Origin of the sequence: Halomonas sp. YLGW01 (assembly GCF_014840935.1) — a bacterium.
Taxonomy (GTDB): Bacteria; Pseudomonadota; Gammaproteobacteria; order Pseudomonadales; family Halomonadaceae; genus Onishia.
The window spans coordinates 2,432,688-2,548,030 of the sequence record NZ_CP062005.1; the positions used below are offsets into that span (position 1 = coordinate 2,432,688).

Here is a 115,343-nt window from a genome sequence, read left to right on the forward strand (position 1 = left end):
CCAGAAACCTCGACAAATACCTCGACAGAAGCCCGCCCGTCGCTGGCCTCCAGGCCGGCGACGGGCGGTCCTGTTAACCGCTGGCCTGCAACGGTATGATCACGCCGAGATATCATCATCATGGAATCGCCTGTGCCACCTGCCCCTCCCCGCATCACCCTCAAGGACCTGGCCCGGGAGCTCGGCGTGTCCACGGCCAGCGTCTCCAATGCCTTCAATCGCCCCGACCAGCTCTCGCCCAAGCTTCGCGAGCGCATCCTCGGCGAGGCGAGGCGACTCGGCTACTCGGGCCCCGATGCCAAGGCACGCAGCCTGCGCACCGGCCGCTCACGGATCATCGCCGTGGTGCTCGCCGAGACCCTGACCTACAGCCTCAATGATGCCGTGGCCAGCGAGCTGCTGGCCGGCATCGCCGAGGTGCTCGATGCCCATGGCCACACCCTGCTGTTGCTCTCCGGCCGCCAGCATGTCTCCCAGGTCCCCGGCGCCGCCAACATGGCCGACGGCTACATCATCTACGGCCTCATGCCGAGCCCGACGATGCTTGAGGGGCTGCCCGCCCAGCGTCCGATGATCTCGGTCGACTTCGATATCGACGGGCGTCCCAAGGTGCATGTCGACAACGCCCCGGCCTGCCATGCCATCGCGACTCATGCCCTGGCCAAGCCCCCCAGGCGCCCCGGCATCATCAACCTGCGCCTCACCGAAACCGCCTGCAACGGGCCTGTCACCGCCGAGCACACCCTGCTGGCCGCCGATCAGACCATCACCCGGTCCCGGCTGTCCGGCTTCCGCCGTGCCCTCGAGGAGCACGGCTTCGACCCGGCGACGGTGCCGATGTGGAACATCGAGGAGAACACCTTCGAGGTCTGCGCCCCGGTGATCGAGGCGATCCTCGATGCGCCCGACGACGAACGACCCGACCTGCTGCTGTGCATGTCCGACCGCATCGCCCTGACCGTCGTGACGCTCGCCGAGCAACGCGGCCTGCGGGTGCCCGAGGACCTTCGCATCACCGGTTTCGACGGCATCGCCGAGGGCCAGTACCGGGCGCCCCGCCTGACCACCGTGCGTCAGGATAGCGCCGAGAAGGGCCGCATTGCCGCGCGCATGATCCTCGGTCTCAGCCCCCGCGAGGATCGCTTGCTCACCACCGAACTGATCGTGGGCGACACCTGTCCCTGAGCCCCGGCAGTCGCTGAGCCTCGACGATTCCGAGCACCGGCGGCCTGATCGCGACATTGCACGATCTTTCCCCGCTTGCGCCGCGGCGGCATGCCATCATGGCCGTTCGCCACGCCCCGCTCGATCGGAGATTACATGTCCCCCAACGCCTCATCGTCCCCGCGCCATGCCTGGCGGGCCCGCCTGGCCGCCCTTGCCGTCATCGCCGTGGCCCTGGCACTCGCCGGCTACTGGCTGAGCCACCGCCCCCAGGCTCCCAAGCGCATGCCGGCCGCGCGCCCGGTACCCAGCGTCGAGGTCATGACCGTCAGCCGCCAGTCCGAGGCGCCGATGCTGAGCGCCCATGGTCGGGTGCTGGCCGCCCGGGAGACGACCCTGTCGACCTCGATCGGCGGCCGCCTCGAGGCCTTCGCTCCCGAGGTCGAACCCGGACGCCGGGTCGCCAAGGGCCAGTGGCTCGCCCGGCTCGAGGCCACCGACTACGAGCTGGCGCTGCGCGAAGCCCAGGCCAGCCTCGCCAGCGCCGAGGCGGATCTCGCCACCGAGCAGGGCGAGCAGCTTCGCGCCGCCGCGGAGTACAGGAGCTTCGGTCGCGACCTGCCCCCGGCCCGCCGTTCCCTGGTGCTGCGCGAGCCTCAGCTCAAGGCGGCTAACGCCGCCGTGGAAACCGCTCGCGCCCAACGTGACCGGGCCCAGGCCGACCTGGACCGCACCACCGTGACCGCGCCCTTCGATGCCGTGGTGCAGGAGAAGCTGGTCGGCGAGGGCGCGGGGCTCGGCACCTACGCCGACATCCTCAGCCTGGTCGGCATCGACCGCTTCTGGGTGCGCCTCAACCTGCCCCAGGAGACGCTGAGCTGGATCGACACCCATGACGCCGACGGCCAAGGCAGCCGTGTCACCCTCGAGAGCCCTGCCTGGCCGGCCGACCAGACGCGGGAAGGCGAGGTCTGGAGCGTGCTGCCAAGCCTCGAGAACGGCGGCCTGATGACGCAGGTGATGGTCGCGGTAGACGACCCCCTGGCGTTTGAGCGGCCAGACGCCCCGGCGCTGCGCCTGGGTGACCTGCTCGAGGCACGCCTCCATCCCGATCGGGCGCGACCGCTGATCCGCCTGCCGGTCTCGGCCCTGCGCGGCAACCGCCAGGTCTGGGTGCTCGACGAACAGGATCGCCTGCGCATCCGCGACGTCGAGCTGGCCTATCGCGGCGACACCTTCGCCCTCATCGAGGCGGGCCTTGCCGACGGGGCGCGGGTGGTGCTTGGCACCCTCGCCACCCCGGAGGCGGGCATGAGCCTTACGGCCCGGGTCACGGACTCGGGAGACGAGGCCGTCACCGCAGAGCGCTCGGCCGACAATGCCGTGGATGACAGCGTGGCGCGTCAGGGTAGCGAGGAAGGGCGCTCAAGCCCGGCTACCCCGCCCGAGGGCACGGGCACGCCCTCCCGCCAGGAGGACAAGGCATGAGTCAGGCGCCCGACTCCCGCTCCCTGCGTGGCCCCATCGCCTGGATGCGCGACCACGGCGTGGCCGCCAACCTGCTGATGCTGTGCCTGATCCTTGGCGGCCTGTGGACCTCGACCCTGATCAACAAGGAGGTCTTCCCGAGCTTCGAGCTGGAGACGGTCAACGTCTCGGTCAGCTACCCGGGCGCGACGCCCGAAGAGGTCGAACAGAGCCTGCTGCTGGCCATGGAATCGGCGGTGCAGGAGGTCGACGGCATCGACGAGATCACCGCCACCGCCCGGGAGGGCAGTGGCTCGCTGTCCATCGAGCTCCAGGACGGCATCGAGACGATGCGCGCCTACCAGGACATCCAGCAGGCCATCGATGGCCTGACGACCCTGCCCGACGACGCCGAGACGCCGAGCTACTCGTTGAGCGGCCGCTCCCGGGCGGTCGTCGAGCTGATGCTGCACGGCGATAGCGACGACCTGACCCTGCGCAACACAAGCGAGCGGCTGCGCAGCGCCCTGCTGGCGAGCGAGCGCATCACCAAGGTCGAGCTCTCCGGCATCCGGGACCGGCAGGTGCAGGTGACCCTGGACCCGACGGCCCTGCGCCGCTTTGGCCTCAGCCATGACGCCCTGGCGTCCCGGATCGGCAACGAGGCCCTGAACCTCGCCGGCGGCAGCCTCGACACTCGGGACGGCGGGTACATGGTGCGCTACGCGGCGCGCCGCGAGGGCGCCGCCCACTTCGCGCAACTGCCGGTCATGGCGACCCAAGATGGCGGCGTGATCCGCCTCGGTGACATCGCCCGGGTCCGGGACGGCTTCGCGGACAGCGACAGCGAGGTGCTCTACAACGGCCAGCCCGCCATCGGCCTGGACATCTATCAGGTCGGCACCCAGCCGCCCACCGAGCTCTCGGCCGCGACTCGCGAGCTGCTGCCGGCGCTGCGCTCAAGCCTGCCCGAGGGGTTGACCCTGAGCGTCGCCGACGACGACTCGGAGATCTACCAGGACCGCCTGGAGCTGCTGCTCAAGAACGCCTGGCTGGGGCTCGGCCTGGTGCTGGTGCTGCTCGGGCTCTTCCTCGAGGCGCGGCTGGCATTCTGGGTGACCCTCGGCATTCCCACCGCCTTCCTGGGCGCGCTGCTGTTCCTGCCGCTGGTGGATGTCTCGATCAACATGATCTCGATGTTCGCCTTCATCATCGCCCTGGGCATCGTGGTCGACGATGCCATCATCGTCGGCGAGAACATCCATGCCCACCGGGAGCGAGGCGCCAGTGCCCGGGAGGCGGCGATTCTCGGCGCCCGGGAGATCGCCGTGCCGCTGGCCTTCGCGATCCTCTCCAACATCGTCGCCTTCCTGCCGCTGCTGTTCCTGCCCGGCTTCCTAGGCCTGGTGTTCGGCATCATCCCGCTGGTGGTGATCAGCATCTTCATCCTGAGCTGGGTCGAGGCGGTGTTCATCCTGCCCGCCCACCTGAGCCACGAAGGCCGCGCGCCGAACCGCCTGCTGGCCCCGCTGGACCGGCTGCGCCACCGGGTGCAGGGTGGCCTGGATCGCTTCACCCAGGGCCCCTTCCGGGGCCTGCTCGAGCGTAGCCTCGACTACCGTGGCCTGACGGTGGCGCTTTCCCTGGCGCTGTTGATCCTGGCGCTCGGCTGGCTGGCCAGCGGTCGGCTCGGCTTCACCCTGATGCCGCGGGTGGAATCCAACCGCGCCGGGGTCACCGCCAACCTGCCGGCCGGCAGCCCGATCGCCGACGATCGCGCGCTGCGCAGCCAGCTGCTGGCCGCCCTCGAACGGGTGGAGGCCCGCGAGGATGGCCCGACATTGATCGCCAGCAGCGCCACCCTGGAGGCCGACAGCCTCAGCGTGGTGGCCTTCCTCGATACCGAGGTCAAGGACAACTGGTCCACCGGCGAGCTCAGTCGCGCCTGGCGCGAGGAGGTCGGCCCCCTAGCCGGCGCCGCGACCCTGCTGTTCGAGTCCGACGTCGGCGGCCCCGGTCGCGGGGCCGGCCTCACGGTGCGCCTGTCGGCCACCGACAGCGCCTCGCTGGAAAGCGCCGCCGAGCGTCTCGCCGAACGCCTCGCCGATTACCAGCCGCTCTCCGACATCGACAACGGCCTCGATAGTGGCAAGCAGGAGCTGCGCCTGTCGCTGTCCGCCACCGGCCGCGCCCTGGGGCTTGATGGCAGCGATCTGGCCGCCCAGCTGCGCGGTCCCCTGCAGGGCGCCACCGCCCTCAGGCAGCAGCAGGGACGCAGCGAGGTCGAGGTCCGCGTGCTGCTGCCCGAGAGCGACCGCTCGAGCCTCGCCCAACTGGAGAACCTCAGCGTGCTGACCCCGGATGGCGTCACGGTGCCGCTCTCCCGGGTCGCCGAGATCACCACCGACACCGCCGCCTCGACCATCACCCGCATCGACGGACACCGGGTCATCGACGTCACCGCCAATGCCACGCCGCCGACCGCGGTCAGCCAGGTGGTCACCAGCCTGGAGGCCGAGGTCTTCCCGGACCTGCGCGCCGAATGGCCCGGTCTGTCGATCGGCTACGGCGGCCGCCAACAGGAGACCAGCGACAACCTGCAGAGTCTTCAAACCTCGCTGCTGTTCACCCTGGTCGCCCTCTACCTGCTACTAGCGATTCCCTTCCGCAGCTACCTGCAACCGCTTTTGGTGATGGCGGCGATTCCCTTCGGCCTGATCGGCGCGGTCATCGGCCATCAGCTGATGGGCTATGGCCTATCGGTGATCAGCCTGCTCGGCATGCTGGCGCTGTCGGGGATCGTCATCAACGACGCCCTGGTGCTGGTCGACTATGCCAACCGCTGCCGGCGTGCCGGCGCCAGTGCCCGGGAGGCGGTGAGCGCGGCAGCACAGCGTCGCCTGCGGCCGATCCTGCTGACCACCTTGACCACCTTCTTCGGCCTGGCCCCGATGATCTTCGAGACCTCGCGCCAGGCCCGCTTCATGATCCCGATGGCGGTCTCGATCGGCTTCGGGATCCTGTTCGCCACCCTGATCCTGCTGCTGCTGGTGCCCTCGCTCTATCTGCTGATCGAGGATGCCCGCCGGGCTCTGGGCCTGCCCGGACGAGAATCAGGCACGCAGCCCCCGGACAGCCAACGCCTGGAGGCACCATGAGCGACGAAACCCTGCCGACAAAACGCCGCCGCCTGGCCCGCCCGGCCCTCTCGGTGCTGGGCCTCAAGCTGTTTGCGATCATCCTGATCGTCAACGTGGCGATTTCCGGCCTGGTCTTCGTCAGCGTCTCGCGCAGCATCAATGACGGCTTCATCGACTACCTGAAGACCACCCAGGCCGAACTGGTGCACAACCTGGCCGACGCCCTAGGCAACGAATGGGGGCGACAAGGCAACTGGCAGAAGCTGCGCACCGACCCGCGGGCCTGGCGCGCGCTGGTACGTCGCCAGCTGTGGCCGGAGGGCCATCCGCCCCCGGTCGGCATCCAGCGCGACCTGGCCAAGACCCGTGACTTCGTGTTGCATGACGCGGATGGCTTGCCGGTGATCGGCCTGCCACCGCGCCACGATCGCCAACCGGCCCGTCTGGAGTGGATCCCGATCCGCCATGAGGGCCGCCAGGTCGGCACCCTGGGCTATGTGCCCCCGGACCAGCTGCTGGCACAGATGGACAGGCTCTTCCTCGATCAGCAGCAGCGCAACCTGGCCATCATCGTCGCCTCGCTGGTACTGGCCTCGCTGCTGCTGGCCGGCGGCCTGTCCTGGTGGCTCGGGCGGCGCACCCGCGGCATGGCCCTGGCGACGCGGCGCCTCACCGAGGGCGACTATGGCGCCCGCCTCACCGAGCGGGGCCGTGACGAACTCTCGCGCCTGTCCCAGGACTTCAACGTGCTGGCCGAGACGCTGGAGGCCAACCGCGAGTCTCGCCAGCGCTGGGTGTCGGATATCGCCCACGAGCTGCGCACGCCGCTGGCCGTACTGCGCGGCGAGATCGAGGCCATGCAGGATGGCATCCGTCCCCTCGATCAGGACAACCTGACCTCTCTGTCCCAGGAGGTCGGTCAGTTGGAACGCCTGGTCGGCGACCTGCGCTTATTAGCTCAGAGCGATGCCGGCGCCCTGGAAGTGTCGCTGGCCCCGCTGGACCTGGCCGACAGCCTCAAGGGCCGTCTCGAGGATGCCCAGGGCTGGATCGCCGAGCACGGCATCACGCTTGAAAGCGACATCCAGGGTCCCCTGATGATCCGCGGCGATGCCCAGCGACTTCGCCAGCTGTGGAACAACCTGATCGACAACACCCTGGCCTACACCTCGGCGCCAGGACAGCTTCGCATCAGGCTTGGGCAAAAAGACCGGATGGCCCGCCTCACCTGGGAGGACAGCGCGCCCGGCGTGCCCGAGTCGGAGCTGCACCGCCTCACCCAGCGGCTGTATCGGGTCGAAGGCTCGCGCAGCCGCAGGAGCGGCGGCTCGGGCCTCGGGCTCTCCATCGCCGCGGCGCTGATCAGCGCCCATGGCGGCGAGCTCACCGCCTCGCCTTCCCCGCTTGGCGGGTTATGCTGGACCCTCGACTTTCCCCTGATGCCTAATTCTTGATACCTGATTCTTGATATCTACTTCTTGCTACCTAGGCCCCCTAGATACCCCATGGAACCCGCGGAGACATCGGCATGACTGAGGCTTCCCCCGATCGCATCCTGATCGTTGAGGACGAACCCAAGATCGCCCGGCTGATCGGTGACTATCTCGCCGGCAGCGGCTATACGCCCCATCACCTGGATCACGGCGACGAGGTGATGCCCTGGCTCAACAAGCAACAGCCCGACCTGGTGCTGCTCGACCTGATGCTGCCCGGTACCGACGGCCTGGTGCTGTGTCGCCAGATCCGCGATTGCTGGCCGCGGCTGCCGGTGATCATGCTCACCGCCCGGGTCGAGGAGGTCGACCGCCTGCTGGGCCTCGAGCTCGGCGCCGACGACTACATCTGCAAGCCCTTCAGCCCCCGAGAGGTCGTGGCCCGCATCAAGGCGGTGCTGCGACGCAGCCAGGCCCTGCCACAGGACCGGCCCGGAGCCCCCGGAACCCCCGGCGAGCTGGTGCTCAACGAGGACGGCTGGCAGGCGCTGGCCGACGGCCAGGACCTGGCGCTGACCGCCGTCGAGTTCCAGCTACTCAAGGTGATGATGGAGGCGCCCGGGCGCATCTTTTCCCGCGACCAGCTGATGGATCACATGTACCGCGACCACCGCATCGTCTCCGAGCGCACCGTGGATTCCCACATCAAGAAGCTCAGGAAGAAGATCGCCGGCGTCTGGCCCGAGCGGGAGGTGATTCGCTCGATCTACGGCGTCGGCTACAAGTTCGAGCCGGAGCCGATGGGCTGAGGCAAGAGCGGATAAGGTGTACGCCAAGTGCTGCTTTTCGCCTTGATCGCTGCACATTGAGACCACAATCACTAACGATACTGTCATTACCCCGAGCCGATAGCGGTTCGCGGAATGCCAAGAATTCGGACAGGAGTGCTTCCATGCAACGATTCAAACGTCACCTGATCGCCCTTAGCCTGATCTCCGCCATCGCCCTGCCGCTGACCGCCACGGCACAAGAGCCGAACCATCCGCCCAAGGGGGGACATCACGGGGCCATGGAATCCCTCGAGCTGAGCGCCGAGCAACGCGAGGCCCTGCACGAGCTGCGCCAGGCGTTCCGCGAGGAGCGCCAGGCCCTACGCGACGAACAGCGTGCCGCCATCGCCGACATCCTCACCGACGAGCAGCTCGCGACCCTCGACGCCGCCCGCGAGGCACATAAGGATCATCCGCGCGGCGAACACCACCGTGACGGCAAGCGAGGCGAGCATCAGAGAGAGCGCATGGAGGCACTGCTCGGCAGCTGGGACCTGAGCGACGCGGACCTGGCCACCCTTCGCGAGGCGCACCAGGCTCTGAGAGACGGGATGCGCGCCCTGCACGAGCAGGACTTAGACAGCCGCGACGACCGGCGTGCCGCCGTCGAGGTCATCCGCGAGGAACACCGGGCAGCGCTGGCCGAGGTGCTCAACGAGGATCAGCTCCACGCCCTCTCCGTGCTGATGGCACCGCCCCATGACCAGCAGCCCCGTCGCCATCACGGCCATAAGCATCACGAACGTGGCGACCATCACGGCGAGGAGCGCCAGGAAGGCTGATCGCCCGAGCGGGACCCCGCTTCACCCATGACCCCGATTACCCGACGCCCGGCTCCTGCCGGGCGTCGGGCATTTCGCTCCCCGCCTCTCGCCTCCTCGCTCTTCACCAGACTGCCTGCCCCCTCCCCTGGGATGCCTTTACGCTTGCCCGAAGTTCATCGGGTCCACTCGAGACTCGCGTCCTCTCTGACCATGCCCCCAGCAAAACGAGCAGAGAACCAGGAACAGTGAGCAGAGCAGGCTCAGGGCAAGCACAACGGTTGAAGGTCGTTTCAGAAGCCTGTATTTTATTTGCACGATCAATCAATAAAAAACCGTCATGGCAGCCGCCCGTGGCCCATGACGTCGACGTCTCGGCAAGCACCCGGATCCGTTCCCGGTGCGTGATTTCTTCGTTTCTTGTTATTTTATTGATTGGTCGTTCAATCAAAATAAATGCATCACCTTCTTCATCGACATAAGGGAGTCTGCCCACCATGGCGCAAGACATGAAAGCCACCCCACGACGGGATCGTCTCAATCCCGTCGTCTTCCTCGGATCGGCGGCCGGCATCCTGCTGTTCCTGATCTTCACCATGACCTTCACCGAGAAGGCCGGCGCCTTCTTCGATGCGGGTCTGGCATGGATCAACGACACCTTCGGCTGGTACTACATGCTGGCCGCCGTGGCCTACCTGGTCTTCGTGGTGGTGATCGGCTTCTCCCGGGCCGGCTCGATCCGCCTGGGGCCCGACCACTCGCGGCCGGAATTCTCGCTGCTGTCCTGGGCCTCCATGCTGTTCGCCGCCGGCATCGGCATCGACCTGCTGTTCTTCTGCGTGGCCGAGCCGCTGTCGCACTACCTCACGCCGCCCGACATGGCGCCGGAGAGTGCCGCGGCCCTGCGCCAGGCCGTTCCCCAGACCTTCTTCCACTGGGGCCTGACCGGCTGGGGCATGTACGTGCTGATGGGCATGGCACTGGCCTACTTCAGCTATCGTCATCGCCTGCCGCTGGCCATCCGCAGCGCCCTCTACCCGCTGCTCGGTAACCGTATCAACGGCCCGATCGGTAACGCGGTCGATATCACCGCCGTGATCTCCACCGTGTTCGGTATCGCCACCAGCCTCGGCATCGGCGTGATCCAGCTCAACTACGGCCTGACCTTCCTGTTCGATGTACCGGAGAGCCTGACGACTCAGGTCGTGCTGATCGTGCTGGTCGTGATCCTCGCCACCATCTCCGTGGTGACCGGGGTCGAGAAAGGCATCCGCCGCCTCTCCGAGTTCAACATGCTGCTGGCCACCGCGCTGCTGCTGTTCGTGCTCTTCCAGGGCCAGACCCTGCACCTGCTCGACGCCCTGGTAATGAATGCCGGCGACTACCTGAGCGGCTTCCTCGCCAAGAGCTTCGACACCTATGCCTTCGCCGGCGACGATGCCCAGCAGTGGATGGGTTGGTGGACGATCTTCTTCTGGGGCTGGTGGATCGCCTGGACGCCGTTCGTCGGCCTGTTCCTGGCGCGCATTTCCCGTGGCCGCACCATCCGTGAGTTCGTCACCGGTGCCCTGCTGATCCCGCTCGGCTTCATGATGGCCTGGATGTCGATCTTCGGTAACAGCGGCATCGAGATGGTCGCCAACCAGGGCCTGGTCGAACTGGGCAAGGAGGCACTGGCCACCCCGCAGACCACCATCTACACCTTCCTCGAGCAGTACCCGTACATCGGCATCACCGCCTCGGTGGTCACCGTGCTGGGGATCGTGTTCTTCATCACCTCCGCCGATTCCGGCGCCCTAGTACTGGCGAACTTCACCACCATCCTGTCGGACGTGAACCATGATGCGCCGATCCGCCTGCGTATCTTCTGGTCCGCGGTAATCGGCCTGATCACCATCGCCCTGCTGATGGCCGGCGGCCTCAACGCCCTGCAGAGTGCCGTGGTGATCACCGCCCTGCCCTTCTCGCTGGTGATCTTCGCCATCATGGCCGGCCTGACCCGCGCCCTGCGCCTGGAGACGCACAAGGCCGATGCCCGCCAGCAGGTTGCCGGTGGCACCCACCAGGGCGACTGGCGCGAGCGCCTCGACCGGGCACTGGATACCGCCAACCGGGCCGGCACCGCGGCAACCATCGAGCACGCCATCCGCCCGGCACTGACCCAGCTCGCCGAGGAGCTAAAGGGCCGTGGCCAGGCCGCCCACGTCAGCGAGACCCAGGTCGAGGGTGAACCGCTGCCGCGCCTGACCCTGCAGGTCGACCTCGAGGAGGCGCCAAGCTTCGTCTACGAGGTGCGCTCCCAGCGTCTGCCCACCCCGAGCTTCCTCCAGGTGGATGACGACTACTACCTGCGCCTGGACGTCTACCTGGCCGAAGGGGCCCTGGGCCAGGATCTCAACGGCTGCACCCGCAACCAGGTGATGCATGACGTGCTCGCCGAGTACGAGCGCCACCTGCAGTTCCTGAGCACGGCCGGGGAAGCCGGTGCCGTGCCGGCGATGCCGGGCTCGGTCGGCGACATGGAGACCATGCCCAGCGCCAACTAAGGCATCAGGAAAAGTAAGGCGCCAAGAAAAGTAAGGCATGATCCGCCGGGGCCTTGAGTCATGAACCTCGAGCCCCGGCACGCCAAACGGCGACTCCACGGAGTCGCCGTTTTTTTGTGACTTCCCGCCCGGTAGACCAGGTAGTAGTCGACCCCGGCCGACAGCCAGGGCTCGAAGGGAGCGACCAGACGCCCCGCCCCGAGCGGGGTACGACGCACTCGGTGGGAGATCACCATACAAAAAGATGATCATCGAGACGCAAATTCCCGCCAAGCGCTATGTTACTCCCCAGATAAAATGGTCCATACTCTTCATAACACGCGAACATGGGGCTGATACTCGGCCCAGAGGATGAAGGATCATGCAGCAGGACTTTGCGACTAGCGTGTCGGCCGAGGCACTGACCGAAGTACCGGTATCTGCGCTGCGCATCGGGATGTACGTGGCCGATCTGGATCGCCCCTGGCTCGAGACGCCCTTCCTGCTCGAGGGGCTGCTGATCACCACGGAGGCAGAGCTCGAGACGCTCAGGCGTCACTGTCGACGGGTCTACGTTTCGGTGGAACGCTCCGCCCAGGACGTCAAGGGCGCAGCCTCGCCCGTGCCTGGCGCATTCCGCGCGCCGGCTGGCTTTCGCCACCCCATGGAACGGGAACTGCCTCGCGCCCGCCGGGACTACGTCGAGGCCAAGCAACTGGTCACCCGGCTGCTGTCGGACCAGCAGAACTGGCATCGCAACATGCCCCAGGTCAAGGAGACGATCCAGCACTTCGCAAAATCCATCATCGCCAACCCCAATGCCCTGATGTGGCTGACCCGCATCAAGCACAAGAACGAGTACACCGCCGAGCATTGCCTGAACGTCGGCGTACTGGCGATGATCTTCGCCCAACACCTCGGCTACCCTCAGGCCAGGATCGAGGAGCTCGGTCTCGCCGGCATGCTGCATGACGTCGGCAAGATGCGGGTCGATCCCGCCATCCTCGAGAAGCCGGGCAAGCTGACGGCACAGGAGTATCAGCAGGTCAAGGCGCATGTGCTGGAAGGCTATGCCATGCTGGCCGAGGACCCCACTCTTTCGGACGAAGTGAAGACCGCCAGCCGGGACCATCACGAGCGCATCAACGGCGAAGGCTACCCTTACGGCAAGACCGGGAACGAGCTCGGCCAGGCCGCCAAGATCATCGCCATCATCGATGCCTACGATGCCATCACCAGCGAGCGGGTCTACAGCGAGGCCCGCCCCCCCGACGAGGCCCTGCGCATCCTCTATCAGGCGCGCAACCAGCACTTCGACGAAGCCCTGGTCGTAAGCTTCATCGAATGCATCGGCATCTACCCCCCCGGCGCCATCGTCGAACTCAACAATGGCATGATCGGCATCGTGATCTCCAAGGAGCCAGGGCAGCGCCTGCGGCCTCGTATCCGGATCCTGCTCGACGAGCACAAAACGCCGATTGCCGAGATGACGGTCGACCTGTCTCGGGAGGAGCTGCCGGACGACTCGCCCCTCAAGATCCGTCGCGTGCTACCGCCCGGCAGTCATGGCATCTCGATGGAAACCGTGATGCGGCTATTGCTCTGATGCCGAGCAGGGACGTCGGCAACGGAAGCGATGAAGACCGGAGGCGCGACATCGGTCGCGCCTCCGGCCCTGAGCCTCTTGCCCACATTCCTGCCGGTCTCTTCGCCGTGGCCGGCATCGCGATACCGCTGCGCTAGAAGAAGCCCAGCGGGTTAATGTCATAGCTGACTAGCAGGTTCTTGGTCTGCTGGTAGTGCTCGAGGGCCAGCTTGTGGGTCTCGCGGCCCACACCGGACTTCTTGTAACCGCCGAAGGCGGCATGCGCCGGGTACTGATGGTAGCAGTTGGTCCACACCCGCCCGGCCTGGATGCCGCGGCCCATGCGAAAGGCCACGTTCATGTCGCGGCTCCAGACCCCAGCACCGAGGCCAAATTCGGTGTCGTTGGCGATGGCGAGTGCCTCCGCCTCATCCTTGAAGGTGGTCACCGCCACCACCGGGCCGAAGATCTCCTCCTGGAAGACCCTCATCTTGTTGTGGCCCTTGAGCAGGGTCGGCTGGATATAGAAGCCCTTGTCGAAGGCCGCCTCGACACGCTCCACATGGCCGCCGGTCAGGAACTCGGCGCCCTCCTCGCGGGCGACTTCCATGTAGGAGAGGATCTTGTCGAATTGCTCCTGGGAAGCCTGAGCCCCCACCTGCACCTCGGTATCCAGCGGATTGCCGCGTTTGATCGACTGCGTGCGCTCCATCACCCGCGCCATGAAGTCGTCGTACATGCTCTCCTGGATCAGCGCCCGGGACGGACAGGTACAGACCTCGCCCTGATTGAAGAAGGCCAGCACCAGGCCTTCCACCGCCTTGTCGATGAAGGCGGGCTCGGCATTCATGATGTCGGCGAAGTAGATGTTCGGTGACTTGCCGCCGAGCTCCACGGTAGAGGGAATGATGTTCTCGGCGGCGCACTTGAGGATATGCGAGCCGACCGGCGTGGAACCGGTGAAGGCGATCTTGGCGATGCGCGGGCTGCTGGCCAGCGCCTGGCCGGCCTCGGCGCCGTAGCCGTTGACGATATTGACCACCCCGGGTGGCAGCAGGTTGTGGATCAGCTCCATCACCTTGAGGATCGAGGCCGGGGTCTGTTCGGCAGGCTTCAGGACGACGCAATTGCCGGCGGCGAGTGCCGGAGCCAGTTTCCAGGTGGCCATCAGGATCGGGAAGTTCCAGGGAATGATCTGCCCCACCACCCCGAGCGGCTCATGAAAGTGGTAGGAGACGGTATTGTGGTCCAGGTCGGTGGCGGTGCCTTCCTGAGACCGGATGCAGCCGGCAAAGTAGCGGAAGTGATCCACCGCCAGCGGCAGGTCGGCGTTGAGGGTCTCGCGCACCGCCTTGCCGTTGTCCCAGGTCTCGGCCACGGCCAGCATCTCGAGGTTCTGCTCGAGGCGATCGGCGATCTTCAACAGGATATTGCCGCGCTCGGCCGCCGAGGTGCGCCCCCAGGCCGGGGCGGCACGGTGGGCGGCATCCAGCGCCAGGTCGATGTCCTCGGCCGTGGAACGCGGGATCTGGCAGAACACCTCGCCATTCACCGGGCTGACGTTATCGAAGTACTGCCCCTTGAGGGGCGCCTTGAACTCACCGTCGATGAAGTTGCCATAGCGCTCGGCAAAAGATACCAGTGCGTCGGCGCTGCCAGGGGAGGCGTAGATCATGGCGTGGCTCCTGATTTTGGCTCATGTATGGGCGGCGGGGCATCTCCCCCGTCACCATTGAGCCTAGTGGAATCCCGCCGCTCCTTACCGCCAACAACCGATCATAGTGGTCATTCTTTAGTCTGAGCCTCTTCTCACTCCCCCCTTCCATTCTCTCTTCTGCCCTGCGTTTTCTCCTCAGGTCTGCCAGCCAGAAGGCCGGCAGACATGCTCATGGTGGCATCGCGCCTCATGCTCGGCGCTGGTGCAAAAGGCGCTCCAGGCGCCCCAACATGGTCACCTCGCCGTGCAGCCAGGGGGCCAGCAGACGGGTGGACAGCGGGATGAACAGGAACACCATCACCGGGGTCAGCGCGAGGGTGCTGACCAGCACACGCGGCACCAGCGGCAGGCCGGCCAGCAACTCACCGAACAGCAGCTGAAACAGCAGCGAGACCGGGAAGAAGGCCAGCCAGATCGCCACCGCCTGCTTCCAGCGCGGCGGGGTGTTGCCCTGGGCATCCTGGAACCAGCGGTCGATCCCCGTGGCCCGATATTCCTGGGGGGCCACGTAGAGGCCCTCGCCGCGGCCGAGCCAGGCACGGCGCGACGCCGAGTGTTCCCAGGCACGCATGGTCGCGGCATCCGCGAAGCGGAAAATGATCTGATTCCCACTTGCCAAAGTGATACCTCCTGCTAGCATCTCATAATGGACCTCTTCTTCAGCACGAACAAATTCAAACTCAACGGCCTAAGCTACCCAGGCTTTCCAATTCTTGTTTCCGCAGAGGGAAAGGTTGTTGAGGAAGCGCTGGACTTTTGCATCGCGCACCTGATCAAGCGCGGAAGGGTCCAATCCAAAAAATCGTGGATCACCTATGGGAAAGCGCTGTATCAATTCTTCGGTTGGTGTGAGGTGAATGGCATTGACTGGCGTGATGTGGGCAATGATCGAGAAGCAACGATTCTGGCAGAGTTCCGCGACTGGAACCTAAGTCCCGAGGGGGGAAGTCTTGCCGCGGCAACAGTTAATGCACGACTACGACTCCTCTGCGCCTTCTATCGGTATGCCGCCAACACTGGTTGGGTGACGACTGTTCCGTATGCCATGGAAACAGTCACGGTGAGACAACCGAAAGGGTTCCTGGCTCACGTCGATGCGAGTGGTGGTAAGCACACAAGCCCAGACATCATGCTGAAGACGCCCCGAACCGTCATTCGGGTGTTGAGCAAGCACCAGTCGGTTGATCTCCTGAACGCCATCACCAATCCCACGCACAAGTTGATCGTTAGATTAGCGCTCACGACAGGGCTGCGCCGAGAGGAACTTGCAACGTTTCCGCTGAAATACGTTATAAATCCGGCGACTTACACCAAGCACCGCTCTTTCATCCGGGTCAATCTTGATCCACGCGACATGACCATCAAAGGCAATCAGCCCAGAGGGATCGACGTGCCCCGCACCGTAATGGAAGCCCTCTGGCAATACGTCCTGGACCGTCGCTACCAGCATGAGAGCATTTCGGGGCAGCGCCAGTCCGTTTTGTTCCTGACGGAATCCGGCCAACCTTACGCGAACGACGGGGCAGCCTTCCTGGGTATTGTGAAGAAGGCTGGAGAGGTTGCCGGTATTCCTTACCTCAACGTCCATATCCTGCGCCATACCTACGCCACGCACACGCTGTACGCAATGATGCAATCCAAGGCCCAGACGCATGCCTTGCTGTATGTTCGCGACCGACTGGGCCATGCCTCGGTCACAACCACCGAGAAATATCTGCACTGCCTCTCAGAACTTGAGGATGCGCTGATGAACGACTACCAGAGTGAAATCGACCTCATCAGCAGGGAGATTGGCGATGCCTAGAAAAAAGCTACAATCCACACCCCCCCGCCCTGGCAAAGTCGCCAATGACGAAACGCTAGATCTCACGAGTCTGCCTCCTGCCAATAAGGTTGTGTCTTTGCCCGAAGGGGCCACGGACCAGCGTAACCTCAATTTCGCCAAGCACTACGGAAACGACTGCGATGTAGTGGTCTATGCCACTCAACGTGCAATGGATCGCATGGCCAAAGCTTCCATTGAAAGCGGTGGAAAAACGCATAGCGCGGCTAGTCTCGTCACATATTTCAGTAACGGAGTGTCATACTTAATTTCATTCTGCGCCACGATGGCTTCCGCGCTGGGACGCGAGCTGCGACTGGATGATATCGACCGTGAGTTCATCTATCACTTCATTTCCCATTTGCGGCAATCGGGGGGGAGCCTGGGTACCCAGAGAAGCCGATACCAAGCCGCCAAATCGTTACTGGTGGCGATGGGGCAATCAGGCTGGATTGCCAGAAATATTTTCCCGACCAATCCCTTCCCGAACTCGAATAGATCACACAACGGTCAGACCGCCCTGAGTGAACCAGAACGCCTTAGCGTTTTGCGGGCGATGAAAGCCGATATGCTGGAGATCATCAAAGGAAGTGGACCGCTAACATCTTATGAGCTGGTCACATGCCTGCTGGCAATTGCAGCGAGAACGGGTATTAATCCGACCCCTGCCTCGGAACTCCTAACCGACTGCCTCCACCCCCACCCCATCAAGAAAGACCGATACGTGCTGGTAAGTTTCAAGCGTCGTGGCAGCACCACGCACGTCCAGAGCCTGCGCCGCACCACCGATGTTGAATCGATGGTGTCTGCGCTGCCTGACGTGGCACGCATTATTGATCTTGTGCGTATTCGCAACGCTTCGCCACGACAGGCGAGCGATTACCCACAGCGGCTATTTGTCTACGTGAATCAGGACAATAGAAACGCCGGAAAAATAAGTCGCATGACGATGAACACACTCAACCGAGGCATAAAAGCATTTCTCGACCGCCACCAGATAAAAGATGCCGATGGCCAGCCGCTGAAGCTCAATGTCATGCGACTGCGCAAGACATTTGAGAACCGGTTGTTCACTCTGTCTGGCCAGGACCCGTTCCTGACCGCCAGACTCGGAGGTCATACCCCTAAGGTGTCCGACAACCACTATCTGGAGGCTCCGGAACGCGCCGAGAAAGACTGGCGTCTCATGGGCGAGGTTCGCATCGAGGAACTGCTTAACCATGAAAAAGTAGAGTTAGGGCCAACCCAGAAAACGCCGGTAGCCCGTTGTCGGGACACCTTGAACGGAGAGCGTGCACCCAAAAATGGCGAGCACTGCCAGAAGTTCCTGGCTTGCTTTCGTTGCCGGTCCTTCGTTGTGACGGGAGATGATCTATACCGTATCTTCAGCCTCTATTGGGGGCTGGTTAAGATGCGCCAAAGCATGGGAGCAAGTGCTTGGAAACAGGTTTACGGCCACATAATCCGGATCATCGACCGGGAGGTCACCCCACAATTTGATGCCGAGCTTGTAAGTATTCAAAGGCAACGGGCTAAAGTCGACCCGCACCCCTTCTGGCGTGATCCGGAACGGTTAGAGGACATCGCATGAACGAAGTCAGGTTCCGCGCCGAGCAGATGAAATCCCTCCAAGCCATCGAGGCAGGGGCCTTCAACCCGCACGCTGTTCTTACCGGGATGCGGCTGGAAGATGGCAGCTACCAGGTTCTGAGCTATTGTGGCGATGATGTCGTGACTCTCCCTGATAGTCTTTTCACTGCTGGGACAAGTAACAGCCAAAAACTATTAAACTTCTTGCGGGTGCCGCTGGCGTTTCGAGAAACATTCAAGACCTGCGTGACGTCTTACATACTGAAAGGAATTGAAGGAAGTTCCCCGCCCAAAGGAAATACGATTCGTCAATTTTTCTATCAGGCGATAGCTTTTCTTATCTGGCTTAATGATCGGGGAGTATCCCGGCTGAGCAATGTGACACCACTGATCTGCCAACAGTATGTGGAGTTCTGCAAAGAGCTAAAGGGTCATAAGGGAGAACCGCTTTCAGGTTCATACTTGAACCGGCGTTTTGTGGCTGTAAAAAACCTCCACATCCTCAGCCAACAGTCCAGTGACTCCATGCCTTACCCTTGGCAGGAATCGTCAGCATATAAACTTGCGGGGCAGAGTAAACTTTTTCACCAAGAAGCTAAGACTGAAATCATCCCGGATGACATCTTGGGATCGCTGCTCCAGTCGACAGTGGACTGGCTGGACCAGGCCGATGACATCATCAGTGTCCGCGAGCGAGTTGAAGCGTGGCTATTAGAGGGTATGAGCCGGAAGCCCATCCAAGCACGCTTGAATAAGCTGGGTTGGACAAAAAGTGAGTTGAGCGAAGCGGAGAGACACCTGCAAACTGCGTGTATGAGCATCGTCCTGATTACCAGCGGTATCCGCGTATCTGAACTGTGCTCACTGGAAAATCAATGCGCCTTCAAAACTCTGGATGAAGAGGGTGACTCCTTTCACTGGATGCGTGGAACCTCCTACAAGACGGGCGTAAGAGACTGCGAGTGGCTGGTGGCCGAGATTACTCACCGCGCCCTTGTCGTGGCTGAGCGCCTTGCGCAACCGCTACAAGCGAATCTGGAGCAGCGTATTTCAGCCCTGCGAACCGACAATCCGAAAGACGTCGACATACCCCAGCTGCGGGAGCATAGCCATCGCTTGTTCCTGGCTGTGGGAAAGAAACATAAATACGGGATTGAAACGCTTTCAATCAGTTCTGTCATTAAGCGCCTCAATACATTTGCTTCCCAGTGCGGGCTGGAATGGCGCTTTACGCCGCATCAGTTTCGTCGCACCTTCGCGGTCTACGCCGCTCACAGTGCCTTTGGAGACCTTCGCTACCTACGGGATCATTTCAAGCACTGGTCGCTAGACATGACCACGCTGTACGCCATGTCCCGGCAACAGGATGCCGATCTTTACGATAGCATCGGCCTAGCCGCACAGAGCATCAAAATGGATCTCCTGGAGCACTGGCTAGAACCTGATTCGATCCTGGTGGGTGGTGGTGCCGACCCGATCCAGGCCTTCCGCACGAAAAACGAGGCGCTTGCCACCAAGGAAGGGCGCGCTGAGATGGCCAAAACAATCAGCCCCTTGGTTCACCTGCGGGCCACCGGCGTCGCGTGGTGTACCGCCGACACTGGAGGCTGTAACGGCGGCCAGGGTATCGAGAAGACACGTTGTGCAGACTGTGGCAATGCCGTCATCGATGAATCACGCAAGTTCGTGTGGCAAGAGATCTATTCCCAGCAGCTCGAATTGCGTGATCTCACAGATATTGGGCCCGGAGGCACCGAGCGGGTCGAACGTGACATAGAACGCTGCGAGGTGGTCCTGAAGGGGCTTGGAGCAACCGGAGAGGACTTGGCTGATGTCGCAACCTGATGATACTTCCCAGCCGCTTACGCGGGGCGAATTGACTGCAAAGGCAATACGCCAGGCCATAGTGCGAATAGAGAAAGGCCGCCCCAAAGTGGTCGAACCAGGGCGCAAGCTCAGCATCCAGTCGGTGGCTGAGGAAGCCGGGGTCAGTCGAGCGACCATTCACAACAATCACCCTGGTCTTGCCGAGCGTATTCGGGAGGCGGGTAATAAGGCGGTTCGTGCACAGCGGGATGAAAAGAATACCGAGCTGAAGGAGCTAAGAGCCAAGTATACAGCACTTAGACAAGAGTATCTTGATATACGAAAACTCAGCCAAGATATGGCTTCTGAAATGGCCTCGTTAGTAGCTGATAATGAGCGTCTGCGATCCATCGTGGAGAATGAGAAAGTGGTCGGATTCCCCTCAAAAACTAGGTAAACCGGGTTATGTGGTTGGTGTGGACTTGTAGGTCTTCGCCTATGGGACACTGCGCTTCTCTCTGCCCCCTCCCTTTCGGTAATCAAAAAACTTTGGGCTTCACTTAAAGTATCTAGCTCTCCAGTTTAACTTTGCCGTTTTTAGCAGGCGCTTTCATACCTGATCGGGAAGGGGCAGGCATCCAAACTAACATCTGGATGTTATTTTCCGAGTAAAAAGTCATGGAGCTAATTTTTCAAAAACAAGTCAGCAGCAACTGCCTGTAATGCTGCGAAAAACTGACCTGATAGCTCGGCTCGTCAGCAAAGTCGCCTAGCGAGTAAGCGCTCGGGGAGGCCTTCTCCAGGTCTTGTTCAAAATTAAAGTCATTGCTGCAATCCGCAGCGTTTCCCTCCTCCTTGCCGCCCGACGCTGGGCTAGCTGCGGCCGCAGGCATCGGTACCTGGCTCAGCACGGCAAGATCCTCCGGTAGATCGTCGGCAATGCGTTCCGCGAATCGCTGTAGCGTCGTTTCCGCCAGCATGAACAGCCAGGCTTGATCATCGGCTTCGCCCATGCGCCGCAGGATTCTACCCAATACCTGCCGGTAGTGTAGCTCGGTACGGATGCGGCTGAGAAAGCAGCATACCTGCAAGCGGGGGATATCGGTCCCCTCGCTGATCATCCCGACTGCGACGATCCAGCGGCAATCGCTGTGTCGGAATGCATTGATGACCCGCTGAGCATTCGGGGTTTTGCTAGTCACGACGCACCAACTTTCCCCTCTGGCGTCAAGCGCCTGCGCTATCTGCTGGGCATGTTCGATATCGGTGGCGACTACCAGGCCCGCTGCCTCTGGCTGGCTTCGGCGAAGCGCGTCCAGCTTGTCGCTCCCTCGCGCGAGCAGTTGTTCAATCACCTCGTCATGGCGCAGCAAGTCTTCGTAAGTGACAGGCGACTCCCCCAGCAGCTCGGCGATATTGGGGAACAACCTAACGGTGTTCTCGGTTTCGACTGCTTCCGTGAGCGCAACTTGTTGGTTGTCCAGAAGCAGAATGCGGGGCGAACGGCACACTCCGTCCGCGATGGCTTCCTGCAGACCATACCGATAGTCGCAGATCAGCTGCCCCTTCGGAGATAGGTAACGCGCCAGGGCAATGGCGCGGTCATCAGAGCGCCACGGCGTGCCGGATAGCGCCAAGGTGAAGACGGCCCGATCCTGGATCCTCTGCAAGATCTGTTGCCCCCAGGCGTTGCTCAGCAGGGGATCATGGCCGGCGCAGTGATGGATTTCGTCGAAAACGACGAACACGCGATAGTCGTCGAGCAGTCGCCAGAAGATCTCATCGCGGTACTCCATGGCTTGATAGGTGTAAGCCCCCCCCACCGCGCCGAGCAAGCCGTCCAGACGCTTGCCGAGCACCGCCGAAAAGGTCGAGCGGAAGCCGTCGACGACCTGGCACGACGGTGCGAAACAGAGCACCAGATCGATCTTGCCTTGGTCAAGCAGGCATCGGGTCAGCTCCGCCGCCATGCGTGTCTTGCCGGCACCGGGGGTCGCCTGGCAGAAGAAATGCGATGTGGAAAGGAAGTGCTCCAGTGCCGTGTCGATACACCGGCGCTGCCAGACTCTCAGCGATGCCGTCATCGCTGAGAGGCCACCGCCTTGAGTGTGTTCTCGACGGCACGAAGATGTCCCAACAGGCGTGAGCTGCGGTCCTTGGCCCCCCGATACTCGCTCTCGACCTGGTCCTTTAGATGGGGCATGTCATCGAGGAGCTGCTTGTAACGCTCCGTTTCGCCCATCGACGACAGGAAGTCGAGCTGGATCTCTTTGAGGAGGCCTTCCAGATACGTCTGCTCATCGGACGACGTTGGGGGTGTCGAAGTACTCGACTCGGGCGTTGACGAGTTCAGCTTCTCTTTACGCGCGGGCTTGAGGCTATTCTCGAAGCCGTTGTCGATCAGCTCTAAATGCAGGTGCGGCGGGATGGTTTGTAGGTGGTAGACCTGTCCTCGCTTGCGGCGCTCTTTGTCAGGTACAAGCCAGCCCGCCCTGAGCATGCGCCGAATCTGCTCATACACATACCGGCGCACATCGCCGAGACGAAAGTCGGTGCCTTCAAGGTGCTTGGCGTAGGCATCCCGCAATTCGCGGGTGGTGAATTGCGTGCGCCCCTCCTCCTGGAGAAGGTCATACAGTCGCCTGTCGAAGATGAACGAGACGGTTTTCATGCAGGCACCTGAGCGGTTGTCACAAAAATGCGGATTATAGTCCGTGGCCTGTGAGTCCGCAAACACACGATAGTGCTGCCTCAAATGAAATTGAGGCAGTCATGGATCCATTGGCAAAAGCGTTGGGGGCACGCATCCGGAAACAGAGAAAGGCCTGTCGGCTGTCTCAGGATGCACTGGCGCTGGCCTGCAGCATTGACCGCAGCTACGTAGGCCGCATCGAACGTGGCGAGGTGAACATCACGGTCGAGAAGCTGTACCTCATCGCCGGGGAGCTGGCGTGCGATCCGGCATCGCTTCTTCCTCGCATGACGGAGTTTCAGGTCAGCTAGCCCCTCACGCTTTAGAGAGGCATTCAGCGTCACGTCGTAGGACGTCGCCGACAGACGCTGTAAGGCAGCGCATGTCGCCGCCAGCGCTATGCCCTCTCTTGCCCCTCGCTCCGCGCCCCTGTGTATGATGGTGGTCATCCATCATCACTAGAATCAGTACACCCGGAGACGCATCGTGAACACGGACAGTCACTCTCAGACGGCGGCCTTCATCTGGTCGGTCGCGGACCTGCTGCGCGGCGATTTCAAGCAGTCCCAGTATGGGCGGGTGATCCTTCCGTTCACCCTGCTACGGCGCCTGGAGTGCGTGCTGGCGCCGACCAAGGCGGCGGTGCTAGCCGGGGCCCAGGAGCACCAGAACAAGCCCGAGGCGGTGCGAGAGAAGCTCCTGCTGCGGGCGGCCGAGCAGCAGTTCTTCAACGCCTCGCCGCTGACGCTGGGCACCCTGTCGGACACCCAGACCGCCGACGACCTGATGAGCTACGTGCAGGCCTTCAGCCAAGATGCGCGCGAGATCTTCGATCACTTCCACTTTGAGGACTTCGTCCAGCAGCTGGCCGCCAACGACCTGCTCTACCAGGTGGTGCAGCGGGTCGCCAGCATCGACCTGAGCCCGGCCACGATCAGCAACTACGGCATGGGGGTGATCTTCGAGGAGCTGATCCGCAAGTTCGCCGAGAGCTCTAACGAGACCGCCGGGGAGCACTTCACGCCCCGCGACATCGTGCACTTGACCACCTCGCTGGTGCTGACCGGCCAGGACGAGACCCTGCGCCCGCACCGCATCGCCACCGTCTATGACCCCACGGCGGGCACCGGCGGCTTCCTCTCCGAGAGCGACGAGTACATCCAGCAGGTCAGCGATCGGGTCACGGTGTCGCTGCACGGCCAGGAGCTGAACCCCGAGTCCTACGCCATCTGCAAGGCCGACATGCTGATCAAGGGCCAGGACGTGGCCCAGATAAAGCTCGGCAACACCCTCTCCGACGACCAGCTGCCCGCCGAGCGCTTCGACTTCATGCTCGCTAACCCGCCGTTCGGGGTCGAGTGGAAGAAGGTCCAGAAGCAGGTCACCGACGAGCACAAGCAGAAGGGCTACGACGGTCGCTTCGGCCCGGGCCTGCCGCGCGTCTCTGACGGCTCGCTGCTGTTTCTGATGCACCTGGTCAGCAAAATGCGCAGCCCCAAGGACGGCGGCTCGCGGATCGGCATCATCCTCAACGGCTCGCCGCTGTTCACCGGCGGGGCCGGCAGCGGGGAGTCCGAGATCCGCCGCTACCTGCTGCAGCACGACCTGGTCGAGGCGATCGTCGCCCTGCCCACCGACATGTTCTACAACACCGGCATCGCCACCTACGTATGGGTGCTCTCTAACCACAAACCGGCCGAGCGCCGGGGCAAGGTCCAGCTGATCAACGCCACCGAGCGATTCACCAAGATGCGCAAGTCGCTGGGCAGCAAGCGCCAGTACGTGACTGACCGCGACATCGACGAGATCGTGCGGTGCTATGGGGCCTTCCAGGAGACCGAGGAGAGCAAGATCTTCCCGGTGGAGGCTTTCGGCTACCGGCGCATCACCGTGGAGCGACCGCTGCGCCTCAATTTCCAGGCGAGCCCAGAGCGCCTGGCCAGGCTCGATGACGAGAAGGCCCTCCAGAAACTCCCGGAGGCCGAGAGAGAGGCTCTCAGGGCCGCCTGCGCCACCCTGGACGCCGAGCGCTGCTACACCAATCGGGACGCCTTCACGAAGGACCTGAAAGCCGCGTTGAAGCCCACCGGCCTCAAGGTCGGCGCCCCGATCCTCAAGGCCCTCCTCAACGCCCTGTCCGAGCGCGATCCCGAGGCCGAGATCTGCACCGACAAGAAGGGCAATCCCGAACCCGACAGCGGTCTGCGCGACAACGAGAACGTGCCATTGGACGAGTCGGTATTCGACTACTTTGAGCGCGAGGTGAAGCCTCACGTCCCCGACGCCTGGATCGACGAAGACAAGCGCGATGAGTTGGACAACCGTATCGGCATCGTCGGCTTCGAGATCCCCTTCAATCGGCACTTCTACACCTTCGAGCCGCCACGCCCGCTGGAGGCGATCGACGCCGACCTGAAGGCCTGCACTGACCGGATCAAGGCGATGATTGAGGTGCTGTCGGCATGACAAATTTGACGGGATCAAATTTGAACAGGCGCGAAGCGGCTGGCCCGAAGGGCGACGGCAGGGATAGCCCGAGTAATTTTCCGAAGTATCCCGACTGCAAGGACTCCGGTGTCGAGTGGCTGGGCAAAATACCTAAGCACTGGGGTTTTTCGCGCTTAGGTTTTGAATCATGGGTTAGGGCTCGTCTGGGCTGGAAAGGATTAAAAGCAGATGAGTATGTCGATGACGGGTATGTTTTCCTCTCGACACCTAACATAAAGGGAACGTCAATTGACTTCGAAAAAGTAAACTACATAACCAAGGAGAGATTTGAAGAGTCACCAGAAATTTCGTTGAAAGTAGGCGATGTCCTTCTTGCAAAAGACGGCTCAACACTTGGCACTGTAAATGTGGTGCGCCACCTCCCTCGCCCCACAACTGTAAACAGCTCTATAGCAGTAATTACTGCTGGGAAAAACCTGTACGGGCTCTACTTAAGCTATGTTTTCCAGAGCAGCTTCATGAAAGCGACTATTCAGGCAATCAAAGGGGGTATGGGTGTACCACATTTGTTCCAAGCAGATTTGACCAAGTTCTACCTGCCTTTGCCGCCAGGGGTTGAGCAGTCCACCATCGCAGCCTTCCTCGACCACGAGACCGCCCGCATCGACGCCCTGGTAGAGGAGCAGCAGCGCCTGATCGCGCTGCTCAAGGAGAAGCGCCAGGCGGTGATCTCCCATGCCGTGACCAAGGGGCTCGACCCCGACGTGCCGATGAAGGACTCCGGGGTCGAGTGGCTAGGCGAGGTGCCAGCGCACTGGGATGCAATAGCGCTGAGACGTATTCTCAAACGCATTGAACAGGGCTGGAGTCCAGAATGCTTCAACTTCCCAGCGGAGCCTGATAACTGGGGGGTCCTCAAAGCGGGCGCCGTTAATAATGGGGTTTATCGGGAGTCTGAAAACAAGGCCCTTCCTGATGACTTAGAGCCTAGAGGTGGGATTGAAGTCAAGGTGGGCGACCTTATTATGTGCCGAGCAAGTGGTTCGCCAGACCTGATTGGGTCAGCGGCTCACGTCACTTCTACTCGATCACGGCTAATGCTTTCAGATAAGCTGTTTAGGCTTGTTTTAAACGACAATTCAGAACCATCTTATGTCTCATTGATGCTCGGCAGCGCCCCAGTTCGCCGTCAAATTGAGCAATCAATCAATGGCGCTGAAGGTCTTGCCAACAACCTTTCTCAAGGCTCGATAAAAGGGCTACTTATTACGCTCCCCCCCGTAACTGAGCAACAAGAGATTGTTGCCCGAGTACATCAAGAAATCATCAAGCTGAGGCAGCTCTTGGATCAGGCTAGGCGCACAGTTGAGCTCCTGAATGAACGCCGCTCCGCCCTGATCTCTGCCGCCGTCACCGGCAAGATCGATGTGCGCGGCTGGACGCCGCCGGCCGACGCGGCGCCAGCGCATCAGGAAGCCCGTATGGAGGCGGTATGACCCAGGGACGCAGCATCCGACTCTTCCTAGTGGACGGCACGCCCAACGGCCTGCTGACCGCCGAGATCATGAACTGGACCGGGCATGTGCTCACCGGGCCGCGCAGTAAGCTCAGCGAGCTGGTGCAGCGCCCGGAGTGCGGCCGCACCGGCATCTACTTCCTGGTCGGGCCGGACCCCGAGAACAGCCTGCGCCCGCTGGTCTACATCGGCGAGAGCGACGACGTGGCGACGCGCCTGAAGCAGCACAACCGCCCCGAGGAGAAGGGCGGCAAGGACTTTTGGGGGTAGTTTCAATGCGACCACTTGCGACTTTTATCCTATCTTTATCGTCCATTGCCTTAATTAGCTGCTCCTCTGTTAAGTATGAGAGCAGAATAACGGAGATGGAAAGGGGGTGGAAAAATTTGGCTTTATACGCAAATCCAGCGTTTTCTCTTCTTGAGGCTGAAAGAGAAATAGGCCAAGAGAAAAGGCACAGGGCTGAATTAAGGATAAAAAATGTATGCTTTCGTGAATTTAGGAACCAAGCCAACGCCCTTTACAGAGAGATCCTCACCCCTGGATTTAGCTTTGTTTATGATGAAAAAATGAATTATCGCGGGGCGGGAGCCGTGTCAAAAAAAGCAGAGTCAATACAGGATTCTGCTGAAGACTGCGCAAAGGAAACTGGCTTTGAAGCCGAATTTTTCCTGACACACCTTCAAGACGGTAGTGAGATGTCTTTCTATGAGTGGGTTAGAAAAGCCCACTACTTTACATCAGAAAAAGATTTCGCAGAAAGGGAGCTAAAAGAAGCAGTAAGAAATGACAAAGATGCCATGCGCAAATTCATAACCATTGGGTCAGTTACAGTAGGGGTTGCTGCAGCCGCACTGTCAGGCGCCCTTGATGGCTCTAGCTTTATAAGCCAAGATTCCTACTGGGTGAACGGATACACAAAAAGTGATGGAAGCTATGTCCGAGGCCACTGGAGAACCCTCCCCAACAGCACATGTATAGATAATATTACAGGCTGCTAGTGAACAATCAATTAGTTAAACCCGCCACTAAAAACACCTTCGGACTGCGAAAGAAAATACTCGATATAAGCCACCAAGTTCTAGGGCGGATCTGTGGCAACGACAACATCAACGACCGAATCGACAAGTTCCTCGGTCTGGGGAAATTGCCCGACTGCTGCAGGCAGGAGTAGGCTAAAGAAAACTATAACTTAAGACCCGCAGGACACGCAGGGAGCCGGTATGGCGAACAGCAGGGAAGCACAGTTTCAGCAGGACATCATCGACGCCATGGCCGCCGGTGGCTGGCGCGTGGGCAAGGCCAGCGGCTATGACCGGGTCAATGCCGTTTACCCCGAGGACCTGGTCGGCTTCTTCCAGGAGGCTTACCCGGAGCGCTGGGACAAGTTCGCCAAGGCCCACCCCAAGGCCCCCGAGACGGCGCTGATCAAGGCGGTGGTAAGGGAGCTTGAACGTGAACGCGGCGGCACCCTCGAGGTGCTGCGCCACGGCTTCAAGGTGCCGGGCAACAAGGTCGAGCTGTGCAGCTTCAAGCCCGACCACGGCATGAACCCGGACGCCCAGGCCCGCTACCGGGCAAACCGGCTGCGGGTGGTGCCAGAGGTCTCCTACTCCCCCCACGCCCGCGAGAGCGACTCAGGGGCGGCGAAGAGCTATAACCCGCGCCTGGACCTGGTGCTGTTCGTCAACGGCCTGCCGGTGGCCACTCTGGAGCTCAAGAGCGCCTTCAAGCAGTCGCTAGAGAACGCCAAGCGCCAGTATCGCTACGACCGGCCGGTGAAGGACCCGGTGACCCGCAAAGCTGAGCCGCTGCTGACTTTCAAGCGCGGAGCTTTGGTTCACTTCGCGTTGAGCCAGGACGAGGTGGCGATGACCACCAAGCTGGCCGGCGACAAGACCTTCTTCCTGCCCTTCAACCAAGGCAGCGAGGAGGGCGGCGCCGGCAACCCGCCGGCACCGAATGACGCCACCTACGCCACGTCCTACTTGTGGGATCGGGTCTTCCAACCCGATGCCTGGCTGAAGATCCTGGGCCGCTTCCTGCACCTGGAGCAGGTCACCAAGGAGGACTTCGATGGCCGCCGCCAGACCAAGGAGACGCTGATCTTCCCCCGCTTCCACCAGTGGGACGTGGTCAATCGACTGGTCGAGACCACACGCCAAGAAGGGCCGGGACGACGCTACCTTGTGCAGCACAGCGCCGGTTCGGGCAAGTCGAACTCGATCGCCTGGGCGGCCCATCAGCTGGCCAACTTGTACGACGAGGACGGTCAGAAGCAGTTCAATTCGGTGATCGTGGTCACCGATCGCACGGTGCTCGACAGTCAGCTGCAAGACACCATCTACCAGTTCGAGCATGCCCATGGCGTGGTGTGCCCGATCACGCGTGACGTCGGCAACCAGAGCAAGTCCGAGCAGCTGGCGGCGGCGCTGGCCAGCAATACCCGCATCATCATCGTCACCATCCAGACCTTTCCGGCACTGTTCGATGCTCTCGACAAGCGCCCCCAGTTGGCCGAGGGCAGCTATGCGGTGATCGCCGACGAGGCGCACTCCTCGCAGACCGGTTCCTCGGCCAGCAAGCTCAAGGCGTTGCTGGCGGCCGCCGGGGAGGCCACTGGGGACGATGAGGAAGTGAGCGCCGAGGCGCTGATGGATGCCGCCGTCAGCGCCCGCAAGCCAAGCGAACGGATCAGCTACTACGCCTTCACCGCCACCCCCAAGGCCAAGACCCTGGAGCTGTTCGGCCGGGCACCCGACCCCGAGCTGCCTGCCAACAGCGACAACAAGCCCGAGCCCTTTCACCTGTACTCGATGCGCCAGGCCATCGAGGAGGGCTTCATCCTCGACGTGCTGGAGCGCTATACCACCTACAGCACCGCCTGGAAGCTGGCCCACCCGAACGGCGACGACCAGGAGGTGGACTCCAAGAAGGCTTCACGGACCCTGGCCAAGTGGGTGCGGTTGCACCCCCACAACATCGGCCAGAAGGTCGAGGTGATCGTCGAGCACTACCGGGCCAACGTGAAGCACCTGCTGGACGGCCAGGCCAAGGCCATGGTGGTCACCGCCAGCCGCCAGGAAGCGGTGCGCTATGCCCTCGCCATGCGCCAGTACGTGAAGGACAAAGGCTACCAGGACGTGCACCCGCTGGTCGCCTTCTCGGGCAGCGTGCTGCCGGATGGCGTGATCGAGGAGGAGTTCACCGAGACCAGCAGCAAGCTCAACCCGGGGCTCAAAGGACGCGACCTGGCCGACGCCTTCGATACCGATGACTACAACGTGATGATCGCGGCCAACAAGTACCAGACCGGCTTCGACCAGCCCAAGCTGTGCGCCATGTACGTGGACAAGAAGCTGCAGGGCGTGGACTGCGTGCAGACCCTCTCACGGCTCAACCGCATCTTTCCGGGCAAAGAGACCTTCATCCTCGATTTCTTCAACGACCCCGAGGAGATCCTCGGCGCCTTCGCGCCCTACTACCGCAAGGCCGAGCTGGCCGACGTCTCCGACGCCAACGTGGTCTATGACCTGCAGCAGACCCTGGATGCCAGCGGGATCTATCACTGGGAGGAGGCCGAGGCCTTCGCCACCGCATTCTTCGACCCCAAGGCCCCTGCCAGCAAGCTGAGTTACTACTGCCAGCCGGCCAAGGAGCGCTTCACGACCCGCTACAAGGCCATCGTCGATCAGATCGAAACCTGGCAGGCGGCGAGGAAGCAGGCCGAGCAACAGGGCGACCAGGCCGGCGTGCACCGCGCCGATCAGGAGCTCAAGGACGCCGGCACCACCCGTGATGAGCTCGACCTGTTCCGCAAGAACCTGACGAGCTTCGTGCGCACCTATGAGTTCCTGTCGCAAATCGTGCACTTCGACGACCGCGAGCTGGAGCAGCTATGCGTGTATGCCCGCCACCTCGCCCCGCTCCTGAGGATGGAGCGGCTCGAGGAGGACGCCATCGACGTCAGCGAGCTCGAGCTGACCCACTACCGGCTGACCAAGCGCGCCGAGCACCAGCTTCGCCTGGAAGAAGAGCAGGGCGACTATGGCCTGCAGCCGATCAGCGAGGTCGGCTCCGGCAAGCCCCATGATCCCGAGAAGAAACGCCTCGACGAGATCATCGACAAGCTGAACGACCTCTACGGGGCCGAGGTCAGCGACGACGACAAACTGCACTTCGCCAATGGCATCGCCGACCGCATCGAGCGTGACGAGAACGTGATGGCTCAGATCCGGCACCATGATTCGGACCAGGTGATGCATGGGCTCTTTCCCAAGAAGGTCGAGCAAGCGGTCATGGATGCCATTACCGACCACGAGAAGCTCTCGATGCCGCTGCTAGAGGACGAGGGGACCGGGCGGGAGTTCGCCCTGCTGATTCTCAAGCTGTTGGCAGACAGATCCCGTCAAACCACACGAAGGCCTGAACAATGACCAGTTTCGACCCAAAGCGGCCGTGGCGATAGAGGCATCAGGCGCGTTCAAGTGAATATCGGGCACACAGTCTAATACCTAAATCCATAAGAGATTCGAGAATTTGGAGGTTGAATGAAGGTAGGGTTTTTCTTCGGGGCAGGGGCTGAGATAGGTTATGGACTTCCAAGTGGCGGGAAGTTTGCCATAGACCTCTTTCGACAGGATGTGAGTGAGCATAAGAAAAAGTTACGTGAGCAGCTGGGGAAGATTGATCCACGAACCAATTACGCAACTAGTTGGCTTCCAGAGAACTATGCCACACAGCGGATTCATGCATTTGGTAAAAATGAATTTACGGCGTTAATTGAATCGTCAATTGAATACAGAAAAAATGAAATCATTCGCAGGCTTAATGCCTTTGATGAAGAGGTCGAGTACGCTCTTTCTCAACTAGGTATAGAAAAGGATGCTCTAATTGATAAATTTAATGAGCAGATGGGTACCGATTTCGGTGAACACTTGTATTCAACCGCAATAAGAATGAATCCAATTCTGGCTAATGAAGTCAGGCTTTTTGGAAGTGAATCATATTCCGCGATTTTAAGTGTTATTAGTGGTGGGCAGAATTCTGCCGATCTTCAGCGATACGCAGGATCCTTTCTTCAGCTACTTGTTGGGGCTCACGGTCAGCACTTAGTGCAACGACTAAACCAAGAGCTTTTTGAGGCTGCTCCAGATGATATTCCGATTTTCGATGACGTCACAGGAATGTTTAGGCTTGAGTTCAGTCGAGCTGGTCTTACCGCTTTAGAGCTGCTTCTTGAAAAGCGTCGTGATTATGATCTTGAAAATGGAGATGTTTCTGAAATCTTATGTGCTGTTTCTCAGCAGGTGCTAGAGAATATATTTACCACAGTCCTCGACTACCAGTCGTTAATAGATAGTCATTTTAGGTACCTTTTTTCACCCAGAACAGAATGGGCAAAGTTTTCTAAGATGGTGATTTTTCTGCGAGCTACTCGAGATTATATCGTTCAGCAATTAGAGGGAATTGGTGAACTCCCAAGAAGTGGTTATTATCACGATCTTGAGAACTGTGGAAAGTTAGGGCTTGAGATATCGGCGATTGGCACCTCGAATTATAACAATTTAGTTGAAAAAATATCGCAGGATCTTAATTTCGACATACCTGCCGTCCAGCACTTAAATGGCGGCGTGACTGATTACTATAACCCATACAAAAATTCAGTGATCTCAGAAAGCGATCCTGATCAGGTTCCTGAGGATCAGATACACGTCCCTTTTGTTCTTACTCAAAGCGGGTTGAAACCATTAACGTCTGTAGATATGTCTCGTAGGTATGTAGGGCTATACGATGAATATGTTGCGTGTGATCGTTTAGTTGTTGTGGGGTATGGGTTTAACATAGACGATAGTCACATTAACGGCCTTTTTAGGAAGCTAATCGAGGAAGCCGGGAAGCCAATGGTATGGGTCTGTTTGGATAAAGATGGTTCAGCAGAATCTCAGAAAAGAGCCTTGGTAAAGCGTTTACGTATTGCCCCTGAATACCGCGAGCTAATATCAGTAATTCCTGTAAACCCAGCGACTAGGTCCATTGGTGATGAAGGGTGGTTGGAGATTGTAACGCATGGCAATTAGGAGATGTAACTAAGCATTGCACCGGACAAGCCGGTGCAATGCGGCGTTATACATCAGGAAAATCTCAATGGCCGCTTCTGGCCGTATGAGGAACGTTAGCCCATCCTGATCAACGGCTTTTAATCCAAAGCAGGCATGAAGCATAACAGTTGTAAATGCCGTATCCGAGATGAGGTGTGCAGAAACCAGTTATCGCAAAATGTGTCCGGGGTGCCACATAGCCCAGAGCCTGATGTGATCGCTCTTCGTTGTAGTACTGGATTCAGCAGTGGATCACGATCTTGGCCTGGCCCAGCGATTCAAAGCTGTGTTGCCATATGAACTCTTCCTTCAAGCATCGGAAAAAGCGCTCCACAAGTCCACTTTGTTCCGGTGTATATGGCGTAGTGAACTCTTGACTCAGCCCATAGGCCTCCACCGTGGCCGTGTAATGACGACTGCTGAAGACGAGGGCGTTGTCGGACCTCAGAGATGGTGAGGTCTTGCTGGCGAGCCACCTCAGCGACCGTAGTCTTGCCCTTGAAGATGTCCATGACCACGGCGACCTTGCGCTTGACAGTCTAGAGTTTGACGTAAGGCTCGTTTCTCATCTTATCCTCTTGATCGCCGAACTATAGCCTGTGCAGCTATGAAGGGGGGGGCACTTCAACGCAGCACATCTCCAGCCGCCCGTGCCCCGACATGCAGTTACCCGCGTATTGGTTCAGGTCTATGTCGATCTATGGTTGAGGAGCGGTGTGGAAGGGTGTCAGGCAGTGCTTGCAGGGCATCCAGCGGCATGGGCTTGGCAAAGTAGAACCCTTGCAGCAGGTCACACTCGCGACGTATCAGGTCCTGTTGCTGTTCATGAGTCTCGATGCCTTCGGCGACCACGGTGAGGCCTATGTGATGAGCCATGGTAATGACTCCTTGGACAATGGCGGCATTGCGGGGACTGTTCAGAATATCCTGGATGAAAGCGCGATCCAGCTTGACCTTGTCAATCGGCAAGTCGCGAAGGTAGCTGAGACTCGAGAAGCCGGTCCCGAAGTCATCGAGCGCGATGGTGATGCCGAGCGCACGTAGCTCACCGATGAGGTCGACGGCCTGCGTGCCTCCTTTCATCAGGACGCTTTCCGTAATTTCCAGTTCGAGCAGCTCTGCGGGGAGGCTGGTTTCTTCGAGGATGGAGCTCACATCGCTCAGGAAGCCATCGCGATGGAACTGAAGCGATGAAATATTGACCGCAACTGGGGCAACCCGCTCCCCTCTGCTCAATCGATCGACCAGGCTTTGGCAGGCTTGCCGGAGTACCCAGCTGCCCAAGGCAATAATTTGGCCTGTTTCTTCGGCAAGCGGAATGAACACCCCTGGAGAAATCATCCCGTGTTGGGGGTGGTGCCAGCGCAACAAGGCTTCATTACAACGCACTTTTCCGCTGCCGGCATCGACCACTGGCTGGTAGTGAATCTCGAGCTGGTTATGGTGCAAGGCTAGCTGCAGTTGATGCCGTAGTAGCATCCTCGCACGGGAGTTCTTCTCAGCGCGTGGTGTATACCACTGCCAGGTATGACGTCCTTGGCTTTTGGCCTCGACCATGGCCAGGTCGGCTCGCTGTAGCAGCTGGTGGGCAGAGTGGATGCTATCACTGGTGTAGGACACGCCAAGGCTCGCGCTCATGTAGAGGATGTGCTCGTCGATCTCGAAAGGCACATCAAATTGGCGGAGAATTTTTTCCATGATGGCGGAGATCGCAGGGTAATCCTCAATATCGGGGATCAGTACCGTGAACTCATCGCCCGTGATACGGGCTAGGATGTCGTTTGGACCGAGCAGCTTGCGGAGCCGGTTGGCCACCGCCACCAATAGCCGGTTGCCGATGAAGTGGCCCAGGGCGTCGTTGATACCTCTCAGGCCGTCCAGGTCGAGGTAGATCAGGGCCAATAACCCTTGGCGCTGCTCCTGATGGTCGTGGAACGCTTCGGTGAGGTGGCTTTCCAGGGCACTCCGGTTGGGTAAGCCGGTGAGTTGATCGTGGGTGGCCTGATAGGCAATTTGGGCTTCTTGCCTGCGTTGTTGGGTGATGTCCTCCTGGGTGCCGATGAAATGAGAACACTGCCCATCCGTATCCAGCACGGGACTGATACGCAGGCGATTCCAGAAGGGCGTCCCATCGCTCCGGTAGTTTCGCAGCGTGACTTCTACGTCGTGGTGGTTAGCGAGCGCGGTGCGAACCTGCTCGAGGCTAGAGGGGTCGGTGTCCTTTCCCTGAAGGAAGCGACAGTTCTTGCCGAGTACCTGATCGTGTGTGTAGCCGGTGATCTGACAGAAGGCCTCATTCGCGTAGACGATCGGTGTGTCCGGCTGGCGGGCGTCGGCCATGATCATACCGACGGGGCTGGCTTCGATGCCTCGCTCCAATAGCTCCAGACTGGCGGCCTGACGCTTGCGTAGCGTGATGTCATGACAGATGGCATACATACCGACGATGTTGTCATCGGAGGTCACGGGGAAGGTGGTCACGCTAAGTTGGCGTGTTTGGCCTGTGGCGCTGCGGCCGAGCATTTCTTGCTGTTGTGAAGCACCGGTGAGGGTCGACTCGAAGGCCGCCTCGGCCACTTCATGGCTGCTGACATCGAGCAACTCCGTGTAGTGGCGGCCCATCAGGTCGTCTTCGGCATAGCCAGTGAGGCGTTCCAATGCCGCATTGGTCTGCTGTAAACGGCCATCCAGCCCTAACTTATAGACCCCATCCGGATGATTGGTGAACAGCGACGTATGCCAGGCCTTCAGGTGATTCAACTCCTGGGCATCCTGGTCGCGGACGATCGCGAGTGCTACGAGTGATGCGGCTTTTCTCAGAGTGTCTTGGCAGGCTGGAGACGGCGCTGATGGATGACGGTAATAGGTGGCGAAAGTGCCTAGCAGCTGCCCTTCCTTGGTCAGGATGGGCATCGACCAGCAGGCACGCAGGCCCTCCAGCCGGGCAGCCGCGCGAAAGACCTCCCAGCGACTGTCCGTCATAATATCTTCGGTGATGACCATCTGCCGCAAGAAGGCCGCGGTACCACAAGTGCCGACTCCATCACCGATACCTACGTCTTGCAGGGTCCTCTGGTAGCGCGCGGAGAACTGGGCGTTGGCGACCATGTTTAATGTATTGCGCTCAGGCGTGTAGCGCATGATGGACACCAGTGCCCCGTGGATCCGGCGATTGACCCAGGAGGTGATTGCCTCGAGGACTTCCTCGAGAGGCGCTTGGTACGCGATCATTTCATGAATATCCTGCTGCTCGTCCAGCATGGAAACTTCATGACTCATAGAGTGACTCCGGGCCAACCCAAGTACAGGCAGGCTCTCCTGGTGAATGTTCCTCGGGAAGCGTGGGCAGATTCCACGTGGTGGCCCCCTGTCTTAGTGCAAGCATGAAGGCGAATAGAAAGGGATCGTGGCGAGAACGGGCATGGGGTGATAAATAAATGCTAACTATTCCCTCTATGACACGTCGCTATCGAACTCTGCTTGTTCGGTACAGACCTGATCACGACCTGAACCTTTGGCGGCGTAGAGCGCCGTGTCAGCCCGCTTGAACACATTCGCCAGGGGTTCTCCCTTGGCATGCTCGCTGAGGCCGCTACTGATGGTGATGCTTAGCTCGTTGCCATCCTGAAGCGTGACGACGCCTGTGTTGATGTGCTGACGCACTCGCTCCATGACCTGTGTCGCTTTCGATGCCGAGGCACGCGGCATTACGATCACGAATTCCTCGCCGCCGATTCTGGACACGGTGTCGCCCTCGCGCAGGCACTCTGAAACCCGTGCGCTCAGCCACTGCAGCACGGTATCGCCGCTATCGTGACCATGTGCATCATTGACCTGCTTGAAGTGGTCGATATCGATGACGGCTAGTGAGAAAGGCTCGTCGCGTGCGATCAAGGTTGCTACATGTTCCTCGAGAAAGGCGCGGTTGGGCAGCCCCGTCAGGTAATCACGCGAAGCCTTGTCCGCCATCAGGTCGAGTTCCTGGCGGACCTGCTCGATCTCGGCCTCATGACTGATGACGCGCTCCACGGCATCGGCGACCAGCCTGATCAGTTCGATGTCCATCTCGGAGAACGGGGTGGAGCGGGAATGGGGGCTGGAGAAGTTGAGGGTTCCCCATACCTCGCCGTTGAGACGCAGCGGGGTGCCGATATAGCACTCGAGGCGAAAGTGCTGATAGCAGGGGTGACCGCTGATGCGGCCATCCTTGCCCGCTTCGGTGGTGTGGAATACCTCCGGGGTGTCGAGCATCAAGCGACAGTAGGTGTTCCCCAGGTCGAAGGTATCGTCCGGCGCGATGTCGACGATGTCGGAGGCCGCCCATTTGACTATGTACTGCTCGCCGATGATGCGACTGACCAAGCCGATATCCATCGAGAGCGTGGTCATGGTGTCGTGGAGCAGCCTGTCGATGATCTCGCTTGTGCTGATATCGGTGCGGTTCACGCCGCTATGGATATCGCGCAGCAGCTGGATCATCGCGCGGTATTCGGAGATGTCCTGAATGATGGCGTAGAATCCCACCACTTCCCCCTCTAGGAAGTCAGGGATGTACTTCTCTTTGAAGTAGAAGGTGCGGCCATCGACGAGCGAGAGGCGATCCTCATAGGTGCCTTCCTGGCCGGAGAAGGTCTTCTGACAGCGTGACCAGACCTTGTCATAGGACTGTGCATCGAGAACGGCGGAAATCGGCTGGCCATAGAGCGCCTCTCGGTCGATGCCGACGAAATCCACGAAGGCCTGGTTGTTGAGACGAAAACGGCCATCTCGATCGATGTAGGCCACCATGACCGGTAATCGGTCCGCGAGGCGCTCGACGATGCCCCGGTCGACTTGGAGAGAAGACGTGAGTTTGACGACGACGCTGCCATCGGCGAGGCCGTAGTAGCAGCCGGCACCATCCTCGACCGCCCAGGTTTCGCCAGCCTCCACCTCACGCCTGGCGAGGCTCTCCGAGACAGCTACCCCCAGATGGGTACGAATGTCCTTCAATTCTTCCGGTGCCAGACCGATCAGGTCGTCAGGCTTGCAGCCTAGCAGTGCCTGCGTATCACCCACGGCATCGCTGATCCGCTGGTCGCGTGAGATGTGTAGGTAGGCTGAGTGTGAGAGGTCCACCACCTCCTTCCACCAGTCAGGTTGGCTCACGACGTCATGTTCCCCTTATTGGTGCATCCGTATCGAGACGCCTACTTTGCGGTCTATCGGGGTCTAACGTCCATGTGCAATTGATGAACGCTGGGGCTCGCGCGATCTCTAGCTGGTGGTGATGGTGTTGTCCCGACCGATAGCATCAGGCCCAAGACGGGGGGTGGGACACGGTTTTGGTTTTACCTAGACCCCGGACAGTTTTAGGGAGCTGGCGGAGTGTCGAGATGATATTGCTTGGCTTCTGATCGATATGCTGCTCAATCCCTGCAGGCGGCAACATCTGCTGCCAAGTCTTGCAGGAATGACTTGAAGGGATCGGTGTGATTCATGCCCTTGTATGTTCTCGTTTGAGCATGTGGGAATAGTTGTTGATACTCCGCGAGATGGCTGAATGGCACGATATCATCGAGAGTCCCGTGGTAAAACGTCAGGGCATACGACTGCAACGACTCAATGTCGCGACTCGTCAGCTTGAACGGCGGGTGTTGCCAGTCGCTATCGGCGCCACACCAGAAGGGGGCTGCTGCAATAAAAACATGTCGCTGTTTCGGCAGCTTTCTCGCAACATGTTGCAAGGCCACGGATCCTCCTAGCGAATGACCAACAAGGCATACCTTACTGTCGATATCATCCACTGCGTGTGCAAGTGCTCGTAGCCAGGCGTCGGCTGAGGGCGATTCCGGATTCGGCATGTCAGGCAACATGACCCTCCAGGTGCTGCCTAACGATGCCTTAAGTACTGGTACCCACTTTGCCAACAAGTTTTTTCGCGAATAGCGGCTTGCGCCGTGCACGAGTACGAGAGTGGCCTTCTCTGGGATCATGAGGTTGATTGCTAGCCCTCCCTGCGGCTACCACAGAGTCACGGGGTATCAGCTTCAAGATGGTACGTAGAAGATCAAAAAGTAAGTAGAGAGGTTTGCTCTGATTGCTTAGATGCCTTTCTTTGCTATTGTAGCCGGAAGAGGAGCGTGCGCCTTTCCGGATGCCTATTTACGTTTATGGCAGCATTTGGCCGAAAGCGGTCCTGCCTACCATCTCTGGCTGGCGGTGGTCGGATGAAGTACTTCAGGCTGTGCTAATGGGAGCTGCATTCGACGTGGACTACCCGAACCTACATCTCTGAAGATATATCGGGAAAGCTTAACAACCTCGAAATCTTGGCGCAAAAAATCTAAAACTGTTACCTGGGGTTTTTACCATTTTAATCAGCAACTTACGTAATTATAACATGATATAAGCTACGGTAACCCCCTGGTACTCGTCGTCGCCATGGGGGGGCGCCAGCACCCCGGAGCCCAGGTAGCCGGGGTAATCGCAGGCCAGGTCGCGGCCCTCGTCGAGCCAGGCGGTGAAATCACGGTAACGGCCGCGAGCCACGCGGCGCGCCACCATCAGGGTGACGGGTTCGGTAGACATGGGTTATCTCCTGATACGCGGCTGCCCGGGTAGGGTATGCCGACATGAGCACGGGCCCGGTAAGGCCCTTCGCCCTTTGAGATGCAAAAGGTATACCCATCTCTTCGCCGCTGCCATTGCCCGATGGTCGGCAGTCCCACGCTGCCATCACCCGACGTTCTCTACACAGGACGCCCCTTACCAGCCGTTGCGCGCCTGTCGCTTTCCCACGCAAACCAAACCCCCGGTGCCCTTGCGGACACCGGGGGTTTGCGTGCGGGAGGAAAACCGTGGCCGATCAGGCGTTGGCGGCCACCGCCACTTCCTGGCTGCCGCGCTTGATCAGCGCGTAGCCCAGGCCAGTGACCAGCGAGCCGATGATGATGGCCGCGAGGTACAGGAACACCGGCGTGATGGCGTTGGGGATCAACAGCACGAAGACGCCACCATGCGGGGCCATCAGCTTGGCACCCACCAGCATCGAGATGGCACCGGTGATCGCCCCGCCGACCATGCAGGCGGGTATCACGCGCAGCGGGTCCTTGGCGGCAAAGGGAATCGCCCCTTCACTGATGAAGCACAGGCCGAGCACGAAGGAGGCCTTGCCGGCTTCCCGCTCGGGCTCGGAGAACTTCGACTTGGCGACGAAGCTTGAGATACCCATGCCGATCGCCGGCACCATGCCCGCAGCCATGACGGCGGCCATCGGTGCATAGGTCTCGGAGGCCAGCAGGCCGACACCGAAGGTGTAGGCCGCCTTGTTGATCGGCCCGCCCATGTCGAAACACATCATGGCCCCGAGCAGGATGCCGAGCAGCACGGCGTTGGCCGAGCCCATGTTCTCCAGGAAGTTGGTCATCGCGGACAAAAGGGCAGCGACCGGCTCGCCGACCACGTAGATCATGGTCAGGCCGGTGATCAGGCTCGCCACCAGCGGAATGATCAGGATCGGCTTGAGCGACTCGATGCTCGAGGGCAGCTTGACGTACTGTGCGACCGCCTTGGCGACGTAACCGGCCAGGAAGCCGGCGAGGATGCCGCCGATGAAGCCGGCCCCGATGCTGGAGGCCAGCATGCCACCGATCATCCCCGGCGCGATGCCCGGTCGGTCGGCGATCGAATAGGCAATGTAGCCAGCAAGCACCGGTACCATCAGGGCAAAGGCGGTACCGCCGCCGATCTCCATCAGTGCCGCGGCAAGCGTGCCCTCCTCCTTGAAGGCCTCGATGCCGAACACGAAGGACAGCGCGATCAGAAGGCCCCCCGCCACCACCATCGGCAGCATGAAGGACACCCCAGTCAGCAGGTGCTTGTAGACGCCCTTATCCTTGACGCTCTTGGTGGCCTCGCCGCCACCGGCGACACTGCCGGCAGATTCCACCTGGGCGTCCGCGAGAGCCGCCTCGATCGCCTGGCGGGGCTTCTTCAGCGCGTTGCCGGTGGAGGTGCGATAGATGCGCTTGCCGGCGAAGCGGGTCGGGTCGACCTCGATGTCGCAGGCCAGCACCACCACGTCGGCGGCGGCGATCTCTTGCTCGGTCAGCTTGTCCTGCGCCCCCACCGAACCCTGGGTCTCGACGCGAATCTCGTGGCCCAGCCCGCGCCCGGCTTCGCCCAGTGCCTCGGCGGCCATGAAGGTGTGCGCCACCCCGGTCGGGCAGGCGGTCACGGCGACGATGCGCTTGCCGTTAGTCCCTGCCACAGCCGTCTGGGCGTCTTCAGCCGACGGCGTATAGGTCGCCGCCTCGGCCTGCGCCCGCTCGAGGAAGGCGGCGGGGTCGGGTAGCGCCTGGGCGATCGGGGCCTGGTAGAGCGACTTGCCCTTGAGCCGTTGCGGATCCGGCACCGTATCGGCGGCCACGACCACCAGATCAGCGGCGGCGATGGCCTCGGCGGAGGCCGGTTCGACCGGTGCCAGTTCACCGTGCATCTCGACCGTGGTGGTCCAGCCCAGCCGGCTGGCCGCCTGCTCGAGCCGCCGTGCGGCGAGGAAGGTAGTGGCCATGCCGCTGGGGCAGGCAGTAATCAGGATGACATTCATGCGAGCGCTCCCCCTGCGTCTACGTCGTTCAGGCGACGCACGCGGGTCTGTTGTTGGAGGTAAGGGAAGTCATCGGCGTGAGGGTTACCCACGCCGACATGGCGAACGGCTTCGGCGGACAAGGCCGTCGCGAAACGCAGCGCCGCATCGGGGGCATGGCCCTCGAGGACGCCGTGCAGCATACCGGCGAGCAGGGTGTCGCCAGCACCCACGGTACTGGCGACCGTCATCTTCGGCGGCTTGGCATGCCAGGCCCCACGGTGGCTGACCCACAGCACGCCGTCGGCCCCGGCGGAGATCAGTGCTTCCTGGATCCCGGCCTGATGCAGGCGCAGCCCAGCCGCCAGCCGGCGAGCGTCGTTATCCAGCGCCTCACCGGCCCACTCGGCCAGCTCCAGCTCATTGGGCTTGACCGCACTGGGCGCGGAGGCGATGGCGCTTGCCAGCGCCGGCCCGCTGGTATCGACCCATACCGGCAGACCGCGCGCCTTGAGACGCGCGATCAGCGCGGCCTGGTCGTCGGCGCTGATGCCGGGCGGCAGACTGCCGGCGATCACCACCGCATCGGGGCGACGGCGAGCGTCAGCGGCCAGCGCCTCGAGCCCGTCGAGGAAGCCAGTGAAGGCCGTGGCATCGATGGCCACGCCGGGGCCGTTGACGTCGGTGACGCGGCCATTGTGCTCGGCAAGCTTGGCATTGATGCGAGTCTCCCCGGGCACGCGCAGGAAGGCGTCCTCGACGCCCAGGTCCTCGAAGGCGCGCCGGAAGGGGGCGTCGTTGTCGGCCCCCAGAAATCCGGAGACCACGACCTCATGACCCAGTGACACCAGCACGCGGGCGACGTTGACGCCCTTGCCGGCGGCACTCAGGAGCGTCGACTCGGTACGGTTGACCTCGCCAAGGCTCAGCGCCGGCAGTCCAATCGCCAGATCCAGCGCCGGGTTGAGGCTGATCGTCAGGACCCTGGCCATCAGCGCACCTCCAGGGCGTTTCTCACGTCATCGCTGGTCGCCTGGGCCAGGGCCAGTTCGGCCTGAGCCTTGGCATCGGCAAGATCGAATTCACGCAGCCGCGCCTTGACCATTGGCACCTGGCGAGCGCTGACCGAGAGCTCGTCGACACCGAGCCCCACCAGCACCGGAACCGCCTGGGCATCCGAGGCCAGCTCGCCGCACACCCCGACCCACTTGCCGTGAGCATGGGCCGCCTCGACGGTCATCTGAATCAGGCGCAGCACCGCCGGATGCAGGCCATCGGACTGAGCAGACAGCTCCGGGTGGCCGCGGTCGATGGCCAGGGTGTACTGGGTCAGGTCGTTGGTCCCCACCGAGAAGAAGTCGACTTCGGCGGCCAGAGTCGGCGCCAACAGCGCGCAGGACGGCACCTCGATCATCACGCCGAGCTGGACGTCGGTAGCACGCTGCTCGGCGGGGATCTCCTCGAGCAGCCGATCGAAGATCGCCTTGGCGGCCCGGAACTCGGCGATGTCCTTGACCATCGGCAGCATGATGCGCAGCGGGCGGCCAACGCCCGCCAGCAGCAGGGCACGCAGCTGAGTCTCGAGCACCTCGGGCTGAGTCAGCGCCAGACGGATGCCGCGCAGGCCGAGGAAGGGATTGTCCTCCTGAGGCACCGGCCAGTAGGGCAGCGGCTTGTCGCCGCCCACATCCAGGGTGCGGGCCACCAGCGGGCGACCGTCGAGAGCCTCCAGGGCCTCCTGGTATTCACCGATCTGGGTCTTGAGATCCGGCGCCTCGGAATGCGCCATAAAGATGAATTCGGTGCGCAGCAGGCCCACGCCCTCGGCGCCACGCTCCACGGCATCCGCGGTGTGAGCGGTGTTGCCCAGGTTGGCGGCGACCTCGACGCGATGACCGTCGCGGGTGCGTCCTTCATCGAAGCGCGCGGCCCAGGCCTCACGTTCCAGGCGCTGATGTTCCTTGAGGCTCAGCTCGGCCCGCTGGCGACGCTCGGTGGACGGGGCCGGCGTGATGCGTCCGCGCTCGCCATCGAGGATCATCTCGACGCCGTCTTCCAGTGTCAGTACCCGCTCGCCTGCCCCCACCACGGCGGGGATACCCAGGGCGCGGGCCAGGATCGCGCTGTGAGCCGTGGCGCCACCACGTGCCGTCAGCAGCCCTCGTACCCGGCTGGTGTCGAGGCGAGCGACGTCGGAGGGTCCGACGTCGTCCATCACCAGGATGTAGGGATGATCCGGCGGCGTCGGCAGGGTGATGTCGCACAGGATTCCCAGCACGCGACGGCCTACGTCACGCAGGTCGGCGGCGCGTTCGGCGAGCAGGCGGTCGGCGAGCATTTCCTGAGCCCGGGCGGCGGTCTCGATGGCGGTCCACCAGGCGGCCTCGGCGGAATAGCCTTCCTGAATGCCTTCGCGGGCGGCCTGAAGCAGCTCCGGGTCGTCGAGCATTTCCTCGTGCATCGACAGGATCTCGGCGACCTCGCCGCCCTGGGCGCTGTGCACCAGCGCTTCGAGCTGCTCGGTGCCTTCACGAATGGCCGCGTCCAGGCGGCGCTTCTGCTCGCTGGCATCCGCGGCACGCTCGGGGTACTCGAAGCGCGGGGTGCGCATCACGAACAGCGGCGCAATGGCCATGCCCGGCGAGGCGGCAACCGCCTGGTAGGGCGTATCCGCGGGCAGAGGCTCCGGCGGCTTGGCGCCCTCGGGAGGCGTGCTGGCCACGTGCTCGCGGCCTTCTTCGAAGGGCTGCACCACTTCCCCCAGGCCGCCCAGCATGGCCTCGCACATGGCCTCCAGGGCCTGAACGGCGCCCTCGCCTTCCGCCGAGAACACCAGCTGCTGGCCGCGCCGAGCGCCGAGGCCGATGACCTTGGTCAGGCTGGCCGCGGACACGGCTTCGCCGCCGCCATCGGCCAAGCGCACCCGTACCGCGGCGCTCTGACGCCGTGCCACTTGAATCAGTTGCTTGGCCGGACGCGCGTGCAGGCCGTGGGCGTTGAGCACCCGGGCCCGGGCGGTCTGGGCGCTGGCCGACTCGCCGGACAGTCGCGCCAGCACGTTATCGGCGGAGAGCTGATGCAGATCATGGCCTTCGCCACGCTCGAGCAGCGCCGACAGACGTTCCAGCAGCCCCCGGTGGCTATCGCCCTGAGCGGCCAGGCAGAAGACACCACTCACGGCGCTGTCACCCTGCCCGATCACGGCCTCGGGCGTCGCCAGCGACATCGACGGGGTCGCCACGCCGCTGGCACTGGTCGCGAGCCACAGGCCCTGGCCAAGCGACAGCGGCGATTGGGCGGCGATGTCGGAAACGAAGTCGTGACCGACACAGCCCGCCTGGCGCAGCCGGGCGGCACCGGCCAGGGCCAGCTCGAGCCGGTCCCGAGCGGGAAAGTTGAGACACAGGGTCTCATCGTCGAGGCGCGCCTCGACGACCGCCTTGGACAAGAGCCCGGCTACCTCGGCGCGGGAGCCGGCCGCGGCCAGCCGCTCGGCCACACCCTCGCGGTCCAGCACATGCGTCAGCTGGCGCAGGATATCCAGGTGCTCATCGTTCTGAGCGGCGATGGTCACCAGCACATGCACCCGGTTGCCGTCATGCCAGTCGATGCCATCGGGGAACTGCAGCACGCGCACGCCGGTGCGCTTGACGTGGGTGCGGCTATCCGGCGTGCCATGGGGAATGGCGATGGCATTGCCAAGGAAGGTGGATGATTGCGCCTCGCGGGCATGCAGGCCATCGCGATAGGCAGCCGCCACCAGGCCGGCCTCGGCCAGCGCCGAAGCCGCTTGATCGAGAGCCGCGCGCCAGTCGTCGGCCTGGCGGTCGAGCAGGATATCGTCCTGTCCGAGTGTCAACATGTAGCCTCCTGTGCCTGGGGCGGGGCAACGGGGGTGCCAACCGCTGGCTGGCGGCCGTTGCGTCCGGCCTTGCCAACCTTCTCTTCCCATGGCTGAATCGTGTCACCTAAGGTTTGATACAATGCTGGATCGAGTCAGGTCATTTATCAAGCCGGATCGACTACGACCTTGGGCGTAGCCGGTAACGCCGCGGACTCCAGTAGAATAGGCCGCACCGAACACAAGGGATCACCATGACACTCGCAGAAATCGCCCGCCTGGCCGGCGTCTCGCGGACCACGGCGAGCTACGTCATCAACGGCAAGGCCAAGGAGCGGCGCATCAGCCAGGAGACCGTCGATCGGGTCATGGCGGTGGTCGAACAGCACCATTACCGGATCGATGCTCAGGCCGCAGCGCTGCGCCGGGGCGCCAGCCGCACCCTGGGCCTGATCATTCCCGACCTGGAGAATGCGAGCTACGCCCGGCTCGCCAAGCGCCTCGAACAAGGCGCGCGACAGCGAGGCTATCAGCTGTTGATCGCCGGCTCCGAGGATGATCCGGCGCGCGAACGCGAGCTGGCGAGGGCCCTGCGCGCGCAGCGTTGCGAGGTGCTGATCGTGGCCAGCTGCCTGCCAATGGACGACCCCTTCTACACCGACCTGATGGCCGGCGGACTGCCGGTGATCGCCGTCGACCGGACCCTGGCCCCGGACCGCTTCGTGAGCGTGGTCAGCAACAACCAGTCGGCGGCCAAGGCGCTGACGCGCTCGGTCCTCGCCCCCGGCCTCAAGCGTATCGTCTGGCTGGATGCCGTACCGCAGCTGTCGATCAGCACCGAGCGACTGGCGGGCTTCCACGAGGCGCTCAAGGGCCACGACTGCCAGGCGGTGGCCCACAGCGGGGCCCGCTATGACCGTCAGGAAGGGGCGCGGCTGATGCGCGAGGTGCTTAAGGAACAGGGCATGCCCGATGCGCTGGTCACGGCGTCCTACACCCTGCTCGACGGGGTGCTCGACGAATTGCTGGAGAGCGGTGGCCTGCCGGCGTCGCTGCGCCTGGCCACCTTCGGCGATGATCGGCTGCTGGACTTCCTGCCGCTGCCGGTCAACTCATTGCCCCAGCAGCATGACCGGATCGCCGAACTGACCCTGAATCGCGCTCTTGCCGCCGCCCATGGCGATTACCGCCCCGGTCGCGTGGTGGTGGAGCGATCCCTGCGCCGGCGCCTGCCAGCCAACGCTTGAAGGCATCGACAGCGGGGACACTCCCAGGCCTCGAGGCATGACAGGCGGCATCGGGCGTAGGGTCAGTCGCGCACGCCTGACGGGGCGGCCACCGGCTCAGGATCAGCCTCGAGCCAGGCGTCCAGTGCCGCCAGAGACGGGGCCAGACTGGCCTCCAGCGCCTCAAGCAGGCTCGCCAGCACCTCCTCCCGGGCTTCCCGCGCCGCCGTTTCGAGCGCCTTGGCGCCCTCCCCCACCCGCAGCAGGCCAAGGCTCAACGCCTCCCCCTTCATCAAGTGCGCCTCTTGCATCACCGCCTCGAGCCGCCCCGCCTCGATCCCGGTCGACAGCGCCTGTCGACGCTTGGGCACCTGCCGGCGATAGACGTCCATCAGCTGGTGGAGGCCCTCTGCTCCGAGGTGCTCATGCAGCTCCCCCAACACCTCCGGCGCCAGCCAGTGATCCTGAGACGGATCGCCCTGGCCGGGCTTGGCGACATCGCAGGCGGCCGCGCTGCGATCCGGAGCCGCGCGATCGAGATGATGTTGCAACATCTCCCTGAGCTGCGTGCCGGAGAGGGGCTTGACCAGATAATCGTTCATGCCGGCGGCCAGGCAACGTGCGCGCTCGTCACCGAAGGTGCCAGCGGTCATGGCCACGATCGGCACCCGGGCACACCAGTCGTCGCGCCGTCGCAGCTGGCGCGTCACTTCCAACCCATCCATCCCCGGCATCTGCAGATCCATGAAGATCAGGGCAAAGGGCTCGCCCTGGATCAACCCGAGCGCCTCTTCACCCGACGAGGCGATCTCGACCCGGCAGCCCAGACGATCAAGCATGGTGCGCGCCACCTGCTGATTGATCACGTTGTCTTCCACAATCAGCAGCCGGTGGCCGGAGGGCAAGGCGGGAGGAGGAGGTAGCACAACGTCTTCGATGGCGCCCTCCGTGGTCTTGGCGGCTGGCAGGGGAACCTCGAACCAGAAGCGGCTGCCCTGCCCCGGACGACTGCTGAAATCGATCTCTCCCGACATGGCCGCCACCAGGCGCCGACAGATCACCAGCCCCAGGCCACTGCCACCGAAGCGCCGCGCCGTGGAGGCATCCCCCTGCCGGAAGGGCTCGAACAGGCGCGGACGCTGGCCATCGGGAATGCCGGGCCCCGTATCGCTGATTGAGACATGCAGGCACTCCTGCGAGGAATAACGCACCCTCACCGAGACCTCGCCCCGCTGGGTGAACTTGATGGCATTGGAAAGCAGGTTGAGGATCACCTGGCGCAGTCGGCCCGGGTCGCCATGCAACCGATGGGGGACGCCCTCGTCCAGCCGGGACGTCAGGGTGATGCCCTTGTCGGCCGCTCGGGGCTCAAACAGGCGCACCGCCGACTCGATGAGCTCGGGCACGGCAAAGTCGACCTGCTCGAGCTCGAGCCGCCCCGACTCGATGCGCGAGAAATCGAGAATGTCGTTGATCAGCTCCAGTAGCTTGTCGGCGCTGTCATGAATGATGTCCGCATAGCGCCGCGAGGAGGCATCCAGGGGACGCTCCCGCAGCATCTCGCTCATGCCGATCACGCCATTGAGGGGAGTTCGGATCTCGTGACTGACGGTGGCCAGAAACTCCGACTTGGCCCGGCTGGCGGCCTGCGCCTTCTGCACCGCCTCCTCGAGTCGACGCCTCAGCTCCCCCTGCGCATGGCGCGAGGCGTCATTCTCGCGGGCCTCCCGAAACAGGAAGCGCGTGACCATCAGCATCGACAGGCTCATCAACCCCAGCAAGGCCAGCAGCAGCCCGTGCAGCATCTGCAGCGCTTCGCGCTCCCGCTGCTCCTCGTTGGCCAGGTAGGCATTGGTCGCAATGACCAGCCGCTCGCTTAGCAGGATCAGAGGCGCCAGCGCCGAGTGCAGCGCGTGGCGCGAGTCGGCATCCAGGCGCTCGAGACTACCGAACTGCAGGTCGAGGATATCCATCTGGGTGGCAATGGCGGGTATCAGTCGGTTGCGATCGTCGATGCGCTCGAACAACAGGCTGGCCTCGCCACGCTTCAACAGGTTGAGCCGGCTGTAGAGCAACTCGAACGGCATGCGCAGCGACGCCAGATCCTCGGCCTCGTCTAGCCGGCTGCGCAACTGGATGGCCTCGCGATCCAGCTTGTAGGCCGCCCAGGAGGCATCCCCGCCGACGCTTTCGGCAAGGCTCTCCTGACGCCAGACGATCATGCTGGCGACCACCACCGCGGCAACGAAGAACCCCAGCACCGAAGCGGCGCCGAGCTTCAATCTCAGCGGGTAACGCAGCATGGCAAAGGCCGGGGGTGGAAACGGTGACAGCAGGTGTCAATAGACATGTATCTCGGCGACCTGCCAGACACTGCGGAAGCGGATGGTCTCGGTATTGAGTTCGGAATGCTCATCGAAAGGGTATAACACGAACAGTGGGCCGAAGTCGCGAACCGCCAGGGGCTCACCGTCCCGGGACATGGCCAGGATGACCCCGTATTCCTCGACATCGCTGATCGGTATCTCCCCCGAATAGTTGTTCAGCGCCTCGACCTTCAGCCAGTCGCCCCGGGCCCCGACCCGAGCCAGCAGATCGCGCATCAGAGGTCCACTGAAACGTCGTGACCGATCCGTCCAGGGGGTGTCGGTTTCCACGACTTGCTCAGGCAGCGCACGCAACATCTCGCGATCGAAGCGGGCCTCGTCGCCGGCGTTGGTGTAGCGGATATCGCCGCTGATCTCGAGCAGCACCGGCCCCTCGGGGGCCGGTAGGGTCGATGGCTCCGCATGAACGGGCGAAACACACAGGCTTGCCAGCAGCCACCAGATGAGAGATTGGGCGATCGGATTCATAGCAGCCTCCGATGTTCCAGATTTCAGTGATCAGTCTGGGCGCTCGCCTGACTCGGATCAGGCGCCGACGCCCCACTCCCGGGCCTCGCCTCGAGGCCTCACGCCAGGATCTCGACCTCGTCACCCAGCGCCAGACGCCCCTCCTTCAGCACCACCAGGTTCTGGCCAAACAGCACCTTGCCCTCGTCGCCGCGCCGATAGGTGGCCAGCGTCTTGAGCGGCTCCTTGCCAGGCAGGAAGCGCCCCGTGGCCGGGTCCACGGTGATCATCGCGCAACGCGCGCAGGGCTCCGCCACGCCCAGCTCCACCTCCCCGATGCGCAACCGCCGCCAGCCGTCCTCGGCGAAGGCGGCACTGCCCGCCACTACCAGGTTGGGGCGAAACTGGGCCATGCGGTGGGGCTTGTCCTGTGAAGGCCCCAGGCGAGCGTTGAGGTCGTCGAGGGAGCCTTCGCCGATCAACAGTAGCGGATAGCCATCGGCAAAGCCCACCCGCTGCCCAATCGATGGCCGGTAACGGGGGGAGCGATCGTCCAGGCACAGCAGGTGCACGGGCTCCTCCAGCACGTCGCTGCACCAGGCATCGGCTTCCCGGGTGGTGGTCAGGGCCTCGAAGCGATCTCCCCACACCTCGGTGGCGAAGGGCGCCCGGTCGAAGGCCGAACGGGCCAGCTCAAGCGCCACCTGGCCGGGAAAGCGCAACACCAGGACCTCATCATCGGTCTGCACCTGCATCAGCTCGAGCCGAGGATGGGTGCGAGCGGTGACGAAACGGCCATCGGGGCGCGCCAGCATGAAGCGCCGATCCCCCGCCAGTCCTTCGTCACCGACCAGGGCATGCTCAAGCGCCTCGCCCGCGCAGGACTTGAGCGGGTAGCGATATAACGAGGACAAGTGCGGGGAGGAAAAGGGCATGACAGGCGATCCGTGCGGGCAAGCGAGTGATGAAACCGCCCATCCCCCGGCTCAGGCAAGAGCTCCGGCCGGCGGATGGGTGATCCAGCTTAACGGAGGGAGTAGCGACGATGCCAGCGAGCGCTCGGCTCAGGTCGCCGGCCGCTCGATGATCTCGACCTTCACCAGGTCCTCGTAGGCATGCCAGCTGGCATGGCCCAGGACCGGCAGGATCACGGCCAGGCCGATGTAGAAGGTCACCACACCGAGCAGTACGCTACCGGTGAGAATCGCCGCCCACAGCAGCATGGGACGGAAGTTCTGCGCCACGGCCTTGAGGCTGGCCTCGATACCCTCCATGAAGGTCAGGTCCTGATCCATCAGGGTGGGAATGGCCACCACGCTGATCGAGAAGGCGCCGAAAGCCAGCACGGCTCCCACCGCCGTGCCGACCAACAGCATGCTCAGGCCCTCCGAGGTAGTCAGCAGGGCCGTATAGAGCGTATCGGGGCTTGGCACCTCGAAGCCGAAGAAGAGCGCGAACAGCAGCGTGGCCAGCCGAATCCAGGCGAGGAAGAAGATCATCATCATCACGCCCATCATCGCCAGCTGGCCGGCATGGTCGCGCCAGGCACCGAAGGCATCGCCCAGGGTAGGTGTGCGATGCTCCTCGAGGGCCCGGCTGATCCCGTAGGAGCCCACCGCCACCAGTGGGCCGAGGAACATGAAGCCGGCAACCAGCGGCAGCAGCCAGTGCCACAGGTCCAGCATGAACGCCGCCAGGGTGGTGGCCAGGCTCAGGCCCACCCAGAACATGCCATAGGCCAGGCTGACCGCCGTGGCATCCCGAAAGTCCTGAAAGCCTGCAACCAGCCAAGCTCTGGGCCTGTCCATGCCCACCGGGTTGATGCTGATCTTGACGTTGTAGTCCGAAGGCTTGGGACCCTTCGTGGCAGCTGCATTCATGGCATACCCCTTAACCGCTCGCGGTGATGGTCGCCCTGTGGCTGGATATCGCATCCGGCAATACCCATGAGAGCGCGTTGGCCAGTAAGGCAAGATGCCCTAACGTTTTTTTCCGTAGTCATTTTTCAATGTAGACGAGGGCGCGTTTACTTGCTGCCGAACTCATGCGTGCAGCATGACGTTGCACTCCCGTTCGCCGCCTGGGCCCCAGAAACGCCACCCCCCGACCGGTGGAACCGATCGGGGGGTGGGCGACTTGCGGGACGGTGTTGCCGCTAAGGGATCAGCGCACGATCATCACCGAGATCTTGCTGTGGTGCACCACATGCTCGGCGTTGGGGCCCAGCACATAGTCGGCGAACTTGCGCTTGTTGTGCGAGGCCATCACCACCAGGTCGATATCGAGCTTCTTGGCGGTCTCGATGATGGCTTCCCAGGGCGAGCCATCGGCGATGGCGCATTGCACGGTGACATCGCTCGGCACGTGCTGCTTGACGAAGGCATGCTGGGCATCGCTGATCGCCTGATGCGCCTTCTCGCTGAAATCGGCAGGAAAGTAGGACCCGACCAGCGGCATGCGGTAGTCGGGCAGCACGGTCACGAGATGCAGCGAGGCGCCGAAGGTCTGGCACAAGGCCAGGGCGGTGGGCAGCGCCCTTTCCCAGGACGCTTCCTCGTTGAGATCCACCGGCAGCAGAATTTTCTTGTACATGATCTAGCCCTCCGTTAGGCGGTCGCCGGGGTTGCCGTGGCATCGCGACGACGACGCTGCATCAGCACGATCAGCGCGAAGACGCCAAACGCCGGAATCCACATCCATTCCTTGGACCAGCGATCCACCGGCGCCAGCACCTCGATGATCTGCTGATCGAAGTCGAAGCCGAGTTTCTCGGCCTGACTGCCGAAGGTCACCATGTCGACGATCACCCGCTCATCTTCGACCAGCAGCTCCAGGCCGAAGTTGGCCAGGCGCTCCTCGCCGTTTTCCCCTTCCGGCACCGGCAACGTCATGTAGGTGGTCAGGGGATCGCCATAGGCATCCTCGCCGGCGATCTGCAGCCGCAGGGTGGTGTCGTCTTCCATCTCGCCGAGCGCCTGGACGAACTGAGTCGGCGGCACCGACTGGTAGGGATCATGGATCATGTCCATCCAGAAGCCCGGGCGGAACAGGGTGAAGGCCACCAGCAGCAGCAGTACGCTCTCGTACCAGCGGTTGCGGGTGAGCATGAAGCCCTGAGTCGCCGCCGCGAAGATCAGCATGGCAAGCGTCGCCACCACGAAGATCAGGATGCCCTGCAGGAAGGTCACGTCGATCAGCAGCAGGTCGGTGTTGAAGATGAACAGGAACGGCAGCGCCGCGGTGCGCAGGCTGTAGTAGAAGGCCTGGAAGCCGGTGCGCAGCGGATCGCCCCCCGACACGGCGGCGGCGGCGAAGGACGCCAGGCCCACCGGCGGGGTCACGTCGGCCATGATGCCGAAATAGAACACGAACAGGTGCACCGCGATGAGCGGCACCAGCAGGCCGTTCTGCTCGCCCAGGGTGACGATCACCGGGGCCAGCAGCGCCGAGACCACGATGTAGTTGGCGGTGGTCGGCAGCCCCATGCCGAGGATCAGGCTGAGCACCGCGGTGAGCAGCAGGATCAGCATCAGGTTGCCCATCGACAGGATCTCGACCACGTCAGCGAGCACCAGGCCCACGCCGGTCTGGGACACGGCGCCGACGATGATGCCCGCGGTGGCGGTGGCGATACCGATGCCGATCATGTTACGCGCACCGGTCACCAGGCCATCCCACAGGTCCAGGAATCCGGCCTTGATGTCGGCGGCAAGCTCGCTCTGCCCGCGGAAGATCGCCTTGATCGGGCGCTGGGTGACGATGATGAAGGTCATGAACACCGTCGCCCAGAAGGCCGACAGCCCGGGGGACAGGCGCTCGACCATCAGGCACCAGACCAGCACCACCACCGGCAGGATGAACTGCAGGCCGACCATGACCGTCGGTCGGGTCTGGGGCAGCGTGACCACCGGCGAGTTGGGATCATCGAGCTCCAGTTCGGGATACCCTGACCCCAGCTTGAGCAGTGCTACATAGACCACCGCCAGCACCGCGGCGACGACCCAGGGCGTGGCCCCGCCGAGCACCGGTTTGAGCCAGCCCAGGCCATAGTAGACCACCAAGGCGGTGATCATCATCAGCAGCAGACCGCCGAGGAAGCCGATGGCCTTGCGAACCAGCGGTTTCGGCGGGTTACTGCTCTCGAGCCCCTTCATGTTGGCCTTGAGGGCCTCGAGGTGAACGATGTAGACCAGCGCGATATAGGAGATCAGCGCCGGCAGGAAGGCGTGCTTGATGACGTCGACGTAGGAGATGCCCACGTACTCGACCATCAGGAAGGCCGCCGCCCCCATCACGGGAGGCATGATCTGGCCATTCACCGAGGAGGCGACCTCCACGGCCCCGGCCTTCTCCGAGGAGAAGCCGACGCGTTTCATCATCGGCACGGTGAAGGTGCCGGTGGTGACCACGTTGGCGATCGAAGAGCCCGAAATCAGGCCGGTCATGCCCGAGGCCACCACCGCGGCCTTGGCGGGTCCACCCTTGTAGTGGCCGAGCAGCGAGAAGGCGACCTTGATGAAATAGTTGCCGGCGCCGGCCTTGTCGAGCAGCGCGCCAAACAGCACGAACAGGAACACGAAGCTGGTCGATACCCCGAGTGCGATGCCGAACACCCCCTGGGTGGTCAGCCACTGGTGGTTGATCAGGCCAGAGACGCTGACCCCACGGTGGGAGAGGATGCCGGGCATGTAGGGGCCGGCCAGCGAATAGGCAATGAACACCATGGCCACGATCATCAGCGGCGGGCCGAGCGCCCGGCGCGTGGCCTCGAGCAGCAGCAGGATGCCAATCACGCCGACGATCACGTCCTGCAGGATCGGCGCCCCCGGCCGCTGGGCCAGCTGCTCGTAGAAAATAAACATGTAGGCGCCGGCAAGCGCCGCCAGCAGGCCGAGCACCCAGTCCTGCAGCGGAATGCGGTCGCGAGGCGAGCCCTTGGTCGCCGGATAGGCCATGTAGGCCAAAAAGAGGGCAAATGCCAAGTGGATCGAGCGCGATTCGGTGGCGTTGAACACCCCGAACTCGAGCACGAAGGGCAATGGTGAGGCGATCCACAACTGGAACAATGACCAGACGGCCGCCGTGACCACCAGAATCTTGCCGGGCATGCCGGCCGGTTTGCGCGCCCCGGAATCCGAGGACGCCACCATGTCCTCGAGATCGACGCTCGAGGCCGAGGTCCTTGTCTTGTCTTCGCTCATGAAATCATCCTGCTTGCCGTCCATCGCCGGAATAATCCTGGGCACCGGGAAAAGTCTCCGGGCCTGAAACCATGATGCGCGGCCTTCCTGCTGGAACGGCCGCGCATCGAGTCAGGAGCCTTGGGCTCCGGTCAGGCCAGGATCACTCGATCCAGCCACGCTCGCGGTAGTAGCGAGCCGCACCATCATGCAGCGGCGCCGAGAGGCCCTGGGTGACCATGTCTTCTTCTTCCAGGGTCGCGAAGGCCGGGTGCAGGCGCTTGAAGCGATCGAAGTTGTCGAACACCGCCTTGACGGTTTCGTAGACGACGTCTTCGTCGGCAGCGGCGGTGGTCACGAAGGTCGCGGCCACACCAAAAGTAGTGACGTCCTCGTCGTTACCCTTGTACAGGCCGCCCGGGATCACGGACTTGGAATAGTAGGGATATTCCGCGACCAGCTCGTCGATGGCCGGGCCGTCCAGCGGAACCAGCTTGGCATCCACGGTGGTGGTGGCTTCCTGAATGGAGCCGTTGGGGTGGCCGACCACGTAGACCATGGCGTCGATGTTGTTGTCGGCCAGGGCGGCGGCCTGCTCGGCGGCATCCAGCTGGGAGGCCAGCGAGAAGGTGTCCTCGGTCCAGCCCTTGGCGGCCATGACCTGCTCCATGGTGTTGCGCTGGCCGGACCCCGGGTTGCCGATGTTGACCCGCTTGCCTTCCAGGTCATCCAGCTCGTCGATACCGGCATCGGCGCGGGCCAGCAGGGTCAGCGGCTCGCCGTGCACGCGGAACACCGCCCGCAGCTCGGGATAGGCATCGCCCTCGAAGTTGCCCGTGCCGTTGTAGGCCTGGTACTGGACGTCGGACTGGGCCACGCCCATGTCCAGCTCGCCGGCACGGATGCCGTTGATGTTGGCCACGGAACCGCCGGTGGACGGCGCATTGCACTTGATGTTGGCGTCGTCCAGGCGGTTGACCAGACGACAGATCGACTGACCGACCACGTAGTAGACACCGGTCTGACCACCGGTCCCGATGGTCATGAAGCGCTCCTGCGCCACCACCGGGGAAGAGAACATGGCGGCGCCCATCAGCGCACCGGAGACGGCTGCTGCAGTGATTGCATGGCGTTTCATTCAGACACCTCTTGGCATTATTGGTGTTGGTGGCAAGGCGAACTCACCCCCGTTGCATCGTCGACGTCCCGACGCGACGAGCCATACTTCGGGAATACGGGTGATCGGCTTGCGCAACCGATTCCACTGTATCAGGTATAGCTTGCCTGACGCGGTCTGGCGACGTAGCGAACCCCCGACCGTGGCCGCGGGCTTCTGTGCACGCATGATTATGCACTACTTTAGGCAAAAACACTCGTTCGAATCAGTTGCTTACGACCATGATCCTAGAGAACTCTGGCGTTGAATCCCGCAACGGATCATCAACAGCATCGATTGGCCCAATCGCTACCTTGTCGCCAGGGACGGGCCTGCAGTCCCCCTGATATAGCCCCACCGGGCGAGCAGGGTTAAGTGACACGCTCGATATCGGGCAACGACCGACAGAGGCGAGAAACGGCAAGCACAGACGCGAACGGGGGGAGAAACGGTGAAGAAGAATGGGTGACACGACGGGAGGCCGAGCGATGACAACCGACATCCAGATCGAATGCCGCCAGGGCGATATCGCCCACCAGCCCGACATGGACGCGGTGATCAACGCCGCCAATGCGCAGCTGATGCCGGGGGGCGGAGTCGCCGGTGCCCTGCACCGGGCCGCGGGCCCGGGCCTTGCCGAGGAGTGTCGACCGCTGGCGCCGATCCGCCCCGGCCAGGCGGTGATCACCGGCGCCCATGGGCTGCCCAACCGCCACGTGATTCACTGCCTGGGCCCGGTCTACGGCGTCGACGAGCCCTCGGACACCCTGTTGGCCGCCTGTTACCGGGAGGCCATCGCCCTGGCCGAAGCGCACGGGCTCGCATCCCTCGCCTTTCCCGCGCTGTCCACCGGCGCCTTCGGCTACCCCATGAGCGAAGCGACCCGGGTGGCGCTGACCACAGTGCTGACGGCAACCCGGCACTGCCACCACCTGCGCCGGGTGCGCTTCGTGCTTCATGATGCCGCCAGCCTCGAGCTCTACCGGCGCACCCTGGCGCGGCTCGATGCCCCCGCCAGCGGCTGACTTGGCCTCAGGCCAACCGGGCTTCCGTGCCACCCGGTGGCCTGCCTAGACCAAGCTGGGTAGAGTGAGACCTTTGTGCCATCGACGCTCGCCATGCCCCTGCCGCTGATCCACCATCCCGGTTACACCATCGACCTGCCGCCCCGCCACCCCTTCCCGATGGCCAAGTTCCGCGTGCTGCACGAGGTGCTGGCGACGGAGCCCAGCGGCACCCAGGCCGAGTGGATCACCCCCGCGCCGGCGACCGGGACGCAGCTCGCTCGGGTCCACCACCGGGACTACCTGCGAGCCTTCCTCGGCGGCACCCTAAGCGCGGCGGCCCAGCGGCGCAGCGGCTTTCGCTGGTCCGAGGCGCTGGTCGAGCGCACCCTGCTCGAGGTCGGTGGCACCCTGGCCACCGTCGAGGCGGCGCTGGCCACCGGGCTTGCCTGCAACACCGCCGGCGGCACCCACCATGCTCATGCCGATGCCGCCAGCGGCTATTGCCTGATCAATGACCTGGCGGTGGCCGCGGCCGAGGCATTGGATCGTGGCTGGGTCGAACGGATCCTGATCGTCGATCTGGACGTGCATCAGGGCGACGGCACGGCGCGGCTGTTTCGCGACCATCACCAGGTCTTCACCTTCTCGATGCACGGTGCGGCGAACTTCCCGGCCCGCAAGCAGCACAGCGACCTGGACATCGGCCTGCCCCGCGGCACCGGCGATGCCGGCTACCTGGCACACCTCGAAGCAAGCCTGCCCCAATTACTGGCCCAGTTCGCCCCGGACCTGGTGCTCTATGATGCCGGCGTCGACGTGCATGCCGACGACCGGCTGGGTCACCTGGCGCTGAGCGATGCCGGCCTGCTGACCCGGGATCACTACGTGCTGGCGAGCTGTCGCGAGGCGGACATTCCGGTCGCGGCGGTCATCGGCGGTGGCTACGACCGTGACCTTGAGGCGCTGGCCGGGCGTCACGCTCAGCTGCATCGCGCCGCCAGTACCCTTACTTGAGCCCTTGTCGGAGCCGTTTTCTGACCCGGCCCTTCACCGGGGCCGGCTCAGGGGTGTACCTGCGAATTGCGACACTCGCGGCGATAGGCGTCGGTGAGCGCGCGCCGCCTCGCCCGTAGCCGATTGCCCCGGGGCTCCCGATAGCCGGCCCGCAGCGCCTGCTGTACCGACTCGAGACGCTCTTCGAGACGCTGGCAACGCGGATCCGGCGCCGCCTCCCGGGACCCTGACAAAGAATGTGACGCTCTTCCGGAAGAAGGCGGCGTGGCCGGTTGACGGTAGGGTGAGGCTTGCGGCGGTTGCATGGTGTTGAGCGTGGGCAGGTCATCGACGCTGCGACGTTCGGTGTCGTCGGCGGGCTCTTGCGCGGCGGGCGGAGCATCGGCGAAATGCCAGCGCCCCTCCTCGTCCTGCCAGGAATAGACCTGGGCCTCGACCGCGAGCGTCCAGACCGCCAGCGTCAGGCCGACAAGGCGCAAGCACAGGCGCCCGGCTAGCATGGGCATGGAGTCCACCTCCCTGTGGATCCAGTGATGGGCACACGGCCCGGACGGGGTGTCGTGCCGGCCGCATCCGCCGGTCCCCCTCTGACTAGACGTTATACCCCAACCAGCCGGGCAGCCAAAGGGCGATGGCTGGAAAGATCGCCACCAGCGCAAGCGCGGCGGCCATGGCCGCCACGAACACCAGCGCCCAGCCCACGGTCTGCTCGAGGCGAATCTTCGCGACCTCGGTGGTGACCATCAGGTTCACCGCCACCGGTGGCGTGAACTGACCGATGGCGATATTCATGGCCAGCAGGATGCCGAACCACACCGGATGCCAGCCGAAGTGCTCCATGACCGGGATCAGGATCGGCATCATGATCAGGTAGATCGAGATCGCGTCCAGCACCATGCCCGCCAGCAGCACCGCCAGCATGATCAGCACCAGCAGCCAGGCGCCGTTGTCCGACAGGCCGATGATCCATTCGGCCAGATGCCGGAAGGTCCCCAGCATGGTGCCGGCCCAGGCGAAGATCCCCGCCAGGGCGATGATCAGCATCACCACCCCGGTGATCACCGCCGCCTCGCCGAACAGCCGCCACAGTTCCCGCCAGTCGAGCTCACGGGTCAGGAAGACGCCCACGATCACCCCATAAGTGACCGCCGCCACGGCGGCCTCGGTGGGCGTGAACAGCCCCGAACGCAGCCCCCCGAGGATCAGCACCGGCGCGAAGAGCGCCGGCAGCGCCTGGCGGAAGCTCTCCTTAAGCGCCGGGCGCGGCACGCTCTCAGGAGCCTCCCAGCGATGGCGCCGTGACAGCCACCAGGCGGGGACCAGCAGGGCTGCGCCGGCCAGCAGGCCCGGGAAGAGCCCGGCGGCAAACAGCGCCCGCAAGTCGACCCCCGGCACCACGATGGAATAGAGAATCAGCGCCACCGAGGGCGGAATCAGGATCGCCGTCGAGGCGGATGCCGCGATCAGCGTCGCCGAGAAGGGCTTCGGATAGCCGGCCCGGGTCATGCTCGGCAGCATCACCATCGCCACGGCCGCCGCATCGGCGGGCCCCGAGCCGCTCATGCCACCCATGATCATGCACACCAGCACCGCCACCAGGGCGAGCCCGCCATGGCGAGGCCCGATCAGCGCCTGGGCGAAGCGCACCAGGCGCGCGGCCACCCCCGCGCGCTCAAAGATCAGGCCGGTCAGGATGAACAGCGGAATGGCGATCAGCGGGTACTTGGCAACGCTGTTGTAGGTGTTGGTGCCGAGGGTGGCCAGCATGGTCGCGGGCAGGCCCATGACGATGCCCACGGCCCCGGAGAGGCCGAGCGAGAAGGCCACCGGCACCCCGGCGATCAGCAGGCCCGCGAAGGCCAGGATCATCCACAGATCAGGACTCATCGGTGAGGTCTCCGCGCAGACGATCCAGGCACTGCTGGCTCAGGCGCACCAGCATCAGCGCGGCCAGCACCGGCAGCCAGACGATGTACCACCACTGCGGCAGGCCGAGCCCCGGCGACAGCGACTGCCAGTGGTACTCCTCCCAGGCCAGCTTGCCGCCGAACCACACGATCAGGCCCAGCACCGTGGCGCCGCATAGCCACTGAAAGACGATCAGCCCCTTGCGCGGCGCCGCCGGCAGGGCGCGCTCGAGCAGGCCGATACGGATATGTCCATTGCGGCGCAGCGCCACCGAGGCGCCGGCAAAGGTGAGCACCACCAGCAGGAACACCGAGAACTCCTCGGTGAACGCGAAGGAGGCATCGGTGATGTAGCGCACGACGACATTGGCCAGGCTGATCAGGGCGATGACCACCAGCGACAGGGTGGCCAGCACCCGTTCGGGCCTGGCATCGGGTGGGTTCTTCATGGGGACCTCGGACTCAAGACACCGGCCCCACGCGGGGGCCGGTCAATCAGATGCAAGCGTCAATCAGCGACTAACGACAGGAGCCTGTCGTTCAGTTGGCGGCCATGTCGTCGCGGGCGGCCTGCACCAGCGACTCGCCGATCTGGTCACTCCAGGTCGCGTAGACGCCCTGGGTCGCCTCGACGAAGGCGTCATGCTGCGCCTCGGTGAGTTCCACGACCTCGACGCCACGTTCCTCGATCGCCGCCCGGCGCGCACTTTCCTCGTCTCGGGTCATGGCGATCTCCCATTGGCCGGCGTCGACGGCAGCCTGGCGCAGCAGGGCTTGATCCTCGGCCGACAGCGAGCCCCAGACACGCTGGTTGGCGGCGAACACCAGGGGATCGTTCATGTAGTTCCACAGCGTCAGGTGGGTCTGCCCCACCTGGTCGATGCGCGCCACGTCGAAGACCGAGAGCGGGTTCTCCTGGCCATCGACGGCGCCGGTGGTCAGCGCCGGCTTGGCATCCGCCCAGCTCATCTGGGTGGGATTGGCACCCAGCGCCTCGAAGGTGTCCTGGAACAGCGGCGAGCCCACCACCCGGATCTTCAGGCCCTTCAGGTCGCTCGGCTCGTCGATGGGACCCTGGGAATTGGAGAGCTGGCGAAAACCGTTCTCGCCCCAGGCCAATGGCACCACGCCCCCCGCCTCGATGGCCGCGAAGACCCGCTCGCCGGCCTCACCGCCGGTCACCGCATCAACCGCCGCGTTATCGGGCATGAAGAACGGCAGCGAGAACAGATTGAGCTCCGGCACCTGGGGCGACCAGTTGATGGTCGAGCCCACGGCCAGGTCGATCAGCCCCGAGCGCATGGCCGAAAACTCTCGCGTCTGATCGCCCGACACCAGCTGAGCATTGGGGTAGACGCGCAGGGTCAGCTCACCGCCGGAGCGCTCCTCGACCAGTTCGGCCCACTTCTCGGCGGCCTGTCCCCAGGGGAAGGCGTCGGAGAGGACGGTGGAAACGGAAAGCTCACGAGCCTGGGAAGACAGCGCCGTGCACAGAAGAGCCGTACCGACCAGCGCCGTGGTGAGACGAGAAAAGCGAAACTTCATCATTGCGTGTCCTTGTTCAGGCACCATGACACCCGATGGCGGAACCAGGGGCGTGGGCCTGCGTTATTAGTATGGGTATTGGTATAGGAATCCATCAGCCACTGGACTCATGAGCAGTGTAAAGAGAACCCGAACCGAATGATGCCAAACCAAGGTATGAGGCGGTCCCGGCCGAGGCATGGCGAAGCCGGCGCGCGGCCTTCCCCTGTGAGGAAGCGCCCGATAGCGGATTCGACGAGCTTACCCCGCCCGCTAACTGCTATGCTGCTAACTTTCTCGCCGACCGACCTACCAATCTCAAGGACGAGCCGTGCCACTTCGTGACCTGCTGCTGGGCCTCTTCGTCATCGCCATCTGGGCGCTGAACATCATCGTGATCAAGGTCGGCGTGGCCGAGCTGCCGCCACTGCTGATGACCACCCTGCGCTTCGCGCTGGTGGCGCTGCTGCTGGTGCCCTTCAACCCGGTGCCACGCCATCAGCTGCCCTTCCTGCTGCTGCTGTCGCTGACCTTCGGCAGCCTGCACTTCGCCCTGCTTTTCATCGGCCTCGGCCAGGCCGAGGCCGGCACCGGGGCGCTGCTGGTACAGATGGGCACCCCCTTCGCCACCCTGCTGGCGGTGATCTTCCTGCGCGAACACCTGGGCGCACGGCGGCTGGGCGGCCTGCTGCTGTCGTTTGCCGGCGTGGTGGTGCTGGCCGGCGGCCCCACCCTGCCCTCGCCGCTGCCGCTGGCCCTGCTGCTGCTCAGCGCACTCGGCTGGGCGATCTCGCAACTCTTGATCAAGCGTGGCCCGAAGATTCCCCCGCTGGCCCTCGCCGGCTGGATAGCGCTGTTCGCGGTGCCTCAGGTGGCGCTGGGATCCTGGTGGTTCGAGAGCGAGCATCTGGCGGCGCTGCGTCATGCCGGCTGGGCGGGCTGGGGCGCGGTAGCCTACACCGCGGTGATGTCCTCGATTGTCGCCTACGGCATCTGGTACGGCCTGCTGCGCCGCCACCCGGTCAGTCGGGTCACGCCGCTGACACTGCTGATGCCGGTGGGCGCGGTGCTGCTGGGGGCCTGGCTGCTCGGCGACAGCCTGGGCATCAACAAGCTGGCCGGCGGCGGCCTGGTGCTCGCGGGGCTCGCCCTGATCATCCTCCAGCCGGCCCGCCGACAGGCCGCCTGAGGCCAGAACGCCGCGGGGCGCGACCTTGCCCTCTAGATCATGCCTCGCGGCAGCCTGGAGCCAGGATTCGGGCCGGTCTCAGTGCCCGGCCGCGGCGAACCCTAAGCGGCCTCACGGCCCGCTTGCCTGATCGTCGCTCAGGCTCCGCACTCCCCTAGCTGCTGACCCGCCTGCTGACCCGCTGGACCGGGCAGGCTCACGCAATCGCCGACGCCGAGTCCTCGAGCGGCGAAGTAGCCGGCATTGACCTCCAGCGCCGCGCGGAAGGCGACCCCGGCACGATAGACGCGGCAATCGCCCGGCGTGTCGGATCCGCAGGGCGTCATGTGGCGGATGGCCGCGATGCGACCCTCGCCGTCGATGAAGGCGATATCCAGGGGGATCAGGGTGCGGTACATCCAGAAGCCGTTGTCCGACGACTGCGTGCGGTCGTAGAGGAACAGCATGCCGGCCTCCTCGGCCAGCTGGGTGCGTCCCATCAGCCCATGTGCCCGCTGCTGCGGGCTCTCGGCCAGTTCCACGCGCAAACGCGACGGCCCCTGATCGCCATGGAGGGCCAGGGTCGCGGTGGCGAAGCGGATCTCCTCGGCGCGGGCCATCGCGCCTGGCCATCCGGCCAACGGCAGGAGCGTCGCCGCGCCCAGGGCGCTCCCTAATCCGGCCAGCCCGGCCAGTCCAGAAAGAAAGCGGCGGCGACTCGCCAGTATCGGGCGGGACTCTCGGGTCATGAGGAGGCTCCTTGCATCAGGTGGATGCCGCCGGCCAACAGCGAGACCTGCACGGTCTCGCCGCGGGCCAGGCCGTTGCGACGGGCGGCGTGGGTGGTAATCTCGAAACGCAGGGTGTCAGAACCATGGGCAAAGGCCAGCGTGATCTGGGTCACGCCGCCCAGCACCACCATCTCCTCGACCCAGCCCTCGACCGGGTTCTCCCGCTCGCCCCGGGACGGCCGGCCGCGGCGATGGAGTACCACCTCCGATGGCGGAAGATACCAGTGCCGCGTCTCTCCGGGGGTTGCCGTCTCGAGTCCCCTAGCGACCTCCAGCCGATAGGGGCCCCAGGCCAGCCGGCGTACGCCATCCTGCTCGACCACCTCACCGCTGAAGACGTTATGACGATCCAGCAACCGCGCGATCTGCGGCGTGGCGGGAGTGCGAAACAGTGTCTCCGGCGGGCCGCTCTGCAGGGTCTTGCCGCCTTGCAACACACATAGCCGGTCGGCCAGGGCGCTGGCTTCTTCCAGGTCGTGGGTGACCAGCACCATGGGGATGGTCAGGGTCTGGCGCAGCAGCGCCAGTTCGCGCTGCAGGCGTCGCCTCGTCACCTGATCCACCGCCGAGAAGGGCTCATCGAGCAGCAGCACCCGCGGCTTTCGGGCCAATGCCCGGGCCACCGCCACCCGTTGACGCTGGCCGCCGGAGAGCTGGTGCGGCAGGCGCTCCTCGAGCCCCTCGAGGCGCACCCGGGCAAGCCAGGAGTCGGCCTCGGCGCGCCGCTCCCCATTGGACGCGCCCTCCACCGCCAGCAGCACGTTGTCCCGGGCGCTCAAGTGCGGGAAGAGGGCATAGTCCTGGAAGACGAAGCCGATGCGCCGGGCCTGGACGCTAAGCGAGTGCCCGCGATCGGCATCGAACCAGGGCTCGCCCCCACAGCGGATCTGCCCCCCGGCCACCCGGGTCAGGCCGGCGATGGCCCGCAACAGCGTGGTCTTGCCGCTGCCGGAAGGGCCGACCAGGCCCAGAAGCTCGCCGGGAGCGCACGCAAAGTCTGCGGCCAGCGGGATCGGCCCGGCCTGGTGCAACGAGACCGAAAGCCCCTCACAAAGCGGATTACCGCGCCCGCGCTCAGCCATGGCCGCGCCCTCCGCGTCGAGAAAGCCCATAGACCACGCCGATGGTCAGAAACGAGATGCCCAGCAGCAGTGCCGACATGCGCCCGGCACCGGCCTCGTCGAAGGCCTGCACCCGGTCGTAGATGGCGATCGCCAGGGTGCGGGTCTCGCCGTCGATGGCGCCGCCGACCATCAGGATCACCCCGAACTCGCCGAGGGTATGGGCGAAGGTCAGCGCCAGCGCCGAGACCACGCCTGAACGCACCAGCGGCAGCTCGATGCGCCAGAAGGTCTGGCGCGGCGAGAGACCGCTGCACCAGGCGGCCTCGCGCAGGGTCTCCGGCACCGCCTCGAAGGCACGCTGGATCGGCTGCACGGCGAACGGCAGGTTGACCACCAGCGAAGCCAACAGGATGCCGGTGAAGGAGAAGTTCAGGCTGGTGCCGGTGAGCGATGCCCACAGCCCGCCCAGCACGCCGTCGCCGGCGAAGGCCAGCATCAGGTAGAAGCCCAGCACCGTCGGCGGCATCACCAGCGGCAGCGCCACCAGCGCCTCGAGCAGCGCCCGGTGACGGCGCATCCGGGCCAGGCGACGGCCCAGCCAAAGCCCCACCGGCAGCAGGATCAGGCAGGTGCCGAGTGCCAGGCGCAGCGACACGGAAAGCGCGCTCCAGTCCATCAGGGCGCATCCAGGTCCGGCGCGTCAAAGTCCGGCACGGCGAAGCCATAGTCACGCAGCACCTGCCTCGCGGGCTCGCTCTGCAGGTAGGCATAGAAGGCCTCGGCGGTTTCCCCGGCCCCCGGCAGCAGCACCATGCGCTGGTGCAGGGGGCCATGCCAGGCCTCGGGTATCAGCACATAATCGCCCTGCTCGGCCAGCGCCGGCGAGCGTACCAGCGAATAGGCCACCAGACCGCCGCGCGTATCGGATGAGAGTGCGAAGCGCGCCGCCTGGGCGACGTTCTCGCCCTGCACCTGCAAGGGCTGACTGGCGTCCCACAGGCCTTCATGCTCCAGCGCCTGTCGAGCCGCCACTCCATAGGGGGCGTGCTCGGGGTTGGCCAGGGCAATACGCGTGCGGGTGCCATCGGCCTCCCGGGCCCTGATGGCCTCTTCCAGCGCGGCCAGCGGCGCCTCGGCTGACAGACGCCCCCCCTCCTGGCCCTTGCGCTGCAGCCAGACCAGGCGCCCCCGGGCGTAACGCACCCCGGCATCGCGGGTCTTGCCGGCCTCGTGAAGGGCCTGAACATAGCCTTCGTTGGCCGAGAGGAAGAGCGCGAAGGGCGCGCCCTGGGCGATCTGGCGGCGGAAATTGCCCGACGAGCCCATGTTCAGGATCACCCGCTGACCGCTCGCCGCCGTGAAGTCCTCGGCGATCTCGGTCAGGGCGAACTGCAGGCTCGAGGCCACGGCGATGCGGGGGACCTCTTCGGCCATGGCGATCGGCGCGACGGCCAGGCTCGCGCTCAGCAGCCAGCGGGCCAGTCGAGGCATCAACGATCGCATAGAGAAATCCTTGTCCGGCAAGTTTGGGGGGCAAGAGGCCAATGTCATCACAGCGGCCCTTCTACAGCAACGCGACGCGACGGTACCGCAGCGGTCCGTCGAGGCGCCGGCTCCTGTCATGGTACCGCAATAAAACTCATGCAAGGTCAATGGCATGATGCCTACACCGTCTCACCCTCAGCCCTTGACGCCACAAAGCGACGCCCACTGGCTCGATCACATCATCAAGACCGACGCCCTGACGGTGCTCTTCCAGCCGATCGTCGACGGCGAGAGTCAGCGGATCTTCGGCTATGAGGCGCTGATCCGCGGACCCTCGGATTCCCCGCTACATTCGCCGCTGATGCTGTTCGGTACCGCCGAGCACGAGGGTCGACTGGTGGAACTCGACCTGCTGTGTCGCCGGCTGGCCATCCAGCGCTTCGTCGAGCTGGACCTGCCGGCCGACCTGTTCCTCAATGTGATGCCGGCCACCATCCTCGAGAGGGATTTCCGAGAGGGAGCGACCATCGAGTACTCAAGGCGCGCCGGACTCTCGCCTAAGCGGGTGGTGATCGAATTGACCGAGCATGCGCCGATCCATGACTACGAGCTGATGCGCCGGGCGGTGGCCCACTATCGGGACATGGGCTTTCGGGTCGCGCTGGACGATCTCGGCGCGGGCTACTCGGGACTTCGCCACTGGGCCGAGCTGCGCCCGGATTTCGTCAAGATCGACCGTCACTTCATCGAGGGCATCGACCAGGACAGCCTCAAGCAACAGTTCCTGCGCTCGATCGTCGACGTCTCGCGCAACCTGGACTGCCGACTGATCGCCGAGGGCATCGAGACCCGAGAGGAATATCACACCCTCTGGGAGATGCAGGTGACCTACTTGCAGGGCTATCATTTCGCTCGTCCCAGTGAACAGCCGTCCCGAGGCCTCGAACACCTCATGCCCACCCCGGAACGTCAGTATGCCAACCGCCATACCGCCGCCTCGATCTGCCGGCCGATTGCCGCGATTGATGCCAGGGTCAGGCTGCCGGCGCTGCTCGAGCGCTTCAAGAACGATCCGGGGCTGCGTTGCGTGGCGCTGATCAGCCAGGAGCGCCCAGTCGGCGTCATTCGTCGCAACGATTTCCTGACCCTGTTTGCCAACCCCTTCGGCCATTCGCTGTACGCCAAGAGTGCCCTGGAGGAGCTCGCCGACAAGCAGATGATCGTGGCCCGCCAGAACACCCCGCTGGAGCAGTTGAGCCAGTGGGTGACCGAGACCGACGACGGCCGCCACGAGGACTTCGTGATCGTCGACGACGCCGGCCACTACTTGGGCATGGGCAACATCATCGACCTGCTACGCGAGATTACCGCCCATCGTGTGCGCCTGGCGCGCCATGCCAACCCCCTGACCGGCCTTCCCGGCAATGCGCTGATCAACGACGCCCTCGCGACCCGACTGGCCGAGGGGCGTCACTTCGTCGCGGCCTACTGCGATCTCGACCAGTTCAAGGCCTATAACGACGGCTACGGCTACGCTCATGGCGACGAGGTGATCATCGCCCTGGCGACTCTGTTGCAGACCACGCTTGTCGAGCAGGGCCACTTCATCGGCCATATCGGCGGCGATGATTTCATGTTGCTGCTGAGCGGTAACGACTGGCAGCACCATTGCCGGCAGGTGCTTGAGCGCTTCGAGTCCATGGCACCCGACTTCTACCGGCCCGCCGATCGCGAGGCCGGCGGCCTGGAAGGCGAGGATCGCCAGGGGCATCGCCGCTTCTTTCCCTTCATCAGCCTCTCCATCGCCGCCCTACCGGTGCCCCCCGGCAGTTTCGACAGCGCCGTGGCCATCGCCGACCGACTCTCCGAGCTCAAGCGGCACGCCAAGCGCACGCCGGGCAATCACCTGCTGATCGAGCGCCGCCACCGCTGACGATCGCGGCCCTGCCCTGCATCAAGGCGCCATCCGGCGGCACCGCTATACTGCCATCATCCCCGTGCCGCAGGAGATCGCCATGGATTCCGCGCCGCTCTACAGCGATGCCTACCAACCCCGCGAGATTGCCAGGCGGGTGGCCAGCATGGGGGTTGCCAAGGCCCAGGCCGATGCCCTGACCCTGCTGGTGCTCGGCGTGCTGGCCGGCGCCTTCATCGCCCTCGGTGGCTTCTTCTACACCGTGGTGGTGACGGACAGCGCCCTGGGGCTGGGCGTGACCCGGCTGCTCGGTGGCCTCGCCTTCAGCCTCGGCCTGGTGCTGGTGGTGGTGGGCGGCGCCGAACTCTTCACCGGCAACAACCTGCTGGCCATGGCCTGGGCCAGCGGCCAGATCACCGGTCGGGCGCTGCTGCGCAACTGGGGCCTGGTGTATGCCGGCAACGTGGTCGGCGCGCTGGGCACGGCGCTGCTGGTGGTGTGGGCCGACAGCGGGGCCCTGGGGGGCGGCGCGGTGGGCGAGACGGCGCTGGGCATCGCCGTCTCCAAGGCCGAGCTCGGGGTGATCCCCGCCTTCGCTCGGGGCGTGCTGTGCAATGTGCTGGTGTGTCTCGCGGTATGGCTGGCCATGGGCGGACACAGCGTCACCGACAAGATCCTGGCCGTCGCCCTGCCGATCGCGGCCTTCGTGGCCATGGGCTTCGAGCACTCCATCGCCAACTGGTTCTTCCTGCCACTGGGCCTGGCGCTGGATGCCCAGGGCCAGGTCTCGCTGACCGGCGCGGCCGCCAACCTGCTGGTGGTGACCCTTGGCAACATCGTCGGCGGCACCCTCCTGGTGGCCGGTGTCTACTGGCTCGCCTACCTGCGCCCTCGTGACTGAGGGGCGCGCTTATCACCGCCCCTCTTCTGCTCCATGCCTCGGCAGGTCCCCGACGACAGTTGGGATGCGCCGGACGAGACGCTACAATGCGCGCCCGCACTATTGCTCACGCGCGCTCGGCCCCGCCGGGCCCTTTCGATTGGACCCCCCATTGATCTCCACCGCCAATATCACCATGCAGTTCGGGGCCAAGCCCCTGTTCGAGGACGTCTCGATCAAGTTCAACAACGGCCACCGCTATGGCCTGATCGGCGCCAACGGCTGCGGCAAGTCGACCTTCATGAAGATTCTCGGCGGCGATCTGGAGCCGTCCGGCGGTCAGGTCATGCTCGAGCCCGGCACCCGGCTTGGCAAGCTGCGCCAGGACCAGTTCGCCTATGAAGACCACCGGGTGATCGACACCGTGATCATGGGTAACACCGAGCTGTGGGAGGTGGCCGACGAACGCGAGCGCATCTACTCAAAGCCCGAGATGAGCGAAGAGGACGGCATGCGCGTCGCCGATCTGGAGACGCGCTTCGCCGAACTCGACGGCTACACCGCCGAGGCTCGGGCCGGCGAGCTGCTGCTGGGCCTCGGCATCCCCGAGGCTCAGCACTTCGGCCCGATGAGCGAGGTGTCGCCGGGCTGGAAGCTGCGCGTGCTGCTGGCTCAGGCCCTGTTCTCGGACCCCGACGTGCTGCTGCTCGACGAGCCCACCAACCACCTGGACATCAACACCATCCGCTGGCTCGAGGGCGTGCTGACCGCGCGCAGCAGCACCATGGTGATCATTTCCCATGACCGCCACTTCCTCAACAGCGTCTGCACCCACATGGCGGACCTGGACTACGGCGAGATCCAGCTGTTCCCGGGCAATTACGACGACTACATGACCGCAGCTACACAGGCCCGCGAGCGCCTGCACGCCGACAACGCCAAGAAGAAGGCCGAAATCGCCGATCTACAGGCCTTCGTCAGCCGCTTCTCGGCCAACGCCTCCAAGGCCAAGCAGGCCACCTCGCGGCAGCGCAAGATCGACAAGATCCAGCTCGAGGAGGTCAAGCCGTCGAGCCGGGTCAGCCCCTTCATCCGCTTCGAGCAAAACAAGAAGATCCATCGCGGCGCGGTGCAGGTCGAAGCCCTGACCAAGGGCTTCGACGAGGGGCCGCTCTTCAAGGACCTGGGCCTGCAGATCGAGGCCGGCGAGCGCGTGGCGATCATCGGCCCCAACGGCGTCGGCAAGACTACCCTGCTGCGCTGCCTGAGCGGCCACCTGGCGCCGGACTCGGGTGAAGTGAAGTGGACCGATGCCGCCGAGCTTGGCTACTTCGCCCAAGATCACGCCGACGACTTCGCCAACCCGGCCACCCTCTATGAGTGGATGGCTCAGTGGACCGATGGCGGCGAGCAGATGATTCGCGGCGCGCTCGGCCGCATGCTGTTCTCCAATGACGACATCGGCAAGTCGGTGAAGGTGATCTCCGGCGGCGAGCAGGGCCGCATGCTGTTCGGCAAGCTGGCGCTGCAGAAGCCCAATGTGCTGCTGATGGACGAGCCCACCAACCACCTGGATATGGAGTCCATCGAGGCCCTCAACCTGGCCCTGGAGCACTATCCCGGCACCCTGGTCTTCGTCAGCCACGACCGTGAGTTCGTGTCCTCGCTTGCCACCCGCATCCTCGACATGAGCGGCGAGAAGATCGTCGACTTCAGCGGCAGCTACGACGACTACCTGAAGAGCCAGGGCGTCTACGGCTGAGCCTGTCGCCGATCCCAAAACCCCGACGCAAAAGCGCCGCCGCCCCGAGGGGCGGCGGCGTTTTTTGTCATCTCGCCTCACCGACGGGGAAGCGCCCCGTCGGCGAGCGAACCGACGCCTTACTTGGCGGCCGGCTTGGCCGCAGTGGTGGCCGCCTTGGAGGCGCTCTTGACGCTCTCCTCGGTCAGCTTCTGCGCCTGCTGCACCACTTCCTGGTTCATGGCGACGACCTTCTCGGTGTCGGCCTTGACGCGCTCGCCGACATCCTTGGCGACCTTCTGCTGACCTTCGACGTAGCTACGCAGCCCTTCGGCATCCTTGACGTCCAGGGCGGCGCGGGCCTGACCGAGGCCGAGATCGCTGTAGGCCTTGACCGCATCGAACTGAGCGGCCATCAGCTTCTCGGTGTAGTCCAGGCTCATGGCGGCGTAGGAGCGGGCCGGACCGAAGAACAGGGATTCGAACTGCTGGGTGACTTGATCGAAACTGGTGTTGCTCATGGTTCACCTCACTAGCGAACGGTTGCAAAAGGAGAGGCGTCCTGCCTCCCGCTGCAATGCAACATAGCAAAGCACTTGTTGCGCCGCAACATCGATTATTCTCCTTCGCCCGTCTCGCCCCTCGCCTCCCGCGCCCTCCCGGAAAATTGCCCAGGTGGCTCTGGGCCTCGCCACACCGCCCGGGCCGTCAGCCAAGCGTTTAAACCCCGTCCGATCAGCGCCTTGATGCGCCCCCGGTGCGGCGATACTGTCGTGGCATCGGGCGACTCGCCCGCACCACAACAATGCCAAGAATCCTCTCAAGGCAGGAGCTTCCACCTTGATCCGAATCGAAAACGTCTCCAAGTCCTTCGGCGGCTTGCAGGCGGTGAAGGACGTGTCGTTCGAGGTTGCCCAGGGCAGCATCACCGGCTTGATCGGCCCCAACGGGGCCGGCAAGAGTACCCTGTTCAATATGGTCGCCGGCCTCTTCCCGCCTACCAGCGGCCGCATCCTGCTCGACGGCGAAGACATCACCGGCCTGCCCACCCACACACTCTTCCACAAGGGCCTGGTGCGCACCTTCCAGATTCCCCATGAGTTCTCGCAGATGACGGTGCGGGAAAACCTGATGGTGGTGCCCCCCGACCAGAGCGGCGAGAACCTCTTCAACAGCTGGCTGCGCTGGGGCAGGGTCCGAGAGGAGGATGGCCGCGTCCTCGAGCGGGTCGACGAGGTGCTCGACTTCCTCGAGATCTCACATGTCGCCGACGAGCTGGCCGGCAACCTATCGGGGGGCCAGAAAAAGCTGTTGGACCTCGGTCGCACCATGATGACCGACGCCAAGATGGTGCTGCTCGACGAGCCCGGCGCCGGCGTCAACCGCACCCTGCTCGGCAAGATCCGCGAAGCGATCCGCCGCCTCAACACCGAGCGGGGCTACACCTTCTGTCTGATCGAGCATGACATGGACCTGATCTCGCAGCTCTGCGACCCGGTACACGTGATGGCCAACGGCGAGCTGATCGCCTCGGGCCCGATGGACGAGATTCGCCAGAATGCCGAGGTCCGCGAGGCCTACCTGGGCGGCGGCGTCAGTGGCCAGATGGGGGAAGACGCATGAGCAGCTCGACCACCACCCTGCTGGATGCCCGCGATATCTACGGCGGCTATGGCGGCGCCGACATCCTCAAGGGCACCCACCTGCGGGCCAATGCCGATGAGATCGTGGTCATCGTCGGCCCCAACGGCGCCGGCAAGTCCACCGCCATGAAGGCAATCTTCGGTCTGGTGAAGATCCGCAGCGGCCAGGTACTTTTTCAGGGCGAGGACATCACCAACGCCAAGCCCGAACAGATGGTGCGCCGGGGCATCGCCTATGTGCCTCAGGAGAAGAACGTCTTCCCGTCGCTGACCGTACAGGAAAACCTCGAGATGGGCGGTTACCTGATGACCGGCGATCTCAGGCCGCGCATGGAGAAGGTCTATGAGTTGTTCCCCAAGCTTGCCGAGCGCCGGCGCCAACCCGCCGGGCTGATGTCCGGCGGCGAGCGCCAGCTGGTCGCCATGGGCCGCGCGCTGATGGTCGACCCCAGGCTCTTGATGCTCGATGAGCCCACCGCCGGCCTGTCGCCGAAGCTGATCGACGAGACCTTCGAGCGTATCCAGGAGATCAACGCCCAGGGCATCGGCGTGCTGATGGTGGAGCAGAACGCCAAGCAGGCGCTCGCCATCGCCAGTCGCGGTTATGTGCTGGCCACCGGCGCCAACCGCCACGAGGACACCGGGCCCAATCTGCTGGCCGACCCGGAAGTCGCCGAAATGTTCCTGGGGGGCTAGCCATGAACGACATCATTCAGATCCTGATCTACGGCCTGGTACTGGGCAGCGTGCTGAGCATGGGGGCCATCGGGGTGTCGATGATCTTCGGCATCCTGCGCTTCGCCCACTTCGCCCACGGCGACTTCATGACCCTGGGCGCCTATATCGGCCTGACCTTCATCGGCGTGTTCGGGCTCAGCCCCTGGTTCGCCCTCCCCGCGGCGATGGTCGGCATGGCCGTGGTCGGCGTGGGCATCGACCAGGTGCTCTACCGACGCATCCGTCGCACCCAGCCGGTGATCCTGCTGATCGCCTCCTTCGGCATGGCGCTGATCCTTCGTAGCCTGATCCAGCTGATCTGGGGCTCGGAGAACCAGACCTATGCCTCGGGCATCCAGTTTCCCTGGCGCCTCGACGTGCTCGGCGGCCTGCGCATCAAGCCTGACCATGTGTGGATCGTGCTGATCTCGCTGGGGCTGGTGGCCGCTGTGCACCTCTTCCTGACCCGCACCCGCATGGGCAAGGCGATGCGCGCCATGTCCGATAACATGGATCTGGCGCTGGTCAGCGGCATCCCCGCCGAGCGGGTGATCATGGTCACCTGGCTGATCGGCGGGGCCCTCGCCGCCGCCGCCGGCGTCTTCCTCGGCATCGACACCCGCCTGCACCCGGTGATGGGCTGGACGACCCTGCTGCCGGTGTTCGCCGCCGCCATTCTCGGCGGCATCGGGCGGCCCTACGGGGCCATCGTCGGCGGCATGATCATCGGCATCTCGATGGAGATGTCGACGCTGTTCATCTCCGCCGCCTACAAGCCGGCCGTGGCCTTCGCCATCATGGTGGTGATGCTGATCGTCAGGCCTCAGGGCATCTTCAAGGGGACACTGTAATGGAACTCGCCAGCCTGCTCGGGTACCTCGTCTCGTTTCTGACCTTCGCCGGCATCTATGCGGTGCTGACCATGGGCCTCAACACCCAATGGGGCTTCACCGGCCAGTTCAACATCGGCATCGCCGGCTTCTTCGCCGTGGGCGCCTACACCAGCGCGATTCTCACCACGCCGGAGAGCCCCGCCTATCTCGGCGGACTGGGCATGCCCTTCCTGGTCGGCCTAGTGGGGGCGACGCTCGCCTCGGCGCTGGTCGGCCTGGTGATCGGGCGCATCACCGCCAAGCTGCGCACCGACTACCTGGCCATCGCCACCATCGGTATCGCCGAGATGATCCGCCTGTTCATCAAAAACGAGGACTGGCTGACCAACGGGGTGCGCGGCATCGCCGGCATCGCCCGGCCCTTCGCCGGCACACCGCTGGACAGCCCCTTCGGCTATCTGCTGATCGTGGTGGCCTTCGTGGTACTGGTCTACTTCCTGCTCGAGCGCGCCTACGCCTCGCCCTGGGGCCGGGTGCTGCGGGCAATCCGCGAGAACGAGCCGGCCACCGCCGCGGCGGGCAAGTCGATCGCCCGCTTCCGCCTGCAGGCCTTCGTGCTCGGTGCCGCCATCATGGGCCTGGGCGGCGGCCTCTATGCCCACTTCTTCGGCTTCCTGAGCCCCGAGGCCTTCATGCCGCTCTACGGCACCTTCCTGGTGTGGGTGATGCTGATCGCCGGCGGCAGCGGCAACAACCGCGGCGCCATCCTCGGGGCGGTGGTGGTATGGGGGGTCTGGACCCTGACCGAACTCTCCACCGACCTGCTGCCCACCGAGTACGCTACCCAGGCCGCCGCCCTGCGCGTGCTGCTGATCGGCGTGCTGCTGCAGATCATCCTGGTCACCCGGCCCCAGGGCATCCTGCCCGAGCAGCCGCCCAAGCTGATCGCCCGCAAGCGCAAGGACTGACCGCTGGATGACGCAAAGGGCCCGCCTCGGCTCTGCCGGGGCGGGCCCGATGCGTTTAGGCTCTCAGCACGGTCCTTCCCTAGCACCTCACGGCCTGCGCCGGACCTGGCGCCGGCCTTTCCGCCTCCTCTCCGCCCCTTTCCTTCCTCGTCCACGTCCAGAGCCTGCTCCGGCGCTTCTAGCGATATTTCCACCGATGCTTGCTCCAGTGCTGGTCCCGGTGCTGGCCGACCACTCGCCACCGTTCAGGCGCGCATAAAAGACTGCCCCGGCCAATGGCCGGGGCAGTCTTGGGGATCTCCCGTCACTACCTCTGGAATCACTCGGGCATGATGGGCTCGAAGATGCGGTTGGTGACGATCTCGCCGTCCTTGAACATCCACTCGCCGAAGGTGCCCGGCACATCGCCATTCTGGTCGAAGTTCACCGAGCCCGAGGCGCCCTCGTAGTCGATGTCCTCGCCGGCGGCGATCAGCTCCACGGCCTTGGCGAACTCGCCCGGACCGACCTTGACGCCCGGGGGATTGGCGACCGCGCGCACGCTGTCGCGGATCGCCACCCGATCGGTGGAACCGGCCTGCTCGGCGGCCAGCGCGATCACATAGAGGGCATCATAGGCGGTGTCCAGGTAAGGCTTGGGCGGTACCTCGCCGTACTCACTGTCATAGGCGCTGGCGAAGTGCTGGGCGCCCGGCGAGTCGCCGCGGGCCTGGGGCACGGTGCCGATGGCGCCTTCCACGGCCTGGGCACCGAGGTTGCCGACCAGTTCCGGCGACTTCATGCCATCGGTGAACACGAAGTCACGGAAGAAGCCGCCCTCGAGCGCCTGGCGCAGGATGGTCTCGCCGTTCTCCGGGTAGCCGATCAGCACCAGCGCCTGGGTGCCGCCCTTGTCGGCCTGCTGCAGTTCGCCGCGATAGGCGGCCTGGCCCTGCTCGTAGGCCACACTCGCCGCCACGGTGCCACCCTGAGCCTCGAAGGCGTCGGTGAAGGCCTCGGTGAGGCCCTTGCCGTAGTCGTTGTTGATGTAGATGACGCTGACGGTGTCATAGCCCTTGGCGGCGGTGATCTCGGACAGCGCCACGCCCTGAAAGGCATCGGACGGCACGGTACGGAACAGGAAGTCATCGTCGTCGAGGGTGGTGATCACCGGCGAAGTGGAGGCGTTGGAGATCTGCAGCACCTGCTCGGGCTTGGACACGCTCTGAGCCACCGGGATGGTCACGCCGCTGGACAAGGCGCCGAAGATGGCATGCACGCCCTGCACATTGACCAGCTTCTGGGCCGCCGCCACGCCGGGCTGCGGCGAGGTCTGGGTATCACCGGCACTGAGCTCCACGGGCTCCCCCATCACGCCCCCAGCGGCATTGATTTCCTTGACCGCCAGTTGAGCCGCCTGGAGTGATGGCTCGCCATAACTCTGCAGGTCGCCGGTCAGCGGCACCAGTACGCCGATGTTAAGCGACTCGGCGGTGGCCGCCAGGCTGGTCGCCATGGCCAATGCGGAAATGGCCCCGATCAATGGTTTCTTGACGGTCATGGTAGACGTCTCCTCTGCTGACCTTTGATTGTTCATTGTTGACAGTCCATCGGCGGGCGCGACGCTTGATCGGCGAGGCACCACCTGCTCCGCAGCATAAGCGCAGCCCCAACATTAGACAAAACGTCTGTGCCCTATCCTGTCAACGGTGCTCGGGGTCTTGCCCCTGCCTCCTGATCGAGGAGACAGCGGCGAGGCACATGCAACCATTTTGATAGCGTGCTAACATATTTAGCTTACCCGTCGACGCCAGCCTGCTCACCTCTGGGAGAACGCTTGGACCTCAAGGAAATCGCCCTTGGCGGCATCTACATGAGCCCGATGCTGCTCTATGCCCTGCTGGGCTTTCTCGGCGCGCTGCTGATTCGCACCCTGCTGCACCGCCTGGTCGGCTCCCGGGTGTTCTGGTACGAGGCCTGGTTCGACGCCGCCCTGTTCGTGATCGTCACCGCAGCCATCGCTCTTCTGTCCTCTTCTGCTACCGGTACCTCATGATGCGCACCTCTATTCGCATGCTCACCACTCTCGTGGCCGCGGCGCTGGCTCTCGCCGCCGGTATCTGGCTGTGGCAGTACTACCTCTACACGCCCTGGACCCGCGACGGCCGCGTGCGGGCCGATGTCATCACCGTCGCACCGGACGTCTCCGGATGGGTGAGTCGGCTGCCGGTCGAGGATACCCAGTCAGTGAGCGAGGGTGACGTGCTGTTCCAGATCAACCGGCAACGCTATGCCACGGCCGTCGATCAGGCTAAGGCCGTGGTCGCGCAGAAGCAGGCCGAGTGGGAATCCAAACAGCACGAGGAAACCCGCCGCAATCGCCTCAGCCACCAGGCGATCAGCGACGAAACCCGGGATGCGGCCCGCCTCGACACCCGCGGCGCCGAGGCGGCCCTGGCTCAGGCCAAGGCCGAGCTTGAAGGCGCGCAGCTCGACCTCGAGCGCACCACGGTGATCGCGCCGGCCGATGGCCACGTGCTAAACCTGTCGCTCAACGAGGGCAACTACGTCAATACCGGCCATCCGGTGATGGCACTGGTGAAGGCGGACTCCTACTACGTGACCGGCTATTTCGAGGAAACCAAGATGCCGGGTATCGCCATCGGCGATCCCGCGCGCATCACCCTGATGAGCGGCGATACCCGGCTTGAGGGCCATGTCGCCGGCATCGGCCGTGGGATCGCCGACAGCAATACCTCATCCAACGACCAGTTGCTGCCCCAGGTCGAGCCGACCTTCAACTGGGTGCGACTGGCACAGCGCATTCCGGTGCGCATCGAGCTCGACCAGATCCCCGACAACACCCTGCTCAGTGCCGGGATGACGGCGACCGTGCGCATTCACGAACCGTCGACACCATGACGGCCCGGTCGCCGTGGGTCGACGCCTACCTGACGCCGTCCCGATCCGCACTCACCTTTGCCGCCAAGGCCACGCTTGCCATGGTGCTGGCGCTCTACGTGGCGCTGCTGTTCGATCTCGACCGCCCCTACTGGGCGCTGATCTCCGCCGCCTTCCTGCAGATCCGGCCGATGAGCGGCATGGTGATCGAGAAGGGCCTGTGCCAGATCGGCGGTACCCTGATCGGCGCCCTGGCCGGCATCGTCATCATGGCGCTGTTCGCCCAGGCCAGGGTACCGGCGCTGATCACCCTGACGCTCTGGCTGATGCTGTGCGCCTACGCAGGTTCCCTTCTGCGCAACAACTTCTCCTACGGCTGCATCATGGCCGCCGTGACCGCGATGCTGGTGGTGGTGATCGGTCATGGCCAGCCCGGCAGCGTCTTCGATATCGCCGTGGCCAGGCTATCCGAAATCGGCCTGGGGGCGATCTGTGCGACCCTGGTCAACGCCCTGCTCTGGCCCACGCCGGTCAAGGCGCACCTCGCGCGCCAGGCCGACAGCGTCGTCAATCATGCCTTCACCCACGCCGCCCAGCGGCTGGATGCCAGCGACGACACGGGCAAGTTGCAGCAATCGCTGACCCAGAGCCTCGAGCCGCTGATGACGCTCGAGATCGACAGCCAGTCGGCGCGCTACGAAGGGCCCGACGGCACCGGTCGCGTCCGCGCCACCCACCTGCTGACCCGTCGAACGCTGCGCTTCTTTGCCACCCTGGGCGCCCTGCATCAGCTGCTCAAGAACCAGGCCGGCCAGATCGACCCTCCGTTGAGGCGGCTTGCCGGTGAGAGCGCCCAGGCCTTTCGCGATGCCGCGGATGTTCGCGGCGTACCGGCCGCCCGGGAGCATCTGCAGGCGCTTCGCCATCGGGCCCACGCCTGCCCGGAGGCCGATCTCCCACCCTTGCAGCGCCGCCTGCTGCTCGGCCTGCGCGAAGTGCTGGGCAGCGCCATGATCATGCTCGACGCCCGCGAAGCCATCGCGCACCCCGGTCGCAAGCGGCTACGCGCCGGTGCCCTCTCCTGGCACCGCGACCACCTGGCGGCGCTACTCAATGCCGGGCGAACGGGGCTCGTCTTCTCCGGTCTGGCGGTCTTCTGGCTGCTGACGCATTGGTCCAACGGCCAGGTGGCGATGCTCCTGGGCACCCTGTGCTCGACCTTCTTCGCCAGCCGCGACAACCCGGTCACCGTCTGCATGATGTTCTTCAAGGGCATGCTGGCGGCCCTGCCCAGTGCCTTCCTGTTCGGCCACGTGCTGCTGTCACAGGCCAACGGCTTCCCGATGCTGGCCATGCTGTTCTTCACGCCACTGTTTCTGGGCCTGCTGGGCGCCGCCAAGCCGCAGCTGATGGGCTACTGCCTGGCCTTCACCATCTTCAATATCCTGCTGGTCATGCCAGGCAACGGCATGGATTTCTCCTTCGACAGCTTCGTCAACCGCGCGCTGGGCGTGACCGTCGGCTTAAGCGTGGTGGTGATGGCGTTTCGTCTGATTCCAGGCCTCGGCGCCCCCATCAGGCGCCGTCGCCTGGTGCGGGCCATCGGCGCCGACCTGCGCAGCATCGCCACACCTGCGTTGCACGAGGCCGAGGCTGGCTTCAGCGGCCGCATGGCGGATCGCCTGCTGCAACTGGGCCAACACGACAACATGCTGCCCGAGGATCAGCGGCACCTGTTCATGATCGGCCTCAACGGCCTCGATCTCGGCCGTTCCTGCCTGCGTCTGCGACATCGCCTCGACGATGCCGCGCCACCCGTGCGCCAGGCCCTGCAGGAACTGCTCGCCGTCCTCGCCGCCGCCTTCGAGGAAAGCGCCCGCGGCCAGCCGCCCCGCGACATTCGCGAGGCGGGCCGGGCACTGGATGAGGCCATCGCCACCCATGGCGGCCTCTCCGGGGACCGGCATGTCCTGCTCGAAGGCCTGATCGAACGCCTGGCGATGACTCTTGAGCGCCAGGCCGAGGCAATGGCCGAGCGTCACCTCGCTTCGCTCCGGTGAGCGGGTTTTCGCCACCTTGCACATGACAACGCCCCGCTCATCACCAGAGCGGGGCGCTTTCTATGCTGGCCAAGAAACCTACAGCTAAGACGCCAGGCGTCTTGGGGCACACTTACTGACCGTAGGCGCCCTCGATGTCGACGATGCGCTTGGCGTTGCGACCGAGGCCGCCATGGGCATCCAGCATGCGCTCGACCCAGCCATAGACCGGATCGGCGTTCGAGACCAGATCCGCCGCCGACACCGTACGTGCCCACATGAAGTTGCCGAACAGCAGGTAGTCGGCGGCCCCCGGCGCCTCGCCGTCCAGGAAGTCGCTCTCCTCCAGGCGACCGCGCAGCGGCGCCAGCGCCTGGTCGAGCATGCTCAGGCCCTTGGCCGGCGAGTGCATCTCTTCGAGGGTGCGCCCGAAGCGCTTCTCCCGGGTGGTACGAAAGTACTCCCGGTCATCGGGATGAATGGCATTGAAGAGATCCATGACGATGGTGCGCATCATGCCAGGTGCCAACGAGCGCTCGGCATAGTGCTTGAAGAAGCGAGCCCGCGCTTCGGCTTCCGGGCTGCCCAGCAGCGGCGCATCGGGATAGATCCGATCCAGATAGCGCATGATCTCGAAGCTGTCGTTGACCACCTCGTCGCCGTCGACCAACACCGGCACCAGCCCTTGCCCCGAGAAGGCAATGGCCTCCTTCTCGTTGAAACGCCAAGGGCGGGTCTCCACGTCTAGCCCCTTGTGCGCCAGCGCATAGCGCACCCGCCAGCAGAAGGGGGAGAAACGCAGCCCCTCGTCGATCCCACACAGTTCATACAGCACTCGGCTCATGAGGTCTCCTCACCTGTTCAACACGCTATAAGACTCGCCCCAATATACGGCAGCCTTCTGCCAGCAGGGGCTCCACCAACACTAACAATGCCTGCACATCAGTAAGAGATGAATCTCAACCAGCCCCCCATGCCGCTCATGCAAGTGCATCAAAGCGATCGGGGCGTCTATCCAGTCTGATAGCACCCCAGCGGTTACATCGGGCGCCAAGCCAACCGCCTGGCGCTTTGGGTAGCTCCCTTATCCCACATCATGAGTCAAACCCTACTCGCTCTGCTCGCCTTCGTGATAACCCTGATGGTCGGCGGCTAGCCGATTCTGCCACTGGTCACTACCCGGTGCCCCACAATAAAGTGGAAAATATTTCCATTTCATCTTATCCATTGGTCATACCATCGTCCCAAGAGGCTTTACAGGCCTCCGTGGATTGCGCAGATTGAAGGCATAGCTCTTGCCGTGGCCCGAGGCCATGGCCCTGTTGAGGCACGCCCATGAACATCCTCTACGATGAACATCTCGACGGCGCGATCGCGCCCCACGACAAGGCCGACGTGCTCGCCGACCTGAACCGTGCCATCCCGGACATGACCCTCTTGCACCGCGAGGAAGACCTGCGTCCCTTCGAATGCGACGGTCTCTCGGCCTACCGGGTGCTGCCGATGCTGGTGGCGCTGCCCGAGACCCTCGATCAGGTCGAGACGCTGATGCGACGCTGCCATGCCTTGGGCGTGCCGGTGGTGACCCGCGGCGCCGGCACCGGGCTGTCCGGCGGCGCCCTGCCCCTCGAGCAAGGCGTGCTGCTGGTGATGTCCCGCTTCAAGCGCATCCTCGAGGTCGACGCCGAGGCGCGCGTTGCCCGGGTGCAGCCCGGCGTGCGCAACCTGGCGATCTCGGAGGCCGCGGCTCCTCATGGCCTCTATTACGCCCCGGACCCCTCCTCGCAGATTGCCTGCTCGATCGGGGGCAATGTCGCCGAGAACGCGGGCGGCGTGCACTGCCTGAAATACGGCCTGACCGTGCACAACGTGCTCAAGGTCGAGGTGATCACCATCGAGGGCGAGCGCATGACGCTGGGCGCCGAGGCCTTCGACGCGCCGGGCTTCGATCTGCTGGCGCTGTTCACCGGCAGCGAAGGCATGCTCGGGGTGATCACCGAGATCACCGTCAAGCTGCTGCCCAAGCCCGAGACCGCCAAGGTGTTGATGGCTAGCTTCGACGACGTCGAGAAGGCCGGCCGCGCGGTGGGCGAGATCATCGCCGCGGGGATCATCCCCGGCGGTCTGGAAATGATGGACAAGCTGGCCATCCGCGCCGCCGAGGACTTCGTACACGCCGGCTACCCGGTCGAGGCCGAAGCCATCCTGCTCTGCGAGCTCGATGGCGTGGAAGCCGACGTGGCCGACGACTGCGAGACGGTGCGCCGAGTGCTTGACGCCGCAGGCGCCACCGACATCCAGCAGGCTCGGGACGAGGCCGAACGCGCCCGCTTCTGGGCCGGGCGCAAGAACGCCTTCCCCGCCGTGGGTCGCATGTCGCCGGACTACTACTGCATGGACGGCACCATCCCGCGCCGCGAGCTGCCCGGCGTGCTCAAGGGCATCGCCCGGCTCTCCGAGGAGTCGGGCCTGCGCGTCGCCAACGTATTCCATGCCGGCGACGGCAACATGCATCCGCTGATTCTGTTCGATGCCAACCAGCCCGGCGAGCTGGAGCTGGCCGAGGAGGTCGGCGGCAAGATTCTCGAACTGTGCGTAGAGGCCGGCGGCAGCATCACCGGCGAGCACGGCGTGGGCCGCGAGAAGATCAACCAGATGTGCGCCCAGTTCCAGCCCGACGAGATCACCACCTTCCATGCCGTGAAGGCAGCCTTCGACGAGCAACGGCTACTCAACCCGGGCAAGAACATCCCGACCCTGCAGCGCTGCGCCGAGTTCGGCGCCATGCACGTGCACAACAACGAGCTGCCGCATCCCGAGCTGCCCCGGTTCTGATCGTAGAAGGATTCATCATGTCTGAGAAATACGCATCACTTAGCGATCAGGACGCAAGCGCCGAGCTTGGCGAGCAGATTCGCCAGGCCGACGCCGCAGGCTCACCGCTCAGAATCGTCGGCGGCGACACCCGGGGCTTCTATGGCCGGGCGGTGGAGGGCACCCCGCTGTCGCTGGCCGCCCACCGCGGCATCACGCATTACGACCCGGTCGAGCTCGTCGTCTCGGTGCGCGCCGGCACGCCGCTGAAAGACCTCGAGGCCGCGCTGGAGGCCGAGGGCCAGATGCTCGGCTGCGAGCCGCCTCGCTTCGGTGAGGCCGGCACCGTTGGCGGCATGATCGCCACCGGGCTCTCCGGCCCGCGCCGTCCCTGGGCCGGCGCGGTGCGCGACTTCGTGCTCGGCACCCGGGTGCTCGACCGCGCCGGCCGGGAGCTGCGCTTCGGCGGTGAGGTGATGAAGAACGTCGCCGGCTACGATCTTTCGCGGCTGATGGTCGGTGCCCAGGGCACCCTCGGTGTCGTCAGCGAGGTCTCGATGAAGGTGCTGCCCAGGCCCGCCGCCAGCGCCAGCCTGCGCCTTGACATGTCGCTTCAAAAGGCCCTGGACCGGCTCACCGAATGGGGCCGCCAGCCGCTGCCGATCACCGCCGCCGCCTACGCGGAGGGCGCCCTGCACCTGCGTCTGGAAGGCGGCGCCAGCTCGGTGGCCGCGACCCGCGAGCGCCTGGGCGGCGACGTGCTCGAGGAAGACTTCTGGTCTGAACTGCGCGACCTGCGCCTGCCCTTCTTCAGCGACAATGCACGACCGCTGTGGCGGCTCTCGCTGCCCAATCACACCCCGCCGCTACCGCTTGCCGGCGAGACACTCTTCGACTGGGCGGGCGCCCAGCGCTGGCTGAAGAGCGACGCCGATGCCGAGGAGATTCGCGCCGCCGCCAGCCGCGCCGGTGGCCATGCCACCTGCCTCGGCACTAGTGCAGGGCAGGGCGAAGGACAGGGCAAACGACAGGGCGTAGCCGAGCCCTTCACGCCCCTCGCCCCGGTCATCGCCAAGTACCATCATCGGCTCAAGGCCGAACTCGACCCGAACGGGATCTTCAACCCTGGCCGCCTCTACGGCGACTTCTGAGCCCGGCGATAGCCCGACAGGAAAGCTCGAAGGTAAAGCCCGAAGAAAGAGCCGAAGAGAGAGCCCGATGCAGACTCATTTCAGCCAAGACGATCTCAAGAAGCCGCATATCCGCGAGGCCGACCGGGTCCTGCGCAGCTGCGTTCACTGCGGCTTCTGCAATGCCACCTGCCCGACCTACCAGCTGCTCGGCGACGAGCGCGACGGCCCCCGCGGGCGCATCTACCTGATGAAGGAGCTGCTGGAGAGCCGCGATGACGACGATCAGGTCACCGAGGAAACCCGGCTGCACCTGGACCGCTGCCTGACCTGTCGCAACTGCGAGACCACCTGCCCCTCCGGCGTCGAGTACCACAAGCTGCTCGACATCGGCCGTGCCGAGATCGAGCGCCGGGTGCCCAGAAGCCTTGCGGAACGCACCCTGCGCTATGGCCTGCGCAAGGCACTGGTCGAACCTGCCCGCTTCAAGGCCCTGCTGGCCCTGGTCACCACATTCAAGCCGCTAGTGCCAGGCCGGCTCAAGAGCAAGATGCCGCCAGCCCCGGTGGATGCCGGGAAGCGCCCCGAGGGCCAGCGCCATGCTCGCCAGATGCTGATTCTCGAAGGCTGCGTGCAACCGGGCCTGTCACCCAACACCAATGCCGCCACGGCACGGGTACTGGACAAGCTCGGCATCGGCCTGACCCCGGCGCCCGAGGCCGGCTGCTGCGGCGCCATCGACTTCCACCTGAATGCCCAGGACGCCGGGCGTGAGCGCATGCGCGCCAATATCGACGCCTGGTGGCCGCACCTGGAAGCCGGCTGTGAAGCCATCGTTCAGACCGCCAGCGGCTGTGGCGCCATGGTCAAGGAATACGGCGAGGCGCTGGCCGATGACCCGGCCTATGCAGAAAAAGCCGCTCGCGTCAGCGCGATGGCCAAGGACCTCGGCGAGCTGCTGGCCAATGAAGACCTGGCTTCATTGGCCATTCAGGACAAGAAGCGGCTGGCCTTTCATTGCCCCTGTACCCTTCAGCACGCCCAGAAACTCGCCGGCAGCGTCGAGGGCGTGCTCAGCCGGCTGGGCTTCTCGCTCACGCCGGTTCAGGATAGCCACCTGTGCTGCGGCTCGGCGGGCACCTACTCGATCACCCAGCCGGAACTGGCCACCCAGCTGCGCGACAACAAGCTCGACGCCCTGGAGGCCGGCGATCCGGAGATGATCGTGACGGCCAACATCGGCTGCCAGACCCATCTCGCCGGCGCAGGACGCACTCCGGTTCGCCACTGGATCGAGATCGTCGACGAGGCACTGACGTGATCGTCGGCCAATCTCCCATACTGACAACGCTTACCCACGACATATCGAACACCCCCTAGGAGCCCCCCATGCAGACCAAATCCGTGCTGACCCTTTCTGACGCCAACACCATCCTCGACGCCGCCCAGAAGGAAGCGGAAGCCAACGGCTGGGCCGTGACCATCGCCGTCGCCGACGATGGCGGCCACCTGCTGGCCCTGCGTCGCCTCGATGGGGCCGCACCGATGACACCCTCGGTGGCCTCCGAGAAGGCCCGCAGCTCGGCCCTGGGCGGCAAGGAAACTCAGGCCTTCGAGGACATGATCAACAACGGCCGGACCGCCTTCCTGTCCGCCCCGCTGACCGCCACCCTTTCAGGGGGCGTGCCGGTGCTCCATGACGGCCGCATCGCCGGCACCGTGGGCGTCTCCGGCGTCAAGCCGGACCAGGACGTGCAGATCGCCAAGGCCGGCATCGCCGCCCTCGGCTAAGCACAGCGCCCACAGGACATTCCGATTCTCCCTTTGCCCCCAGCCAATGGCTGCGGGGCTCTTTTTTGCCCTGTTTGTTTCTGCCCCACTTTTTTCTGAATCCTATTAGGCTGAATCGCGCCTCAGCCGCACGTCATGCCTGACACTCGAAATTCCCACCGCGTCAGTCACTCCGGCGGGACATCACGGCCGAGAACAGCAGCCCGGCCCCCAGCCCCGACATCAGCGCTCCCAGAAACGCCAAACCCGCGTGCTCGAGAAAGAACAGCCCCATGCCAAGCCCCAGCAACACGCCGCCACCGATGATCCAAGTCACCTTGCCTAGTAACTCCCTCATGCTCGCCTCCTCGCGCTTCACGCCCTGGCAGAGACCTGATGGCGCAATGTGCGCCTGCCCTATCAGTCTTAATCCGAAGTCGAGAAAGGCGCCATCGAGGCGTGCTCTGCCGATGTTGTCGGGCGCCGCCCTGGCGAAGCATCACGAAGAAGGCTTGGCCAAGCCGACCGGCGTGGATTCCGCCAACGAAAACTGGGCTCAAGCCCCTCGCTGACGCGCCAACCCCTGGCCATGTCGGGATTGTTGCTTTTGCCCCCCTGAGCCCACCGACGGCATACTGATGGCTCGCCATGCGCACCACCCGCCAACGCCCGGAGAGGTTTCATGCCCGACAACGTGCATTTCTACCGCCCCCACGACGGTCACGGCCTGCCCCACAACCCCTTCAATGCCATCATCGGCCCGCGGCCGATCGGTTGGGTCTCCTCTCGAAGCGCCGAGGGCACCTGCAACCTGGCGCCCTACAGCTTCTTCAACGCCTTCAACTACACCCCGCCGATCATCGGGTTCTCAAGCATCGGCTATAAGGACAGCGTGCGTAACATCGAGGCCACCGGCGAATTCTGCTGGCAGCTTGCGACCCGGGAGCTGGCCGAACCGATGAATGAGAGCTGCGCGGCGGTGGGCCCGGAGATCGACGAGTTTTCCCTGGCCGGCCTCACCCCGGCCTCCTCACGGGTCATCGGCGTGCCCCACGTCGCCGAGGCGCGGGTGGTCTTCGAATGCCGGTTGAGCCAGATCCTGCAGCTCACCTCGGCTGCGGGTGAGGCCGTCGACACCTGGCTGGTGCTCGGCGAAGTGGTCGGCGTGCACATCGACCAGACCCTGCTGAAGGACGGCGTCTACCAGACCGCCGACGCCGGCCCCATCCTGCGCGGCGGCGGCCCGGCGGACTATTTCGAGATCACCCCCGAGCAGCGCTTCGAGATGCATCGCCCCGGCTAGCGACGCCAACTGACAGCGATGCCCTGTTCACAACCCCGGCGGTCGTGCGCAGGCCAACCGCCAGCGCATGGCGAGCCGCCTGCCGATGGCCGAGACTGAATGGAAGTAGAGGGCGAAGCAGAAGTAGAAAAGCAATAGAGAGCGAAGCGGCAAAGCTAAAGCGGCTCTTCAGCTCGCGCCGCGCTAGTGGCACCAGAATCAGGGCGGCTGACACGGTGCGGAGTGTGGTCGAGTGATGATTGTATTTCCGGACGTATTCACCGAGATGGCCGCACTGCTGCTGTTAGCGGCGGCGGTGGGGGCCTTGGGCGTTCGCCTGCGACAGCCCGTGATCGTCGCTTTTATCGCCGTGGGGATACTCGTCGGCCCCTCGGTGCTCGGTTGGGTCAGCGCGAACGACCAGATCGACCTGCTGGCGAAGTTCGGGATCACCCTCTTGCTGTTTGTTGTCGGGCTCAAGCTAGACCTGCATATCATCCGTACCATGGGGCCCGTAGCGTTGGCGACCGGGCTCGGACAGGTCGTATTCACCAGCATCATCGGCTATTCGATCGGTTACGCCTTTGGCATGGAGCCGGTCACCGCCCTGTATGTAGCTGTCGCACTGACGTTCTCCAGCACCATCATCATCGTCAAGCTGCTCTCCGACAAACGCGAGGTGGACACGCTGCACGGGCGTATCGCCCTGGGTTTCCTGATCGTGCAGGATCTGGTCGTCGTGTTGGTCATGATCGGTCTCAATGCCCTGAATGCAACCGGTGCAGTCTCGCTGACGCAGACGGCATTCATCGTGCTGATCAAGGGGGCGGGGTTTCTGCTGCTTGTCGGGCTGGCGATGCGGTATCTGCTACCGCGGCTGCTTCACATGCTGTCCCGCTCCCAGGAGCTGCTGGTGCTGTTCGGCATCGCCTGGGGGCTGGCGCTGGCAGCTCTCGGAGTGATGCTCGGTTTCAGCAAGGAGGTGGGCGCCTTCGTCGCCGGCGTGTCACTGGCCTCTACCCCCTACCGAGACGCGCTCGGGGCGCGCCTGACGAGTGTGCGTGACTTCCTGCTGCTGTTTTTCTTCCTCGACCTCGGAGCGCGACTCGACCTGGGGCTGCTGGGTGCTCAACTGGTGGAGTCACTGGTGTTCTCCCTGTTCGTCCTGATCGGCAATCCCCTCATCGTCATGGTCATCATGGGACTGCTGGGCTATCGCAGCCGCACCGGGTTTCTGGCGGGGCTCACGGTGGCACAGATCAGTGAGTTCTCCTTGATCCTGGGGGCGCTGGGACTGAGTCTCGGCCATATCAACGCCGAGACTATGGGCTTGATCACCTTGGTCGGCCTCATCACCATCAGCGCCTCCACCTACATGATCATCTACTCACACCCGCTGTATGAACGCCTGGCACCCTGGCTCAAGGTGTTCGAGCGCCGCCGGCATCACCGGGAAGTCACACAGAATACCGTGCCCGATGATGCTGTGCCGCAGGTAATTCTCTTTGGCTTGGGCCGGTATGGGCTCGGCATCGCCCGGACTCTGCGCGAGCGAGGCTGGCGGGTGTTGGGCATCGATTTCAACCCGGACCTGGTCAGGTCAGGTGACCCCATGGGACACCCGGTCATGTTCGGGGATGCCGGGGATCCCGAGTTCATCACGACCCTTCCGCTTGGGCGAGTGCAATGGGTAGTGAGCACAGCGCGCGAACGACATGTCAATCTAACGCTTATTCACTCGCTGCGTGGCCTCGGTTACAGCGGTCGGATTGCGATGACGGCGCAAACCCTGGATGACGAGGCTACCCTAGAAAAGGCGGGTGCCGATCTGGTCATGACGCCCTTCGTAGATGCCGCGCGTGAGGCGGCCGATCGCATCACGCGGAGGTGAATGAGATGCAGCGCTTCAAAAACATTCTTTGTGTCATAGAACATGGAGAAGCTAGCGAACCGGCACTGGGCCGGGCTGTTGAACTGGCCGAGAACAACCAGGCCAGCCTGATGGTCGTCGATGTCATCCCTCGAATACCGAACGGGATGAGAATGCCGGACGGTGGCCCGACCTCCAGCGACCTGCAGACGGCAATGGTGCACAAGTATGAGGAGCGGATGGAGGGGTTAATCACCCCCTACCGTCAGCGCCTCAATATTCAGCATAAGGTTCTTTTCGGCACCTCATTTCTCGAGGTAATTCGGGAGGTGTTGCGAAACGGGCATGACCTGGTGATCAAATGCCCGGAAGCACCAACCTGGCTGAACCGGCTGTTCGCCGGTGACGACATGAATTTATTGCGGAAGTGCCCGTGCCCCGTCTGGCTCATCAAACCTCATGCGCCGAGATCCTACTCGCGCATTCTGGCGGCCGTGGATGTAGACGATTTTTACCCGTCGCAAGAGTTGAAGACGCGTCAGCTATTAAATGTGCAGATACTGGAAACGGCGGCTTCTCTGGCTCTCTCGGAATTCGCGGAGCTTCATATCGTGCATACCTGGGAACCGATGGCCGAGTTAATCGATGGCCTAGTTTTCTCGTCGGATACATCAAGGGAGAAGTTTGCTTACAACATTGATCAGGCACGACGGCAACAACAGCAACTTCTTGACGAGCTAATACGGAACAGTAAGAGCAATGTGACACGGGATGCCATGGATCACCTGAAACCTCTAACTCATCTGCTGAAGGGTCAGGCTCGAAAGGAGATCCCCTCCTTGGCAAAGCACCTTGAGATCGATTGCATCGTCATGGGCACCGTGGCCCGCACCGGCATCCGTGGGTTCATCATGGGCAATACCGCCGAGACCATTCTCGAGCAGGTCGATTGTTCGGTACTGGCGCTCAAGCCGCAGGGATTTGTAACGCCGGTCACGCTGGATGCGTAAGGCAGGGGAAACCCTGCGCTGGATCACTCCTGTTGGCCCGCCGCGACGCGGGGGATGGCGATATAGCTACACTGAGAGGCATCGGCCCGGTAACGGGGCAGGCTGTCTTGCGGCCCGCCGAGCCGGCCGGCGTGACGGGGTGTCGCATGGACAAGAAGCACCAGATCAACCTGACCTACGTGATCGTCGCCTTCATGGTGGTGATGCTCTTCCAGAGCCTCTTCACCCACCAACGCACGACGGAGGCGATTCCCTATTCACGGTTCACGCAGATGCTGGATAACGGTGAGATCGCCTCAGTGGAAATTGGCGAGGATCGCATCACCGGCACCTACCTCAACCCGCACGGCGATGGCAGCACCGGCTTCAGCACCCACCCCGTCGACCCGACCCTGGCCGACAAGCTCGCCCAGTACGATGTCACCTACACCGGAGCGGCGAAGAACACCTTCCTGACCATCCTGCTGTCGTGGATGGTGCCGCTGCTGTTCTTCTTCCTGATCTGGAGCTTCGTGATCCGCCGCATGTCGGGCAGCCAGGGGCTCGGCGGGATGATGACGCTGGGCAAGTCCAAGGCCAAGGTGTACGTCGAGACCGAGACCAAGGTGACCTTCGAGGATGTCGCAGGGGTCGACGAGGCCAAGGACGAACTGAAGGAGGTGGTCGACTTCCTGCGCGACCCGGAACGCTATGGCCGCCTGGGAGCGCACATTCCCAAGGGCATCCTGCTGGTCGGCCCGCCGGGCACCGGCAAGACGCTGCTGGCCCGGGCGGTGGCGGGGGAATCCGGCGTGCCCTTCTTCTCGATCTCGGGCTCGGAGTTCGTCGAGATGTTCGTCGGCATCGGCGCGGCCCGGGTGCGCGACCTGTTCGAGCAGGCCGCCAAGGCCAAGCCCTGCATCATCTTCATCGACGAGCTGGATGCCCTGGGCCGGGCGCGGGGCCCCAGCGTGATGGGCGGCCAGGACGAGAAGGAGCAGACATTGAACCAGCTGCTGGCGGAGCTCGACGGTTTCGACCCGTCCGAGGGCATCGTGCTGCTGGCCGCCACCAACCGCCCGGAGATCCTGGATCCGGCGCTACTGCGCGCGGGGCGCTTCGATCGTCAGGTGCTGGTCGACCGCCCGGAGCGGGTGGGGCGCCGCGCCATCCTCGAGGTGCATATCGGCAAGGTGCAGCACCTCGACCCGGACGTGGACCTGGATCACATCGCCGCGCTGACGCCGGGCTTCACCGGGGCGGATCTGGCCAACCTGGTCAACGAGGCGGCGCTGCTGGCCACCCGCCACGACAGCGACAGGGTCACCATGGGCGACTTCACCAATGCCATCGAACGCATCGTGGCCGGCCTCGAGAAGAAGAGCCGCCTGCTCAACGTCCACGAGCGGGAGGTGGTGGCCCACCACGAGATGGGCCATGCCCTGGTGGCCTCGGCGCTGCCGGGCATGGACCCGGTGCACAAGGTCTCGATCATTCCCCGCGGCGTGGGCGCACTCGGCTACACCATGCAGCGCCCCACCGAGGACCGTTTCCTGCAGACTACCGGCGAGCTGAAGGACCGCATGACGGTACTGATGGGGGGGCGTGCCGCGGAGCGGCTGATCTTCGACGAGATATCCACCGGCGCCGCCGACGACCTGGCAAAGGCCACCGAGATCGCCCGCCACATGGCGACCCGCTTCGGCATGACCGAAGAGACCGGCCAGGTGGTCTACGAGCAGGAGCGCCAGGCCTTCCTCGGTGACACCTACGGCACCCTGAGCCCGCGCAGCTATTCAGAGGCCACGGCACGGGAAATCGATCTGGAGGTGCGCGGGCTGATCGAGGCCGCCTACCACGAGGCGCAGCGCATCCTTACCCGGCGCCGCGACACCCTGGAAGAAGGCGCGGCGCTGCTGCTCGAACGCGAGACGCTGACCGCCGACGAGTTTCCGGCCATCAAGGCGCAGGGCATGCCCTCGAGCAACAACGAGACCAAGGGCGAGGGCCATCACGAAGGCGAGGACAAGGCGGCCTCCCGTGAGGAAACAGGGGCTGCTGCATCGTCCGCCTTATCGTCCACGCCCACTTTAGTGCCCTCTTCCGTGCCGCCAGCGATACCACCCGATGCGCCGCCGGAAGACACAGCCCCAGGTGCCCCGCCGCTCCGAGGTAAAACGCGATGATCGAGCCTGACCACCAGGAAAGCACCAGCGGCACCGGCGCGCCTCTCGAGGAAACCAGCCTCGATGAGAGCACCGATCGCCTGATGCGGGCGTCGCTGGCACGACTCACCTTCGGTCTCTCGCCGGCGGCAGTGTTCCTGACCTACGTCGATTGGCTGACCAGCGTGGCGATGTCGCCGGGCAAGCAGGCGACCCTGGTCCGCAAGGCGCTGAAGAAACAGCTGCGTCTGGCAATGTGGGCCAGTCGGTCGGCCTTCGACGCCGAGGCCACGCCCTGCATCGAGCCATTGCCCCAGGATCGGCGCTTCCGCGACCCGGCCTGGCACCGCTTCCCCTATAACCTGATCTATCAGTCGTTCCTGCTGCAGCAACAGTGGTGGTTCAATGCCACCACTGGCCTCGCCGGCCTGTCACCCCACCACGAACAGGCCCTCGAGTTCGGCGCGCGCCAGCTCCTCGACATGGTCTCCCCTGCCAACTTCCCGCTCACCAATCCTGAGGTACTGGACAAGACGCTCTCGACCGGCGGCGCCAACCTGATGAAGGGCGCCGAGCAGTTTATCGATGACTGGCAGCGCCAGCTGCAGGGCCACGCACCGGCCGGGGCGGAGCGGTTCGTGCCCGGGCAGTCGGTCGCCGTGACGCCCGGCCAGGTGATCTACCGCAACAGCCTGATCGAGCTGATTCAGTACGCTCCCGCTACCGCCGAGGTGCACCCCGAGCCGGTGCTGATCGTGCCGGCCTGGATCATGAAGTACTACATCCTCGATCTCTCGCCGGATAATTCCCTGGTGCGCTACCTGGTCGGACAGGGCCACACGGTGTTCATGATCTCCTGGCGTAACCCCAGCGGGGAAGATCGTGACCTCGGGCTCGACGACTACCGCCGCCTGGGCATCATGGATAGCCTCAAGGTGATCGGCGCAATCTGCCCCGAGGCGCCGGTGCATGCGGTGGGCTATTGCCTAGGGGGCACTCTGCTTGCCATCACCGCAGCGACGATGGCCCGTGATCACGATCACCGCCTGGCCTCGATGACGCTGCTCGCCGCCCAGACCGACTTCCGCGAGGCTGGCGAGCTGATGCTGTTCATCGACGACAAGCAGCTCTCCTTCCTCGAGGACACCATGTGGGCCCAGGGGGTGCTCGACACCAAGCAGATGGCCGGCGCCTTCCAGCTGCTGCGCTCCAACGACCTGATCTGGTCGCATCTCATCAACCACTACCTGCTGGGCGAACAGCGCGCCATCAACGACCTGATGGCCTGGAATGCCGATGCCACCCGCATGCCCTACCGCATGCACAGCGAGTACCTGCGCCAGCTGTTCCTCGATAATGACCTCGCCGAGGGCCGCTTCACGGTCGAGGACCGTCCGGTGACGGTCAGCGACATCCGGGTGCCGATCTTCGCGGTGGGCACCGAGTGGGATCATGTGGCGCCCTGGCGCTCGACCTACAAGATTCATCTGCTCGCCGACACCCCGGCGCTCACCTTCCTGCTGACCAGTGGCGGCCACAACGTGGGCATCGTCTGCCCCCCCACGGACACCGGCCGCCACTACCGCATGGCCACCGCCACCGAGGGCGATGCCTATGTCGATCAGGAGACCTGGCTTGCCCGCACGCCGGAGACCGCGGGCTCCTGGTGGCCGGCCTGGCAGGGCTGGCTGGTCGCGCAATCGGGCGCTGTCCAGGCCCCGCCGTCGATGGGCTCGAGCGACTACCCGCCACTGGAGCCCGCCCCGGGGCGCTATGTGCGCAGGGAGTGAGCCAGCGGGGCGCCACCGTTGCATCAGCCGCGCCGCGACCCCATGGTAGACTGCATCGATTTCACCTGGCGGGAGCCCCGGCACACATGTCCCTCGAAGACCTGCACCTGACGCTGCGCAACCTCACCCTGGACGACTACCCTCAGCTCAAGGCGCTGATGGATCGCGTCTATCACGACATCGGCGGTGCCTGGCCGCAGCGTACCATCGAGCGCCTGATCAGCGAGTTCCCCGACGGCCAGATCGTCATCGAGGACGACAAGACCCTGGTCGGCGTGGCCCTGACCGCCCGGGTCGATTATGAGGAATTCTCCAACCCGCACCGCTACGACGACCTGATGGATCAGCGGGAGATCATCCTCAACGCCCCCGAAGGCGACGCCATGTATGGCCTGGACGTGCTGATCGACCCGGCCTACCGTGGCTACCGGCTCGGCCGGCGCCTGTACGAGGCGCGCAAGGAGCTGTGCAAGTCCTGGAACATGCGGGCGATTCTCGCCGGCGGACGGATCCCCAACTATCACCAGTACGCCGACCAGATGACGCCGGCCGAGTACCTGGATCAGGTCTCGCGCAAGGAGATCCACGACCCCATCCTGTCCTTCCAGCTGGCCAACGATTTCCAGGTCAAGCGGCTGTTGCGCAAGTACCTGCCGGAGGATGAGAAGTCCCAGGGCTACGCGACCCTGCTGGAGTGGAACAACATCCTCTTCGAGCCCGCCGAGTCGGTGCTCGACACCCGCAAGACCCAGGTGCGGGTGGGCGCGGTGCAGTGGCAGATGCGTGAGTTCTCCTCGGTGGAAGCGGTGCTGCAGCAGGCCGAGTACTTCGTCGATGCGCTGTCGGACTACCAGAGCGACTTCGCGGTCTTCCCGGAGCTCTTCAACGCCCCCTTGATGGGCCTGCAGGACCGGGCCGCCCAGCAGGACCAGATCGCCGCCATCCGCTTCCTGGCCGGCTTCACCGAACGCTTCAAGACCGAGCTGTCGCGCATGGCAGTGTCCTACAACATCAACATCGTCGCCGGCTCGATGATCGAGGAGCACGACGACGGCAACCTCTACAACATCGCCTACCTCTTCCATCGCGACGGCGACATCGAGGCCCAGGCCAAGCTGCACATCACCCCCCAGGAGCGTCGCGACTGGATCATCGAGGGCGGCGACGACCTGCGGGTCTTCGATACCGATGCCGGCCGGGTGGGCATCCTGATCTGCTACGACGTGGAATTCCCCGAGCTCTCCCGGCTGCTCGCCGATCAGGACATGGACATCCTCTTCGTGCCCTTCTGGACCGACACCAAGAACGGTTACCTGCGAGTGCGCCACTGCGCCCAGGCCCGCGCCATCGAGAACGAGTGCTACGTGGTGCTGTGCGGCAGCGTCGGCAACGTGCCCTCCATCGAGAACATGGAGATCCAGTACGCCCAGTCCTCGGTATTCTCGCCCTCGGACTTCGCCTTCCCCCACGATGCGGTGCTGGCCGAGACCACCCCCAACACCGAGATGATCATGTTCTCGGATCTCGACCTGACCCGGCTCACCGTGGTGCGCAACGAGGGCTCGGTCACCAACCTCAAAGACCGCCGCCAGGACCTTTTTGACCTGCGCTGGCGCGACTGGTCCTGGAAGTCCGGGTCTCGTCAGGAAGACAGCTGAGCCATGCTCGCGCGCTGGCGCCGCTGGCGGGACGCGCGTTTCGCCGCCCGCCACCCTTTCCCCGCGGACACCTGGGCCGAGGCCCGGGCACGATTGCCGCTGCTCGCCGCCCTCACCGATGACGAGGCCGAACGCCTGGGCCTGCGGGCCTGGGCCTTCGTGCATGCCAAGCGGCTCTCGTTGCATCCGGCCTTGGCCGATACTCCCTTCGATGCGCCCGCACGCCTGGCGCTGGCCGGCCAGGCCTGCCTGCTGACGCTAGGCTGGTCGGAGGCCGAGCATCGTGAGGCCTTTGCCAATGTGCACGAGATCCTGATCCTGCCCGAGGCCTTCGAGCGCCACGTCGAGGAAATGGATGAGGCCGGGGTGATGCACGAGTATGCCGACGAACGCGCCGGCGAGACCTCGTATCAGGGCCCGGTGGTGGTGGCCTACCCGGACCTGATGGAGAGCGGCGATTTCTCAGGCTTCAACGTGCTGATCCATGAGCTTGCCCACAAGCTCGACCTGGGCAACTCGCAGGACGTCGACGGCTTCCCGCCGCTGCCGCGAGACATCGCCTCCCGCGACTGGCACCGGGTCTTCACCGCGGTCTGGGACGACCTGCAGGCGCGCCTCGCCCGTGGCGAGGACACCCCCATCGACGACTACGCGGCGAGCCACCCCGGCGAATGCTTCGCGGTCTGCTGCGAGCACTTCTTCAGCGCCCCGGACCTGCTCATCGACGCCTACCCCGAGCTCTACACGCTGCTGTCTCGCTACTTCCAGCAGGACCCGCTGGCGCGCCTGCCTCAGGATGGCGACGGGTCAAGCCTGTCAGACAGCCAGTCCCACAGTGCCTCGGCCGCCTCCCGCGGCTGACGGTTGGCCGGGCGCACCAGCCAGAAGCGCTCGGCGCTTTCCACCGACAGGGCAAAGGGCTGCACCAGGTCATCGCGGCTCTCGACCAGCCGGCGGTGGGTGAGCGCGACGCCGCCCCCGGCCGCGGCCAGTGTCAGTGTCATCACCTGGGTATCGCAGATCAGCGTCGGGCAGTCGTCCTCGACCCCGGCGATGCCGGCCCGCTCTAGCCAGGTGGGCCAGCCCACCGCGAAGCCCGCGGCGTGTAACAGCGTCTCACCGGCCAGATCACTGGGCGCCTCCAGGCGCGCGGCCACCTCGGGCGCGCAGGCCGGCACCATCGCCTCCTCCCCGAGCGACACCGTCTCCATGCCCGCCCAGTCCCCTGACCCGTAGCGAATTTCCAGATCGGCGCCTTCCGGCCCGAAATCTTCCGGCCAGATGGCACTGACCAGACGCACCGCGACCATCGGGTGCAGGCGATGAAAGGCCAGCAGCCTGGGCGCCAGCCAGTTCTGCTGCATGACCGGCGTGGTACGCAGGGTCACCGGCGCATCCGGACGCGGGCCGAAGACCTCGGCGGTGCCTTCGGCCAGTCGCGAGAAGGCCTCGAGCACGCTGGGTAGCCAGGCCTGACCAGCCGGTGTCAGGCTCAGGCTGCGCGGGTGCCGCACGAAGAGCTTCTGGCCGAGGCGATCCTCGAGCAGGCGGATGCGCTGGCTGATCGCCGCCTGAGTCACTCCCAGCTCCTGGCCGGCGGCGGTGAAGCTCATGGTGCGGGCGGCGGCCTCGAACGCCTGCAACCAGATCAGTGGAGGTAGTCCCTTCATGCCAGATCCTTATCTATCAGACCCTTCATACCAGACTCTTCATGGCGGCACCTTCCTGTCAGCCTCTTAATGAAAAACTCCGTGATAAGCTCAGCTTGGGCATTGGGGCCAGATTAATCGTTTGTCGTAGGGCGCCGCAATCGCCAGCATAAGCGCCATATCCGCTTCACTTGGCCGCTGGCCTGCAGGAGTCCTCATGACCGACACCACGCTTACCGCCCCGGAAACGCGCCGTCCCGTGCTGGAGATGGGCGAGCTGTCGGCGTATGCCGATGCGCCGGAACTGACCGACGCCCTGGCCAGCGGCGCCCGGGTTACCCTCACCTGGGCCGACGGCGCCCAGGCTCACTTCCCGCTGATGTGGCTGCGCGACAACTGCGCCTGCGAGGCCTGCCGCCACTCAGGCACCCGGGAGCGCCTCCATGTCCCCCTGACGCCGATCACCGAGGCTCCCAGCGCTCGGCTTCACGACGGCAACCTAACCCTGACCTGGCAGGACGGCCACGTAAGCGCCTTCGATGCCGGCTGGCTGCACCAGCGCCGCCCCGGTCAGGAACCGGCCTCGGTCATTCCGGCGCGGCGCCCCTGGGCGAGCGACTATGCGCCCCAGCGGGTCAGGCACGCCGACTTCGTGGGCAGCGCAGCCGGCGAGCGTGCCTGGCTCGAGGCCCTGCTGCGCGATGGCCTGGTGCTCCTCGAGGAAGGTCCCCTGGCCGACGAGGAGGTCAGCCGCCTGGCCGAGCGCATCGGCCCGCTGCGCCCGACCAACTTCGGCGCCCGCTTCGACGTGCGCTCCAAGCCCAACCCCAACAACGCCGCCTACACCGCCATCGCCCTGGCGCTGCACTCCGACCTGCCCAACTGGCGCCAGCCGCCGGATATCCAGCTGCTCTACTGCCTGGAGAATGATGCCGAGGGCGGCGAATCGATCTTCGCCGATGGCTTCGCCGCCGCCGAGGCGCTGCGCCGAGAGGCCCCCGAGGCCTTCCGCATCTTGAGCGAGACGCCGATCGATTTCCGTTTCCAGGACGAGGAGCACGACATCGGCACCCGCGCGCCGATCCTCTCGCTGGATCACGACGGCAACATGCTCGAGGTGCGCTTCAACAACTGGATTCGCGACAGCCTGCGCCTGCCGGCCCACGAGATCGATGCCTGGTACGACGCTTATCGCCAGTTCTGGCAGCTGCTGCACGCCCCCGCCTTCCAGCTCGACTTCGCGCTGGCCCCGGGGCAGATGGTCGCCTTCGACAACCGCCGGGTGCTGCACGGCCGTCGCGCCTTCGACCCCAGCACCGGCCGTCGCCATCTGCAGGGCACCTATCTGGACCTGGACATGCTGGAGTCGCGCTTGCGGGTGCTGTCACGCCCCGCCTGATTTCCGTTTCCACTGCCGCCGTGGCGCCGCGCTCACGCTTCTCGATCAGGTGCCACGGCCTGCCGAACACGACGACTGAACAGACCAAGCAAGGAAATGCTCATGAACGCCGCTTTGCGCGCGACCCTCACCGCCACGGCCCTGTCCGTTCCCGTCTCGCTGACGCTTTCCCAGCAGGCGATGGCCGACGATGCGACCCTGGACTTCGGCGTGCCCGCCTGGCCAGGCATCACCGTCAAGACCGAGGTCGCCAGCCAGCTGCTCGCGCCGCTGGGCTATGAGACCCGCGCCCAGGAGCTCAGCCTGCAGGTCATCTACCAGGGCCTGGATACCGGTGACGTCGATGCCTTCCTCGGCGGCTGGATGCCGGCCCAAGAGGATCTCTACACCTCCCGCGTGAAAGACGGCAGCCTCGAGCGGGTAGCCAACAACGTCGATGGCGCCCAGATGACCCTGGCGGTCCCGGCGTATCTCCACGAGCAGGGCATCACCAGCTTCGCCGACCTGGATGCGCACCGTGAGGCCTTCGGCGGCGAGATCCACAGCTTCGGCGCCGGCTCCGCGGCCAGCGAGATCCTCCTCCAGGCGATCGACAACGACACCTGGGGACTGGGCGACTGGGAGCTTACCGATACCAGCGTGGTCGGCATGTTGAGTGCCGCCCGCAGCGCCATCAGCCGCGAGGAACCCATCGCCTGGGTCGGCTGGACGCCGCACTGGATGAACTTCGAACTGCCGATGCGCTACCTCGAGGACTCCAAGGACCTGTTCGGCGAGAACAATGGCGAGAGCGAGGTGCTGACCCTGATGCGCACGGGCTATGCCGAGTCTCACCCCAACCTCGCGCACTTCTTCACTCAGTTCACCTTCAGCGCCGAGCAGCAGAGCTGGATGATCAACGAGTACGGCCAGGAAGAGCGCGATGCCGAAGACGTCGCCAAAGAGTGGATCGAAGGCCATCCCGAGCGCATCCAGGCCATGCTCGAAGGTGTGACCGACCGCGACGGCCAACCCGCCTGGCCCCGGGTACAGGACGCTCTGGCGCTCTAACGCGCTTTGCCCGCGCCCTGATCCGTGCTTTGAAGACCAGGCGCAAAGCCGCATCGATCGCCGCGCCCGGCGTGCCGCTTTGGCCGCCGGGCGCGGTGCCGTATGCTGTGTCGGACTCGTCGCTCGCCACCTGCAAGGACCGCCACCGCATGCCCCGCCCCCTCCTGATCCTTCTCCTCGTGCTCGTCGCCCTGCTGGCGATGGGCGGCCTCTGGCAGTGGCTGGCCATGCAGGACCTGCTGACCGTGGCGCGCCTGCAGGCGATCGCGGCAGGCTCGGTGGCCTGGACACAGGCGCCCTGGGCAGTACTGGTGGTGGTCGCGGTCTATGCGGGGGCGTCGCTGGTGATGTTCCCACTGAGCCTGCTGGTGGCGGTGACCGGCCTGCTGTTCGGGCCCTGGTGGGGCTTCGGCTACGCCCTGGCAGGCACCCTGGCGGCGTCCATCCTGACCTACGGGGTGGGGCGGCGGCTCGGCCGCGAGGCGCTGATGCGCTACGGCGGCCGGCACCTCAAGGGGCTGTCCCGCTACCTGGCGGGCCGCGGCATTCGCACCATGACGGTGGTCAACCTGCTGCCGCTGGCGCCCTTCACGCTGACCAACATGCTGGCCGGCGCCTTTCACCTGCGCTTTCGCGATTACCTGATCGGCTCGATCATCGGCATCGTGCCGGGGCTTGCCGGGGTCACCCTGCTCGGCAGCCAATTGGGCCGCCTGGTCACCGCCGACAACCAGGGCGAGCTCGCCATGGCGCTGGGCGGCATCGCCCTCGGGGTGCTGCTGCTGTTCGGCCTCAAGCGCTATGCCGCGCGCCGCCAGCAGCGGGGGGACGCCAAGGAGCCCCCCGCCCGTCAGGCCGGCACCAGTCCGGCTCAAGAGCCGTCACCGACGCCGCCTCCTACCGCGGACGCCCGACACGATGCGCCGAAATCCTGAGACGCCGACGCCCCGAAGCCTGAGCAAGGGCAGCCAAGGCCTTCGCGACTTGCTTCGCTGCTTTCTTCACTGCTCTCTTTGCTATTTGGGGGCCGCTTCCTTGGATACGGCCTGAGGCTCCGGGTCGGTCTGGGACTCGGGCATGGACTCGTGCGCCTCGTCCTCCTGACTGCGCCCGATCAACGGCTGCCAGTCGGCATGCTCCCACTCCTCCTGCAGCATCGAGCGCAGCACCCGACCGCGATGGCGCAGCATGTGCCATTCGGCCCCCAGGCGACCGCGCACCCGATCCCAGGTGCCGTCGTCGGCATGGCTGAAGGGACCGCCCATGGCGATCGCCTCCCGGTAGACTGCCAGACAGCGCTCTGCACAGGCGGTTTCATCGAAGGCCGCGGCGGTGGCCAGCGCCCCCTCGGCCATCGCCGACCGGCAGTCGGGCTCGGCCAGCGCCACCATGGCCTCGGCCATCGCCTCGCGGTCATCTTCGGGCAGCAGCCGTCCGTTGCGGCCATCCTTCAGCACCTCGCGCACCCCAGGGGCCGCCACGGCCACCACCGGCAGGCCCGCGGCCATGGCCTCGACCACCACCATGCCCTGGGTCTCGCTGTGCGAGGCGAAACCGAAGACATCCATGGCATGGTAGGCATCGATCAGCGCCTGGCCCTGCAGGCGACCGGTGAAGTGCAACCGTGAGGTCACGCCATGGCGCTCGGCGACCTCTTCCATCACCTCCCGGGCATCGCCGTCCCCGACCACCAGGCAGTGGGCCTCGGGCAGTTGCTCGAGCATTCGCGCCACCGCCTCGGTGAGAAAGGGCAGGTTCTTCTCCTTGGCGAGCCGGCCGACATGCCCGACCACATAGGCATCCGGCGGAATGCCGAGTTCATGACGCAGTCCGGCGCCATGGCCATCGGCAAAGCGCCGGGTATCCACGCCGCTGGGCACCACCCGCACATGGGAGTTGGCGTCCCGGTCGAACAGCAGCGCGCGGATGCTCTCGCTGGGCGCAATCACCGCCTCGCAGAGCTGAGTGTACTGGGTGGACAGAGCGATGGCGAAGCGCTGCATGCGCGGCGAGTCACCGGGCACGTAATGGGTGTAGTGCTCGTAGAGGGTATGGTGGGTGAACACCAGCGGCAGCCCATAGGTCTCCGCGGCCCGCGCCGCGGTATCGCCGAGCAGGAAGGGGTGGTGCGAGTGCACGATATCCGGGTCGAAGGCCTCGATGGCTTCATAGAGCTGACCGGGAATCGGCACCGGCAGCGAGAAGTCGCTGCCATTGAAATGCTGGACGGCGGCCACGCGGACCACGTCGTCTTCGTCTTCCGGCTGCCCGGTCAGCTTGGGAGCGACCACCAGTACCCGGTGTCCCTCGGCCTGCAGCCGTGTCTTGAGACGCTGAACGGACTCGCTGACCCCGCCCACGATCGGACAGTAAGTGTTGGTGAACATCAGCACATTCACGCTATGGACTCCCTCGTCAGCGTTTCCCTGAATTCGTCGGCCATCGGTTCTTGCGAGGCATGCCCCTTCCTCAAGATAGGCGATGCGGGCAGGAAACCCAGACGACACGGACGGCGCAAATCATACACCCCATGCGAACCCGCCCGCACCTTCGCGCCTCGTTAGCCGGGCTCTCTTAGCCGGGCTCTCCCCCCTTGGTCGAGTCGGCGTCCGTTGGCGGGCCATCCCGGGTAGACTGCCAGTCCCCGACCCTTCACAAGGAGTGAGCATGGCCCATCGCATCGCAGTACTCGCCGGCGACGGCATCGGCACCGAAGTCATGCCCGAGGGCGTGCGCGCTCTCGAGGCCGCCGCCGAGCGTTTCGGCATCGCTCTGGAACTCGAGCACTTCGATTTCGCCAGCTGCGACTACTACCTCGAACACGGTCAGATGCTGCCGGACGACTGGCACGCGACCCTCTCCCGGTTCGATGCCATCTTCTACGGTGCCATCGGCTGGCCGGCCAAGGTGCCCGATCACATTTCCCTGTGGGGCTCGCTGCTCAAGTTTCGCCGCGAGTTCGACCAATACGTCAACCTGCGCCCCTGCCGCCTGCTGCCGGGCATCGAGAGCCCGCTGGCCGGCCGCGCACCGGGCGATATCGACTTCTATGTCGTGCGCGAGAACACCGAGGGCGAGTACTCGAGCGTCGGCGGCACCATGTTCGAGGGCACCGACCGCGAGGTAGTGATCCAGGAAACGGTGATGACCCGCCACGGCGTCGATCGGGTGCTCAAGTACGCCTTCGAGCTAGCGCAGTCGCGGCCGAGGAAGAAGCTCACCTCGGCCACCAAGTCCAACGGCATCGCCATCACCATGCCCTGGTGGGACAGCCGGGTGGCGGCCATGGGTGAACGCTATCCCGAGGTCGATGTCGATCAGTTCCATATCGACATCCTGACCGCCAACTTCGTGCTGCATCCGGACTGGTTCGATGTGGTGGTGGCCAGCAACCTGTTCGGCGACATCCTCTCCGACCTGGGCCCGGCCTGCACCGGCACCATCGGCGTAGCGCCCTCCGCCAACATCAACCCGGAGGGCACCTTCCCGAGCCTCTTCGAGCCGGTGCACGGCAGCGCGCCGGATATCGCCGGGCGCGGCATCGCCAACCCCATCGGCCAGATCTGGTCCGGGGCCATGATGCTCGAACACCTGGGCTATCAGGAGGCCGCCGACGCCATCGTCGCCGCCTTCGAGGCCGTGCTCGCCGAGGGAGATAGCACGGTGCTGACGCCGGATCTCAAGGGCACCGGCTCGACCCAGGCGCTGGGCCAGGCCATCGCCGAGCGCATCGCCACCGGCTGAGGGCAAGCACAAGGGCGGGCCAGGACCCGCCGGCGGCCCTGGCACTGCATCATGAATCACTTATGATGAGGGCAGAGGTTCCGCCACCCAGGAGTCACCATGCCCCTTCGCCCGCTCGCCATCGCCCTGCCCCTCGTCGCCGGGGGGCTCCTCGCCGGCTGTACCGGCATCCCGGAAGGCACCCAGGCGGTCGAGGGCTTCACCCTCGACCGCTACCTGGGGCGCTGGTACGAGATCGCGCGTCTCGATCACAGCTTCGAGGAAGGGCTCGACTGCGTCACCGCCGACTACGCCCTGCGCGACGATGGCGGCGTCACGGTGATCAATTCGGGTATCAATCTCGAGACCGGCGAATCCAGCGTCGCCGAGGGCAAGGCCTACTTCATCGAGGAGCCGAACGTGGCTCGGCTCAAGGTCAGCTTCTTCGGCCCCTTCTATGGGGGCTACAACGTGCTGGCCCTCGACCCGGACTACCGGCACGCTCTGGTGGCCGGCCCCAACCGCGACTACCTGTGGATCCTCGCCCGCACCCCGACCCTCGCCCCCGCCACCTATCAGGCCCTGGTGGAGCGCGCCGCCGAGCTCGACTTCGCCGTCGATGCGCTGATCGAGGTCGAGCATGGCGAGGCCTGCCCGGCCCACTGAGAGCTCGTCAAAAGAGCCCGCCGAGAGAGCCCGTCAAAATAGCCCCTCAAAATAGCCCGACAAGTTTCAGGATCTCACCAGGCATTTTCATCAGCTCGACGTCCGCCCTTGCCGCCACTACACCGGATTCGGATGGTGGGAGCATCGTCCGTCTCACGACGGCCTCCAATGACAATAACCGGACCGCAGATGCCCATGCCCTTCATCCTCGCTTCGCCCTGCCGCCCGTTGCCAGGCCCGCTCGCGCGTTCCGCCGCCCGCGCTTCCGTCGGTGAATCCCATGCTCGCTGACTGGCTCGCTCAGCTGCTCGACGACGTTGCCCCGAATCGCGACCGCGGCCGCCTGCCCTTCGGTCACTATCGGCTGCACGGTCCCGGCATCCTCGAGCTGATCCCCAATGAAGCGCGACCCGGCGCCCGCGCCTGCGTGCTGTCGGCGGCAGTTCACGGCAACGAGACGGCGCCGGTGGAGCTCCTCGGCGAGCTGCTCGCACGGCTCGAGGCCGGGCTGATTCGCCTCGGCGCACCGGTGCTGGTGCTGATCGGCAATCCCCCGGCGCTGCGGGCCGGCGAGCGCTTCATCAGCACCAACCTGAACCGGCTGTTCCGCCGTGACCTCACGGACGCAGGCGACGAGCCCGACCGGGCCCGCACCCTGATGGCGGTGGTGGATGATTTCTTCGCCCGTCACGATGCGCACGCGCCCCTGCACTACGATCTGCACACGGCAATCCGCGACAGCCGCTACCCGCGCTTCGCGGTGGAGCCCTTTACCGAATCCGTGGTGACCGAACCCGCCCAGTGGCAGTGGCTGTCCCGGGCCGGCATCCAGGCGGTGCTCCATCAGCACTGCCATAGCTGGACCTTCTCGCATTACTCACGCCACTATCATGGTGCCCAGGCATTCACCCTGGAGCTCGGTCGTGTCGCCCCCTTCGGCGAGAATGACCTGGCGGCCCTGCGCCCCATGCGCGCCCTGCTCGAGGCCCTGCTCGAAGGCCAGGAACCGCCGGGCGCAGCGGCCGAGGCCATGAGCTTCTTCCGCGTCGAGCACGAGCTCAAGCGCCAGTCCGAGGACTTTTCGCTGTGCTTCGATGAAGCCACGCCGAACTTCTGTGAATTCGCCCCCGGCGAGCGGCTCGCCCACGACGCCGCGGCCGGCGATTACGTGGTCGAGCACCATCCACAGCGGGTGGTCTTCCCCAACGCCAGGGTCGAGATCGGCGCCCGGGCCGCCCTGCTGGTCATCGAGGTGGCTCCGCCCGTCTGAGTCCAGCGGGCGACCGGCAACACAGACACCACCACCCACAACCAGACGCCCGTCGGCGGCGGCCGACGGGCCATGAAGCAAGCGTCTGCAACAGGTCCAGACGACCTATCATTCATTAAAACAACAAGTTAGAGGAATTCACCATGGTGACCCGCCCCCGGCCGATCGACAATAGTCGTAGCGAACGAGCCAAGATCGATTCTGAAAGCCCGTGCACGGGCTGATAGAATCGCCCCTTTTTTCGCGCCAGCCACGATGATTCCCTGCCCTGCCGCCATCCCCGGCACGAGGCCCCCTGCACTGGAGCTCGAATCCATGGCCGCTACGCCTATTCCCCTGGAAGTACGCAACATCAAGAAACGCTTCGGTGATACCGAGGTACTGAAGGGCCTGTCGCTCCAGGCCCAGAAGGGCGATGTCATCACCCTGATCGGTGCCTCCGGCTCCGGCAAGAGCACCTTCCTGCGCTGCATGAACCTGCTCGAGCAGCCCGACGAGGGCGACCTGATCGTCCACGGTGAGGACATCCAGTTCAAGATGACCAAGCACGGTCGCGAACCGGCCGACTGGAAGCAGGTGGTCGGCATGCGCGCCAAGCTGTCGATGGTCTTCCAGAGCTTCAACCTCTGGGCCCACATGACGCTGCTCGAGAACATCATCGAGGCGCCGATCCATGTGCTCGGCAAGCCCCGCCAGGAGGCTATCGCCCACGCCCGGGAGCTCCTCGAGCGGGTCGGCCTCGCCGAGCGCGCCGACTACTACCCGGCCCAGATGTCCGGCGGCCAGCAGCAGCGCGGCGCCATCGCCCGGGCGCTGGCCATGGATCCGGAGGTGATGCTGTTCGACGAGCCGACCTCGGCGCTGGATCCGGAGCTGGTCGGCGACGTGCTCAAGGTCATGCGCGACCTCGCCAGGGAAGGCCGCACCATGATCGTGGTCACCCACGAGATGGCCTTCGCCCGCGATGTCTCCACCCAGGTGATCTACCTGCATCAGGGTCAGGTCGAAGAGGCCGGGCCGCCCGACGAGGTGCTCGGCAACCCCAAGTCCGAGCGCCTCAAGCAGTTCCTGGCGCCCAAGCACTGATGCGCCGCCTCGGGACAAGGAGACTCACATGATCGACCTGCATGGCTACGGCCCGCGCCTGTTCGAGGGCGCCATGATCACCCTCCAGCTGGGGGTGCTGTCGCTGATCCTCTCGGTGGTGCTCGGCCTGCTCACCGCCAGCGCCAAGATGTCGCGCAGTTGGGTGGCACACCGCATCGGCACCCTCTACACCACCATCATCCGCGGCGTGCCGGACCTGGTGCTAATGATGCTGCTGTTCTTCGGCGGCCAGATCGGCATCAACCAGGTCACCGACTGGCTCTACTACCAGTTCGAGATCGACATCTTCATCAACGTCAACGAGTTCGTGGCCGGCGTGGTGACCATCGGCCTGATCTTCGGCGCCTACATGGGCGAGACCTTCCGCGGCGCCTTCATGGCGGTGGACAACGGCCAGATCGAGGCCGGCCGCGCCTATGGCATGAGCAACTGGCTGGTGTTCCGGCGCATCCGCTTCCCGCTGATGATGCGCCACGCCCTGCCGGGCCTGTCGAACAACTGGATGGTATTGCTCAAGACCACCGCCCTGGTGTCGGTGATCGGACTGTCGGACATGGTGCGCGTGGCCGCCGAGGCCTCCAAGGCGACCCGCGAGCCCTTCACCTTCATGCTGATCGTCGCCGGCGTCTACCTGCTGATCGCCAGCGTCTCCGAATGGGGTTTCGCCCGGCTGCAGAAACGCTATGACGTCGGCTTCGGGGAGACCAAATGATGGAATCGCTCACGACCTGGATCGAAGGACTGCTGGCCGACAACACCATCTTCACCCTGCAGACCCTCTCCTACTACGGCGAAGGCCTGACGACCACCGTCCAGCTGGTGTTCCTGTCGCTGATCATCGGCCTGGTGCTGGCGGTGCCGCTGGCCATCGGCCGCGGCTCCCAGCATCGGTGGATCAAGCTGCCGATCTTCTTCTACTGCTATGTGTTCCGCGGCACGCCGCTGCTGGTACAGCTGTACCTGATCTATTACGGCGTGGTGTTCATCGAGGGCATTCAGGACACCTGGCTGTGGGTGCTGCTCGAGAAGCCCTTCGTGCCGGCGCTGATCGCCTTCACGCTCAACACCGCCGCCTACACCACCGAGATCTTCCGTGGCGCCATCAAGTCCACGCCCAAGGGCGAGATCGAGGCGGCCCGCGCCTATGGCATGTCCTGGTGGCTGATGATGCGGCGCATCGTGCTGCCCAGCGCCTTCCGTCGTGCCCTGCCGGCCTACGGCAACGAGGTGATCTTCATGTTGCATGCCAGCGCCATCGCCAGCGTGGTCACGATCATGGACCTGACCGGGGCGGCGCGCTTCGTCTATGCCCGCTTCTATGCGCCCTTCGATGCGTTCCTGTTCGTGGCGGCGATCTACCTGTGCCTGACCTTCGCCATCCTCTACCTGTTCCGCTATCTCGAGCGGCGCCTGCTCGCCCACCTTCGGCCCTCGAGTCAGTAAGGGCTTTACATCTAAGGCCTTAGCGTCAAACGTGCGTTGGGAAGCAGGGCAGTTTCTGCCCTGCTTCCCCCTTCCGGCCGCCCCCGGGGTGCGCTATCTTGGGCGGCGGACATCACCCACAAGGTGATTCACTACAATAACGGAGACATCCTCCATGAAGATCCAGACAGTTCTCGGTATCAGCCTGATCGGCGCCACCCTCTTTGCCGGCAGCGCCAACGCCGACGTCCGCGATATCCGCATCGGCGTCGACGTCCCCTACGAACCGATGGAATTCCGCACCCCCGATGGCGAGCTGACCGGCTTCGACATCGAACTGGGCAACGCGCTATGCGCCGAGATCGGCATCCAGTGTGAATGGGTCGTGCAGGGCTGGGACGGCATCATCCCGGGCCTGATGGCACGCAAGTACGACGCCATCATGTCGTCCATGACCATCAACGACGACCGTCGCAAGCAGGTGCTGTTCTCCGACCCGTACTTCACCCCGCCGTCCGCCTGGTTCGCCCCGAGCGCAAGCGACATCGAGATGCCTTACCCGCAGACCCTGGAAGGCAGCACCATCGGTGTGCAGCGCGGCACCCTGCAGGACAACTACGTGACCGATAACTTCGGCGACGTGGCCGACATCAACCGCTATGCCACCGCCGACGACATGGTGCTGGACATGGACGCCGGTCGTCTGGACATCGTCTTCCTCGACTTCCCGGTCGGCAAGGCCACGCTGATCGACAGCAACGCCGGCGACTACAAGGTCATCGGCGAGATGATCACCGAGCCCAAGGAATACTTCGGTGACGGCTTCGGCATCGCCTTCCGCCAGCGCGACGAAGACCTGGCTAACGCCTTCAATGAGGCCCTGTCTACCCTGAAGGACAACGGCACCTACGAGGACATCTACGGCGAATACTTCGGCGCCAAGTAAGCCGTCGCCCCGAGCGAGCCCCGCCTTGCGGGGCCCCGCAGGAGCATTCGCAACGCCGGCCCCGCGCCGGCGTTGTCGTATCCGGCCGTTTCCGCCCAGCTCACCCTGACTCAGTTCATCCCCGTTCAGGGCGCCCGCAGCACCCGGCGCACCAGCAAGGGCCCGATCAGCTCGAAGACCACGGTCGAGACCACCACCACGGCGATGATCAGCGGCCCCTCCTCGGGATAGCGCTCGGCCGCGAGCAGCGCCATACCCATCGCTACCCCCGCCTGGGGTGTCAGCGCCAGCCCGACGTCCCGGGGCAGGCCGGTCTCTCGGGAGCGCAACAGCCGGGTGCCCAGCCGTCCGCCCAGATAACGCCCCACCAGGCGCAGCAGCAGATAGGCCATCGTCAGGCCGATCGCCGTGCCGGCATAGGCGAGCTCCACGCTGGCCCCCGAGAGTACGAAGAAGAACACCAGGAAGGGCCACTCGATGTGCTCGATCTCGGCGAAGGAACGGGTGTGATGGGGCGACAGGTTGACGATCAGGCAGCCAGCTACCATGGCGCTGAGCAGCGCCGAGACATGGAAGTAGCTGGCCAGCCCGGCCATCAGCAGGATCAGCGCGATGGCCTCGGCCTGGGTGGGCTCACCGGGGCGCAATCGACCGGTCAGCCAGGCCCCCGGCAGGCCGATGCCGACACCCAGCAGCAGCGCGCCACCCAGCTCCCAGCCCGCCAGCAGCATGGCCTGCATGCCATCGCCGGCACCCAGCCAGCCGAGCAGGGCCATGGCCAGTCCGAAGATCAGAATGCCCCAGGCATCGTCGATGGCAACGATGCCCAGCAGGATGCGGGCGCTGAGCCGGGTGTCCCGAGCCTCGCGAATGGTCTCGGTGACGGCCGCCGGGTCGGTGGCCACCGAGATCGCCGCCAGCGACACGGCCACGGTCAGCGGGAACCCCAGCGCCGCCAGCCCCAGCCCCACCGCCGTGGCGCCGACGCCGATCACGGCAAGCGACATCACCAGGATCACGGGACCAAGGGCGCGCAGCCGCTCGACGGTCAGCTCCCCGCCCAGCAGGAAGGCCACCATCACCAGGGCGAAATGGATCAACGGCTCACCGAGCTCGCCAAGTGGCGGCGCATAGGGCTCGCCCCACATCCCCTGGCGCACGACCGCCACCGCGAGTCCCACCATCACCAGCAGCGAGATGCGCGGCAGCCGAGTGTGGCGCGCCACCACATCGGCGAGGATGCTCGAGCTGAGAATGATCCCGAGAATGATCAAGCTCTGGGTGCCAGGCATCATCTCGGCCAAGAGCCAGTCCGCGTAGATTGCCTCCATGCTCACGAGTCCTCAGGTGTGGGTGGGACGCCAACCATCATGAGGGCCGGGATTGGCCCGACGCTCGACTTGAGGATACCCTTTGAGATCATGATGGCGACAGGCAAGGTGTCGTTACCGCAGACAATCCGGCCGACACCCGCCCCGCCACGCACGAGGAGGCGCCCCATGCCCCACCTGATGTTCGTCTACGGCACCCTGAAACGCGGCTTCGTGAACCACGCCGCCCATCTGGCCAAGGCCGAGTTTGTCGACCGGGGCACGACCTGCGACGCCTATCCGCTGGTGCTACACGGCGAGGACTATCGGCCCGTGCTGGTCGAGGTGAAGGGACGGGGCCACCGGGTCACGGGGGAGCTCTACCGGGTCGACGAGCGAACCCTCGACGCCCTCGACCACCTGCAACGCATCAATGACCACGACGGCTACCGGCGGCGACGGCTGGCGATCAGCGACAGTCAGGGGAATACCTGCGGCGCCTGGGTCTACATGAAGCCCTGTGCCTGGGTCGAGGATGTGCGCAGCGATCCGATGGCGTGCTTCGACGACGATCGTCACCGTGCCTGAGCGGCCCGGCAGGGGCCACGAGCGATACCGCACCCCCAGGCGCTCACCCTCGGGCGAGGCGCTGATGTCTCACTGGACCGGCTGGGGGCAGTGGCTGGCGCTGATCACCATGACCCTCGACCACGTCGTCCGCTACCTGCTGCCCGACAACTGGGACGCAGGCTGGCTCAGCGCCTCGCTCGGCCGCATCGCCTTCCCGCTGTTCTCCGCCATGGTCGCCTGGCACGGCCTCTTCAATACCCGAAGTCCCCTGCGCTACGCACGGCGCATCCTGATCATCGGCCTGATCGCCCAGCTGCCCTACCTGACCATGCCTCGGGACGGCTTCCAGCTGAATATCTGCTTCACCCTGGCGGCGGGACTGGCCGCCGGCAGCGTGATGCGCGATATGTGGATGCATCAGCGGGCACCGGGCGGCCCCTCGATGCCTGCGGGCCTGATGGTCGCGAGCCTCGCGATGCTGTTGCTCAGCTGGTGGGTGCTGGGGTCCTGGGTCGAGTACGGTCACCTGGGCCTGGCCATGATCCCGCTGTACATGCTGGCCTTCTCAGCAGTGCGTGAGTCGGCCCGTGAGGCGGTGCCGGCTAGCCCTTCGAAAAGCCTGCCGGACGCAGCGGTGTCGATCGCCTCCGCCCTGCCGGTGCTGGTCACCGCCGGCCTGATGAACAGCTCGACGATGGCCAAGGCCTTCACGGTCGCGACCAGCCTGGCCGTGGTGATGCTGGCCACCGGGGCCGGGCGCCAGGTGCCCAGGGTCCCCGTCCCGATGCCGAGGCGGCTATGGCTCGCCTGGTACCCCGGGCACTTCGCGGCGATCGCGCTGCTCCTGCACTGGCCGCGCTAGCCAGTCCCCCGCCAGACACGCGGACCTCCTCCGCCGTGCTGCCGAGCGCCGAACCATCTGCTCGAACTCAGGGCTCAGGCGCTACCGAAGTAGCGCTCGCGATCCTCGGGGGTGATATCGCTGATATGTAGCGGGTAGTGCGCGTCGACCCGGTCGCTGAAGAAATGGTGCAGGGTGCGCTCGATGGTCGGGAAGGCCAGCTCGTCCCAGGGCACCTCATGCTCCTCGAACAGCGCCACCTCGAGGCTCTCGGGGCCGGCATCGAAGCCGCCGGCGAGATCCGCACGAAAGATCATGAACACCTGATCGATGTGCGGCAGATTGATCATGGTGTAGAGATCGTGGATCTCGACCTCGGCGCAGGCCTCCTCGCGGGTCTCCCGGGCCGCCGCTTCGACAGTGGTCTCGGCGTTCTCCATGAAGCCCGCCGGCAGCGTCCAGTAGCCCTTGCGCGGGGCGATGGCGCGTCGGCACAGCAGTACCCTGCTGCCGCTCACCGGCAGGGTGCCAGCGACGATACGCGGGTTCTGGTAGTGGATGGTACCGCAGGCATCGCAGAGGAAGCGCGGGCGATCATCGCCCTTGGGAATGGCAAAACGGACATTTTGCCCGCACTGGCTGCAGAAATTCATGACGGTCCTCACGCGGCCTGTGGGATGCCCACTTGACGCTCTGACGGGGGCTGGGTACAAGGGAAGAAACCCTGTGGAAGGCCCATGTTAGAGAAACTTCGCGATCGCCTGCAAGCACATGTCCCGCAACGGCTGACCCTCAAGCTGCCCCGCGCCGCGGTGCTGTTGCCGATCGTGGATCGCCCCGAACCGACCCTGTTGTTCACCCGTCGCGCGGACCACCTCAAGCAGCATGGCGGCCAGGTCGCCTTCCCCGGCGGCAAGTGGGAGCAGGGCGACGATGACCTGCTGGACACCGCCCTGCGCGAGGCCGAGGAAGAGATCGCCCTGCCCCCCGAGCGGGTGCAGCTGCTGGGCCGGCTCAGCGACGTGATCTCGCTGCACGGCATCCGCGTCACCCCCTATGTGGGGCTGATTCCCGCCGATCTGCCGCTGGTCCCGGAGCTCGGTGAGCTGGACGCCATCTTCGAGGTGCCGCTGTCGCACTTCCTCGATGACAAGCGCACTCATACCGACGTGATTCGTGTCGATGGCCGCGACTACTATGTTCCCAGCTACCGGGTGCCCGGCGATCGAATGCCCGGCGACCACGACTCAGGCGAGAGCCTGAACGCCCTGATGGCGGACGGCGAGGCCCGCCGCCCACGGGACGACGACCATGTGATCTGGGGCCTGTCGGCGATGATGCTGGTGGACCTGCTGGCCGAGGGCTTCGCGATGCCGATCAGCCTGTTCGAGCGCCCACCGGGCAAGCTATGCTACCGGCCCGAACGTCGTCTGAGTGCCCCATGATCTCCGCTTCCCCCCTGCTCGACCCGACCGCCCTGACCGGACTCGTCGATGGCCTGGTCGAACACGGCTGGTGCGTCGCCGAGGGCTTCATCGATCCCGCTCTGTGCCTGGCCCTGCAGCGCGAGCTTGCTGACCTGGCCCAGCGCGACGCCCTGCGCGCCGCCGGCATCGGCCGCGGCGACGCCCACGAGCTGCGCCGCGACATCCGCGGAGACGCCATCCACTGGCTTAACCGGGAGAGCCTGCCCCAGCGCCAGTACCTGGCCGCCATGGACACCCTGCAGCACGCCCTGAACATCGAGCTCTATCTGGGGCTCTTCGAGTTCGAGGCCCATTTCGCCCATTACCCGCCGGGCAGCTTCTACCAGAAGCACGTCGACAGCTTCCGTGGCCGCGCCAACCGGGTCGTCTCGACGGTGCTCTACCTGAACCCCGACTGGCCCGCCGACGGCGGCGGTGAGATGGCCATCTTCGATCCCGCCGCGCCCGAGCGTGAGCTTGCGCGCATTCGCCCCACGGCCGGCACCTTCGTCTGCTTTCTCTCGGAGACGGTGCCCCATGAGGTGCTGCCGACGCGGTTGCCGCGGGCGAGCATCGCCGGCTGGTTCCGCCGCAACGCCTCCCTCAACGGCCTGGTCGACCCGGCCCGCTGATTGGCTTTCGGGCAACCGGGGCCAGCCTCATACTGCGTAGTCGATGACCCGCCGGTCGCACCGAATCGCGGCCATGAACGGCATCAGCGCCTTGTGTTCAGGATGCTGCTGGTAGGCCTCCAAGGCCTCGAGGCAGGCGAACGTCGCCACCAGCGAGAGATCCGCCGAGCTGTCCGTGTGCAGCAGGTCGATGCCGACCTCCAGGCTCAGCAGCCCCTCGATGCGGCCGTTCAGCGCCTCCAGCTGACGCTTCGCTTGCACGGCATTCTCGGCCCTGGAGCGGCCCTCGGCCTGCTCATGCAGGGTCCATAGCACGATATGCTTGATCATGGGGTGTCCTTGTCGATCGAGTGTGTCGGAATCGAGTGAGTTGGAAATCGGCACGCGCCGGTCACGCCGCCAGGCGCTCGCTGAGCAGCCGATGCCGCGCCGTCAATCCATGGAACAGCCGCTCGCGCAGCCAGGCATGGCCGGCGTCGGCGTGGTGGCGTTCATGCCAGACCAGCCAGTAGGAAAAGGTCGGCACCGCGAGGGGCAAGGCGCGTACCGCGAGAGCCCAATGATCGATCACGCTGGCGGCCAGGCAGCCCGGCACGCACAGCAGCAGATCGCTGTGCTGGGTGGTGGAGAAGCTCGCCAGGAAGTGCGGCTGGCGCAGGCTGACGCGACGCCAAAGTCCCGCGCGTTCCAGCGCCAGGTCCACCGCGCCTCGATCATCGCCGCCCATGCTGACCAGCTGGTGATCGGCGGCCAGGAAGTCGTCCAGCGTGAGCGTTGGCGTCGCCGCCAGCGGATGGTCCTCGCGCATCACACACACGAAGCGATCGCCGCCGATCTCGCGGCCATGCACGCTCGCGGGCACCCGCTCGCCGGGCACGCTGATCGCCAGTTCCGGGCCGCCTTCGTCCAGCTGGCGTTCGATGTTGCCGCGATAGCTCTCGACCTCCAGCCGCAGATGCGGCGCCTCCTCCTTCAGGGCACGCCACTGGGGCGCCAGGAAGGCATGCATGCCGTAGTCGGTGCTGGCCAGGCTGAAGCGCCTGGTGGTGCTGGCCGGATCGAAGGTCGGCGGCGCCAGCAGCGCGCCCAGCTCCTGCAGCAATCTCGCCAGCGGCGGGCCCAGCGCCTCGGCACGGGCGGTGGGACGCAGGCCGCGATGAGTGCGCACGAAGAGAGGATCATCGAAGGCCTGACGCAGCTTGGCAAGGGTCCGCGAGACGGCCGGCTGGCTCAGGTTGAGTCGCTCGGCGGCTCGCGACACGCTCTTCGAGTCGAGCAGCGCATGCAGGGTGACCAGCGCATTCAGGTCATGGCGGGCGAGGTCGGCGAGATGCATGGGGACTCCGTGACGGCGTGGGGACGACGCCCCGGGCTTCAAGGGCGAATCATATCACCAAATCGAATAGTGCAATTAAGCCACATGCATTGGATTGATATGACCAACCTGTTCTAGTCTGGGGCCATTCGTCGGGGTCACCCCGGTCATCCCGCCTCCCTGGTTCAGGAGTTTCCCATGCAAGCACGCTACATCACCATCAATGCCCATTCGCAACGCGGCACGCCGGCCCGCGAACTGTTCGAACTGCACGCGACCGAGCTGCCGGCACTGGCCGACGGCGAGGTCCGGGTGCGCAACACCTGGCTCTCGGTGGACCCCTACATGCGCGGCCGCATGACCGGCGTCACCACCTACATCGAGCCCTTCACGGTCGGCGAACCGCTGCAGGGCGCCGCGGTGGGAGAGGTGATCGAGTCCCGCGACCCGAGCTTCCCGGTTGGCGCCAAGGTGCGTCACATGGCGGGCTGGCGCGACATCGCTCAGCTGCCGGGCAACCAGCTCGAGCCGCTGCCCGCCTTCGAGGTGCCGGAGCAGGCCTATCTCGGGGTGCTCGGCATGCCGGGCATGACCGCCTGGACCGGCCTCAACCGCATCGCCGAGATGAAGGAGGCCGATAACGTGCTGGTCAGCGGTGCCGCGGGCGCGGTGGGCTCGCTCGCCGTTCAGCTGGCCAAGGCCAAGGGCGGTACCGTGGTCGGCATCGCCGGCTCCCAGGAGAAGCTCGACTGGCTGGAGTCACAGGGCGTCAAGGCGGTCAGCTACAAGGGCAAGGACGCCGCCCAGCTGACCGAGGCGCTCAAGGAAGCCTGCCCGGAGGGCTTCGATGTCTACTACGAGAACGTCGGCGGCATCTGCCTGGAAGCCGCGCTCAACACCCTCAAGGTCGGCGCGCGCATCGCGGTCTGCGGCATGATCGCCCGCTACAACGAGGACACCCCGAGCGCCGGGCCGGGCAACCTGGCGATGATCCTGATTCGCCGGGCGCGCATGGAAGGCTTCATCGTCTTCGATCACTGGGCCCATTACCCCGAGTTCCTCGAGGCGGTCGGCCCGCAGGTCGAGAGCGGCCAGATCGACTATGAGGAGACCGTCGAAGAAGGCCTGGAGCGCACCCCGGAGGCCTTCCTCAAGCTCTTCGAAGGCGCCAACCGCGGCAAGATGCTGGTCAGGCTGTAAGCACTCACGGTTACCGTACGGCTGAAAGACCACCGGCCGGGCCCTTCAGGGTCCGGCCGGTTCTTTATGCACGCTGTTAGCGACAGGCGGATAAACAGGCCGAAGAGATCAGGCCTTCTTGACGAACTCGGACTTGAGCTTCATCGGACCGAGGCCGTCGACCTTGCAGTCGATGTCGTGATCGCCGTCGATCAGACGGATGTTCTTGACCTTGGTGCCGACCTTGACCACGGAGGACGAGCCCTTGACCTTGAGATCCTTGATCACCGTCACGCTGTCACCATCTTCGAGCACATTGCCGTTGGCATCGCGATAGACCGGCGCATCATC

The 115,343-nt window shown here is 64.5% G+C and carries 95 protein-coding genes and 2 pseudogenes (1 of these 97 only partly in view); 59 read left to right on the forward strand and 38 right to left on the reverse strand.

Annotated features, from left to right (window positions below; genetic code table 11):
• Positions 1 to 132: 132 nt before the first annotated feature.
• From IEJ03_RS11220 to IEJ03_RS11255, 8 genes are all read left to right on the forward strand, one after another.
• A complete protein-coding gene (locus IEJ03_RS11220; protein ID WP_242457945.1) occupies positions 133 to 1,185 on the forward strand; it encodes a LacI family DNA-binding transcriptional regulator in 1,053 nt (350 codons plus the stop codon).
• 135 nt (positions 1,186 to 1,320) lie between these two features.
• Positions 1,321 to 2,652 (forward strand): efflux RND transporter periplasmic adaptor subunit, encoded by a 1,332-nt coding sequence (locus IEJ03_RS11225; RefSeq protein WP_192034945.1) that lies wholly within the window; start codon positions 1,321 to 1,323, stop codon positions 2,650 to 2,652.
• Positions 2,649 to 5,789 carry an efflux RND transporter permease subunit gene (locus IEJ03_RS11230; RefSeq protein ID WP_192034946.1) on the forward strand — a complete coding sequence of 1,047 codons (3,141 nt, stop codon included), beginning with the start codon at positions 2,649 to 2,651 and terminating at the stop codon, positions 5,787 to 5,789. The genes IEJ03_RS11225 and IEJ03_RS11230 overlap by 4 nt, the downstream gene beginning before the upstream one ends.
• A complete protein-coding gene (locus IEJ03_RS11235; protein WP_192034947.1) occupies positions 5,786 to 7,225 on the forward strand; it encodes an ATP-binding protein in 1,440 nt (479 codons plus the stop codon). The genes IEJ03_RS11230 and IEJ03_RS11235 overlap by 4 nt, the downstream gene beginning before the upstream one ends.
• A gap of 74 nt (positions 7,226 to 7,299) precedes the next feature.
• The gene (locus IEJ03_RS11240; protein WP_192034948.1) at positions 7,300 to 8,013 is read left to right on the forward strand and encodes a response regulator; all 714 of its coding nucleotides are present in this window, start codon (positions 7,300 to 7,302) and stop codon (positions 8,011 to 8,013) included.
• Positions 8,014 to 8,156: 143 nt separating this feature from the next.
• Positions 8,157 to 8,816, forward strand: coding sequence for a hypothetical protein (locus tag IEJ03_RS11245; protein WP_192034949.1), 660 nt, complete (start codon positions 8,157 to 8,159; stop codon positions 8,814 to 8,816).
• 476 nt (positions 8,817 to 9,292) lie between these two features.
• Positions 9,293 to 11,341: a choline BCCT transporter BetT gene (gene betT / locus IEJ03_RS11250; RefSeq protein ID WP_192034950.1), complete on the forward strand. Its 2,049-nt coding sequence runs from the start codon at positions 9,293 to 9,295 to the stop codon at positions 11,339 to 11,341.
• A gap of 361 nt (positions 11,342 to 11,702) precedes the next feature.
• Positions 11,703 to 12,926, forward strand: a complete 1,224-nt coding sequence (locus tag IEJ03_RS11255) for an HD-GYP domain-containing protein (protein WP_192034951.1) — start codon at positions 11,703 to 11,705, stop codon at positions 12,924 to 12,926.
• Positions 12,927 to 13,059: 133 nt separating this feature from the next.
• Here the strand turns inward: IEJ03_RS11255 and IEJ03_RS11260 are convergent, their stop codons facing one another.
• Both IEJ03_RS11260 and IEJ03_RS11265 read right to left on the reverse strand, forming a co-directional pair.
• The gene (locus tag IEJ03_RS11260; protein WP_192034952.1) at positions 13,060 to 14,580 is read right to left on the reverse strand and encodes an aldehyde dehydrogenase family protein; all 1,521 of its coding nucleotides are present in this window, start codon (positions 14,578 to 14,580) and stop codon (positions 13,060 to 13,062) included.
• Positions 14,581 to 14,809: 229 nt separating this feature from the next.
• A pseudogene (locus IEJ03_RS11265) lies at positions 14,810 to 15,226 on the reverse strand (antibiotic biosynthesis monooxygenase); the annotation flags it as partial.
• Between the two features lie 42 nt (positions 15,227 to 15,268).
• On the opposite strand from IEJ03_RS11265, the gene IEJ03_RS11270 reads away from it, so the two are divergent.
• The 4 genes from IEJ03_RS11270 to IEJ03_RS11285 are packed head-to-tail and all read left to right on the forward strand — an operon-like array spanning position 15,269 to position 20,297.
• Positions 15,269 to 16,426 carry a tyrosine-type recombinase/integrase gene (locus tag IEJ03_RS11270; protein WP_192034953.1) on the forward strand — a complete coding sequence of 386 codons (1,158 nt, stop codon included), beginning with the start codon at positions 15,269 to 15,271 and terminating at the stop codon, positions 16,424 to 16,426.
• Positions 16,419 to 18,035 (forward strand): hypothetical protein, encoded by a 1,617-nt coding sequence (locus IEJ03_RS11275; protein WP_192034954.1) that lies wholly within the window; start codon positions 16,419 to 16,421, stop codon positions 18,033 to 18,035. Before IEJ03_RS11270 ends, IEJ03_RS11275 begins: the two co-directional genes overlap by 8 nt.
• Complete coding sequence (locus tag IEJ03_RS11280; RefSeq protein WP_192034955.1) at positions 18,032 to 19,879, forward strand: tyrosine-type recombinase/integrase; 1,848 nt, start codon at positions 18,032 to 18,034, stop codon at positions 19,877 to 19,879. The genes IEJ03_RS11275 and IEJ03_RS11280 overlap by 4 nt, the downstream gene beginning before the upstream one ends.
• Positions 19,866 to 20,297 (forward strand): hypothetical protein, encoded by a 432-nt coding sequence (locus tag IEJ03_RS11285; protein ID WP_192034956.1) that lies wholly within the window; start codon positions 19,866 to 19,868, stop codon positions 20,295 to 20,297. The genes IEJ03_RS11280 and IEJ03_RS11285 overlap by 14 nt, the downstream gene beginning before the upstream one ends.
• A 235-nt stretch (positions 20,298 to 20,532) precedes the next feature.
• Here IEJ03_RS11285 and IEJ03_RS11290 read toward each other — a convergent pair whose 3' ends face one another.
• Complete coding sequence (locus IEJ03_RS11290; protein ID WP_192034957.1) at positions 20,533 to 21,924, reverse strand: DEAD/DEAH box helicase family protein; 1,392 nt, start codon at positions 21,922 to 21,924, stop codon at positions 20,533 to 20,535.
• Positions 21,921 to 22,511 carry a hypothetical protein gene (locus tag IEJ03_RS11295; RefSeq protein WP_192034958.1) on the reverse strand — a complete coding sequence of 197 codons (591 nt, stop codon included), beginning with the start codon at positions 22,509 to 22,511 and terminating at the stop codon, positions 21,921 to 21,923. The genes IEJ03_RS11290 and IEJ03_RS11295 overlap by 4 nt, the downstream gene beginning before the upstream one ends.
• Before the next feature lie 101 nt (positions 22,512 to 22,612).
• On the opposite strand from IEJ03_RS11295, the gene IEJ03_RS11300 reads away from it, so the two are divergent.
• The 7 genes from IEJ03_RS11300 to IEJ03_RS11330 all read left to right on the forward strand — a co-directional run bounded on the left by IEJ03_RS11300 (position 22,613) and on the right by IEJ03_RS11330 (position 32,576).
• A complete protein-coding gene (locus IEJ03_RS11300) occupies positions 22,613 to 22,843 on the forward strand; it encodes a helix-turn-helix transcriptional regulator (protein ID WP_192034959.1) in 231 nt (76 codons plus the stop codon).
• Positions 22,844 to 23,018: 175 nt separating this feature from the next.
• Positions 23,019 to 24,998 carry a class I SAM-dependent DNA methyltransferase gene (locus tag IEJ03_RS11305; RefSeq protein ID WP_192034960.1) on the forward strand — a complete coding sequence of 660 codons (1,980 nt, stop codon included), beginning with the start codon at positions 23,019 to 23,021 and terminating at the stop codon, positions 24,996 to 24,998.
• On the forward strand, positions 24,995 to 26,476 hold the full coding sequence (locus IEJ03_RS15830) for a restriction endonuclease subunit S (protein ID WP_202884367.1): 1,482 nt from the start codon (positions 24,995 to 24,997) through the stop codon (positions 26,474 to 26,476). Before IEJ03_RS11305 ends, IEJ03_RS15830 begins: the two co-directional genes overlap by 4 nt.
• A complete protein-coding gene (locus IEJ03_RS11315; protein WP_242457946.1) occupies positions 26,473 to 26,766 on the forward strand; it encodes a hypothetical protein in 294 nt (97 codons plus the stop codon). Before IEJ03_RS15830 ends, IEJ03_RS11315 begins: the two co-directional genes overlap by 4 nt.
• Before the next feature lie 95 nt (positions 26,767 to 26,861).
• A complete protein-coding gene (locus IEJ03_RS11320; RefSeq protein ID WP_192034961.1) occupies positions 26,862 to 27,497 on the forward strand; it encodes a hypothetical protein in 636 nt (211 codons plus the stop codon).
• Positions 27,498 to 27,719: 222 nt separating this feature from the next.
• Positions 27,720 to 30,932, forward strand: a complete 3,213-nt coding sequence (locus IEJ03_RS11325; protein WP_192034962.1) for a DEAD/DEAH box helicase family protein — start codon at positions 27,720 to 27,722, stop codon at positions 30,930 to 30,932.
• A gap of 114 nt (positions 30,933 to 31,046) precedes the next feature.
• Positions 31,047 to 32,576, forward strand: coding sequence for a hypothetical protein (locus IEJ03_RS11330; protein ID WP_192034963.1), 1,530 nt, complete (start codon positions 31,047 to 31,049; stop codon positions 32,574 to 32,576).
• Positions 32,577 to 32,838: 262 nt separating this feature from the next.
• On the opposite strand, the gene IEJ03_RS15970 is transcribed toward IEJ03_RS11330, so the two are convergent.
• The 8 genes and pseudogenes from IEJ03_RS15970 to ptsP all read right to left on the reverse strand — a co-directional run bounded on the left by IEJ03_RS15970 (position 32,839) and on the right by ptsP (position 45,028).
• A complete protein-coding gene (locus tag IEJ03_RS15970) occupies positions 32,839 to 32,994 on the reverse strand; it encodes an integrase core domain-containing protein (protein WP_277950326.1) in 156 nt (51 codons plus the stop codon).
• 269 nt (positions 32,995 to 33,263) lie between these two features.
• Positions 33,264 to 35,858: an EAL domain-containing protein gene (locus tag IEJ03_RS11340; RefSeq protein WP_242457948.1), complete on the reverse strand. Its 2,595-nt coding sequence runs from the start codon at positions 35,856 to 35,858 to the stop codon at positions 33,264 to 33,266.
• Between the two features lie 192 nt (positions 35,859 to 36,050).
• Complete coding sequence (locus tag IEJ03_RS11345) at positions 36,051 to 37,745, reverse strand: diguanylate cyclase (protein ID WP_192034965.1); 1,695 nt, start codon at positions 37,743 to 37,745, stop codon at positions 36,051 to 36,053.
• A gap of 260 nt (positions 37,746 to 38,005) precedes the next feature.
• On the reverse strand, positions 38,006 to 38,572 hold the full coding sequence (locus IEJ03_RS11350; protein ID WP_192034966.1) for an alpha/beta fold hydrolase: 567 nt from the start codon (positions 38,570 to 38,572) through the stop codon (positions 38,006 to 38,008).
• 430 nt (positions 38,573 to 39,002) lie between these two features.
• Positions 39,003 to 39,167 (reverse strand): annotated as a pseudogene (locus IEJ03_RS11355) (antibiotic biosynthesis monooxygenase); the annotation flags it as partial.
• Between the two features lie 277 nt (positions 39,168 to 39,444).
• Positions 39,445 to 41,187, reverse strand: coding sequence for a PTS fructose-like transporter subunit IIB (locus IEJ03_RS11360; RefSeq protein ID WP_192034967.1), 1,743 nt, complete (start codon positions 41,185 to 41,187; stop codon positions 39,445 to 39,447).
• Entirely contained in the window at positions 41,184 to 42,158 is a 975-nt protein-coding gene (gene pfkB, locus IEJ03_RS11365) for a 1-phosphofructokinase (protein WP_192034968.1), read from the reverse strand. The genes IEJ03_RS11360 and pfkB overlap by 4 nt, the downstream gene beginning before the upstream one ends.
• Positions 42,158 to 45,028 carry a phosphoenolpyruvate--protein phosphotransferase gene (gene ptsP / locus IEJ03_RS11370; RefSeq protein WP_192034969.1) on the reverse strand — a complete coding sequence of 957 codons (2,871 nt, stop codon included), beginning with the start codon at positions 45,026 to 45,028 and terminating at the stop codon, positions 42,158 to 42,160. Before ptsP ends, pfkB begins: the two co-directional genes overlap by 1 nt.
• Before the next feature lie 233 nt (positions 45,029 to 45,261).
• Between ptsP and cra the strand changes: the two genes are divergently transcribed.
• A complete protein-coding gene (gene cra / locus IEJ03_RS11375; RefSeq protein WP_192034970.1) occupies positions 45,262 to 46,254 on the forward strand; it encodes a catabolite repressor/activator in 993 nt (330 codons plus the stop codon).
• A 62-nt stretch (positions 46,255 to 46,316) separates the two neighbouring features.
• On the opposite strand, the gene IEJ03_RS11380 is transcribed toward cra, so the two are convergent.
• The 7 genes from IEJ03_RS11380 to IEJ03_RS11410 form a co-directional block, all read right to left on the reverse strand.
• Entirely contained in the window at positions 46,317 to 48,536 is a 2,220-nt protein-coding gene (locus tag IEJ03_RS11380; RefSeq protein WP_192034971.1) for an ATP-binding protein, read from the reverse strand.
• 36 nt (positions 48,537 to 48,572) lie between these two features.
• Positions 48,573 to 49,088, reverse strand: a complete 516-nt coding sequence (locus IEJ03_RS11385; RefSeq protein WP_192034972.1) for a molybdopterin-dependent oxidoreductase — start codon at positions 49,086 to 49,088, stop codon at positions 48,573 to 48,575.
• A 98-nt stretch (positions 49,089 to 49,186) separates the two neighbouring features.
• Complete coding sequence (locus IEJ03_RS11390; RefSeq protein WP_192034973.1) at positions 49,187 to 50,002, reverse strand: MOSC domain-containing protein; 816 nt, start codon at positions 50,000 to 50,002, stop codon at positions 49,187 to 49,189.
• Between the two features lie 129 nt (positions 50,003 to 50,131).
• Positions 50,132 to 50,947, reverse strand: coding sequence for a DUF2189 domain-containing protein (locus IEJ03_RS11395; RefSeq protein WP_192034974.1), 816 nt, complete (start codon positions 50,945 to 50,947; stop codon positions 50,132 to 50,134).
• Between the two features lie 283 nt (positions 50,948 to 51,230).
• Positions 51,231 to 51,659: a universal stress protein gene (locus IEJ03_RS11400; RefSeq protein ID WP_192034975.1), complete on the reverse strand. Its 429-nt coding sequence runs from the start codon at positions 51,657 to 51,659 to the stop codon at positions 51,231 to 51,233.
• A gap of 14 nt (positions 51,660 to 51,673) precedes the next feature.
• Positions 51,674 to 54,268, reverse strand: a complete 2,595-nt coding sequence (locus IEJ03_RS11405) for a TRAP transporter permease (protein WP_192034976.1) — start codon at positions 54,266 to 54,268, stop codon at positions 51,674 to 51,676.
• A 142-nt stretch (positions 54,269 to 54,410) separates the two neighbouring features.
• Entirely contained in the window at positions 54,411 to 55,385 is a 975-nt protein-coding gene (locus IEJ03_RS11410) for a TAXI family TRAP transporter solute-binding subunit (RefSeq protein ID WP_192034977.1), read from the reverse strand.
• A 506-nt stretch (positions 55,386 to 55,891) separates the two neighbouring features.
• On the opposite strand from IEJ03_RS11410, the gene IEJ03_RS11415 reads away from it, so the two are divergent.
• On the forward strand, positions 55,892 to 56,428 hold the full coding sequence (locus IEJ03_RS11415) for a macro domain-containing protein (RefSeq protein ID WP_192034978.1): 537 nt from the start codon (positions 55,892 to 55,894) through the stop codon (positions 56,426 to 56,428).
• A gap of 75 nt (positions 56,429 to 56,503) precedes the next feature.
• Positions 56,504 to 57,424 (forward strand): histone deacetylase, encoded by a 921-nt coding sequence (locus tag IEJ03_RS11420; RefSeq protein ID WP_242457949.1) that lies wholly within the window; start codon positions 56,504 to 56,506, stop codon positions 57,422 to 57,424.
• Between the two features lie 47 nt (positions 57,425 to 57,471).
• Here IEJ03_RS11420 and IEJ03_RS11425 read toward each other — a convergent pair whose 3' ends face one another.
• The 4 genes from IEJ03_RS11425 to IEJ03_RS11440 form a co-directional block, all read right to left on the reverse strand.
• Positions 57,472 to 57,930 carry a DUF4124 domain-containing protein gene (locus tag IEJ03_RS11425; protein ID WP_192034980.1) on the reverse strand — a complete coding sequence of 153 codons (459 nt, stop codon included), beginning with the start codon at positions 57,928 to 57,930 and terminating at the stop codon, positions 57,472 to 57,474.
• 85 nt (positions 57,931 to 58,015) lie between these two features.
• Positions 58,016 to 59,311 (reverse strand): TRAP transporter large permease, encoded by a 1,296-nt coding sequence (locus IEJ03_RS11430; RefSeq protein ID WP_192034981.1) that lies wholly within the window; start codon positions 59,309 to 59,311, stop codon positions 58,016 to 58,018.
• Positions 59,301 to 59,780, reverse strand: a complete 480-nt coding sequence (locus IEJ03_RS11435; RefSeq protein ID WP_192034982.1) for a TRAP transporter small permease — start codon at positions 59,778 to 59,780, stop codon at positions 59,301 to 59,303. Before IEJ03_RS11435 ends, IEJ03_RS11430 begins: the two co-directional genes overlap by 11 nt.
• Before the next feature lie 91 nt (positions 59,781 to 59,871).
• Positions 59,872 to 60,879 (reverse strand): DctP family TRAP transporter solute-binding subunit, encoded by a 1,008-nt coding sequence (locus IEJ03_RS11440; protein WP_192034983.1) that lies wholly within the window; start codon positions 60,877 to 60,879, stop codon positions 59,872 to 59,874.
• Between the two features lie 307 nt (positions 60,880 to 61,186).
• On the opposite strand from IEJ03_RS11440, the gene IEJ03_RS11445 reads away from it, so the two are divergent.
• Positions 61,187 to 62,044, forward strand: a complete 858-nt coding sequence (locus IEJ03_RS11445; RefSeq protein WP_192034984.1) for an EamA family transporter — start codon at positions 61,187 to 61,189, stop codon at positions 62,042 to 62,044.
• Between the two features lie 137 nt (positions 62,045 to 62,181).
• Here IEJ03_RS11445 and IEJ03_RS11450 read toward each other — a convergent pair whose 3' ends face one another.
• The 4 genes from IEJ03_RS11450 to modA are packed head-to-tail and all read right to left on the reverse strand — an operon-like array spanning position 62,182 to position 65,381.
• Positions 62,182 to 62,772 (reverse strand): DUF192 domain-containing protein, encoded by a 591-nt coding sequence (locus IEJ03_RS11450; RefSeq protein WP_192034985.1) that lies wholly within the window; start codon positions 62,770 to 62,772, stop codon positions 62,182 to 62,184.
• Positions 62,769 to 63,896 (reverse strand): ABC transporter ATP-binding protein, encoded by a 1,128-nt coding sequence (locus IEJ03_RS11455; protein WP_192034986.1) that lies wholly within the window; start codon positions 63,894 to 63,896, stop codon positions 62,769 to 62,771. The genes IEJ03_RS11450 and IEJ03_RS11455 overlap by 4 nt, the downstream gene beginning before the upstream one ends.
• Entirely contained in the window at positions 63,889 to 64,554 is a 666-nt protein-coding gene (gene modB, locus IEJ03_RS11460) for a molybdate ABC transporter permease subunit (protein ID WP_192034987.1), read from the reverse strand. The genes IEJ03_RS11455 and modB overlap by 8 nt, the downstream gene beginning before the upstream one ends.
• Entirely contained in the window at positions 64,554 to 65,381 is an 828-nt protein-coding gene (gene modA / locus IEJ03_RS11465; RefSeq protein ID WP_192034988.1) for a molybdate ABC transporter substrate-binding protein, read from the reverse strand. Before modA ends, modB begins: the two co-directional genes overlap by 1 nt.
• Positions 65,382 to 65,535: 154 nt before the next feature.
• Here modA and IEJ03_RS11470 point away from each other — a divergent pair, with 154 nt between their 5' ends.
• From IEJ03_RS11470 to IEJ03_RS11480, 3 genes are all read left to right on the forward strand, one after another.
• Entirely contained in the window at positions 65,536 to 67,296 is a 1,761-nt protein-coding gene (locus IEJ03_RS11470; protein ID WP_242457950.1) for a bifunctional diguanylate cyclase/phosphodiesterase, read from the forward strand.
• A gap of 82 nt (positions 67,297 to 67,378) precedes the next feature.
• Positions 67,379 to 68,179 carry a formate/nitrite transporter family protein gene (locus tag IEJ03_RS11475; RefSeq protein WP_192034989.1) on the forward strand — a complete coding sequence of 267 codons (801 nt, stop codon included), beginning with the start codon at positions 67,379 to 67,381 and terminating at the stop codon, positions 68,177 to 68,179.
• Positions 68,180 to 68,330: 151 nt separating this feature from the next.
• Entirely contained in the window at positions 68,331 to 69,920 is a 1,590-nt protein-coding gene (locus IEJ03_RS11480; protein WP_192037291.1) for an ABC-F family ATPase, read from the forward strand.
• 119 nt (positions 69,921 to 70,039) lie between these two features.
• On the opposite strand, the gene IEJ03_RS11485 is transcribed toward IEJ03_RS11480, so the two are convergent.
• Positions 70,040 to 70,420, reverse strand: coding sequence for a phasin family protein (locus IEJ03_RS11485; protein WP_192034990.1), 381 nt, complete (start codon positions 70,418 to 70,420; stop codon positions 70,040 to 70,042).
• Between the two features lie 319 nt (positions 70,421 to 70,739).
• Here IEJ03_RS11485 and IEJ03_RS11490 point away from each other — a divergent pair, with 319 nt between their 5' ends.
• From IEJ03_RS11490 to IEJ03_RS11505, 4 genes are read left to right on the forward strand one after another with little or no spacing between them, the layout of a single operon-like run.
• Positions 70,740 to 71,522 carry an ABC transporter ATP-binding protein gene (locus IEJ03_RS11490; RefSeq protein ID WP_192034991.1) on the forward strand — a complete coding sequence of 261 codons (783 nt, stop codon included), beginning with the start codon at positions 70,740 to 70,742 and terminating at the stop codon, positions 71,520 to 71,522.
• Positions 71,519 to 72,238, forward strand: a complete 720-nt coding sequence (locus IEJ03_RS11495; RefSeq protein ID WP_192034992.1) for an ABC transporter ATP-binding protein — start codon at positions 71,519 to 71,521, stop codon at positions 72,236 to 72,238. Before IEJ03_RS11490 ends, IEJ03_RS11495 begins: the two co-directional genes overlap by 4 nt.
• A gap of 2 nt (positions 72,239 to 72,240) precedes the next feature.
• Positions 72,241 to 73,110: a branched-chain amino acid ABC transporter permease gene (locus tag IEJ03_RS11500; protein WP_192034993.1), complete on the forward strand. Its 870-nt coding sequence runs from the start codon at positions 72,241 to 72,243 to the stop codon at positions 73,108 to 73,110.
• Positions 73,110 to 74,060, forward strand: coding sequence for a branched-chain amino acid ABC transporter permease (locus IEJ03_RS11505; RefSeq protein WP_192034994.1), 951 nt, complete (start codon positions 73,110 to 73,112; stop codon positions 74,058 to 74,060). The genes IEJ03_RS11500 and IEJ03_RS11505 overlap by 1 nt, the downstream gene beginning before the upstream one ends.
• Positions 74,061 to 74,379: 319 nt before the next feature.
• Here IEJ03_RS11505 and IEJ03_RS11510 read toward each other — a convergent pair whose 3' ends face one another.
• A complete protein-coding gene (locus IEJ03_RS11510; RefSeq protein WP_192034995.1) occupies positions 74,380 to 75,600 on the reverse strand; it encodes an ABC transporter substrate-binding protein in 1,221 nt (406 codons plus the stop codon).
• A gap of 276 nt (positions 75,601 to 75,876) precedes the next feature.
• Between IEJ03_RS11510 and IEJ03_RS11515 the strand changes: the two genes are divergently transcribed.
• From IEJ03_RS11515 to IEJ03_RS11525, 3 genes are read left to right on the forward strand one after another with little or no spacing between them, the layout of a single operon-like run.
• Positions 75,877 to 76,095, forward strand: coding sequence for a DUF1656 domain-containing protein (locus IEJ03_RS11515; protein ID WP_192034996.1), 219 nt, complete (start codon positions 75,877 to 75,879; stop codon positions 76,093 to 76,095).
• The gene (locus tag IEJ03_RS11520; protein ID WP_192037292.1) at positions 76,095 to 76,961 is read left to right on the forward strand and encodes an efflux RND transporter periplasmic adaptor subunit; all 867 of its coding nucleotides are present in this window, start codon (positions 76,095 to 76,097) and stop codon (positions 76,959 to 76,961) included. The genes IEJ03_RS11515 and IEJ03_RS11520 overlap by 1 nt, the downstream gene beginning before the upstream one ends.
• On the forward strand, positions 76,958 to 79,000 hold the full coding sequence (locus tag IEJ03_RS11525) for an FUSC family protein (RefSeq protein WP_192034997.1): 2,043 nt from the start codon (positions 76,958 to 76,960) through the stop codon (positions 78,998 to 79,000). Before IEJ03_RS11520 ends, IEJ03_RS11525 begins: the two co-directional genes overlap by 4 nt.
• Before the next feature lie 112 nt (positions 79,001 to 79,112).
• On the opposite strand, the gene IEJ03_RS11530 is transcribed toward IEJ03_RS11525, so the two are convergent.
• Entirely contained in the window at positions 79,113 to 79,823 is a 711-nt protein-coding gene (locus IEJ03_RS11530; protein WP_192034998.1) for a glutathione S-transferase family protein, read from the reverse strand.
• A gap of 491 nt (positions 79,824 to 80,314) precedes the next feature.
• On the opposite strand from IEJ03_RS11530, the gene glcD reads away from it, so the two are divergent.
• From glcD to IEJ03_RS11550, 4 genes are all read left to right on the forward strand, one after another.
• Positions 80,315 to 81,814, forward strand: a complete 1,500-nt coding sequence (gene glcD / locus IEJ03_RS11535) for a glycolate oxidase subunit GlcD (protein ID WP_192034999.1) — start codon at positions 80,315 to 80,317, stop codon at positions 81,812 to 81,814.
• Between the two features lie 17 nt (positions 81,815 to 81,831).
• Positions 81,832 to 82,944 (forward strand): glycolate oxidase subunit GlcE, encoded by a 1,113-nt coding sequence (glcE, locus tag IEJ03_RS11540; protein ID WP_192035000.1) that lies wholly within the window; start codon positions 81,832 to 81,834, stop codon positions 82,942 to 82,944.
• Between the two features lie 67 nt (positions 82,945 to 83,011).
• Positions 83,012 to 84,244: a glycolate oxidase subunit GlcF gene (gene glcF, locus IEJ03_RS11545; protein WP_192035001.1), complete on the forward strand. Its 1,233-nt coding sequence runs from the start codon at positions 83,012 to 83,014 to the stop codon at positions 84,242 to 84,244.
• 68 nt (positions 84,245 to 84,312) lie between these two features.
• The gene (locus tag IEJ03_RS11550; protein ID WP_192035002.1) at positions 84,313 to 84,714 is read left to right on the forward strand and encodes a heme-binding protein; all 402 of its coding nucleotides are present in this window, start codon (positions 84,313 to 84,315) and stop codon (positions 84,712 to 84,714) included.
• 163 nt (positions 84,715 to 84,877) lie between these two features.
• Here IEJ03_RS11550 and IEJ03_RS11555 read toward each other — a convergent pair whose 3' ends face one another.
• The gene (locus IEJ03_RS11555; RefSeq protein ID WP_192035003.1) at positions 84,878 to 85,051 is read right to left on the reverse strand and encodes a hypothetical protein; all 174 of its coding nucleotides are present in this window, start codon (positions 85,049 to 85,051) and stop codon (positions 84,878 to 84,880) included.
• A 324-nt stretch (positions 85,052 to 85,375) separates the two neighbouring features.
• Here IEJ03_RS11555 and IEJ03_RS11560 point away from each other — a divergent pair, with 324 nt between their 5' ends.
• From IEJ03_RS11560 to IEJ03_RS11590, 7 genes are all read left to right on the forward strand, one after another.
• Complete coding sequence (locus tag IEJ03_RS11560) at positions 85,376 to 85,996, forward strand: flavin reductase family protein (RefSeq protein WP_192035004.1); 621 nt, start codon at positions 85,376 to 85,378, stop codon at positions 85,994 to 85,996.
• A gap of 235 nt (positions 85,997 to 86,231) precedes the next feature.
• Positions 86,232 to 87,866 (forward strand): cation:proton antiporter family protein, encoded by a 1,635-nt coding sequence (locus IEJ03_RS11565; RefSeq protein ID WP_192035005.1) that lies wholly within the window; start codon positions 86,232 to 86,234, stop codon positions 87,864 to 87,866.
• A gap of 5 nt (positions 87,867 to 87,871) precedes the next feature.
• A complete protein-coding gene (locus IEJ03_RS11570) occupies positions 87,872 to 88,855 on the forward strand; it encodes a universal stress protein (RefSeq protein ID WP_192035006.1) in 984 nt (327 codons plus the stop codon).
• Between the two features lie 146 nt (positions 88,856 to 89,001).
• A complete protein-coding gene (gene ftsH / locus IEJ03_RS11575; protein ID WP_192035007.1) occupies positions 89,002 to 91,020 on the forward strand; it encodes an ATP-dependent zinc metalloprotease FtsH in 2,019 nt (672 codons plus the stop codon).
• Entirely contained in the window at positions 91,017 to 92,789 is a 1,773-nt protein-coding gene (locus IEJ03_RS11580; RefSeq protein ID WP_192035008.1) for an alpha/beta fold hydrolase, read from the forward strand. The genes ftsH and IEJ03_RS11580 overlap by 4 nt, the downstream gene beginning before the upstream one ends.
• 86 nt (positions 92,790 to 92,875) lie before the next feature.
• Positions 92,876 to 94,447, forward strand: a complete 1,572-nt coding sequence (locus IEJ03_RS11585) for a carbon-nitrogen hydrolase family protein (protein WP_192035009.1) — start codon at positions 92,876 to 92,878, stop codon at positions 94,445 to 94,447.
• Between the two features lie 3 nt (positions 94,448 to 94,450).
• Positions 94,451 to 95,308: a M90 family metallopeptidase gene (locus IEJ03_RS11590; protein WP_192035010.1), complete on the forward strand. Its 858-nt coding sequence runs from the start codon at positions 94,451 to 94,453 to the stop codon at positions 95,306 to 95,308.
• Here the strand turns inward: IEJ03_RS11590 and IEJ03_RS11595 are convergent.
• On the reverse strand, positions 95,239 to 96,117 hold the full coding sequence (locus IEJ03_RS11595) for a LysR substrate-binding domain-containing protein (RefSeq protein WP_192035011.1): 879 nt from the start codon (positions 96,115 to 96,117) through the stop codon (positions 95,239 to 95,241). The two genes, IEJ03_RS11590 and IEJ03_RS11595, sit on opposite strands and share 70 nt — an antisense overlap.
• A gap of 196 nt (positions 96,118 to 96,313) precedes the next feature.
• On the opposite strand from IEJ03_RS11595, the gene IEJ03_RS11600 reads away from it, so the two are divergent.
• From IEJ03_RS11600 to IEJ03_RS11610, 3 genes are all read left to right on the forward strand, one after another.
• Positions 96,314 to 97,495, forward strand: coding sequence for a TauD/TfdA family dioxygenase (locus IEJ03_RS11600; protein WP_192035012.1), 1,182 nt, complete (start codon positions 96,314 to 96,316; stop codon positions 97,493 to 97,495).
• Between the two features lie 102 nt (positions 97,496 to 97,597).
• Positions 97,598 to 98,545 (forward strand): ABC transporter substrate-binding protein, encoded by a 948-nt coding sequence (locus IEJ03_RS11605; RefSeq protein WP_192035013.1) that lies wholly within the window; start codon positions 97,598 to 97,600, stop codon positions 98,543 to 98,545.
• 149 nt (positions 98,546 to 98,694) lie between these two features.
• Complete coding sequence (locus IEJ03_RS11610) at positions 98,695 to 99,480, forward strand: TVP38/TMEM64 family protein (RefSeq protein ID WP_192035014.1); 786 nt, start codon at positions 98,695 to 98,697, stop codon at positions 99,478 to 99,480.
• 81 nt (positions 99,481 to 99,561) lie between these two features.
• Here the strand turns inward: IEJ03_RS11610 and IEJ03_RS11615 are convergent, their stop codons facing one another.
• Complete coding sequence (locus tag IEJ03_RS11615) at positions 99,562 to 100,944, reverse strand: glycosyltransferase (RefSeq protein WP_242457951.1); 1,383 nt, start codon at positions 100,942 to 100,944, stop codon at positions 99,562 to 99,564.
• A gap of 268 nt (positions 100,945 to 101,212) precedes the next feature.
• Between IEJ03_RS11615 and IEJ03_RS11620 the strand changes: the two genes are divergently transcribed.
• The 7 genes from IEJ03_RS11620 to IEJ03_RS11650 all read left to right on the forward strand — a co-directional run bounded on the left by IEJ03_RS11620 (position 101,213) and on the right by IEJ03_RS11650 (position 107,679).
• Positions 101,213 to 102,289 carry a tartrate dehydrogenase gene (locus IEJ03_RS11620; protein WP_192035015.1) on the forward strand — a complete coding sequence of 359 codons (1,077 nt, stop codon included), beginning with the start codon at positions 101,213 to 101,215 and terminating at the stop codon, positions 102,287 to 102,289.
• Between the two features lie 99 nt (positions 102,290 to 102,388).
• Complete coding sequence (locus IEJ03_RS11625; protein WP_192035016.1) at positions 102,389 to 102,934, forward strand: lipocalin family protein; 546 nt, start codon at positions 102,389 to 102,391, stop codon at positions 102,932 to 102,934.
• 280 nt (positions 102,935 to 103,214) lie between these two features.
• Complete coding sequence (locus IEJ03_RS11630; protein ID WP_192035017.1) at positions 103,215 to 104,204, forward strand: succinylglutamate desuccinylase; 990 nt, start codon at positions 103,215 to 103,217, stop codon at positions 104,202 to 104,204.
• Positions 104,205 to 104,519: 315 nt separating this feature from the next.
• Positions 104,520 to 105,290: an ATP-binding cassette domain-containing protein gene (locus IEJ03_RS11635; RefSeq protein WP_192035018.1), complete on the forward strand. Its 771-nt coding sequence runs from the start codon at positions 104,520 to 104,522 to the stop codon at positions 105,288 to 105,290.
• A 28-nt stretch (positions 105,291 to 105,318) separates the two neighbouring features.
• Positions 105,319 to 106,023: an ABC transporter permease gene (locus tag IEJ03_RS11640; protein ID WP_192035019.1), complete on the forward strand. Its 705-nt coding sequence runs from the start codon at positions 105,319 to 105,321 to the stop codon at positions 106,021 to 106,023.
• A complete protein-coding gene (locus IEJ03_RS11645) occupies positions 106,023 to 106,754 on the forward strand; it encodes an ABC transporter permease (RefSeq protein WP_192037294.1) in 732 nt (243 codons plus the stop codon). The genes IEJ03_RS11640 and IEJ03_RS11645 overlap by 1 nt, the downstream gene beginning before the upstream one ends.
• Positions 106,755 to 106,914: 160 nt before the next feature.
• Positions 106,915 to 107,679 carry a transporter substrate-binding domain-containing protein gene (locus IEJ03_RS11650; protein WP_192037295.1) on the forward strand — a complete coding sequence of 255 codons (765 nt, stop codon included), beginning with the start codon at positions 106,915 to 106,917 and terminating at the stop codon, positions 107,677 to 107,679.
• Positions 107,680 to 107,804: 125 nt separating this feature from the next.
• Here IEJ03_RS11650 and IEJ03_RS11655 read toward each other — a convergent pair whose 3' ends face one another.
• Positions 107,805 to 109,010, reverse strand: a complete 1,206-nt coding sequence (locus IEJ03_RS11655; protein ID WP_192035020.1) for a cation:proton antiporter — start codon at positions 109,008 to 109,010, stop codon at positions 107,805 to 107,807.
• A 168-nt stretch (positions 109,011 to 109,178) separates the two neighbouring features.
• Here IEJ03_RS11655 and IEJ03_RS11660 point away from each other — a divergent pair, with 168 nt between their 5' ends.
• Together IEJ03_RS11660 and IEJ03_RS11665 are read left to right on the forward strand one after the other, a co-directional pair.
• Positions 109,179 to 109,577, forward strand: coding sequence for a gamma-glutamylcyclotransferase family protein (locus tag IEJ03_RS11660; RefSeq protein WP_192035021.1), 399 nt, complete (start codon positions 109,179 to 109,181; stop codon positions 109,575 to 109,577).
• A gap of 64 nt (positions 109,578 to 109,641) precedes the next feature.
• Positions 109,642 to 110,421, forward strand: coding sequence for a TraX family protein (locus IEJ03_RS11665; protein WP_192035022.1), 780 nt, complete (start codon positions 109,642 to 109,644; stop codon positions 110,419 to 110,421).
• A 74-nt stretch (positions 110,422 to 110,495) separates the two neighbouring features.
• On the opposite strand, the gene IEJ03_RS11670 is transcribed toward IEJ03_RS11665, so the two are convergent.
• Positions 110,496 to 111,053: an NUDIX hydrolase gene (locus IEJ03_RS11670; RefSeq protein ID WP_192035023.1), complete on the reverse strand. Its 558-nt coding sequence runs from the start codon at positions 111,051 to 111,053 to the stop codon at positions 110,496 to 110,498.
• A gap of 84 nt (positions 111,054 to 111,137) precedes the next feature.
• On the opposite strand from IEJ03_RS11670, the gene IEJ03_RS11675 reads away from it, so the two are divergent.
• Together IEJ03_RS11675 and IEJ03_RS11680 are read left to right on the forward strand one after the other, a co-directional pair.
• The gene (locus IEJ03_RS11675) at positions 111,138 to 111,845 is read left to right on the forward strand and encodes a CoA pyrophosphatase (protein ID WP_192035024.1); all 708 of its coding nucleotides are present in this window, start codon (positions 111,138 to 111,140) and stop codon (positions 111,843 to 111,845) included.
• Positions 111,842 to 112,498, forward strand: a complete 657-nt coding sequence (locus tag IEJ03_RS11680; RefSeq protein WP_192035025.1) for a 2OG-Fe(II) oxygenase — start codon at positions 111,842 to 111,844, stop codon at positions 112,496 to 112,498. Before IEJ03_RS11675 ends, IEJ03_RS11680 begins: the two co-directional genes overlap by 4 nt.
• A gap of 27 nt (positions 112,499 to 112,525) precedes the next feature.
• On the opposite strand, the gene IEJ03_RS11685 is transcribed toward IEJ03_RS11680, so the two are convergent.
• Positions 112,526 to 112,828 carry a Dabb family protein gene (locus tag IEJ03_RS11685; protein WP_192035026.1) on the reverse strand — a complete coding sequence of 101 codons (303 nt, stop codon included), beginning with the start codon at positions 112,826 to 112,828 and terminating at the stop codon, positions 112,526 to 112,528.
• 61 nt (positions 112,829 to 112,889) lie between these two features.
• Positions 112,890 to 113,834, reverse strand: a complete 945-nt coding sequence (locus tag IEJ03_RS11690) for a LysR family transcriptional regulator (protein ID WP_192035027.1) — start codon at positions 113,832 to 113,834, stop codon at positions 112,890 to 112,892.
• A gap of 177 nt (positions 113,835 to 114,011) precedes the next feature.
• On the opposite strand from IEJ03_RS11690, the gene IEJ03_RS11695 reads away from it, so the two are divergent.
• Positions 114,012 to 115,013: an NADP-dependent oxidoreductase gene (locus IEJ03_RS11695; RefSeq protein WP_192035028.1), complete on the forward strand. Its 1,002-nt coding sequence runs from the start codon at positions 114,012 to 114,014 to the stop codon at positions 115,011 to 115,013.
• 108 nt (positions 115,014 to 115,121) lie between these two features.
• Here the strand turns inward: IEJ03_RS11695 and IEJ03_RS11700 are convergent, their stop codons facing one another.
• A protein-coding gene (locus IEJ03_RS11700) for a zinc ribbon domain-containing protein YjdM (protein ID WP_192035029.1) crosses the window boundary here: on the reverse strand, positions 115,122 to 115,343 show its 3' portion. The gene runs 120 nt beyond the window's last position; the window shows 222 of its 342 coding nt (coding positions 121-342); the start codon falls outside the window, past its right edge — the gene reads right to left on this strand; the stop codon is at positions 115,122 to 115,124.

Bases quoted from the DNA above. Each gene is read 5' to 3' on its own strand.
- IEJ03_RS11470 (WP_242457950.1), top strand. From the start codon at position 65,536: ATGATGCCTACACCGTCTCACCCTCAGCCCTTGACGCCACAAAGCGAC.
- IEJ03_RS11495 (WP_192034992.1), top strand. From the start codon at position 71,519: ATGAGCAGCTCGACCACCACCCTGCTGGATGCCCGCGATATCTACGGC.
- IEJ03_RS11585 (WP_192035009.1), top strand. From the start codon at position 92,876: ATGTCCCTCGAAGACCTGCACCTGACGCTGCGCAACCTCACCCTGGAC.
- IEJ03_RS11440 (WP_192034983.1), bottom strand. From the start codon at position 60,879: ATGATGAAGTTTCGCTTTTCTCGTCTCACCACGGCGCTGGTCGGTACG.
- IEJ03_RS11330 (WP_192034963.1), top strand. From the start codon at position 31,047: ATGAAGGTAGGGTTTTTCTTCGGGGCAGGGGCTGAGATAGGTTATGGA.
- IEJ03_RS11620 (WP_192035015.1), top strand. From the start codon at position 101,213: ATGGCCCATCGCATCGCAGTACTCGCCGGCGACGGCATCGGCACCGAA.
- IEJ03_RS11520 (WP_192037292.1), top strand. From the start codon at position 76,095: ATGCGCACCTCTATTCGCATGCTCACCACTCTCGTGGCCGCGGCGCTG.
- IEJ03_RS11510 (WP_192034995.1), bottom strand. From the start codon at position 75,600: ATGACCGTCAAGAAACCATTGATCGGGGCCATTTCCGCATTGGCCATG.
- IEJ03_RS11505 (WP_192034994.1), top strand. From the start codon at position 73,110: ATGGAACTCGCCAGCCTGCTCGGGTACCTCGTCTCGTTTCTGACCTTC.
- IEJ03_RS11385 (WP_192034972.1), bottom strand. From the start codon at position 49,088: ATGAATCCGATCGCCCAATCTCTCATCTGGTGGCTGCTGGCAAGCCTG.
- IEJ03_RS11325 (WP_192034962.1), top strand. From the start codon at position 27,720: ATGGCGAACAGCAGGGAAGCACAGTTTCAGCAGGACATCATCGACGCC.
- IEJ03_RS11290 (WP_192034957.1), bottom strand. From the start codon at position 21,924: ATGACGGCATCGCTGAGAGTCTGGCAGCGCCGGTGTATCGACACGGCA.
- IEJ03_RS11640 (WP_192035019.1), top strand. From the start codon at position 105,319: ATGATCGACCTGCATGGCTACGGCCCGCGCCTGTTCGAGGGCGCCATG.
- IEJ03_RS11655 (WP_192035020.1), bottom strand. From the start codon at position 109,010: ATGGAGGCAATCTACGCGGACTGGCTCTTGGCCGAGATGATGCCTGGC.
- IEJ03_RS11530 (WP_192034998.1), bottom strand. From the start codon at position 79,823: ATGAGCCGAGTGCTGTATGAACTGTGTGGGATCGACGAGGGGCTGCGT.
- IEJ03_RS11695 (WP_192035028.1), top strand. From the start codon at position 114,012: ATGCAAGCACGCTACATCACCATCAATGCCCATTCGCAACGCGGCACG.
- IEJ03_RS11645 (WP_192037294.1), top strand. From the start codon at position 106,023: ATGGAATCGCTCACGACCTGGATCGAAGGACTGCTGGCCGACAACACC.
- IEJ03_RS11500 (WP_192034993.1), top strand. From the start codon at position 72,241: ATGAACGACATCATTCAGATCCTGATCTACGGCCTGGTACTGGGCAGC.
- glcF (WP_192035001.1), top strand. From the start codon at position 83,012: ATGCAGACTCATTTCAGCCAAGACGATCTCAAGAAGCCGCATATCCGC.
- IEJ03_RS11275 (WP_192034954.1), top strand. From the start codon at position 16,419: ATGCCTAGAAAAAAGCTACAATCCACACCCCCCCGCCCTGGCAAAGTC.
- IEJ03_RS11555 (WP_192035003.1), bottom strand. From the start codon at position 85,051: ATGAGGGAGTTACTAGGCAAGGTGACTTGGATCATCGGTGGCGGCGTG.
- IEJ03_RS11475 (WP_192034989.1), top strand. From the start codon at position 67,379: ATGGATTCCGCGCCGCTCTACAGCGATGCCTACCAACCCCGCGAGATT.
- IEJ03_RS11315 (WP_242457946.1), top strand. From the start codon at position 26,473: ATGACCCAGGGACGCAGCATCCGACTCTTCCTAGTGGACGGCACGCCC.
- IEJ03_RS11485 (WP_192034990.1), bottom strand. From the start codon at position 70,420: ATGAGCAACACCAGTTTCGATCAAGTCACCCAGCAGTTCGAATCCCTG.
- IEJ03_RS11410 (WP_192034977.1), bottom strand. From the start codon at position 55,385: ATGAAACGCCATGCAATCACTGCAGCAGCCGTCTCCGGTGCGCTGATG.
- IEJ03_RS11565 (WP_192035005.1), top strand. From the start codon at position 86,232: ATGATTGTATTTCCGGACGTATTCACCGAGATGGCCGCACTGCTGCTG.
- betT (WP_192034950.1), top strand. From the start codon at position 9,293: ATGGCGCAAGACATGAAAGCCACCCCACGACGGGATCGTCTCAATCCC.
- IEJ03_RS11240 (WP_192034948.1), top strand. From the start codon at position 7,300: ATGACTGAGGCTTCCCCCGATCGCATCCTGATCGTTGAGGACGAACCC.
- glcD (WP_192034999.1), top strand. From the start codon at position 80,315: ATGAACATCCTCTACGATGAACATCTCGACGGCGCGATCGCGCCCCAC.
- IEJ03_RS11245 (WP_192034949.1), top strand. From the start codon at position 8,157: ATGCAACGATTCAAACGTCACCTGATCGCCCTTAGCCTGATCTCCGCC.
- IEJ03_RS11525 (WP_192034997.1), top strand. From the start codon at position 76,958: ATGACGGCCCGGTCGCCGTGGGTCGACGCCTACCTGACGCCGTCCCGA.
- IEJ03_RS11235 (WP_192034947.1), top strand. From the start codon at position 5,786: ATGAGCGACGAAACCCTGCCGACAAAACGCCGCCGCCTGGCCCGCCCG.
- pfkB (WP_192034968.1), bottom strand. From the start codon at position 42,158: ATGGCCAGGGTCCTGACGATCAGCCTCAACCCGGCGCTGGATCTGGCG.
- IEJ03_RS11260 (WP_192034952.1), bottom strand. From the start codon at position 14,580: ATGATCTACGCCTCCCCTGGCAGCGCCGACGCACTGGTATCTTTTGCC.
- IEJ03_RS11550 (WP_192035002.1), top strand. From the start codon at position 84,313: ATGCAGACCAAATCCGTGCTGACCCTTTCTGACGCCAACACCATCCTC.
- IEJ03_RS15830 (WP_202884367.1), top strand. From the start codon at position 24,995: ATGACAAATTTGACGGGATCAAATTTGAACAGGCGCGAAGCGGCTGGC.
- IEJ03_RS11675 (WP_192035024.1), top strand. From the start codon at position 111,138: ATGTTAGAGAAACTTCGCGATCGCCTGCAAGCACATGTCCCGCAACGG.
- IEJ03_RS11580 (WP_192035008.1), top strand. From the start codon at position 91,017: ATGATCGAGCCTGACCACCAGGAAAGCACCAGCGGCACCGGCGCGCCT.
- IEJ03_RS11425 (WP_192034980.1), bottom strand. From the start codon at position 57,930: ATGCCCATGCTAGCCGGGCGCCTGTGCTTGCGCCTTGTCGGCCTGACG.
- IEJ03_RS11610 (WP_192035014.1), top strand. From the start codon at position 98,695: ATGCCCCGCCCCCTCCTGATCCTTCTCCTCGTGCTCGTCGCCCTGCTG.
- ptsP (WP_192034969.1), bottom strand. From the start codon at position 45,028: ATGTTGACACTCGGACAGGACGATATCCTGCTCGACCGCCAGGCCGAC.
- IEJ03_RS11430 (WP_192034981.1), bottom strand. From the start codon at position 59,311: ATGAGTCCTGATCTGTGGATGATCCTGGCCTTCGCGGGCCTGCTGATC.
- IEJ03_RS11395 (WP_192034974.1), bottom strand. From the start codon at position 50,947: ATGAATGCAGCTGCCACGAAGGGTCCCAAGCCTTCGGACTACAACGTC.
- IEJ03_RS11670 (WP_192035023.1), bottom strand. From the start codon at position 111,053: ATGAATTTCTGCAGCCAGTGCGGGCAAAATGTCCGTTTTGCCATTCCC.
- IEJ03_RS11270 (WP_192034953.1), top strand. From the start codon at position 15,269: ATGGACCTCTTCTTCAGCACGAACAAATTCAAACTCAACGGCCTAAGC.
- IEJ03_RS11400 (WP_192034975.1), bottom strand. From the start codon at position 51,659: ATGTACAAGAAAATTCTGCTGCCGGTGGATCTCAACGAGGAAGCGTCC.
- IEJ03_RS11230 (WP_192034946.1), top strand. From the start codon at position 2,649: ATGAGTCAGGCGCCCGACTCCCGCTCCCTGCGTGGCCCCATCGCCTGG.
- IEJ03_RS11590 (WP_192035010.1), top strand. From the start codon at position 94,451: ATGCTCGCGCGCTGGCGCCGCTGGCGGGACGCGCGTTTCGCCGCCCGC.
- IEJ03_RS11390 (WP_192034973.1), bottom strand. From the start codon at position 50,002: ATGCCCTTTTCCTCCCCGCACTTGTCCTCGTTATATCGCTACCCGCTC.
- IEJ03_RS11300 (WP_192034959.1), top strand. From the start codon at position 22,613: ATGGATCCATTGGCAAAAGCGTTGGGGGCACGCATCCGGAAACAGAGA.
- IEJ03_RS11415 (WP_192034978.1), top strand. From the start codon at position 55,892: ATGACAACCGACATCCAGATCGAATGCCGCCAGGGCGATATCGCCCAC.
- IEJ03_RS11340 (WP_242457948.1), bottom strand. From the start codon at position 35,858: ATGCTGGACGAGCAGCAGGATATTCATGAAATGATCGCGTACCAAGCG.
- IEJ03_RS11570 (WP_192035006.1), top strand. From the start codon at position 87,872: ATGCAGCGCTTCAAAAACATTCTTTGTGTCATAGAACATGGAGAAGCT.
- IEJ03_RS11600 (WP_192035012.1), top strand. From the start codon at position 96,314: ATGACCGACACCACGCTTACCGCCCCGGAAACGCGCCGTCCCGTGCTG.
- IEJ03_RS11625 (WP_192035016.1), top strand. From the start codon at position 102,389: ATGCCCCTTCGCCCGCTCGCCATCGCCCTGCCCCTCGTCGCCGGGGGG.
- IEJ03_RS11320 (WP_192034961.1), top strand. From the start codon at position 26,862: ATGGAAAGGGGGTGGAAAAATTTGGCTTTATACGCAAATCCAGCGTTT.
- IEJ03_RS11685 (WP_192035026.1), bottom strand. From the start codon at position 112,828: ATGATCAAGCATATCGTGCTATGGACCCTGCATGAGCAGGCCGAGGGC.
- IEJ03_RS11455 (WP_192034986.1), bottom strand. From the start codon at position 63,896: ATGGCTGAGCGCGGGCGCGGTAATCCGCTTTGTGAGGGGCTTTCGGTC.
- IEJ03_RS11450 (WP_192034985.1), bottom strand. From the start codon at position 62,772: ATGACCCGAGAGTCCCGCCCGATACTGGCGAGTCGCCGCCGCTTTCTT.
- IEJ03_RS11280 (WP_192034955.1), top strand. From the start codon at position 18,032: ATGAACGAAGTCAGGTTCCGCGCCGAGCAGATGAAATCCCTCCAAGCC.
- IEJ03_RS11255 (WP_192034951.1), top strand. From the start codon at position 11,703: ATGCAGCAGGACTTTGCGACTAGCGTGTCGGCCGAGGCACTGACCGAA.
- glcE (WP_192035000.1), top strand. From the start codon at position 81,832: ATGTCTGAGAAATACGCATCACTTAGCGATCAGGACGCAAGCGCCGAG.
- cra (WP_192034970.1), top strand. From the start codon at position 45,262: ATGACACTCGCAGAAATCGCCCGCCTGGCCGGCGTCTCGCGGACCACG.
- IEJ03_RS11350 (WP_192034966.1), bottom strand. From the start codon at position 38,572: ATGATCCCAGAGAAGGCCACTCTCGTACTCGTGCACGGCGCAAGCCGC.
- IEJ03_RS11690 (WP_192035027.1), bottom strand. From the start codon at position 113,834: ATGCATCTCGCCGACCTCGCCCGCCATGACCTGAATGCGCTGGTCACC.
- ftsH (WP_192035007.1), top strand. From the start codon at position 89,002: ATGGACAAGAAGCACCAGATCAACCTGACCTACGTGATCGTCGCCTTC.
- IEJ03_RS11560 (WP_192035004.1), top strand. From the start codon at position 85,376: ATGCCCGACAACGTGCATTTCTACCGCCCCCACGACGGTCACGGCCTG.
- IEJ03_RS11285 (WP_192034956.1), top strand. From the start codon at position 19,866: ATGTCGCAACCTGATGATACTTCCCAGCCGCTTACGCGGGGCGAATTG.
- IEJ03_RS11595 (WP_192035011.1), bottom strand. From the start codon at position 96,117: ATGAAGGGACTACCTCCACTGATCTGGTTGCAGGCGTTCGAGGCCGCC.
- IEJ03_RS11435 (WP_192034982.1), bottom strand. From the start codon at position 59,780: ATGAAGAACCCACCCGATGCCAGGCCCGAACGGGTGCTGGCCACCCTG.
- IEJ03_RS11380 (WP_192034971.1), bottom strand. From the start codon at position 48,536: ATGCTGCGTTACCCGCTGAGATTGAAGCTCGGCGCCGCTTCGGTGCTG.
- modA (WP_192034988.1), bottom strand. From the start codon at position 65,381: ATGCGATCGTTGATGCCTCGACTGGCCCGCTGGCTGCTGAGCGCGAGC.
- IEJ03_RS11635 (WP_192035018.1), top strand. From the start codon at position 104,520: ATGGCCGCTACGCCTATTCCCCTGGAAGTACGCAACATCAAGAAACGC.
- modB (WP_192034987.1), bottom strand. From the start codon at position 64,554: ATGGACTGGAGCGCGCTTTCCGTGTCGCTGCGCCTGGCACTCGGCACC.
- IEJ03_RS11680 (WP_192035025.1), top strand. From the start codon at position 111,842: ATGATCTCCGCTTCCCCCCTGCTCGACCCGACCGCCCTGACCGGACTC.
- IEJ03_RS11405 (WP_192034976.1), bottom strand. From the start codon at position 54,268: ATGAGCGAAGACAAGACAAGGACCTCGGCCTCGAGCGTCGATCTCGAG.
- IEJ03_RS11665 (WP_192035022.1), top strand. From the start codon at position 109,642: ATGTCTCACTGGACCGGCTGGGGGCAGTGGCTGGCGCTGATCACCATG.
- IEJ03_RS11630 (WP_192035017.1), top strand. From the start codon at position 103,215: ATGCTCGCTGACTGGCTCGCTCAGCTGCTCGACGACGTTGCCCCGAAT.
- IEJ03_RS11660 (WP_192035021.1), top strand. From the start codon at position 109,179: ATGCCCCACCTGATGTTCGTCTACGGCACCCTGAAACGCGGCTTCGTG.
- IEJ03_RS11295 (WP_192034958.1), bottom strand. From the start codon at position 22,511: ATGAAAACCGTCTCGTTCATCTTCGACAGGCGACTGTATGACCTTCTC.
- IEJ03_RS11360 (WP_192034967.1), bottom strand. From the start codon at position 41,187: ATGAATGTCATCCTGATTACTGCCTGCCCCAGCGGCATGGCCACTACC.
- IEJ03_RS11225 (WP_192034945.1), top strand. From the start codon at position 1,321: ATGTCCCCCAACGCCTCATCGTCCCCGCGCCATGCCTGGCGGGCCCGC.
- IEJ03_RS11605 (WP_192035013.1), top strand. From the start codon at position 97,598: ATGAACGCCGCTTTGCGCGCGACCCTCACCGCCACGGCCCTGTCCGTT.